Genomic DNA, 115343 nt, shown 5'->3' on the forward strand with positions numbered 1-115343 from the left:
ATGATGTCAAAATCTCAACAAACTGCGACCGTACGTCCCTTCAAGATATTCACCGAATATCAGTATGCGTTTACGGCTGTCTCGCGTTTGATGCAGACAACAGACGTGCCAGATCCCCAGCTGGTCTACATTTACGGGCCTTCGGGTTGTGGAAAATCAGCCCTGATTAACTCGTTGATCCCGGACTATGTTGATCTCCATCCCGACACTGAGTGGAATAGCATGACAGCCAGCGAATTTGCTGCGAAATACGCCGTCGCTTCGAAAAACAAGCGCATTGCCACGTTTCAGGACCAACTTCGCGATCTGAAACTGCTGATTCTGGAAGATGTTCATAGCCTGGAAAACCGGCCGCATACACAGGGAGAATTACTCTCGACGCTGGACGCGATTCTTAAACAGGGTGGCGCCGCCATTATCACTTCGATCAAGCCCCCAGGCGAACTGATGCAGTTTCAGAAGAAGCTGATCAACCGATTTCATGGCGGCGTCTGCGTGGGAATTTCTCCCTTAAAATACCAGAGCAGACTGGAACTGTTAAAATTCTGGGCAGATTTCGAACAGATTCCCGTCAAAGAAAAAGAACTTTCACTGATTGCACGTCAGAAAGAGTGTTCGCCACGAGAGCTGTCTGCGATCTTGAATCAGTTACATACTGTCAGTCGAATTCAGCAGAACCGAATCGACGGCCACTTTGTAAAGGACTTTTTAGCTGGGAATCTGGATCCACCGCGAACCAGTACGGCCAAAATTACCAGAGTCGTCTGCCGGGAGTTTAAAACCAGCCTGGCTCAAATCCGTTCTGCCAACCGGTCTCAGCAGATTGTTCTGCCTCGACAATGTGCCATGTTCCTCTCCCGCGAGTTGACCGCTGAATCTTTAGCAAATATCGCAAATTATTTTAATCGCAAGAACCACAGCACGGTTATTCATGCCTGTCGTCAAATTCAGAACGATCTCGAAAAATCACCCGGATTACGCCAGCAGCTTTCTCGCATCAAGCAACAACTTGGGGTATATCCTTTATAGCGGACAGGAAGTTCAGCCAGAGAAATTGGATCAGAGAACTTTTAACAGTCTCGATCACACGGTTTCTGATGCTCTGTTTTGTCGACAATCTGTTCAAACTCTGTTGCCGAAAGTCGACTTCTTTTTCGTTTCTGAACAACGCTGATCGCGACTTTTCAAAGTCCTCTTCTTTCTGATCAGTCAGTCTGCATCCCACCAAGATCCCACCAACATGTTCTCGACAGAATTCCCAGCTGACCCCCTGTTCTTAAACCTATATTTTACAGGGTCTTACGTCTTCTATTTAGTCGTGATCCACATTTTTCATCTGCCTCTGATACTACTACTGCTAAATAAATATCTTTTAGATTAAAACTCCCTTGGAAATCAATGTCGTTGTGTAGATTCGGGACCTCTGAATGATTGTGAAAGTCATCGAAATCACATAAAATATCAGCAGCATTTAAGATTAGATTTCAGGCAGCCAGAAAGAGTTCCCATCAGTGTCCGCGGCTGCCGTTATATTCCACGCATTTTTACAAAAGTTGATTCAAACATGAAGCTCAGTTGTTCTCGATCTACCCTGTTATCCGGCTTTCAGATCATTGGAAGCGTTATCAGTTCCCGCACACCCAAAGAAGTTCTGAAGTGTGCCAAACTGGAAGCAGCAGACGGTAAAGCAACACTGAGTGGGACTGACCTGGAAGTCAGTATCCGCTTTGATTTCGAAGAAGTCGAAGTCATGGTGCCCGGGCAGATTCTGCTCTCCGTCCATGAGCTGGTATCCATCCTGCGGGAAGCCCATACCGATTCCGTGGAAATTGAACTCAAGAAAGACGAAGAATCCGACCAGGACTTCATCCTGATTCAGGCCGGGAAAAGTGAATTCCGCCTGTCAGTGCATGATCCCTCAGAGTTTCCCGCCGTGGAAACCTTCAATGAATCCAACTACTTCGAAATCCCGATGCAGTCATTTCGGGAAATGATTCGCCGCACCGTGTTTGCCACCGATCCGGAAAGCACGCGTTATGCACTCGGGGGAGTTCTATTTGATGTGGAAGGCGATAAATTAACCCTGGCAGCCACCGATGGCCGCCGACTCGCAATGGTCGAATCAGCGTGCAGTTACCAGGGTTCCGAAGCGTATGAAAATAATCGTCCCGTGATTCCCGCGAAAGCGATGTCACTAATCGAAAAGAGTCTGACAGGCGATGAAGGAAACATCCAGATCGCAATTCGGGCTAATGATGTGATTGTGAAAAGTGGTCGTTCCACCATTTTCGGCAGGCTTGTTGAAGGCCGATTCCCGAAATACCGTGATGTGATTCCTCCCGAACCGACTCACAATATCGATCTGGAAGTTGGCACCTTCTTCGGAGCAGTCCGCCAGGCACAGATTGTGACCGACGTGGAAACACGAGGAGTGGATTTCATCTTCTCCAGTGGACTGTTGACTTTGAAAAGTGTGGCGGCTTCCGTGGGGGAATCCAAAGTGGAAATCCCCATTCCCTTCGAAGGGGATGATATTGTGATCACGTTTGACGTGCGTTACCTGGCCGACTTTCTGAAGACACTCGACTCAGCTGCTCATATCAGACTGCAGTTGATCGATTCAGACAGCGCTGCGGTTCTGAAAACAGACGATGGCTACACGTACGTCATCATGCCTCTCTCGCAAGCACGGTAATACATGTCTCAAAAGTACGAATTCAAAAAGAGTCGTGCCGTGCCTTCTCCAGTACCTGTCTCCCAGGTACTTTCTGAGTTGATTGCATTAAAGGGGCTGTCCCGCGTGCAGGGAGACCAACGGCTGACAAATGCCTGGAAACAGGCTGCCGGCGAAAAAATCGCAGGTCAAACGACGCTGATGGGTATCAAAAACAGAATCGTGCAGGTTGGGGTCGAAAACTCTGCTCTGCTGAACGAGTTGAATTCGTTTCATAAGAAATCATTACTGACGAAATTACAGCAGGAGTACGGAAAACAGGATGTCCGCGATATTCGATTTCGCTTGAAATCCAAGGCAAACAAGTAGCTCAAACAGCTTAAAAAATGGAATGTGAAATTACTGTTTGAGACTGGTCTAAGATCAGACAACGTTTCGCGACAGCGAAACAGAAAAACAAATTCACGGGAGTGATAAAGCGTGAGTGATCAAGAAGAGAGTCAGTCGTCAGATTTAAAAAAAACGGGATACGATGAATCCAATATTCGTGCCCTGGAAGGCGTCGAAGGGATTCGAACCCGTCCTGCCATGTATATCGGGGATACAACGCACCGGGGGCTCCACCATCTGGTCTATGAAGTCGTTGATAACTCGATCGATGAATGTGTGAATAATTACGCTTCGATCATCAACGTCAAAATCAACGCGGATGGCAGTGTGACCTGTAGCGATGACGGACGTGGAATTCCGGTAGGTGTCATGCCGGACATGAATAACCGACCGGCTCTGGAAGTCGTTTTGACGGAAATCCATGCGGGTGGAAAGTTCGACCGGGAAGGGGGCTACAAAACCGGAACCGGGGGACTGCACGGCGTCGGGATTACCGCGGTGAACGCTCTCAGTGAATGGCTGGAAGCCGAAGTCCGGCGTGAAGGACATGTCTGGACGATGGATTTCCACCAGGGAATGTTGAAGACTCCGCTGAAGAAACTCGGCAAGACCGACAAAAGTGGAACCAAAATCACCTTCAAGCCTGATGGTACGATCTTCCCGGATATCAAATTTGTCTACGACACTCTGACCAAGCGACTCCAGGAACTCGCTTTCCTGAATGCCGGCGTGCGGATTCGCATTACTGATGAGCGTACCGGCCAGACGGATGAGTTTCACTATGAAGAAGGACTCGTGGAGTTTGTACGCCATTTGAACCGTACAGAGAATGTGCTCTATGAAGAAATCATTCACATCCAGGGGGAACTCGAAGGGGTGCAGGTCGATATTTCGGTGCAGCACAACGATGGTTCCACCGAAAATGTACGCTGTTTTGCCAATAATATTTTTAACATCGAAGGCGGAACCCACTTCTCCGGTTTCCGTGGTGCTTTAACCCGCTCGATCAACGCGTACGGTAAAAAAGCCAATCTCTTCAAAGACTTCACACCCAGCGGCGACGATTTCCGTGAAGGCCTGACGGCCGTGATTACCGTACGCGTTCCCGATCCTCAGTTTGAAGGTCAAACCAAGACGAAGCTCGGAAACAGTGAAGTCGAAGGCATTGTTCAGACGGTCGTGAATGAAAAGCTGACCAAGTTTTTCGAAGAGAACCCAGGCGTCGCGAAGAAGATCTCGCTGAAAGGTCTGTTGGCGGCTGAAGCCCGCGAAGCAGCCAAAAAAGCCCGCGAAATGGTCCGCCGCAAAGGGGCACTCACCACAGGTGGCTTGCCTGAAAAACTGCGTGATTGCCGCAGCCGCGAACTCGATATTACCGAACTCTACCTGGTCGAAGGTGATTCGGCCGGCGGTTCTGCAGACACCGGACGCGACTCCAACATCCAGGCGATTCTGCCACTGCGTGGTAAGATCCTGAATGTCGAAAAAGCACAACTGGTTAAAGTTCTGGATAACGCGGAAATCGCCAACATCTTCAAAGCAGTCGGCGTTCCTCCGGGAGCCGCCTTTGATGACGTTACGAAACGTCGCTATGGCAAGATTATCCTGATGACCGATGCCGACGTTGACGGTAGCCACATTCGTACGCTGCTGCTGACCTTCTTCTTCCGTCACATGCGGGAACTGGTCAACAATGGTTGCGTCTATGTCGCACAGCCACCTTTGTATAAAGTGACTCAAGGAAAAAAAATCCGCTATGTGCAGACGCAGGATGAAATGATGACCCAACTGATAGATCTGGCACTTTCGGGTTCCAATCTACAGCATGAAGACGGGACGATCTTTGAAGGAGAGATGCTGGAAAAACTGGTCAAACTGGTTTCTGATCTGGAAGAACCGTTGGGAACACTGGATCGTCGCGGCATTGATTTGAAGTTCCTCGCATCAAATTTTGCGACAGAAGCAGGCTTACTGCCGCAATACCGCATCTTTCTGGACAAACACCAGTTCTGGTTTACGACACAGGAAGAGATGGAACAATTCCTGAAAGAAGAAGAAGCCAAACGCGGCGATGAACTGCAGATTGCCGATGACAATGGTGCAGCAGAAACAGCGGAAGGCAGCGAAGAAGAAGAGGATGAGTTCGCGAAAGCAGGAGCCCTGCAGGTGACCGATCTGCACGAAATTCGCACGATTAACGATCTGTTACAGAAGCTGAAAGGCTACGGGATTCACCTGAAAGATTTCTACTCACCCGGAAACCGCAATGGCGAGCCCATCTATCCGTTTTGCATCAACAGTGGCAGCAATGCTTCCAAGCTGAGTAACCTCAGACAACTCCTGCCTTCGCTACGAGACATCGGTGAAAAAGGTCTCAAGCTGACTCGCTTCAAAGGGTTGGGCGAAATGAACTCAGAAGAACTCTGGGATACCAGCATGGATCCTGAAAAACGTGTGCTCCTGCAGGTAGGTATGCAGGACGCTGCTGCTGCTGACGAAATTTTCCGCGTCCTGATGGGCGATGTCGTGGAACCCCGCCGCGAGTTCATCGAGAAACATGCACTCGATGTGAAGAATCTGGATGTGTAATCTATCATGAATTCTGTAGAACGCACTCGAATCATGTGCGTTCTACAGATTCGATTTACGCGAGATCCGAGCCTTCCAGGGATGCGATGAAAGGCAGATGACGGTATTCGTTGTTGAAGTCCAGCCCATAACCGACGACAAAATGTTCGGGAATTTTAAAGCAATGATAGTCGGGTTCCAGTTCGACCTGTGATGCTTCTTCTTTCCAGAGCAGGACGGCTGATTTCAGTGACCGCGGATTCTGGTCCTGAATTTGAGCCAGCACGGTCTGCATGGTTTTGCCGGTATCGAAAATATCATCCACCAGCAGAACATCACGGTCTGTTAAATCGGGCAGGTAATCCAAATTCACTTGTAGTTCTCCCGGCGTGGTTGATTTGCCGCGATAACTGGAAGCCTGTAACACACCTACCTGGTGGGGCACATCAATCGCCCGGATCAGATCGGCCAGCAGGACCAGGCTGCCTGCCAGGATCCCGATAATGGTTAAGGGCCGATTCTGATATTCCTGGGCAAGTTCCCGTCCCAATTCAATCACGCGCGAGTTGATCTGTTCCTCATCAATCAGAACTTTCACAGTGTCTTCCTTTCCTTACGAGTCGCCTGGTGACATGACAGCCGTCTCGTTTTTCATAAATTCCCTGAGTAGCATGGTCGCATACACGCCGGAAGGCAGCGTAAAATCGAACTGGATGCCGTCCGCCGTCTGATTGATTTTAAGATCTTCAGGCCAGATCAGGAATGGTCGGCGGGCACCTGGAGTCAGTTTTTTGAAACGCGAAAAATAAGCCGGCTCCAAAGAAAAATCCTGCAGGATCGCGGTTTCTGCTTCCAGAACCTGATCGGTAGGCTGTTTCATTTTCGGCCCGAAAATTGGACCGGTGATCACGGTTTCCCGCTGATCAAACCGCTGTTGCTCTGCAGCGACCTCCTCGACGACAAACAGACCCCCCGATTCACAAACCTGCATGATATCGCCCCGCTGAACCGTATGCAGGTTTTGCGCAGAGACCCGTTGAGACAAAGCCCGATTAAACAGGCTGGATTGCGCCGCTGACAACGCCAGCCGCTTCATGGACTTGTTCCGAAAATACTTGGCGGAAACCTTTTCATTTTTTAAGAGCTTCATGCCCATTCGCTGTGTTTCATTATCCCGGCCCATTCTCTGTGAACCATAATAGTTGGGAAAGCCGGTCGCTTTGATTTTCTCCAGGATGGCATTCGCGTTGGCGAACGCATTCTCAGTGGTCGTTTTCAATAAAAGTGTAAAGCGATTGCCTTTGAGATGACCTGTTTTCAGTTTACGTTCGTGGCGAGTTGCCTGCAGAATGCGAATTCCTGCAAAGGCAAACCCTTCCAGCAGGGGCTCACATTCCGCGGGAACAGAAACCATCTGCCGCGTGATTGCACAGCGGTCTTTCAGGCCGGCCACTCCAATTTCCCGCGAGTCGACTCTCAATTTTTCTGACAGAACCTTCACCAGAAACTGCGCCGAGACATCCCGTTTTTCTACCCACAGAAACAGGTGATCGCCTTCGCCGGAAGGAGAGTAAACCGGAATCTCTTCCACGAGAAAGTCTTCGGGAGTCTGCTTTAATTCACCGCCGGTTCCCGGTAAGCCTTCCGTCAGATAGGGGAGTACTTCAGTTTCTGGTTCAGGCATGGCAGGAATAGTATTCTAGTGCCTGTTCCAGGAAAAAAGGCGTCGGTAATCGGAAGACGCGACAGTCAATCTGAAGACAGGTTACTTTCGATTGGCAATGGCTAAGGAAATCAGCCTGATGAATCCTTCACCGAATTCCAGATTCAGGCTGGCTTGATCGGCTGTGATTTTAGGATAAATGGTCATCAGGTCGCCACCGGAAGCGAAGGCGACTTTTGCAGATTCAACAAATTTGGGGTCTTTTGCATTCTCCCCAATCATGGCGATAAGAGGATTAAACTTAATCGATACCAGAAAAAGATTACCAGGTTTTCTCTGATCGGACCGAGTCTTGTTAAGCGAAATTGCCTTTTTTAATTGCTCTAAAGACTCATTTTCTCCTATGACCAGCCATAATTCTTCTGAATTCGATCCAATAAAAATCACGGGGTTCTCGCCAAACAGGTCTTTCGCTTGTTGTCCAGGATCAGGAGGTGTGACACTGTGTATTGTTACCCCATCGATCTCAGCGACATTTGACTCAAATTTAGGAGTTGGTTCATTAGGCCCTAATAAGTCAAACAATTCCTGTTGCCCTGCTTTATATGTTTCTCCTTCTGATATTTTCATTGAAGCGATGAGTGCAGTCTTGCCTTTAGAGGTTTGCACCATCTGAATTTGAGCATCAAGCCTCCCTGCCTCGATGGTTGCTTTCGCAGATTTGAGCATTTTTGCTACGGGGCCCGGATTCTCATCATCACCTAGCAGGACGGGAGGTACATCAGATGTCGATTTTTCCAGTAATTCAATCAGTGCTTTTTGTTCAATCTCTTTTCGCAATGGGAGGATCGCATAGCCGAGATAGTCCGACGAGTTTTCATCGAGATAAGAATATTGACTGGAAGTTTTTGACAGCTGCTGAAATTCTTTTCCCAGCGGAGTATCAGGTCGCGCTTTGACACCCAGATGCAGCTGAATATTCTTGTTCTGTCTGGAAAGGGTATAGCCGACGGTCAGTTGCTCGCCATCTTGCGCAACACGTTCAAACTGTTTCAATGCGAGCAAGGATGTCTCTTTACGAGTCTGAAACTTCAGATCCTCTTCACCTGGTTTTTGTTGAAGTTTTTCATCCATACTTGCACTGGCCAGATCGACGGCCATCATCCGCATCGGCTGGGGGACATTACTCAGAAACAGTGCCCCGGCAATGTCATACTCTTTGGCAAGTGCGCTGGTGAACTCAACCGGGTTGTAAAAATCTCTGTCCAGCGCTTCACTTTTGATCTGCAGAAAAGCGTAACCATGGGCCATCTTGATATGCAAAGAGAAAGTGGGTAACGCCAGCGTGTAGCGGTTTTCCTGACCTTCTACGGGGTTGATCAGGAAACCGACTTCTCCCAGGGTCTGCGTCAATTCATCCAGACTTTTGACGGGGATGAATCCCACGACAACCGGTTGAGGCGAGATGCCTTTGTCCAGAAACACGAATGCACCCAGCGGCTTCGTTTTATCCAGGCCTTCCAGATTGCGATACTGAGCCAGAAAACCTTTGATCATCGCGGGATATTCTGGTTTGTTCACGGTGGCAAAGATGTAATCGATGTCATCCAGAACGCGTTCAATACTGGCGATGGTGGCCACGGCAATCGGTTTATTCCAGTCCGTTTTGTCTTTACGCGATTCGGTATCAGATTGAGCCGATGCCAGAGAACCAAACGAGAGAAAACAGACAGTCAGCGTAAATTGTTTCAGGAAAGATTTTGAAATCGCGGTCGACACGGAGAACCTCCGATGAGAAAAAACGGATCTAAGAACAGAATCAGACTGATCATACACAATCTGGAGACAGCTTAGTGTACCTGTTTGAACCCGGGAAAGTTACAAAAAAATGGACAAATTCCTGATCAGCGGCTCAGTGAATTCAAAATGATTCTTCGACCAGAAACACAATCAGGGATCGGGCTCCATGCGCGCCGATCACCAGCGACTGTTCAATATCAGCCGTTTTGGAAGGTCCCGACATAAAGGTCCCAAACCCGTTTTCAGCAAATTCCAGTTTCTGATACGCCTGATGCATGTTGTTTACAATCTCGCTGGCGGGAACCAGCAGTGCGACATGCTGTGACAGAAAGTAAAGGGTCCTCGCCGGGCCGCCAGCATTGGAGATCCAGACGGCACCATTTTCCGCCACCCCGAACTTACCCGGTAAAATGGCAAAATCGATATTCTCAAAATCATGTGGGTCGGTGATTTCGGGAATGCTCACATTAGGTTGCCCACAACCGGCAATCTGAGAACAGACATTTTTTGCTTCCTGGTACGCGGGCAATTCCGACAGCCTCTGATTGACATCGTCGACATTTTTGACGGGAATACACTGTCCGCCTACCGAAGCCAGTATTTCTGCGAACTGTTCAGTCGGATTCTCATACCGGACCCACTGTGAAGAGAGCTCAATCGACTGCAGGTCGGGCAATTCGGTTTTGGGGACCGACTGACTGCGCAGCTTGCTCAGGATTTCATTTTTACTTGTCGTCATGATTCTGCTTCATCCACTCCCGGAAACTCTGTTTGGGTATGATGGGAAGTTCTCGCTGTTTTCCCCAATCGTTCAGGCGATTGTAGAGCATGAATCGAGGCAGATAAGGCACAATCGAACGCGCCATTTTTCCCACGAAACGATACATGCCTGGTGCCTGCATCATCCACGACATCATTTTCATGGAGAGCCGTTTTGAAAACGGTAATAATCCCTTGACGCGCAGTTCTTTTCGCCAGGTCAGCAGTTGATGATGCAGATCGATTTTCACCGGACAGACATCGGTGCACGAACCACACAGACTGCAGGCAAAGGGCAGGGTGGAATTCGCCTTCGGATCTTTGGCCGGGCCCAGAATCGACCCGATGGGGCCGGGGACCGTGTTACTGTAGCTGTAACCTCCACTCCGTCGATATACGGGGCAGGTATTCATACAGGCGGCACAACGAATGCAGTTCAACGAGCGGCGAAATTCATCACTACCCGAAATTTCACTGCGTCCGTTATCCAGCAACACGATATGCATTTCTGCACCCGGTGCCGGACCATGAAAGTGAGAGGAATACGTGGTGATCGGCTGACCTGTCGCAGATCGGGCCAGCAATCGCAGAAACACACTCAAGTCGCCCGCGCGGGGAATCAACTTCTCAATCCCCATACAGGCGATATGCAGTTTGTTTAACGACGTTCCCAGGTCAGCGTTGCCTTCATTCGTGCAGACTACAAAACCACCCGTTTCCGCGATTGCAAAATTGACCCCCGTGATCCCGGCTTCCGCTTCAATAAACTTCTGTCGTAAGTGCTGACGGGCTGCTTCGGTCAGATACTGGGGATCCGTGGCCCCTTTTTCTGTTCCCAGTTGCTCGTGGAACAGTTCGCCAATCTCTTCCTTCTTCATGTGAATGGCAGGCATCACGATGTGGCTGGGGGGCATATGCTGCATCTGCACAATCCGCTCTCCCAGATCGGTGTCAATAATTTCAATCCCATGTCGCTCCAGGTAGGGATTGAGATGACACTCTTCCGTGAGCATGGATTTGCTTTTCACCACGCGTGTCACATTATGCTTTTTTAAAAGTCCATGCACGATCTCGTTATGTTCGGTCGCATTGCGGGCCCAGTGAACCTGTACGCCTCGCGCCGTCGCATTCCGCTCGAATTCTTCCAGCAGATCGGGCAGATGAGAAACCGTGTACGATTTGATTTTTGAAGCCTGTTCACGGAGCAGCTCCCATTCCGGAATCTGCTGCGCCGCCTTGTCACGTTTGGAACGGACAAACCACAGCGCCTGATCGTGCCAGTGCGCACGTTCTTTATTCTTTACGAATTCTGCAGCTAATTTTGGATGTGAAGGCATCTTACAAACACTCGACTAAAATTTCAGAGATATGCATCACTCGAATCGGTTTCTTCTGGCGGCGGATAATACCATCCAGGTGCATCAGACAGGACATATCCAAAGCTGTCAATACTTCCGTCCCCGCCTGTTCGTGGTCGTGCACGCGATCTTCTCCCATCATGCAGGAGACCGCTTCTTCAGCGACCGCAAAGGTACCACCAAAGCCACAACATTCATCGGGCCTTTGCAGTTGAGAGAGTTCCACCCCCTCAATGCTTTCCAGCAGCACGCGCACATTACCGAAAGGGGGGCCCATGACTTCGCTGGAACTGGCCAGTCTTAATTCGCGCAGTCCATGACAACTCTGATGCAGGCCAACTTTGTGAGGGAACCGCCCCGACAGGGTTTTGATTTCCAGGACGTTGGTCAGGTAATCGCAGAACTCGTAGGTTTTCGCTTTGAGTGCATCAAACTCGGCGTTGCCTGAAAAATATTCATCATAATGATGTTTGACCATCGAGACGCAACTGCCTGACGGACAGACAACCGCATCATAGCCTTTGAAAATTTCCAGAAACCGTTTTGCCAGAGGCTCAACTTCATTTGTACAGCCGGTATTTGCCATGGGCTGGCCGCAGCAGGTCTGGGTTTCGGGATATTCTACATCCACCCCGAAATGTTCTAATACTTTCAGGGTCGCGATGCCCACCTGCGGGTACAGTTGATCAATATAACAGGGGATAAACAAGCCGACTTTGGGCGCCATAGTGCGGGACTCAAAAGAGGTTCAGAAAAGACCGTGGTAAACTTTGATGATGCTTTACTCCTTTATAGTCCGAACCACCACGAATGCCAAGCCGACAGACGCGGTAGAAAAAGGGATGTACACGGTATAAACATGCTTTTCACCCCGGAGAGTCCGCGCTGGAAATACTTATGTTTCTTACAATAAACGCCGCTGGTGAAAGAATTCGCAGACAGCGGGAATTACGCGGCTGGCGCAATCGATGTAGCGCCGGCGGTCTGCCAGTTGGTCTGAATATGCTTGAGATTCAAACCACCCACCACCAGATTACTGACACCCGGGTTGCGGAGCACGAACGGAATCGCAGCGGTGGGTGACAGCAGTCCCGAAGCAAGCCCTTTCTTCACGAAGACTCCCACCCCCTGTTGTGCGGCTTGAACCAGGAGTGCTTCATGACTGCGGTCCTGCAGATGATATTCGACCATCAACACATCCGCCCAGTCGAGTGCCGACTTCGCACCGGAGAGCGTTTTGGCAGACAGGCCGATCCAGCGAATCTGTCCCGCCTGTTTTGCTGCCTGCAGTGTTTCGATCGCATCACTGTGATTTAAGATCTCTGCTTCAAAATGGTTCGAATGAATCAGCACCACGTCCAGTACATCGGTTTTCAATCGATCCAGACTGCGTTCCAGGCTCGACTTCAGACTCACGCGCGAGAAGTCATAGGTGGAAGCACCGTTTTCAAAGGTCTCACCAATTTTAGTCGACAGCAGAAATTCATTACGTCGATGTGACAGGAACTGGCCGATGCGTTCTTCGCTGATGCCATAAGCGGGCGCGGTATCAATATGGTTGATCCCCAGATCCAGCACGGAATTCAACAGACGATCTGTGGTAGAATCATCCGGAAGATCGTACGACTGACTGTATTTGATCTGCTCGTTGCGACCAATTTTGAAGGCACCAAATCCCAGCGCGCTGACGGAGAAGCCGGTATTTCCTAAGGGACGATATTGCATATTCGAATTTCGACCTGACAGAAATCAGGCAGCCTCTCGTTGACTAAACGGTTCATCAAGTCTCACCCAGTCCACGGCGGTTTCCCAGGGAGGCAAAGCTATCTGCGGCCGAGGCAATCGCGTCAGTTCTGACTTCCAGGAATCGTCCAGCGCGGTCGGGGACATAGGAATGTCAGACAGCCGCTCACAAATTTCTTCCGCCAGTTGAGGTGCCAGTGCCAGCTTGGTAGGCCACGCTGTCAACAGATTCCCTGCCTGCAGGATCTGAGGTGTTTCCGGTCGTTGCCCTGATTTGGTCGAACCTTCAGCTCGATCCACCGTGTAGGAATTCCACTCCAGTCCATTCAAGTCTATTCCCGGTACCGAAGCCGCCAGCTCCCGGGCAGCATGCTCAATCAACTCACGTCGATTCATGCTCACACCGGTCTCTGCCACCTGACCACCAATCTGCCAGACCGTGCGCCCCTGGCAATCGATGTCTGACGTGATCGTGACTCTGGTTTTCGCGCCATCCACACAATGTCCATTAAAGGGAGGCAATGTCCCTCTGACCAGAGCCATATGCAGCGGCCGTTTCTGCATCAGGCTGCTTTTCTGAACGGCAGAGTCCGGGTTTGCCTGCTTTAATAATGTTTCGTTTCCGCTTCCCGCAGTCAATAAGACCGCCGCAGTCTGAATAGAAATGGGTGTTCCTTCCCGATCCTGAATCTGAACAGCAGTCAGATTCCCACTCTGGTCGTGGATGAACTTCAGGTTTTCTGGCTCGTACTGGAAAATCTGATCCGGAAACGCATTCGCCATATTTCGAATCAGGCTGTAAGGAGAAATCACCTGTTCGTCCATCCGACCAATCGATCCCGGGCAACCAGAGAGGATGTCAGGTACTTCTTCGGGCGCGAGATTTTCAGGGACCACCTGCAGCCCCATTTTGGCACCGAACATCCCCAGCCGGGAAGACAGTGATTCTGTTCGCCACAGATAGCAGTTGTTCGAGCGGATTTCAGTCTGGGATAAATCGGGCAGCTGTTCGCCGGCCAGCGACTTTCGCCAGATTGATGGCATTTCACGGATGCGACGGGCGGAACCGGTCATCATGCCCTGCAGGGTATATTTTAAACCGCCGTGAATGATTCCTTGTGAAGCAACGGTCTGGCCGCTGCCTAAGGCGAATGCTTCCAGCAGCAGGCACCTGTATCCCCGTCGACTGGCTTCGTGCATCGTCCACAGGCCGGCAATCCCTCCTCCGAAAATAATCAAATCAACGTTTGGCACACCGAGAATCCTTTCTCAATACAGCAGGCACCATTTCCCTGGTCACATAGCGCAAAACCATGGCTATAACGGTTTTTACTATGAATGCCCTGATCCGAAAAGATGAATCAGCCCGATTGAACTGTTCACATTATCAGTTTTCGGGAAAAAGCACCTGCCTGCTGCTGATTTAATTTAGTCAGCAGATCTTACAGGACCGACTGTTCCTGTTTCTTAAGCATGACAATCGCTTCGACTTCGACGGTGATATTTCCCGGCAGAGATCCCATGCCGACGGCACTGCGGGCCGCGCGACCATTCTCGCCAAACACCTGCACGATCAGATCACTGAAACCGTTGATGACCTGGGGATGCCGTTTGAAGTCGGGAGCCGCATTCACCATACCCAGAACTTTGACGAATCGATCAATCCGATTTAAATCGCCCAGGTACTGTTTCAGAGTCGCCAGCATGGTCAAAGCCACAGCACGCGCTGCTTCGACGCCCTGTTCTTCAGTCAAATCGTCACCCACTCGTCCAGTATGCATACTGCCATCCAGTTTGATGGGCCCATGTCCGGAGACATACAGCATATCATCGACCTGCACGACGGGGTTATAAATGCCGCCCGGCTTGGGTGCTGTGGGAAGTTCCAGGTTCAGTTCTTCGATCTTGGCTTCGATACTCATGAGTTTTCCTGCTTTGCTGAAGTCGGTTCTATTCACTCATCCGCTGTCCCGGTAACAACGGAATTTGAAAACATGGTTTATTTAAACCAGAATAAAGATCGGAAAACCGATTTCCAATCGACCGAACCAGACTGTTTTGAAAAACAGAATGATCCAATTCAAGCCCATTTTCGTTTTCTGGTGTGAACTAATGCGAAAAATGCAAAAAGCTGCTGAAAATTACTTTTTGTTTTGACCCTGGGGCAGTTATGATATTTGAGAGGCAGCTGTCTCAGAAATAATTACTTACAAGGGAGTTATGCAGACTATGGAAGATCTCTGGCCAGTTGTAGCATTTGCCATTGGTGGAATCGGAATTTTACTGGGCATCGTCTTCGTGGCGTTGTTCGCCCGTTATTTTAAATTGTGGATTCAGGCCTTCAGCTCGCGCGCCAAAATTGGTCCGCTCGCTCTGGTCTTCATGTCACTTCGAAAAGTAAAGCCTTCGGTCATCGTCGATACCAAAATTATGGCTGTCCAGGCCGGGTTAACAGATATTCCCACCCAGGCGTTTGAAGCTCATTATCTGGCCGGCGGGAATGTACACCGCGTCGTCCATGCTTTGATTGTCGCTCACCGGGCTCGTATCGATCTGGACTGGGATACCGCGTCCGCCATCGATCTGGCGGGACGAAATATCATCTCCGCCGTCGAAACCAGCGTGGACCCCAAAGTCATCGATTGCCCCGATCCCAAGAAAAGTGGTCGGCCCACACTGGACGGCGTTGCGAAGGATGGGATACAACTCAAGGCCCGTGCCCGGGTCACCGTGCGAACCAATTTAAGTCAGTTGGTCGGGGGAGCCACCGAAGAGACGATTATTGCCCGTGTCGGGGAAGGAATTGTCTCTGCCATCGGTTCCTGTGAAAGCCATAAGGAAGTTCTGGCGAATCCGTCTGTCATTGCCCGTAATGTGCTGGACCGCGGCCTGGATTCGCAAACTTCATTTTCCATTGTCTCCATCGATATCGCTGATATTGATGTCGGCGAGAACATCGGGGCACGTCTCCGCGTCGATCAGGCCGAGGCGGACATGCGTATCGCCCAGGCTCTGGCAGAAGAAAGACGGGCCGAAGCGGTTGCCTCCGAACAGGAAATGATCGCGACGACTCAGGAAAATCAGGCCAAAGTCGTTCTCGCCGAAGCCGAAATTCCGCTGGCGATGGCAGAGTCCTTCGAAGAAGGTAACTTAAGAGCCGTCTGACAATGTTTTTATGTATAGTTTAAATCAAGCGTATCGATCGATTCAATCAGGCCGGCTGTAAGGGATTCAACAGCACCGGAAAAGCTTTCAAAGCAAACTTCTTTGATATGTCGATGATAAGAAAAAACCAGACAGGATGTATTTTTGTAAAAACTGGTTGAAATTTGGGTTGGTGATTGACTAATATTATGTCAGTAACAGCAGCAGGAGGTTGTTGTGGACTGAATTCTCCGGATCACCTCGAGAGAGTTTTCGTTTACCTATGACTGATATCGCAACAATAAATATTACCGAAAAACAACTGGACCTCCTGTTGTCAGGCTTACGTTACGTACGCAGTGCGGAAAAATTGCGGGTCGAAGAACCGACTCCCGAGTATGTTCGGACTCGCACAGAGAAGCTGGATGAGATTTCGACCCTGGTTGATGCTCTGAATTCTTCTCCCCGCAGACAAAGTGCTGCTCAGGTCTGAAAATTTTCAGCGCTTAGGTTGAGTTTCGTTCCCAGATCCAATTCAATAGGACGTTCTTTCTGCGCGCAGAAGTTCTGACTTTTGTGCCCGGTCACGTCGTCTCTTTAATCAGCCTGTTGGAATGGGAATTTGTTACCGCTTATGCGTTATGAGCATGTTTGCGTCGAAGCTGTCTGCTGTACCCTGCCACCCCACATCGTCACTTCCGACGAAATCGAAGCACAGCTCGCACCCGTTTACGATCGGCTCGGTCTGCCCGCAGGCCGACTGGAACTGATGACCGGCATCCAGGAACGTCGCTTTTTCGATCCGGGCACGCTCCCCGGTATCATCAGCGCTCAGACTGTGAACAAGCTGCTCGATCAATGTCAGCTCGACCGCAAATTTATCGGGGCCCTGTTTCATGGCTCCGTCTGCCGCGATCAACTCGAACCGGCGACCGCCAGCGGCGTGCATCATGCTGCCCGTCTCCCTCCATCCGCACTCGTCCTTGATATCAGTAATGCCTGTCTTGGTCTGCTCAACGGGATGGTCTTCATCGCCAACATGATTGAAATGGGACAGATCCGCGCCGGAATCGTCGTCGGAACCGAAGTCGGTCGCGACCTCGTGGAAGGCACCATCCACGACCTGCTTCACGACGACACCTTAACCCGCAAATCCATTAAAAACGACTTCGCTTCCCTGACCATCGGCAGTGGCTCTGCAGCCATTCTTCTCTGCGACCGTAAACTCAGTCAGACCGGTCACCGTCTGCTGGGCGGCAACTTTCAAACCGACACCTCCAGTCACGAACTCTGCGCCGGCGGTGTCGAAGCACAAAAGCACGGCGATCACCGCCCTCGCATGCAGACCGATTCCGAATCCCTGCTCGTCGCCGGCGTCAATCTCGCGATCCCCACCTGGGAGCAGACTAAAACCACGCTCGGCTGGCAGAACTCCGACGTCGATCGTGTCTTCACCCACCAGGTCGGCAAAGCACACCGCAAACTACTGCTCGAAAAACTCGGTCTCGACCCCGGTCTCGACTACCCCACGGTCGAAACGCTGGGCAATACCGGTGCCGCCGCTCTCCCCATGGCCTGGGCCCTCGGCATCGAAAATCAGATCCTCCAGGAACAGGACCGCATCGCTCTACTCGGCATCGGCAGTGGCCTCAATTCACTTATGCTGGGTGTCCAGTGGTAGCCGTCGATGCGTCTCGCCCGCTTCAATGAGATTTCCTTAAGCCAGCCGCCCATCTTCAGCCAGCTTACCTGGGTGGCATAATCGCTCAAGCTTTCATTGCGCCAGTCGCTGACCTGGAAAGTTTTAACGATTACCTCATGTTTGTTGATTAGTCGGGTTCTGGCAAAATTAACTCCGAATCATTTCTAAGTCCTGTTTATTACTGGAAATCTGACTGAACGGAATAGTCCGATTACACCCGGCAAACCGATTCTAACCTGGGAGACCAATCCAACGCGATCGTCCAGGAACAGGATGCGACGCATAACAGTCAGGAATGATCCATTCATTTCGCGAACAAACGAATGAATCAGAATTTCTATCGCCAGATAGGTAACAGCAAGGAATGCCGCATGCGTCTTCGCGTGATTTTATCTTTAAGTGTGGTCGCTTCATCCGCCTGGACCGGAGCGCGTCTCAACGCAGAAACCGATTCGCCTGCCGTACCACCTGCACCAGCGGCCCAGGTTGAATACGATGGCGTTACACCAGAACTGACACCCGTTTCGACAGTCTTCCAGTCTGCAGAAGAACCTTCTACCGATTCGGTCATCCCGCCGAATACCGAAGAGTCCGAAGATGAAATCATTTTCGATGACCCATCGCCGATAAAACCTCCTGCTAATCCGTATAAACCACTGTTCTTTGATAACACCTTCGGCAGCTACCTCAGCAATCCCGATCATCCTTACCTGCTGGGGGAGCGCTTCAAGGAGATGCCGCTCGGCGACGATTGTTCGCCTTACACACTTTCCGTCGGCGGCGAACTGCGGCATCGCTGGATGCACGAGCAAAACCGACTGCGACCAAACGGACCCGCAAATACCGATTACAATCTCTGGCGCTGGCGTCAGTATTTCGATCTGCAGCTCGGCGATTACGCCCGCGTCTACTTCGAAGGCCTTGATGGCTCGATCTTCGATAACGATCTGCCCCCCACGCCCATCGATGTCAACCGCTGGAATGTGCAAAACGCATTCGTCGATGTCAAACTGCATGAATGGAATGATGCGCCCGGCTGGTTCCGTTACGGTCGACAGGAAATGCTGTATGGCTCTCAGCATCTGATCTCGCCACTCGACTGGTCGAACACCCGCCGCAACTTTGAAGGCTTCAAATATTTTCATCATACTGAAACCGTTCACATCGACGCCTTCATCACCAACCCCGTGAATGCAGCTGCCGGAAATCAACCTCTGACTCGATACGATAATGGCACCGACAAACCAGATACCTCGGTCACCTTCAGCGGGATCTACGCCACCATTCTCTCGGACGGCGGCCCCGAACTGCTCGACCTGTATTACCTCTGGCTCCGTGATGAAACCAACACACCCAACCGCCCCGATGGTTCCCGGCACACCACAGGTGGTCGCTTCAAAACCACCAGGGAAGTTCAGGACGACTGCTGCAAAGTCACCCGCATCTGGGACCTCGAAACCGAAGGAGCCTACCAGTTCGGAAACGATGACGGCAAACGCGTTTCCGCAGGTTTCTTCACCTCGGTCCTCGGTCACACCTGGACCACGGTTCCCTGGTCGCCACGGTTGAGCGGTTTGTTCTATTACGGTTCCGGTAACTCCGACCCGAATGGCAGTACCAACAATACCTTCAATACGCTCTACCCATTGGGACACGCCTACTGGGGGATCATCGACAACCTGTCCGGCCAGAACCTGTATGACTGGAGTCTGCAGTTGGACGCCAAGCCGGCCAAAAAAGTCAGCCTGGTCAGCGCCTTCCACTGGTTCGAAAAAGCCACGACGAACGACTATCTCTACAACGTCGCCGGTGCACCCACGGGAACACTGGGAGGCAGCCGCGACATCGGACAGGAACTCGACCTGATCGGCATCTACACCTTCAACCCCAACTTCAACATCCAGGCCGGTTACTCCTGGTTCTGGTACGGCGATTTTGTAGGCGACAACATTCCGCCCCGCAACACCGCCACCCAGTTCTACGTGCAGACCACACTCCGGTTCTAACTGTTGGAAGTAGAAAGAGTAGCTGTTATCCGAGCACTGCTCAATCGCCGTGTCTGCAAACATTGAACTTGACCGCGTCGCGCCAACGACGATAAGCGTAGGCCTGTGTCGCGCGCGTGCCCAGTTTACAGTGCACTGAAACACCGCGAACCACTTCCCGAGGTTCACGCGAAAACCGGACGTTTTTTCCAGTTCTGCACTGCCTGAAACAGCACCAGTTCGCAATGTATGCCTGCGGGTCGCCGCACTTCGCACAGCTTCATCCCGACACCGCCTCAGTACCGCCTCATATCGGACCCCTGTCAACAAGTATCGCCACCCCGTTTTCTGCTGACCCCTGTTGACACCGCCGTGCCATTCGCAAAGATCAGACGCACTGGAGATGCCAGACAACATCCCCACCATCAGCAACCAGAAGTCACAGAAAGCATTTTGAAATATCTGAAACATGACCGATTCTCCTCCCGAACCACGTGTCCGTACCACCCGCCCGCGCATGATCAGAGCACGCGCGCAGGCACACAGAGAATATTACGGAAAGACACCAGCACGCCCAGCTGAAAATCAGCGACCAGTGATCAACACGACGCAAGAGAGAAAAGGGTAAGCCCGGATGCACATCCGGTACGAGCACAGCAAGCAGGAGGTTGTCTGAGCAAGGTAGGTTTTCTTAATACGAATCAGAAAACGTCATCTGCTCACATACAGCAAACAAAATTAGCCGCACGGCGTTAGCCGCGGTTTATGCCAATTTATATTTCGACCACGAAAAACACGAAAGAAAAAAATTAGAGCACGGGAGAATGTTATGTTCCGTTTACAACCTGATTGAATTCAGCGCGATCCAGAGTATCAGCATACCATTTCGGTTCTATCTGCTGTACTGCATGCTCGAAGAGCAGACCGGTTGAATAAATCTGATGTATTGCCTGAACTTGCCAATATGAATGATCATGATTTCCTACTTCGCGATTGAATACAGCACGAGCGGTATCAAATAACATTTTACTCCAGAACTTTCGTTCATTTGTTTCCGGAAAATCTTCCTCAAGCTGAACTCCTCGACCAGGCCAAAACTCATTCTCATGCAGATAGGCCATACGAACAACATGATCTTTTTCGTCACTACTTGCCGCATTCTGAGCATATTCGAGCGTAAGGGCTAAAAGATTCGAAAACTGCCTGTTATTCATTTGGACAGAACGATCTTTGAAGGAAATCTTACACGCCATAATTATTATCCTGTCCAATAGTTATTTGCTGTATTATCGCAATTATACTTATAAGAGTGTGGATTATGCTCACCAGATAACGACTTCTGCCTCAGACTCTCTGGCAAGTATGACTGCATCTATGATGTTTTGTACGCGATAGGTAATAGACTCGGAATCTTGTGGATACCGATCGAGATGAGCGAGCAGAGTGTTACATTCCGTAAGGAGACAATCTAGATCCGTTGGGGAAGAACAGTATAAATCATGACGGTTTAGTTCTGGTAGCAGGCGAAGACCCAGCAATACAGATTGTGGAGAACCATATAATGTTTCCCTCCAATTTTCAAAACCTGCGAGTTCTTTATGCTGTTCCACTTTGATGAATAGCATCTCATCGTCCGGGCCTCGCTTGAAAACATTAACCAGAAGTGACATTATGAAACTCTAGAAATCGATCACATGTACCGTCTTTCAATATACCCGACAGTGAATAAAAAGCGATCCACTCCAGAGAAAAAGGGTGAGCCCGGATGCACATCCGGGCCGAGCACAGCGAGCAGGAGGTTGTCTGAGCAAGGTAGGTTTTCTTAATACGAATCAGAAAACGTCATCTGCTCACATACAGCAAACAAAATTAGCCGCACGGCGTTAGCCGCGGTTTATGCCAATTTATATTTCGACCACGAAAAACACGAAACCACACGAAAATAAAAAAGGGGTAAGCCCGAATAAAATTCGGGCCGAGCGCAGCGAGCAGGAGGTCGCAGCTCACTCATTCAAACCAGATTCTGATTCCTACCACGTAGAGATCAATTTACGAGTATCGATCAGAAACTCAAGTTTCTATCACAACCTCCTGTTGTCTGCGACAACCTCGGATTACATCCGAGGCCACCCGATTATAGTCGGGGTTCAAACATTTTGGTTTACTACCACGAAAAACACGAAAAAAGGATCATGGGTGGGCCCGAATAAAATTCGGGCCGAGCGCAGCGAGCAGGAGGTCGCAGCTCACGCAATCAAACCAGATTCGATTTCCTACCACGTAGAGGGACATTTTCGAGTATTAATCAGAAACTCAACTTCCACACAAACGCAGCAGGTCACACTCACAACCTCCTGTTGTCTGCGACAATCCCGAATTACATTCGGGACCACCCAGGTTCTGACCTCTCACCACCCAGGTTCTTTCGTGTTTTTCGTGGTAGAAAAAATCACGATCAGACAACCCAACCTACTTCAACTGCCCGTCGATCCAGTCGGCCATTTGTTCGACTTCTTCGTGAATCGTCGGCCAGGGGTGGCCGCCCCCTTCTTTGATGATGAACTTTACCGGCACCTCCGCTTTCTGCAAAGCGGCGACCATCACCCGCGACTGTTGAATCGGCACCATGAAATCCGCTGTGCCATGGATGATCAGAAACGGAGGCAGGCCCGGCTTCACCAGGCGAGCCGGGGAGAACGCGGTCCGCAGTTCGTCCAGGCGGCTGACGTCGATCGTTTCTGAACCCTTGGGCGTGATCAGGCGGCGGATGGATTGCGCCAGTTGATCTTCGCCGCTGATGTCAATTTTGAAGCCGCCGTAGTTAATCAGATCGGTGGGTGGAAAAAAGACGGCCACCGCTTTCACCCGCGTTTTGGACTTCGCATCCGCCGCCGATACCGCCGCCATGCAGGCCAGGTGACCGCCGGCCGAAGCGCCCAGCATTGCCAGTCGATGCGGATCGACCTGGTACTCTTTGGCATGTTCTTTGACCCACAAAATACCTCGATTCACATTGTCCAGCATTTCGGGGCCGTTAAATTTCGCGATCGAACCGGGTCGGATCGCGAACACCGTATAGCCGCGTGAGCAGAAGATATCGAACATTTGTGCCTGTTTATGATCGCGGAGTTTGCCCCGATCCGAGTGATACGCGCCCGAAACTACATCCACGATCGCCAGTCCGTTCGGCTGGGAGCGGGGCGTGAACACATCCAGCAGCAGACCCACGCCATGCACTTCCGCATAGACCAGATTTTTCTGCTGATGATAAGGCAGTTCGGCAGATTCATCCGCTCTAACACCAGGGACACAAAGGAGTAACGCACACAGAGTGACTGCAGACACGCAGCGGAATCGCGAAAGACGCAACATCAAATCAAACCTGACATGCAAAGAAAAGTCGAAGAACGGACACCAATACGAAATCCGTTAAATAAAACCACCGGCTGTCCCGTATCATATCAGAGGGAGCACGGCGACTGAAATAAAATCTCCTCAGTGCCCGGCAGGATCACACAACGGTTCATGATTCTTACCGGAAAAGACTCGCTTTTGTTTCAAAAAATCCCCTAAAATACAAAAAGAGCGCTTTAAATACTGTGTCCAGTTTTATTGCCACGTCTCCAGAAACCTTTGGACCGAGTATCATAATGCGAGCGATGTGATCCTAAAATGTGAATCGCTCTGGAGGACACGCTGATGACAGGCAGAACAGACAGACACAGCCCGCAGATCTCCCGCCGCTATTACCTGCGGCTCTCCGCCATGGGTGTCCTCGGTACTGGCATGTCGGGCTGGCTCAGACGTCTGGCTGCTGAAACCGCCGACAACCCGCAGCGCAAACGCAGTTGCATTCTGCTCTGGATGTCGGGCGGACCCAGTCAGACCGATACCTTCGATCTCAAACCGCAGCACGAAAACGGCGGACCCTTCAAAGCGATCGACACCGACGTGCCCGGCGTACAGATCTCCGAACATCTGCCTCAACTCGCGAAGGTCATGAAACATCTGGTCCCCATTCGCTCGATGAGCACCAAAGAAGGGGACCATACCCGCGCTACCTATCTGCTCCGCACCGGTTATCTGCCGTCCGGCCCGCTCAGCTATCCGACCCTCGGCTCAGTGTTGAGTAAGGAACTGGGAAGCACAAACGCCGCACTGCCCAATTTCGTCAGCATCGCTCCCAATAAAACCTTAAGCCCCAATGCCTATGGCCCCGGTTTTCTGGGACCGCAGTTCGCTCCCCTGGTCGTCGGCGAAGGTACAGGAGTCGTGCCAAACGATGCCGCGAATGTCGACGCCGGGTTAAAAGTCAAGAACCTGACGCTGCCCACCGGCATTACGCGCCAGCAGGCCGACGAACGCCTGTCAATTCTGAAAGACCTGGAAACCGATTTTGCCGCCACGCATCCCGGCACGCCGACGAACAGTCACCGCAGCGCCTACGCCGCCGCCGTTCGCATGATGCGTTCCAAAGCCATCGAAGCCTTTCAACTGGATAAAGAGCCGGACATGCTCCGCGATGCCTACGGCCGCAATCGCTTTGGACAGGGCTGTCTGCTGGCTCGACGGCTGATTGAACAGGGAGTCCCTTTTGTGGAAGTCTCGCTGAACGGCGTGCAGGGCAACAACACATTCGGCTGGGATACCCATCAGGAAAACTTCGAAGCCGTCAAAAGTCTGAGTGAAGTCCTTGACCCCGCCTGGGGGACTTTAATGACCGATCTCGAACAGCGGGGATTGTTGGATTCCACGTTGATTGTCTGGATGGGCGAATTCGGCCGCACGCCGAAGATCAATCAGAACACGGGCCGCGATCATTTTCCTGCGGCCTGGACCACGGTACTCGGCGGAGGCGGCATTCGCGGCGGTCAGGTCATCGGCAAAACCAGCGAGGACGGCATGAAAGTCACCGACCAACCGGTCGTCGTCCCCGATCTGATGGCGACCATCTGCACAGCTCTGGGCCTCGATCCCCTGCAGCAGAACATGTCCAACATCGGCCGCCCCATTCCCCTCGCCGACCACGGCGCCAAACCCATTCAGCAGATTCTGAAAAGCTGATGATCCAATCAACGCCGCGGTTCAGACGATTGATTTACTACCACGAAAAACACGAAACCACACGAAACAAAAAGGGTAAGCCCGGATGCACATCCGGGCCGAGCGCAGCGAGCAGGAGGTCGCAGCTGACTCAATCAAACCAGCTTCGAAATCCTGTCATGTAGAGATTAATTCACAAGTATCGATCAGAAACTCAACTTCAACACAAACGCAGCAGATCACACTCACAACCTCCTGTTGTCTGCGACAACCCCGAATTACATTCGGGGCCACCCCAGGTTTTACATCTTACCGATCAGAGAATGTCGTGTCATTTCGTGGTAGAAAAACCAGCCATCCCGATTCAGAAAATGCTGTAGATCACAATCTGAATCGCCAGCGCCAGGCAGGCCCAGATTTTCAGGTTCTGATACCAGTGTGTCGCGTTCTCTGCGGTTGTCGTTTCTCGAGGCAGCCGCAACACCCAGATCAGGACTGCCACCAGCGTGCCCACAAACAGCAGCCGGACGGCGGACATCGGAATCTGTACGACCAGGTCGCGCACGAAATTTCCAATATGATGCAACGGCGTCATGTGGTTTCCTTTCGCGGTTTGAGGCTGAACACCAGCCCTTCAATCTTTTCGTCCGGCTCGCGCTTCGTCAGCAGACTGATGATCACAATCAGTGAAAACGAAACCACGAACGCCCAGATCGAAAAGTACAGGAACGGTTCAGAAATCTGAAACAGCGGCTCCATCCCCAACGCCGTGTAGACATCGACCTGATTCAACGCGAACAGCGTGATCGAAAAACAGACACCCACAATGAACCCGATGAAGGCAGCCACGCCGGTCGCCCGCTTCCAGAGCAGGCCCGTGAGCAGGATCGCAAACGCGGGTCCCTGGAAAAATGCCATCAGCGTCTGGAAGATCGTGTAAATACCTTCGCTGCGGGTCATCAGAAAGAACGAAAAGCCGATCGCCCAGAAGACGAGCAGCAGCGTCACCACGCGGCCGATTTTCAACAGCGATACATCACTGGCGTCTCTGCGATAAAAGCGTTTGTAGAAATCGTTGGTTACAATTGTGGACGCAGAGTTGAGATACGAGTCGATACTCGACATCAGCGCCGCCAGAAAAGCTGCCAGAAACAGCCCTTTCAAGCCGGTCGGCAGCAGATGCGAAATCAGTTCGGGAAAGGCCTGGTCGCCGTCGGTCAGTTCGGGAAATTTCACAAAGGCGATCAAGCCGGGCACCGCGACGACCACCGGCACCAGGTTTTTGAGCAGTGCCCCCCACACATAGGCGGCTTTCGCGTCGAATTCACTCTTAGCTCCCAGCGAACGCTGCACAATCGCCTGGTTACCAATCCAGTAGGCGGGGCTCAGAATCAACGCCAGGCCAAAGAAAATGCCCGTCCACGGAAACGGCGTGTCGGCGTCAGCAGGTAGAATGAGTGAAGTATGCGAGACATCCAGGACTCCTGCCGCCGGCGCTGCTTTCGCTTCCTGTTTTTCGACGACAGCCGCCTGCTTCTCACTCTGGATCTGTTCCTGTTTTTTGATCTCCGCCTGAAAATTATCAATGCCGCCCAGGTCGATAATTCCCAGTACGAGCACCAGCAGACAGCCTCCGATCATGATCACACATTGAATCATATCGGTATACACAACCGCCGCCAGTCCGCCGGAAATCGTGTAGATGCCGACCAGGAACGCGGTCAGATAGATGCAGGCATTGACGGTCATCCCCAAATGCACGTGCATCATTTTCGCGGAAGCCAGCAGCATGATGCCCAGGTTGCACGCCATAAAAATGATCCAGCAGATCGCCAGCGCCGAGCGGACCGCGACATTGAACCGCCGTTCCATGTATTCGGGAATCGTGGTCACGCCGCTCCGCCAGAAAAAGGGAATGAACACAAAGGCGGCGATGATCATCGCGGGCACGCAGCCGATCCATTCGAAATTGGCGACCGCCAGACCATGCTGATGTGCGGCACCTCCCGTGCCCACAATGTCGACGGCACCAATGTCGGTCGCCACCAGCGACATGCCAATCGCCCACCACGGCAACTTGCGGCCGGCCAGGAAGTAATCGGAACCGGTCTTAATTTTGGAACCGATATACAGACCCAGACCCAGTGTTCCGATCAGATATGCGGCGATGACGGCAAAATCGAGGAACGACAGTGACTGCATGAGGAATGAACCCTGGAATACATTCGAAATCAGAGGGAGTGAGCGAACCGCGGACGTGATTCCTACGATACAGCGAACCCTTGCAAAAATCGACCGTCAGCGCAGAAAATCAGCAGGGACGGCACCGCAGACGTTCACTGGTCCTGTTTTGCTAATGCGGCTTTGATCTGGGGCAGCAGCAGATCCGCCACCATCTTCTGGCCTTGGGTATTAGGATGCATGCCGTCCAGCAGCAGATCATCGGCGGCCTGATTGGCCTGTTTGTCATAGTTTTCAAAGGCCGCGTAGACATCGATGAGTGGCACATGCTCCTCTTTGGCGATCTTCCGTACCGCAGCCGCATACGATTTCAGCAGTACATTGAAACCCTGAACATCTTCGGGATCGTAAGGCGGTTTGCCATACAGCTTTTTCATGCGGGGAATCCACCGCAGCGAGTTCGGCGTCATCAGGATGACAGAGATCTGTTTCTCTTTGAGCTGTTTAATCATCTTGCGCAGGTTCGCGTCATACTGTTCCACCGAAACACGCGATTGGGTCGCAGGCGGATCACGCCAGACATCGACGGCGGAATCATTGATGCCATACTGAATCACCACCAGATCGGGATCATGCTGCAGTACATCTTTCTTAAACCGGCCGACCGCCTGATGCGTCGTGTGTCCTCCAATCCCGGAGTTTACCACTTTGGCGGGAACACCCGCTGCGGGAAGTTCTTTCTCCAGAATCATCGAATACACGACCAGTGGCCCGCGCGTTGCGGTCGTCGAATCACCAAACGTGACGATGGTCGGTTTGTCCGCTTTCGCCGCCGGTTCTTTATCCGCCGCCATCAGGGGAGAACCCAACAGACAACCCGTCAGCAGTGAGAAACAAAACAGGAAACGCGCAGTACGTTGCATCATGATTTCAGCCTGTCTGTGAAAAAGCAAAAACTCAGGTTGGTATTTACCGTGGAGAGAGCCATGTGGCTGATTTTATCAAGGATGCCAGCCAGAGTGACTCATTAGCCGAAGGGCCTTAGCCCCGGTTCTGCCACATATGTAACAACAGATCAAATAAGGAAACACGACCCAGGTAGTTTTAGTCAATCTCTTCAGACTAAACCAGACGGCCCGCGGTTTCAATTGTTTTCACACCAAACAGCCATCTTAAAAGATATGTCCCAGCCCGCGATCACGGCGGCAACTGGAAAGCTGCGCCAGATGAAAGGCAAAGTGATTCGTCAGCAGCAGCGAAATCGCGTGGCTCACGGTCTGGATGGGCGAACCGTCAAACAGCTCAATCCCATGCGGCCCTGCAACATCTTCCGGCTTCGCTTCCGCCGCCATTGACTGCAGAGTTTCGTAAGCCTGATTGAGCGACGTAATCAACGTCTCACGCGTCAGAGAGTCATCCGGCTGAACCTCATCACTGGAACCGGGACCAAACAGCGGCGCCCACGTTGGATGTGTCAGGCTGCCTCCCAGAAACGTCTGCCCCATCTCACCGACAATCGCCAGGTGACCGAGAATCCAGACTGGCGGATGACCGTGCCCGGCACCCCGCGTATAAAGACACTCCTCAGGCAGATCCGCTACGATGGCTGCAAACTGTTTCAACTGCAACTGGTTAATGGCAATTTCGTTTTCGAACATGGCGGCGTGCTCCGATTCATTTCCTGGACAGCGAGTAATTCTCTAAGACTAAGGTAGTCAGGTGAAACGAGACAGTCAATAATAGGGGAAGGAAGGTCATTTCAAAATGAACGAAAACACAACTCGTTTAGATCACAACGCCGACGCACAAAACACCTGGTCGGTCTGGCGGCAGGGGGATGACGGGAACCGCTTTCTGATTGAAGCGGGGCTCTCCGAAGAGGTCGCGAAACAGAAGGTTGCCGAGTTCGAATCGCATGGGCACAAACAGCTCTACTGGGCCACGCAATCGCGTTAAGAACAGGCGCAATAAAAAAGGGCTGGAAGCCCAAGCTCCCAGCCCTTAAAGTACGTAGTACTCCTGTTCGTGTAACACTTACAATTGGGTTACAAGATCCGCAACTGACTACTCAGACGCGAGCGTCTGTCTTGGGTTCATCAGCAGTGACTTGCTCCCAGTTTTAATTGTTATACACGCTTAGTTCGGCAGCGCGAGTGACGAATCTTGAATGCTCATCACAAAATTTTCAGCAGAAATCGTGTGCCGAAAATTCAGCCGTCAGGATTTTACTGAATGGTAAAACTGATTTTATCTGCTTCCACTCGCTTGCAGATTTTCCGATGTATATCGGCTGCGAATACGCCATGCTTTTTACAGTTCGGGAATCGGTTCGTCCGCTTTGATGTCGACCTCTTCCCAGTTTGCCTGACCGTTTTCGTAACGCAGAATTCGATGTTTGCTGCCCGGTGCGGGCTTCTCATTCACGGTAGGCAGCCACGCGCGATGCTCTTCGATCAGCGTGGCATAATTGGGATCACCGCTCAGGTTGTTCCATTCAGCCGGATCCTGTTTCATGTCATAAAACTCTTCCGATCCGTCTGCGTAATGTATGTACCGATAGTTCTCTGTTCGCACCGAAGTGTTGTTGCGGTTGTGGGAAGTAATCGCAGGCCACTTGCGGGGCGTGTTCGCATCTTTCAGTTGAGGTACCAGGGAGTGTCCTTCCAGATCCGTGCGGGGCGGCAGGTCGCAGAGTTCGATCAGCGTGGGATAAATGTCCAGCAGCTCGGCCGGTTTCTCGCAGACCGCGTTTTCCGTAATCCCCGGACCGGCGAAAATCAGAGGCACGCGCGTCGAACGCTCCCACAGTGTATTTTTTCCCGTGATCAGTTTTTCACCCAGATGCCAGCCATGATCGGACCAGATGACAATGATCGTATTTTCGTCCAGGTTGTTTTTCTCCAGCGCATCAGTCACGCGCCCCACCTGACTGTCGACAAAACTGGTACACGCCAGATACGAGCGGACCAGGTTCTTCCACTGATTGGCTTCCTGCAGAAACTTGAAGCGGGGCTCGGGCAGTTTCCAGTGCAGGTACCAGGAAAAGCGGGGCGTGTCGTCCCGGTCGGTCGCCAGGAACGGGGGGAGTTGCAGCGTCTCTTCCGGATACAGGTCGAACCACTGCTGTGTGGCGTAACAGGGAACGTGAGGCAGGAAAAATCCGACCGACAGGAAAAACGGTTCGGTCGGTTTTTTGTTCAACTGATCGACGGCCCAGCTTGCGACTTTCCAGTCCCCTTTGTCTTCGTCTTTATGCGGAAACGTGCCCCAGTCGACCAGCGGATGCGGGTTGGGTGTTTCAACCAGTTTTTTGGGAGGCTTCACCCCCACGCCTGGCGGAGGCCCGATGACCGAGAATTCCTTGTCGGTTTTTTTGCGGCCATAACCGCCATGATAAATTTTACCGGTTGTATAAGTTTTATAGCCGTTCTGTTCCAGATACTGTGGCAGCGAAACGCGGTCTTTGAACTTCTCAATGGTGCGAAACCAGGGTGCCAGGCCGTATACGCCTGTCGTCGAAGGCCGCAGGCCCGTCATCAGGCTGGTCCGCGACGGATTACAGAGCGGCGACTGGCAGTGCGCATTCGCGAACAGCGTTCCTCTCGCTGCCACCTTGTCGATGTGGGGAGTTTTAATCTGCGGATGCCCTTTCAGACAGCCGATCCAGTCGTTCTGGTCATCAATGGCGATGAACAGAATGTTAGGCTTTTGAGCCGCCTGCGACGGGGTATAAAACGAGCAGAAGAATATGAGCATCATCAGCAAGCGCATCCGAAGTTCCTTTCGATGAATTCTGAAAGCATAAAGAAATGAAGCAATGGTTTATCATAACCACTGGGGAGAGCGAAAGAAAATGCCTGTATTGATTTGCAGAGAGAGAATTGTCCTATTCCAGAATTCGATCTGGAAAACATAAACATTAGTTGATATATTAGTCGATACCGAATAAGTAGACGATTTTCTTTGGCTCGGGAAAAATCATGCTTTCTTTCTACAATCATCACGGCAAGCAGGGGCGGCGGGAATTCCTGCGCGTGGGCGGTCTGGCGCTGGGCGGGCTGACGTTGCCCGGTCTCCTGTCAACAAAAGCACAGGCTGCTGGTTCCGGGACGCTGCTGAAAAACAAATCGGTCATCTTTCTGTTTATGCATGGCGGACCGAGCCAGATTGAAACGTTCGACCCCAAGATGAGTGCACCGGATGGCATCCGCAGTGTGACGGGCGAAGTGGCAACGAAGATACCCGGCGTGACGTTCGGAAGTACGTTTCCAAAACTGGCGCAACTCGCCGATCGTATGTCCGTCGTGCGTTCTTACCGCACCGGTGACAGTCGGCACGACATCAAACCGGTCGTGCATAAAGATACACTCAACGCGAATCTGGGTTCGCTGTATTCGCGTGTTGTGGGCGCCAATCATCCCGAGAACGGCATGCCGACGAACGCGGTGCTCTTTCCGCAGGCCATCGATGACAAGATGCTGCCCGCCGTCACGCAGTTCGGCAAATTTGATTCGCACGGCCTGATGGGCTCCGCGTATGCCCCGTTCGTGCCCGGTGCGGGTGGCGATATGCAGTCGAATATGTCTCTAGCGATCCCCCCGAATCGTCTTGATGATCGCCGACTGTTACTTTCGAAACTGGATCGTGCCCGCTGGGCGGCTGAGAAAAGTGAAACGTTTGCCGCCAGTTCACAACTGCAGCAACAGGCGTTCGACGTGATCCTGGGCGGCGTCTCTCGCGCCTTTGATTTGTCTCAGGAAGATCCCGCCGTGGTCGCCCGTTACGATACGGCTCCGCTGGTCAAGCCGGCATCCATCAGCACGCGTTGGAAGAACTACAAACGCTACATTGACAACGCTCAGTCACTGGGCAAGCTGCTGTTGATGGCCCGTCGTCTCTGCGAATCAGGCTGCGGCTTTGTGACGATCACCACCAACTTTGTGTGGGACATGCACGCGGATAAAAATAACGCCGGCGTCGGGGAAGGCATGGACTACATGGGCGTGCCCTTCGATCATGCGGTCTCTGCCTTTATGGAAGATACGCACAATCGTGGTCTCAGCGATGATATTCTGCTGGTCTGTTCGGGTGAAATGGGCCGCACTCCCAAACTCAACAGTCGCGGCGGACGCGATCACTGGGGTAATCTATCGCCACTCATGCTGTCAGGCGGCGGTTTGAATACGGGGCAGGTCATTGGCCAGTCAGACCGACATGCCGGCGGACCTCAGACCGAACCGATTGAACGCAAAGACCTGGTCAGCAGCATCATGCACACCCTGTTCGATGTCGGCGAACTCCGCATCACGCGCGGCGTTCCCAACGAGATCGTCCAGGTCGCCACCGCAGGCAAACCGATTCCCGGCCTGTTCTGAAAAGCATATCAGACCGGGAAGTCAGTTTCTGAATAGGGTTCGATCACTGTTTGTGCTCAGGGGACTTCCGCTACCTGCACGTCATCAATCAGTGCCGTACCGCCGGCGTTGCCTTCCGCGGGAATACCAATCCGCAGCCGCAACGTGGCGGTTCCTTCAGGAACTTGGATCACGGTTTGAATCGTCTCCCATTCCGCTAGATCCTGTTTGAGTTCCCGCTGTTCTGAACGGGCAAACCCCAGCGGTTTCTGTGTTGATTGATCCAGGCACTGCACCACCACCATCGGCAGTGACTGCAGACTGCGCGTCCTGACACGAGCAGAAACGCGGTAGGTTTTTCCCGCCTCAAATCCCTGCAAGTCCTGGTGTGCATTGTAGGCTACCTGCTGTTGAGGATGATCGGCTGCGATCCTGATTGCCAGTACACGCGAACCGTTTGCCTCTGGTTCCAGCAGAGACTGATAACTGACCAGCTGCGATTGACCCGGTAGCGAGGTAAATAGCCAGCCGCTGGGAGTCGCGGAACGTGCATCGACCGTTTCAAAGTCCGCATTGACGACTTGCGGCGCCTGAGACGTAGCAGCGCACAATACGAGTGAGAGCAAAATGAGCATTCTTTAATCCTCCTTGAATTTAGAAAATTGCGTCAGACCGAGTTCTCCTGTCGCAATAACTGTGCCACATCTCAGGTTTGTGAAACTGCGAAGTCTATTTAAATGAGGGGCGACGATCTGTTGTCCGGGCAGATCCGATTTGCACAATCTGCCTGTAAATCTTACAGCCCGCTGGAACGACTTTCGTGCTATAACAGGAGTCTCAGGTGCTCTTGAAATTCGCATCAGAAAACCGGGACACAGGTTAATCTTGGACCACGATTTCCACGCCCGACAACAGTGTTCGGCCTTTGATCGCAGTCAGATCCACTTGCAGACTGGTTGAGCAGCGAACGCCCTTGAATTCCCGGACGATCGCCCGGTTCGCGCCGCCGGCTGCTTTGACGACATCCAGTTCCGGCAGTACCGGTTTCCCCTGAAGACTCACGTCGAACACACGTTCGCCCGGCTTCAGATCCTGGGGCTCCAGAAAATAAAGCCGGACCGTATAACTGCGTTCCGGCGTGGAAACCGGTGAAAGTGTTACTGACAATGCGGCTGCTCCTTCCACTCCCGAGGCGGCCACCCATTTCAAATCGCCTTCTTCAACAAAAGACGAATGCTTGTGATAGTACTCCAGATCAGCGCCGCTGAGTTTGAGTGAGACCACAGGCGAGGAGCCTCCCACGCTGGGGTAGTCCAGCCAGAGTGTGCCGTTCACTGCCTGACGATCGCCGGGCGCACCCAGGTTGACACCCAACTGCTGCACCTGATCCTCTTTGGCGTTCATCGCCAGCGCACTATAACTCCAGACCTCCGAATCCGGTACATGGGTCAGTGCCAGGGAAGTAAACAGCGAGTAACCACAACTGCAGCCATGTGCCATGTTCGGTGAATTGAGCACGCCGTTCGCCGGTACCAGGCTGTTGCGACAACCGGTACGGAAGCCTTCCAGGCGCGAGGTATTCGCACTGTCGATATCGCAGAACCCGGCGGAGCTCGCGCGGAAAGTCATCAGGTGCGGGCTGGCAATCGCGTAATTGCAGTGATGTCCCGCCTTGGTGAACTCCCACGGAATCGGTTTGCCGGTGATCGGATTCGTACGCAGAATCGGCTCGCCGGTTTCCAGATCATAAGACAGTCCGGGACCGCGCTGGTCCAGAATGCGGTCGTTCCAGATGATGACCTTATCCCACAGCGTTTCAGGATGCCCGCGAAATCCCTGGCCGGTCGAATATTTTTTCCAGAGTTCCGAACCATCTTTGCCGCGAAAGGCTGAGATCCCATCGCGGTTGGTAACCAGCATCACATCTTTCTGATCGCTATAGGAGAGCCAGGTTCCCACGACGTCCGTCTGATGTTCCCAGATCAATTTACCGGTTTTCAAATCGATCGCTTTAATAAATCGTTCCGCCAGCGCATTGGGAATTTTACCGCGGCGTTTCCAGTCCCCATAAAAGTTTTCCAACGCGCCATCATAAACATAAATCCGGTCTCCACTCAAAGAGACGACGGGAAAACTCATCTGTGCCTTGTGTGTCCAGATGACTTCCCCGGTGTGGCGGTTGAGCGCCACCAGTTCCAGCGGGAGTAAGCCGTACTTTTCACCAATCTTTTTTGAAGTCCGGAAAACCGACGTTAACAGCAGGTCTTCATGTATACGGATGCGTCCCCAGCGGTCATCAGCATGGGGCAGGGTCATCTCGGCCAGCGTTTTCCCTGTTGCCGGATCAAGCCTCACGCAGGTGTTCTGACTGGTGACCAGATAAATACTGTCTTCGAGGGCGATGAAATGATGGCCGACCAGTTTTCCGTCATAGCTCTGGCCGCGACGTCCCGGGCTGTCTTCCGGCGTTTCTTCCAGAGGGATCATCCATAGAATCCGCCCGGTATAGACATCAACGGCCGTTAATTTTCCGGGTCCCTGCAGAAACATTCGTCCTTCGATCACCGCCATACTGGGGCCCCAGTCATGACGGTTGTAAAACAGGTCGCCGTGGCCCGCAGGTCCGCCAAACCAAAGCACGCCCAGCGGTGCTTTCACCAGTTCATCGCGGGACATCAGTGTGTTCGAGGCATCCCCGTACTCGTGGGTCCAGTTTGCAGAACCGGGCAGGGCACCGACGCGGGTCAACAGTGTGAAACCTTCCGCTTGCTTGAGTTCCGCGCGAGGCAGACGCTTCTCCTCCACCGTGGTCGCCAACTGTACGTATTCTGTTTCACCCAGGTTCAGACAGGAGGTCCCGCCATAGGGACGCAACGATTTGTAAACCGTCTTCCAGGTATCTGCATTCAGCGACCCACCCAGCGCGCTTAAATCTTCGGAGACGATCAGTTCCGCCATGTAAGCGGGAAGTTCAAATGTGAGCGGATTGCCCTGGTGTATGACGACCCGTGTTCCCAGCAGACCTGCCGCATCGTATTTCGTCCGCAGCGTTGCCACTTTTTGTGCATCCGGCTCGACTGCAATCAGCGTCAGCTTTGATTGATCGATCAGTTCTTCCAGCAGACGCCCGCTACCGGTTCCCAGCACAAGACCATAGCCAGCGCCGGGCTGTGTCAGTGAGAGCAACTGGCTGGTTTTTTCGGTCCAGGCATCCTGTTGTGCACTCAATTCGCGTTTCTGTGCAGAAAACGTAAGTGGTTTCATTGGTTTGCCTCCGAAACAAAGCAGGTCGCCTGCTTCGGTCACGACGACCAGTGCACCATTCGCGGCAATCATGGTGGCTGGTGTGCCGGTGATGGATTGTGTCCAGCTAATGTCAGCGGCTTTGCCATCTTTTGCCAGATCCAGCGCGAAAATCATCTCACCCTGATGGCCATACAAACGATTGCCGGCTTTCAAATCAAGCTGCACCGGATGTGCTTTGACCCAGGCTTCCCATTCCGCTTGAGGCAGCTTCTGCTGTGGAGGGATGGGCAGACTCCAGAGCTGATTGAGCACTTTTTTCTTAACAACTTTACCACGGCGGTCTTTTGATTCCACTGTCTTCAGATTTTTCAGATCGTAGGCAACCACATTGCCGGCTCTGCCAAAATAGACAATTTCTTCCGTCAACACGGGAAAACGGGCATCCACTCCCAGATCCTGGCTGGTGTCCATTCGAAAAGAAGAACCGCCATGAAAAATGTAGGGGCCGACAGAAGAGACATGATAATTGGTTACCCGGTTTCCATATTTATGTGTGATGAACTGATCCGTTTTCAAATCAAGACAGGCAGCGACCGAACGGCCACAGGGAATCAGCAGCTTATTTTCATTCTTGACCAGGTAACCCTGGGGTGTCACATCCGTCAATGTTTTGATTTCATGTTCTGGCTTAGAAACCGCTTCTCCTGTTTCTGCATTCAGCGTGTAGAGAAAGGTCCCCTCGAACGGCCACACGCCACAGGTGAAATAAATTTTACCCTCAGATAATACAGCGCCCCCACGAATCGGCCAGACCGAAGAGAGCCGTTCATTCGCGAGCGCTTTCCGCGCGTTCGGGGCCGCCTGGAATTTCCAGTTCAGTTTTCCGTCTGCTGCATTCAGACAATAAAAACAGCCATCGTCGGCTGAGAAGTAAACATTCTTGCCCGCAACCAGCGGCGCGAATCGGACCGGGCCATTCGCGAAATACTGCCACTGTTGTTGGCCGGTCTTGAGGTCAAAGGCGCTCACACTGTCATTACGCGACGAGCTGACGAACAAGGTCTGTCCGGCGATCACCGGTTCGTAGTGAGCGTCAAACTGGATGCGGGGATCTTCAGGCCAGGCCGGCTTGAGCGGCTTCAGTTGCCGTCTCCACTGGAGATGCAGGTCGTTCGCGAGTTGCTCGTCTGTGGTTGCCGTCCGCCGTGCATCTTTCCGCCAGGTCGGCCAGTCTTCTGCTGCAGCGGAGGACAGGAACAGCAGCCCGCTGAACAGGCTGCAGCAAACAAAAGCAGTAAGACGCGTCACAGGGAAAGGCATTCATCAACTCCTGAACTTTTTATGTCGGACAACCAACCATCAATCATCTCTGATCTATTAAAAGTAACGGAGTGAGTTTGGTTTTAACAGGCAGGTCTGCCAACTTCATCAGTTTTTCATCCACGGCACGCGCAAACCACTTATCGAGCCCGCTGGAAAAATAATTCTTGACAGACATACTATGTCACACATAGTATATAAGAAACTGAGTTTTCTCTGATTCCCATTCGTGGAAGGAAGCAATCATGCGCATCGAACGCGAACTGATGCGGGGTGCCGGCCCGGTAGCGGTTTTGAAGCTGCTGGAAGAGGGCGCGAAATATGGTTATGAGCTCGTGGAGGCACTCTCCGAACAGACGGGTGGCGTGCTTGACATGGGGCAGTCCACGCTCTATCCACTGCTCTATAATCTGCAGTCACAGGGACTGATCCGTCCCAGCTGGCAGGAATCGGAGAGCGGCCGCAAACGCAAATATTATTCGCTCACTGCCAAAGGCAAAAAACGACTGGCAAAAGATACCGCCCAATGGGTCGCCGTCGCTAGCGCCATGCAGAATCTGGGCATCTTGTCGGGCGCACCACCCAAATTACAGGGAGGGGAAGCATGAACGCAGTCTCCGCCTTAGAACCCAAATGGAAACAGATTCTGCACACGCCGATGTCACATCTGCTCCGTGGACGGATCACCGGTCCTCAAGAGCCCCTGGAACAGCTTGATACGAGTGACTTTCCTGATAATCTGGTCGAGGTGATCCGGGAAATCACAGATCATCTGGACGGACGCCTGCGCTGGAACGTCGCGTTACGGCTGGCTAAATCCTGTAGTGCGCTGCTGCGCGAAGGTTGTGCAGCAACCCAGTTGGTCGAACAGTTGAGTGAACCGGAAAGTATCGCCGCCCTGATCCGCGCGACGCGCAGAATCGACTGGATATTAAACGCCCCTTTGCCCGCCCGTCTATGGCCCACCGTCGAACGCATCGTCGTTAATCAGCGTGTTAATTCACGCGCCGCCCGCCAGATGCTCAACCGCGTCTGTCAGACTCTGCAGTGGCAGTTGGACGGCGGCCGCACGCTTGAAGAAATCGCCAGCCAGTGTGGAGACGCTGTCGCTTTAAGCGGCCTGGTTTATGAAACGCATTCGCTGGGAGAACTGCTGGAATATCGTCTACCCGAATCAATAATGTCGGTCGTACTGGATGTCGTACAGAAATCGCGACTCTGGCCGGCAGAAAAACGGGATGTCGCCCGCGAACTGTGTGCGCACTTCGCCGATGGAATCGATCAGGGAGAAAGTGAAACAGCGTTGATCGAATCGTTCGGCGCTCCCAAAACCGCTGCGAAGCTCATCCGCCGCGCACGTCTGCGGAATAGACCGTTCCACTGGCGCGCCCGCCGCCGCGCCTGGCAGACAGCGATCGTCATGTTGATGATTGTTCTGGTCCCCTGGTCCGTGGTTACCGTTCGATTAATTGTCGCACGACCCACAATCAAGTTCGATATGATTCAGCAACTGGATGATCAGAGCCGCACGATTCCCCGGGAAGAGCGGGCGTGGCCCCTCTATCTGCAGGGGCTCTCAATGTCGACAAAAGTAGATCGAATCAAGTCGGCAAAACTCAATCTTGCCGGGATGTCTGAGGGACCCGCCAGCAAGGACTGGCCTGATGTGAAAAAGTATCTGAAATCTCATTCCCAACAGATCGATATGTATCTTCAAGCAGCCAGCCGTCCCGCACTCGGATTCGTCAATCGACCCCAGGCAAATGACTTCGATGAATTTCGGGAATTAAACAGACCGTATGAACTGAATCCGCCTGGTAATACAGACTTCAACATTTCCATACCGCAAGCTGACGCACTGAGAGGCAATGTCATCCCCCAGTTAACCGGTGCGATTCATCTGGCAGCAGAAGAGGGGAATGCGGAACGCTGTCTGCAACTGCTATTGGCGCGAATCAATGTGGTTGAACATTTCCGACAGTCGAGTCCCTGGGCGATCATCCAGAGTAGTGCAAACGGAGAAGCAGGTCGTAGTGCACTTTTGGCTGCGCAGATCGTAGAGACATATCCGAAACTGTTTAATGATCAGCAGTTGAAGATCCTTTTTCAAAAATTACAGCAAATGCCAATACCGCCACTCAATCTGATTGAGCCCAGAGAACAGGATATCCAAAATCTGCTACAGCATACTTACACAGACGATGGTAACGGCGCGGGCCGATTTACCGTGCATGGCTTCCAGATATTGAAGACACTGGCAGGGAGTTCCTCTGAGAAACGCAGACTGTTGCTCTCCACGATTCCGTCTCTGGTCAGTCAGGATCCAAGGGAACCAGATCGAAGCAGTTGGATTCCGTTTCAGGTCAAGTCAGGTTTCCTGGCGATGCAGATTGCGGATCGCAAAGAGATGCGTCGCGAGCTGCAGTATTTGAACCAGCTCCTGAGTGAGGCGATCACCAATGCAACTCCAGAGTCAGAGGACGCCTACAGTGGAGAATATCAACGCCTGATGGATTCCCCTGAGTTGCGGCTCAAATATCTGCCTGCCTTCTTGTTGATGTCTCCCCTCGAGTCCTACAATTATATGAATTTCCACAAGCATTCGGTGACCCAGCGTGCTGAAGCATTGGTTATGCTTGCAGCCGACATGTATCGCCGTGAGCATGGTCGGTATCCGGAATCATTACAGGAACTCGTTCCCGACTATTTCTCTGAAATTCCCGTCGACCCGCAAACGGGTAAACCGCTGCGTTATCAGATCAAAGAGGGACGCCCGGTCGTCGAAGCGCCGAATTTGCCTGAAACCACAGATGACTGAGAAGAGTCAGTAGCAGTCGAAATTTTCACCATTAAACAGGGTCGCTGGAATCATCCTGTTCAATCACCTGTCGTACTTTGACGGCCAGCTGATGACGGCTGAATGGTTTTTGCAGAAAGATGATCCCGTCTTTGAGTACGCCATGATCGGCGATGATATTCACCGTATAGCCGGAGATGTATAAGACCTTCAGTTCGGGGCGAATGATCTTCAGCGTGTTAAATAAATCTTTCCCGTTCATTTCCGGCATGACCACATCTGAGATCAACAGATCAATCGTTCCCTGAAAATCCTGTGCAGCCTGTATCGCTTCGCGGGGGTTGGTCGCCGTCAAAACCTGGTAGCCCAGCGATGCCAAAATATCTCGAGTGGTGCGCGCCAGCATCGCTTCATCATCGATCAGCAGGATGACTTCGTTTTGGCCTGGCGGTGTTTCAAATGTTTCCTTAACGACTCTTGTTTTCTCCCCTGTGGCCTGCCGAGGCAGAGAGATTTCAAATCGCGAACCACTTCTGACTTCACTGCTGACCTGAGTCAGACCTTTGTTCTGTTTAACAATCCCATAAATGGTTGCCAGTCCCAGGCCGGTTCCTTTTCCCGCTCTTTTGGTAGTAAAAAAAGGTTCAAAAATATTCTTCAAGGTCTCCTGGTCCATGCCGCTACCACTATCACTGACCGCCAGTTGCACATACTTTCCGGGAAGATAACCCGGATGCTCCCGGCAGAATGCTTCATCAAATTCGATATTACGTGTTTCCAGCGTAATTTTCCCGATGCCGGAGATTGCGTCACTGGCATTCACACACAGGTTCGCCAGGATCTGATCGATTTGCGAGGGATCCATTTTGACCAGTCCCAGGGAAGCACCCGGCAACCAGACAAATTCGATTCCCTCACCAATCAGCCGCCGCAACATCTTGATCATGTCTTCAATGATTTCATTCAGATCGAGTAGTTTGGGCTCAATCACCTGGCGACTGGCAAAAGCCAGTAATTGTTCCGTCAGTTCCGCGGAACGTTCGGCGGCACTGCGAATTTCCACCAGATGGTCGTACAGGGGATGTTTCGCATCAATGTCCAGCAGTCCCAGGCCGACATGTCCTAAGATGACATTCAGCATATTATTGAAATCATGGGCCACCCCACCGGCCAGTCTGCCAATCGATTCCATTTTCTGAGAAGCGGCGAACTGTTCCAGCAATTTCCGGTTTTCTTCTTCCAGCGATTTTCGCTCAGTGATATCTTCGGTCAGCATCACGATGCCGCCAATGGTACCCGGCGATTCATGCCAGGGCTGGATCACCCAGCGCAGCCACTGCAGTGAACCATCCGCGCGAATGAAACATTCTTCGTTACGTAAAACAGAACCAGCCAATGCCCGCTGATGCGCGGTTTTCCAGTGCTCCGGGATTTCAGGGAAAACTTCATAATGCGAACGACCGAGCAGGATCTCACCGTCCAGACCGTAGTCCTGCAACCAGCGCTGGCTCGTCGCCAGATAACAGAGTTGCTGATCGAATAAGGCGATCGCGATGGGAGCGTTTTCAATGAAGGTGTGTAACACATGCTCACTGATTCCGAGCTTGGGATGAGAACTCTGCTCAACAGATTTTGTATGCAGCTGATACAGGGCTCCGATGATGTTCCCGTTTTCCTCCCTTACCGGTAAAATCCGTCCCGTAACTAAATGCTCTGCAGCATGGCTTTCTTTCAGAAAAGTCCTGTCCGGGATATTCACTGTCTGGCCAGACTGTAGAACCGGTTCCAGTAGAAGGCTGTGATCGAGCGCCTGAGACTTACTGGAGAACTCCAGGATTTCAGAAACAGCTTTGCCATGCGAGTCACTCTGTTTCCAGCCTGTCAACTGTTCAGCGGCAGAGTTCAAGAGCATGACCTGCTTTGGAAGACTGACTATAATTAACGTGTCAGTCAGGTTCTGCAATGCCGCTGCATACCAGTCTGTACCATGTTGGTCCATGTAAAAGATTCCGGTCTAGATGAGTATCTGAAGCTGCAAATATTTCAGGAAATCCGGACCGAGTCTCTCCCTTGGGAAAGATGATGTGAACTCAGGCCCGCAATGGTCATTATATAACGGAATTTCCCGGTAAATGCATTAAAAAATGGGAATCGCTATTCAGAATAGAAGCATATAAGTCAAACACAAATTTCTCAGCGGGGCTGAACAGGTACTCGATTCATGTTGATTGTGAACCGGACGATTGTGTACTAAGATGAGCGAAATCTTTATGAACACCAGAATCCATTCAGGAGCAGATTGATCCATGATCACCGTCGGCATGAATTACCACGTTATTGCAGGGAAACAGGAATCATTTGAAGAAAAGTTCGCCAGCGTGCTTACCGCCTTGAATGGAGCCGAAGGTCATGACAATTCCAGCCTCTGGAAGGATGTCGCCGACGATGCCTCCTACATGATCACCAGCGAATGGTCCGACGAACAGGCGTTCAAAGACTTCATCCAGAGCGATGCCTTCCGCGCTGTCACCAACTGGGGCAAAGAAGAAATCCTCTCCGACCGCCCGCGGCACAAAATTTACAAGCATTAAGTCAAAGCGGGCCGCAGTCACTCATTGAGTTGGATTTCGATCTCACCCAGGTCTTTCTGCTCACCAGGCTGCAGGGTAAATTCATGAGTGATCTGGGGCTGCCCGTTGACGATCTTGACGTGACGATATGTTGCACCGGGAATCAGAGCGGGAAATGTCTGTTTTCCGTCTGCATCGGTGGTGCATGCGGATGGCAAACTGTAATTGACTCGGTCAATATTAAATACGAGTTCTTCATCCGCCCATAATTTGCCACTTCGTATTGCCTGAAAATCGTACTTTGGGGTACCAGGCGTAACGACCAGGTACAAGCCGCCGATAATTTTCTCTGCGATGGGTTTTCCGTCGGAATCCACGTATCTCGCATTTGCAGAGCCACAGGGCTTGAGCACAATTTTGGATCCTTTGGTCCTGGCACTGATCTTTGCGACGGCACCCAGACGGTTCTTCGGGTCGAGAAAATAGACCGGGTATTCGACGCCTTCACGTAGTCCATGAAGTTCGAACGTGTCATTGTTTAATTCGACGGGAAGACCGCGCCAGTCGGGTGACAATGGGTCTAGTTTCAGCCTTGAAATCATGATCGCGTGTTTGATCGATTGGCCTTGTTCGTCGATGAGCGTTCCGGCGACGGTTGCACCCGGCTGCATCTCTATTTTCATCGGTTTCAGAGTTTCATCTTTAGCCGGATTGATCTTCTGGAAGGCGTGCGCGTACATTCGCGTGCCCCCTGGTTTCCCACTGTTAAGAACTTCCGAGTCCCGTTCCTGCAGGATGTAGTTTTTCTCCGCCGCATGGACGAGTAACGTACCCGGGCCGGGTAAGACGGGAATCTGAAACTTCCCTGACGTGTCTGTTTTCTGACTACTTTGCCAGCCAGAGACGATGTCATCCAGCAGTCTTTTGTCGTTGGTCATCTCGGGATAATACTGGACCGAGGCCCCTTGTAACGGCTGGCCGGTCTTTGCGTCGCGGACAAAGCCTTCTGCCAGCACAACCTTGTCGAGTTTAATCTCAATCTCTTTCGAAGTTTCAGGAGTCCAGCGCAGGTCTTTTACTTCCCGGGTGAGATAGGGAGTCCCTGGAGGCGGATAGGCGACAATCCCGAATCGGACGCCCGGACGGGGATTCAACCGAAAACGTCCCGCTTCGTCGGTCTTACCTTCAACCGAAACCATCGAACCAAAGGGTTCCTCCTGGCTGGCCCAGATTTTAATTCGAGTATTGGCAGCAGGTTTTCCGCTGTCGCCCAGCAGAACTCGGCCTGAAAACCACTGTGCCGGTGCGAGTACAATCGTCAGCTCTTCCCCCGGCTTGATATTTTTGACAATGTCACGATATGTTCCGTCGTGTTTGCTGCGTTCTTCGGGTTGACCCGAATTGAGGATTACCCACTGCGGAGCGAATTTCTCGGAGCCGGGAATTTTCAGAGTGACTCCTCTTCGCAGATCAAACATGTTCAGCAACAGTTTGCCCTGGTCATCAGTTTTGCGGGGACTGAAGGTCAGGATGGAATCAGGGCCAATGTTCATTCTATTCTGAGGGCGTTTGGCCGGTTTAACTGCAGTCTGCAAAGGTTGGATGGCGGCACTGGGAGTCGCCGAGATTTTGATGTTGAGCAGTTCCATCTCCAGCGATAAATGTTTCGCAGGCCGTCCTTCCGGATCGACGAACTGGATGACACCGTTTGATGGTACGGGAAGTTTCTGATCGACGGTCATGGTATCACCGTGCCATTTTCTGGCCCGTGAGTAGATCCCCGAGAATTCTGTCCGGGCGAGGAGGCTCATCTCAGTATACTTTTTCCGCGCATCAGCAGGCAGCGACAGTTCGTAGTGACCTGACTTGTCCGCCACTCCTTCTGCCAGCATTTTTCGATCGGGTTTTGTCTCATCCACAGGTTTCAACCCGATGACTTTCACCTGTGCCCCTGCGGCCGGTTTTCCTTCGTGGGTGGTAATGGTACCCCGTACTGTGAATCCTTTCGCCACGGGTTCGGTCGGCTTTGATTCATCAGTTTGAGCGACCGCCGGCGTGAAGGTTACCGCCGCGATACCCGCTGCCATGCTGAGTGAGAGCACGACGAGGAGCAGCAGTTTCTTTTTTGAGAGCCGGGTTAAGCGACTCCGTTTTTGATCGAGCAGGCCGGCGACCCGATGTTCGAGCTTCCAGCGCGAGGTAAACAGGCCGATCGCACCGGGCAGGACCCGCTCACTTGGAATCAGCCTGGCCAGGCTTAACAATGTTCGACTGTACGATGGCGCATCGGTTTCCGTCAGCACAAAGTTGTCGCAGACTTCCTCACGCGCCTGTGCCAGTTGCCGGTTCAAGACTTTCACAAGTGGATGCAACCAGCACAATGCTGACACCAGGTTTTGGATCAGCAGAATCACCTGGTCGCGGCGAACGCTATGCGCGATTTCGTGAATGAAAATATCCCGCAATGCCTCGGGAGTGATCTGACCGGCAATCTGTTCCGGAAAAATGACCCGCGGCCTGAACAGACCGGTGGAAACGGGCCCTGATATGTGCGCTGACAAAACCAGTTCCGGCAGACGGTTTTGTGGAAACATTCGTCCCGCTTCCGAGAACGACTCTGCCAGGCAGGCACTCGTATTGGGTTTCGCAGTACGCAAAATAGCGGTGAGTCGAGACCAGCCTGTGAACTGCCTGATCAGTACGATGACCGTTCCGACCAGCCAGATAAGTAGAACACTCTGTAGCGTAATGCGGAGTGTGTGAACGGCTTCTGCTTCCTTCGTGGGAACGACACTCGCGACGAGTGCCAATTTTTTCGGTGTCCTGGATAATTCCAGCACGGAACCGGAATGTAGTTCCCGCTTGAGTGTGCCCGGTTCTGTCGGATCAGGTAATGCAGCCTGTGCTGCATATTGTCGTTCGCGGTTCCCGGCTGAGGAGATCATGGGTAAGGAATCGACTACGACTGGATCATACCTCACCTCAGTACCTGGGCGGGAAGCCAAATCATCTGATTCCAGTGAGAAAGTCCACAGACTTTTTCCTGAAACCTGCATGACCAGCGTAATCACAGGAGTCAGCAGGATCAGGATCAACGCCGAACACAGCAGACCATAGCGGGCCGCAGGATTTCGACGCAGGAACAAAGCCAGCAACAACGCAGTCGCGGTCACAAACGTCACCTGCAGCAGCACATTCATGCCACCCGTCAGGAGCAGGTCATCGGGGTTCCAGAAATCAAATATGATCATGGGGATTGCCTCCGTTTTTTGGCTTTTTGATTCGGATCGGTCTCGGCTGCTTCAATCATGGCACGAATCCGTGCGGCTTCATCGGCAGACAGGCCCCGGTATTCCAATAGCGCAGTCACCATTTCCTCCGGGGAACCGGCAAACAGACGATCCACCATCTGCGAGACTTTGGCACCCAGCGAAGCTGTGCGGGGACGATTTGCGGAATAGACGAACGTTCGCCCCTGTTCGCGGTGTTTGAGCCAGCCCTTTTCTTCCAGTCGCACGAGCATGGTCTGCACGGTATTACGGGCCAGTGGACGGCGGGCTGACAACGCTTCCCGCATTTCACTCACCGTCACTTCCTCGCGCTGCCACACGACTTCCATAATCTCGCGCTGAATTTCCGTCAGCGGACTGGGATCTGCTTTCGCCATTTCCAACTCCTGTATCCGTTGTGCCTACGTTGTGTAGGTAAAGAATACCTACGCATTGTAGGTATGTCAACAGGAATTTTTCAGATCAGCGGATCAACCAGCGTTCTTCTTTCTGAACGGACACCGGGCAGACCGCTGCCTGATCAGATCGAATACGGACGTCCTGAACGCTTCTGAAGAAAATCAGGCTGAGTTTCTTATTCCGTTTTCTTGAGGACGAAGACTAACTCACGCACTTCCGCTTCTTTTAACGTCACAGTCTGTGGCTCTGTAGTGAAGCCTTGCTTCTCGATGGAAATGGTGATTTCCTGATCTGGCAGTAATTGGAGGGACCTCCGCCGCCCGTCTGCTTGTTTGAGAAAATTAACATCTCCCGTCTCGTCGGAGAAGTGAAATGGATCTTTCTCAGGCGGCTTCACATGGTACTTGCTCTTTACGTTGAACTGAGACAGTTGGTGACCGTGTTCATCAACGACTTTCAAAAACAAATCGGGAGCCACATAACGCACTGCTTCCAATGTCGAAAAGTCTTCTTCAAGTGTACCGAGAACGATCTTACCGCCTTTCAGAGGGGCACCAGGTTTCAATCGCCAACGACAAGCAGTCCCTTGACCGAAATGCAAATTAAACTCTGTTTTCACAATACCGCGAGGTACTTTGAATTCAAACCAGCCGTCATTCCCAGGAGCTGTACTTTTTGTCCAGACTAACAGGTCGTACGCAGTTTTGTCGTTCGGATACCACCCCGTCAAACGCTGTGGGTAGCTGGCGAGTGGATTGCCCTGACTGTCAAACAGGCGACCACGAATTTTGATTTGCGGGACTGCCCGTATCTCGATGGGCTCGTTGGTCTCATCCTCGCGAATTGTGATTTCGAAAGGGACAAAGACATCATCTACTTTGAACTGTTCGCGACCGGGCCCCTTATATCCATAATAAACACGATCGTCCACACTCACATTATACCTGCCAGACGGAAGCGGCGTCAGTTTGAATCGCCCGTCTGCATCGGTCACCGTACCGGTTCCAGTGTGGTCCAAAACTGGTAAAGATTCAAGGTAGCCATCATAATTTTTTAGATGTGCTTTGCGGTATAGATTGACTGCTACATTAGGCACCGCCTTCCCTTTTCGATCCAGCACTTGTCCCGCCATACGCGTGCCTTTCTGCAGTTGCAGCGGTCCTATATCTCCATGCAGCCCGTTATTCAAATAAGCCGTTAGAGGGCTGAAGTGTTCGGGTAAAACCCATACGACCCCCTCTCCGGGTCTTGCCACCACGACTTCGAAACGACCATTTTCATCCGTCTGGGAATCGAGAAAGGAATGATATCCCGAGTCTTTTTGAGTAGGCTTGGAAAACACGAGAACCCGAATATTAGCAGCGGGTGTGCCATCTGGCTGCAGGACCACGGCTGAAACTGTTTTTCCAGGGAATAGTTGAATGGTCGAAAAGAATGGCAGATTTCCGTTTTTCAGGTTCTTGAGAATCCAGGCATGCGAATTACTTTTACGCCGGAATTCATATTGAGGATGTTGAATCTCAAAGTTCAGATAGAGCTGGCTCTCCGCGACTTCTTCCGCTGACAGTGTAAAGCGATAGTTCCCCTGTGCGTCGGTTTTGTGCGTTGTGGTTCGGAGTGTGGTCCGTTGATCTGCCTGGGGGTCAGTATTCAGTTGACGCTTGATTATGACGGTCGCATCAGCAATTGGTTGTCCGGTTTTCTGATCAACGACTTTGCCGTTATAAGTAATGGGCTGGGGAAGTTGTTTTGGTATTTCATCCCTTGGCTTCGCATCGAGCGCAGTGGCTGCGGGTGGTTTTTCTGTCTGCGATGCTGTTTTCTTTTCTGCGGCTGTCACCTGATCATCAAGCGGCGCAGCACTTAATCGCAGGGCACTCAATCCGCCCACGACAATCAAAGCACTGACAATAATAGCAATCGTCGAGATGCGATTCTCACACTGGAGAAGGGGCTGTACCGATTTCACCAGCATATTGATCCGCTGCAGGAGTTGGGAATGTTGGTCACGGATGCCCAGAGTTCCCGCCAGTTTCGGTTGACTTTCGGCACGTGCCAGCGATACGAGAAACGACGCATAGTCTTCCGTCGAATCACCTTGTTGAGCCGCAAACGCGTCAGCGAGAAAATCCTGGCTGAGTGTCAACTGCCGTCGCAGCCACCAATAGACGGGTTGGTAGAAACAAACGAACTTCACCAGATTCGCCAGCAGCAGCGTGCTAAAATCACGTCGTAACACGTGAGACCATTCATGTGCCAGGCACCAGCGCAATTGTGCTGCGCTTTCCTCAGCCGCGAGTGCGGCGGGAATCACAATGGTTGGTCGCGATAATCCCCACATGAAGGGACTCCGCACTTGTTGACTGACTAGCAGGCGTGCGTTTTGAGTATGAGAACCAGCGATCGACGTCAACAATTCGCAAAGTTCAGCAGAAGCCGGTTGTGCCGATCTGGCGATACGACTTCGCCGGACGAATCCCAGGGCGGCTCGAACAAACAGAAAACCTACGATTGCCAGATAGGCCATCTGCAACGCGCGAAAAATGATTGTCGTTAAAACGCCGCCGGTAGTGGACTGCGGTGCGACTTGCTCTGCCGGTGTTAGAGTTTCTCGTGGAACAGTGTCTGCGTTCTGCTTCGTCATCGGATTGAAGGGAAGCGGTGGTTCGTGCATCGCAACTTCGGTATGCTGTGGCGGCATCAGGACAATCTCCGCTGATTCGGGAGATCGGTTTTGATCAGACAATGGATCTATATTACTGCCAGTCTCTTGCCACAAGTTCAACGAATATTTGGGAATGATATTTCCCTGCTGCAGCAGCGGCACCAGCAGGCAGGCTATGAAAGTCCAGTGAATGATGCGAATACGATAGACGGGTTCGCGACAGAACCAGACGGCCAAACCGCCCAGGAAAAGTATGATCGCGCCGAAAACAGTCGCATCCAGAAGCCACGAGCCAACTGCGTTGAGCCACCACATATCACTTTCTCCCCTTGCGAGTACGTGCCTTTTTTTGACGTGCTTCCGTAATCAGCGACTCAAGCTCGACTAGGTCTTTGTCGCTGAGTTTCTCTGAATTCAGCATGTTTAAGACGAGTTCGTTCAACGCACCATCATAAACTTTATGCAGAAATCGTGACGAAACGTCTTCTCGTGTGCGCAGCGGTCGATAAAGAAAAGACCGCCCTTCACGACGATGTGCGACGAGGCCTTTGTCATCCATGATACGCAACTGCGTTTGAATCGTATTGAAATGCAATCCTGATTCCGGCTCAAGACGCGCATGCACATCGCGCACCGAACCTTCTTCAATGCGCCAAAGCACTTTCAGAATTTCCATTTCGCGTTCTGTGGGGGCAGAGTCCATTGATTATCTCTTCTATCAGTCAACTGTCTGGTAATGTCGGTCGGGTCAAAATTGCAATGAAAAGGGAATACCTAATAAATTAGTTATATAGAATCCATGGCGGACTGTCAATCATATACCTAAAGAATTCGGTGAACTGATTTCGTATTCAGTGAAACCGGTGATGGATTCCAACGGGCTGAAATCGGAAAAGTATGGAACCAGTCCATTTTATGACGAATGTTTTGGGAGAAGGAGAAGTAAATAGAATGCCTGACGCTGGTCGGTACGCAGTATTAGTGCAACGATCAATCGAAAGACCAACGCATTGGAGAACAGAGATGGTGGCTCCTGCTTTACTGGCTAACTCTTTGCGAAAAAGGTGGTTAACGGTCATAGCGGGCATACTGAGTTTCGCCGCTTCCATCACAATGTTGTCCTGCCGAGACGCATTTGCAGAACCTCTCGATGTGAAAACGATTATTCGAGAATGGCAGGCAGCAGCGAATTCGGTGCGATCACTTCACATTCAAATGAAAGGCGTCGATGCGCAGCGCGCCGTCGAACTGGATGGTGGAGTTTCGGTGGCGGGCGACCAGCAAATGATCGAGATGCCGCGCGAGATTGAGTACTGGTTGTATGCCGAGGACAACCGGGAACGATATCATAAAATTTATATTGGCCCTTCTTCCGACGGTTTGATCCCCTTGGAATTCACGGTCGTGAATACAAAACGGGAACAGCGGGAACTCAATCCTGGCGGGGTCGGGTTGAATCCGTATGACGAACTCAAAATCAACTCGCCGGCGGGTGTGCAGGATTATGAGATCAATGCACTGCGAATACTTCTCAACCGAACCGATTCCGGTCAACCATACTTTTCACAAAATAAATTCGTTCTTCTGAAAGAAACAGCAGAGGTCATCAATGGCATCAGACTTCGGGCGCTCGAATGTCCTGGGGAACGCGGGATACGAATCTGGTTCCAGGCAGCCGCCCCGTTTTACATTTCACGAATCGAACTCGGGCTGAGCGACCGCAAACGCTTTGGACATGCTGAGTACCGTTATGAATATCAAGATCCCCGTCATCACCAGGACGTTCCTGAATTTCCAATACTGAAGGCGGTTGAGATCAACGGCTATGATCCTGTAGGTAATCTTCGGCAACATTTACGGTCTACTGTTACCGAGTGGAATTTGAATCCGGTGATCGACGATAGGCAGTTTCAACTCGAACCTGGCACGGGCGCCATCATTACTGATTACACCACCACTCCAGAAACAAGCTTTATCCGTCTGGCCGACGGCACGAACCGCCAGCTGGAACGTCACGAATTAAGACGTGATGCATTTCTGAAGCTTTCTGCTGAAGTGCAGCGAAGTCCGATGAAACCAGAAGTGCCCGTGGTCAAAGAAATAATCCCGACAGCAGTGAAACCATCTTACTGGAAGCACATCGTCGGGATCATTTTAATGATGAGTCTGTCGCTGTGCATGTTTCTCTTCTGGCGTCGCCGCGCCAATCGATGACCACATTAGACTGTGTCCTGTTTTACTGTAATGTCTCCAAGGCACTTTGGGCCGAGTCGATTAGATTGAGAAACGCGATGCTTAAAAGTGATGTACTCTAAAGGCGATCAAGAACCTGCTCGAATGAAGGCACGGAGGCTGGCAGCTCACTCACATCGTGATAGCCGCAGTACTCGAATGCGTCGCCATGCCGGGCGATGCATGTTTTTAACCGCGCCAGTGAATCGAGTCGTTGTGTATTATCGGTGGCGCGGAACGCGGCCAGTTCCCCGATGGGATGCTGCGGATCAGCCAGTTCTCCGCGTAGATAATACGCGTCGCCCACATGCAGGAACCAGTCTCCCTCTGTCTGAACCGCCACCCCACAGTGGCCGCTGGTATGGCCGGGCAGGGGAATCAGCCGCACGTCAATATTCACCGCCGTATCGACGCAGCGGGATGGCATCCCGAACCAGTCAGCGTCGTTGATGTCGTAGGTCACCCATTGAGGGTGATGGGAAAATTGAGCATGCCGATAACGGGGATCGTCGGTTTCCAGTTGCTGTCTCTCTTCCGCAGACAGATGCACGCGGGCCTCAGGAAAATCGGCCAGGCCTCCCACATGATCGGGATCGCCGTGCGTGAGTATGATGTCGGTCACATCGTCTGCGGAATATCCCAGCTGCTGAACCTGCGCGAGAGCCGTCACCGACTCGATGAATTGAAAGCCGGCCGCCTGCATCGCCTCGATGCCGACCCGCTCCTCGGGGGCCTTAATATCCTGTACGCCGATCCCGGTGTCGACCAGCATCACCCCCGATTCACTGCGAATAATCAGACAGTGACAACAGGCCGGCGGAAACGGGTGCGCGTGTAACCAGCCAAAATTCGCATGCAGCAGTTCTGTTTTCATGATGCTCCCTCTCTACTCTCTTTGATGCGATAACCGCCGGCGTCTGTTTCTTCAATACCCAGGAAGTTCGCATACGCGTCGTCGTCAAATCCGTCATGCGTTTCAAAATACCGGGTGTGAATTGGTAGCGCGCCGATGTCGGCACGGAGCACTTTATGCGTCTCAAAGATCGATTGAAACAGCCAGTTCATCACCCGACTGTTCAAGAGCTGACAAAGCTGTTGGCCTGTGATGGGAAGATCCGGCTTCGGCACCAGCATATTCACGCTGTTCAGAAAATAAGACTGCGTCGTGTCATGATGAAACACCAGACGCGACGAAATAAAGCGATAGATCAGTTTTTCTGGCGCGTCATACAGTTCTTGCGGAGCCACCTGGTGATAAAGTGAGAAATCAGCGGGAATGAACAGGGAGGGTTCCCGCAGTATCCCCGGTTTCAGATCGGCGCCTTTATAGACAGGCAGATAACCGGGTTGAGGTAAGGAGACGCAATATTTTTTATTATTGCCGGTGACGATGCCCAGCCCAAACCGCGCGTGGTCGGCCAGTTTCAGATGGTCCTGTGCATATAGATGCGCGATCACCGCTGCCGCGTCCGGCGAACAGGAGAAATTCAGAATCGATTTCGGATTTTGTTGAAATGAGGAGGGAGTTCGCTCCGTCGTATCCGCCAACCCTTCGCAGATGATGGGTACATGGGGGTTTGTCTGGTTCTGCAGCACAATCCCTTTGGCCTTCGTGATCAGGCTGGGAAACGGTTTGCCAAAGTCCATGAGTGCTTTGATGTCCCGAGAGAGCGCCCGACGACGTGCCGTGGCAAACGTGGCGACGTTAAAGAACGCGTCCGGCAGTAGCAAGCCCAGATAACCGGTTCGCTGTAATCGCGTTAGCGACGCAAAGAAAAACAGCGAACAGGTATCACTGCTGTTCCCCGCAGAAAACTGGGTGGCATAAGCCTGCTTCTGGGCTTTGCTGAGCTTCTTCCCCCAGGGCGGGTTCGTGAAAATCACATCAAACCCACACGACTTCGCCTGCAGACTCGTCTCCAGAAAATCGGCGCATTGAATATGTGGTGAATCATAGCCTGTTCGTGCCAATAGACGGCGCCTGGTAATCGCAACCGCCACCGGATCGATGTCAAAGCCGAAAATATTCTCGGGAGAAAAACCCTGGTCGACCGCCGCCAGAATAAAATTCCCCGAGCCACAACACGGGTCACAGAAACGCAATCCCGCGCGTTCCGCTGGCAGGTACGTAAAGAAACGCTCTGTAATCCACTCTGGCGTGTAATAGATGCCTTCCTGATTGCGATACGCGTCCGACAGGGAATCCTGATACTGACCGCCGATCAGCGCACAGTCAAATCCCTCTTTTGTTAACAGTCGGCGAATCCTGCTGGAGAGGGCACCGTGATCGTGGCTGTCTTTTTGTGACTTATTCGCGCGTGTTACCAGCTTCTCCTGTCCGGCAACGTGCTTCCGGAACTCATCGAACGAATCACGCGTGATACTGCCTCGCTCAGTGGAAATCAGATAACCGGCCTTAATCCAGTTTCGCACCGAGGCCGTCGAAACACCCAGAGCATCAGCGGCCTCCGCAATCGTCAGGGAAAGTACAGCAAGATCATCCAGCGGCACATTGAGCCTCATTCTACAAGAGAGCCATCATGGCTCGTTCAGTGAATCAGCATCGATTTTAGCGAAAGCTGGAAGATATGAAAATATGGATTGGGCTTGTTTAATAGGAATGAGGATCTCGCTTCGGTAACTCTTTTCGATATTCATCCCGATACAGGCCGATCTCATCGAAGGGAATTGCCTGGAAAGAGGCTTTCGCTTTCAGCAGACGCGGGTCCTGCTGCAATGTCAGCCGTCCGTTGATATCGACAGTCATACCCAGCGGAATCGGTTTGCTTTCGGAACCGCTTAAATTGGTGAAGCCTTTCAGGTCCTTTGTCATTGCAATGCCTTTTTCTGCACCCGTCGTATTCACGGCGAGATTGTGTTCGATCTCAAACTTGTCGAGCAGCTTCTTCACATTGCCATCCATGTGACAGACCTCTTTGCTGCAGTCCACAAACACGTTCCGTCGGATCGGGTTATACAGGGGCTCCCGCGGCGAATGAGCCATGATCTTCGCCAGATGCGGATACTCTGTGCTCCAAGGCGGCCGTTTGTAGTTCATCGCTTCCGCTTTTTCTTCGAGATTCCAGCCCGCTGATTTCGGATCATTCCACTGCTTCCAGGTCATGCCCCGGGAATCGACGTGCAATCCGATCGGACAGTCGATCACCAGGTTATTGAGAATCGGGTTATCGCGGCCGCCTCCGATCATGATGGCCCGCCCTGTACGATAGAAGACGTTCCCTTCGATCGTGTCGCCGCTATCGCAGTCATCCAGGTAGACTCCCATCGTATTCACATGCTCTGCATCGCCACCCCCGAGGTTGTGGATGAAATTATGCCGCAGGATGTTTCCCTGGCTGGTCCAGTCGCGACCGGTGTAGAACGCGCCCGAATCGCCGGTCTCCATCACTACGCGATAGATCTCATTCCGCTCAAACAGATTCTCATTCCCACCATACAGAACCGCGTTATGCGGGGCATCGTGAATGCAGTTGTTCTGCACAATCTGTCCGCAGCCATGCGCGTAAATACCTGGTGCATAAGTCCGCTGAAACAGACCATAGTCGTGAATGTGATTATTGAGGGCCCGGTTTTCCGCCCGCTGCAGTTGTTTCCGATCACCGCCCGACAACGAGATGCCCCGCGTCCCCAGGTGATACAGATCACAACTGCGAATCGTATTCTGTGTGCCCGACACCGAGATGCCGCCGCTCGCCAGGTTCGCCACGACGCAGCCCGCCAGTTCAACGCCCTCGGCATTTTTGAGCGAAACGCCTTCCGAATGACCATATTCAAAGTTCAGATTTTCGAATCGGATGTGTTTTGTGCCCCGCACCTGCATCAGAGGTTGTGTTAACGTCGCCAGCACAATCTCAGCGTAGTCCAGCTTTCCCTGCGGGTACAGATACAGCTGCTTGTTCACACGATCCAGATACCATTCGCCCGGCGAATCCAGTTCTTCCAGCACGTTCAGCGCAAAGAATCGTCGTGCTTTCGCCCCCCAGGTGCCCCCCATGATGCCGTAACTGTGTGGCGCCGCCAGCTTGATGATTTTCTGCTGCGGATCGTAGTCGGCGATGCGAATGACTTCGTCACTCCAGTCGTGCGTCCAGTATCCCAGCAGCCACACACCCTGATCCAGCTTCCAGCGGGCAGGTCGCGGATCATCAAACACGAACGCACCGGGATGCGATTTCTGCTTCGCCGGATCTTTCGCTTTGGGGTCAGGCAATCCTTTATCAATGACTTTCGTAAACGAGGCCCAGCCCTCATCTGCGGCGTCTGCGTTCGGCCAGCGAGCGAGTGTCATCGGTCGCTGATTCACATACAGCCAGGGCCCGACGGGTACGCCCCGATAAGAGTTTTTGAACTCCGCAAACGGTTCCTTGATCACCGTCGACAGATCACAGGCCAGGACTTTCCTGCGGGCGGCTTCCGGCAACCGTTTCAGAATCGCTGCGTCCGTAACGGGTTGAAACGTATCGGCTCCGAGACTCAATCCCCCCTGAATTCGCACGCTCCCCGGTTTCGTCGCCCGATAAACCACGGGATTCTCTTTCGTGCCGCTATCATTTTTATCAAACATCAGCGACATGCGCAAAGAATACACGCCCGGCTCAATATGCACCGTCACCTTGTCTTCCGGTTTTAACTTCCCATCCCGCCGCATGATTCGAATAGTATCGCGGGCTTCCTGAATCGACTGGAAGGGACGTGCTTTGCTGCCGTTCCCATCAGGCCCATTCCCGTCGACATACAGATTCAGATCCGCGTCCACGGAGCTTGTAAAACTGACAGCTAAAACACAGGTCAAAACGGTAAAGAAATATTGCATAATTGTTACTCTAAAAGATATTAAATGCAGCGACTTTGAAACAGCATGCACCTGCTGCACAGTTTCACCATCGACTATATGAGGCGAACCGGGAGACGTCAAACGACTTACTGTAAACGCAGTTCGCTCCTGTTGACAGAAAACGAAATCCGGATTGCTGGTCATGTCTCACATGCGGGACAGGAGTTCTTCATAGCCGTTGAATTCATTTTTCCAGTCTACATAACTGCCGACGAGGCCGCAGTCCACACAGCGGCAGCCCAGATAGAGCCACCTGACATCCGCAGACAGGGCATCATCCTCGTTACGGTAGCGATGAATGCCCGCTGTGATCTGGAAGACCTCGGCATAACACATACACATATGCTTTTCGATTTCCGCTTCATCAGCATAATCCTCGCTGTCGCCCATCATGTGTTCTGTTTTGCATTGAGTGCAGATCCGCAATGCGACACCTTCATTCTGATCAGTCTGAAAGAAAAACGAATCATTCCCGCAGGTACAAACGACGTCGACAAAATTGTCAATGGGGTAGCCGTTCAACTCACTGTATCGGGTCATTTCCTGACGAAGATCTGCATGATTATCGCCGTACCAGTAACCATCCGGTTTTTGCTGCAATGTCATCAGCTTCACCTTTCTGCCGTAGGGTGATCACAAAAAATATCCAAACCCAGACATTTCAACTCGCCTGTTGACACGCTGGTTCAGTCTGGTAGGATTTTCTTAACTTCCTTTAGTTGTGGATTCAGGAATGCCTCTGTCTTTGAGCGTGAACTGCTTCAGAGATGACTCCTGCCTGAGACGTCCTGCCAGCATGTGATACTTTAACAAGGAACCCACCTGATGAGAATCTCCCGCGTCTGCCGTTTGCTGCTCTGTTGTCTGTCTATTGTTCTTACATGGGAAATCAGCAACCCGTCTCATGCCGCAGATCCGCCGCAGCAGGGGACCGCGAAACAGATTGATCTGGGCGACGATGTTTCTCTGGAAGTCCTGTATATTCCGCCGGGCAAATTCATGATGGGTAGTACACCTGAAGAGAAAGCCTGGGCGACCGGCATTGAAGGGGGGGCAACGCCGGGTACCGAGCGGGAATCGTATGAAGGCGAAATGCCGCGACCGATGCAGGTCAAAGACGGTTTCTGGATGGGCCGCACCGAAGTCAGCGTGGGGCAGTTCAAACGTTTCATTGAAGAGAGCGGCTATGTGACCGACGCTGAGCAACCCGACGGCGAGACGCAGGTCTTCGATCCCGAATGGAAGATCACCGCCAAAGCACCCCCGCATCCCTGGATCTCGATGAAAGGCAAAAGCTGGCGCGATCCGAATTTCGGGTTTCCGCTCAGGGACGTTTATCCCGTGGTCTGCGTGAGCTGGAATGACGGCCGCGCGTTCTGTAAATGGCTCACGGAACGCGAACGCAAAGCGGGTCGACTGCCGGACGGACTGGAATACCGTCTGCCCACCGAAGCCGAATGGGCTTACGCCTGTCGGGGAGGCAGCAAAGAGAGCCACTACTTCTGGTGGGGCAACGATCTCCGCGACGGCGAAGGCCGCCTGAATATTTCCGCCGTCGACTTTCTGCCCGGCCGCAACAAAATCTGGCCGCTGGCGAATGCTCCCTGGAGTGATGGCTTTGCCTTCGTTTCCCCCGTCGATCAGTACGGCGAAAAAGGCCGCAACGGTTTCGGACTGGCCGACATGTGTGGCGGCGTCTGGGAAATTGTCCTCGACGATTTCGATCCCAAAGGGGGCCACGAAGAACTGTATGTCGTCGAACAGAACCCGCGTCCCGTCTGTCGAGGCGGTAACTACTTCGACGTTCCCGGCAACGCCCGCTGTGCCGTCCGCTTAGGCTTGCAGGGCCCGGCCTACTCCGATTCCCGCGACGGCTTTCGCATCTGTTTAGGTGTGCCCCGCAGGTGAGAACCGAAATGGCTTCACTTTATCATTTTTACACATTGATATCAGGGAGAGATGATAAAGTGAGGCATGGGATTCATCTTGCCACCTCCCGCAGTTCCAGTTCATCGGTTGCCAGATCCAGAACTGCGACGGTAAACACCTTCGCCCGGAACAGTGCCCCCGGATTGATGCGGCGGGTGGCTCCTGCACGAAAATCATGACTCTGATGCGAATGCCCGGTCAGCAGGTAGTCCGGCTCTGCTTCCAGCAGCGGCTTCAGATCGCGGGTGATGTGACCATGCACGACGGCGATGCGTTTCCCCGCCAGCGTCACTTCGCCTCCCCAGCCCAGACAGTGCGCACCATGCTGGTCCGCCGCCCGTTCCAGAATACGCACCATGTCAGCATCATGATTCCCCAGCGAAAAATAAAAGGGGAGCACCGCACAGGCCGCAACGATTTCTTCACTCGCCAGATCGCCACAGTGAAACAGCGCCTGAGCACCCGCCTCACGCAACAGCGCCACGGCTCGCTCCGTCCGTTCCCGATGATTGTGTGAGTCTGACAGAATTCCGATTCGCACAGTTTCTCCCAATTCTAGAGGAATGCCCTGATTTTCATTCTATGTGTGTGGCTTCAGAAAACAATCTGCTCTGCTCATCTTCCGCCGTTCCCCTACAGACCACCGTCTGTGACACCAACTGCCGGAATCGAGATGGATTTGAAATATTACCTTAAATTGCAGAAATAAAGTAAAATAAACTTTACACTTAGTAATGCCAGCATTACATTGTATGTGTGGTCAGTGAATGTAAAAGATCTTTTTTCAAAGGAGGCTTTACGATGTCCGCGACGCAAAAACATGCCTGGTTCAATATCGCAGTCATTGGGGGGACTTTATTATTGGTTGCCTGCCTGTATCCGTTTCTGGGCTGGTCAGCAAATGGGGCACTGGGACTGGCGGGGTTGCTTGGTTTGGGTCCTGTATTCTATCGCAAGAGCGCCAGCGAAGTGGTCATGGATGAGCGGGATATCCTGATCCAGCGACGTGCCACGCTACTTGGTTATACCGCGTTCTGGCTCGTATTTGTTCTGGTCGCCGCTCTACTCTCCCCTCTCGTCTATGGGCAGGAGGGAAACATTCCCGTCATCGTCGTACAGTTGAGCGTCTTCTATGCGATGGTGCTATTTGTGGGAGTGTCCTCACTGGCAACTTTGATTCAGAACGCGCGAGGATAACAGATGGCCGCCCGAGAACGTGCCGAGCTTACCAATCAGATCCGTCGCTTTCGCTTTGAACACGACGAGATGACACAACAGATGCTGGCAAGTCATGTCGGCGTCACCCGGCAGACGATCATCGCACTCGAATCGGGAAAGTACTCACCTTCGCTGGCCCTCGCATTACGCATCGCGAAAACATTTGATGTCCCCGTTGAGGAAATATTTCAACTGACTGACGAATCGTAACAGCCGGTCTCATTCATTGCGAAATCGCAGCGAATACAGGTCGGCGTCTTTCAGTACAAAACGGACTCGCACCGGTTTCCCCGCCAGTTGGCTCAGATTGCTGTTGCCTTTCCAGGTCGCCGTGTGTGCCAGTTCGTCGCCGTAAAATTCTTCGCTCTCTTTCAGCGTGAAGCCGGGAATCGGCGTTCCACTTTCATCCAGCAGTTCGTACTGCACGCTGCCTGCTGCAGAAGTCGCGAGGTTGAGTTCCAGTTCGACCGGCGTATCCCCTTGGGACTTGTCGAAGGTAATCAGCCGCGTTGTCATCTCGCCGCCGGTATAGGGGGCGTTGATCGAAACAAAACCGTCCTGCCGCAGGGTGAACCGCCTTAAACGACAGGGGCCGACATAGTAGTTTTCAATCGCATACAGCGACAGTTCGGGTACCTCGCCGGGCAGCGGGCTGGGTGTCGTGGTGATGCCCCAGGCGATGTGATTGTTTCGCTGCCACCAGCGTTCCTGGTTCTGCCCCGGTCGCAGGAAGGCTTCATCCCAGCGTTTCCAGGTGTTCCCGTCGCGGCTCGTCATCAATACGCCATCGCTGACGCCGGGATGATTATTTTTCGGGTCCGGATGCCAGGCCGCTTTTCGACTGGGAACGAAGCGTTTGGGAAACGCCAGAAACAGATGCGGGGCCCGCGGGTAGGCGATCGTTGCGTTTGTATAAAGGTGTTGAGGCGGCGAATCTTTGATGTCGATCAGTGTGGGCGGCGTCCATTTGAGAAAATCTTCCGAAGTACACGTCATGATGGCCCGTACTTTGTTCGTGAATGCGCGATGAAAATCGACGTAGCGGCCGCGATGCTCGTCCCAGAACGCCAGGTTCTGCGAATCGAAGGCACCCTTGGTGATCACCGGTTTGTCGTGCATCAGCTGCCAGTGAATGCCGTCAGCGGAAGCGAACGCATACAGTCCTCCCTTGCCGCGACCCAGGGCCTTGAACTTTTCGTCGGGTTTGCAGGCCGGGTTTGTATCCACGAACGGCGAGAAATTATGCGCACCGATGCCCGACCAGACAATGTTATTCTGTTTCGAGCCATTGAATTCAAACAGCCCGAGATCAGGTTTCGTCCAGTGAATCGCATCATCGCTCTCAGCGTAGCAGACGAATTCGGGATGTCCACTCTTGCGTTGTTCCCAGTCATAATGTGAGCCGCGATAGTACATGCGATACTTGTCGCCATCTTTGAGAATCCGCACGTAATAGCTGGTATTGCCTTCCGCGGGCCCATCATAGGTGATCGCAATTTCCTGGGGTTGGGGATGATGCAGTTCCTGTCGGGCGTTGTCCAGACTGTGAATCATCCAGTCATCCACAAACAGTTCCCGCCGCGCCCCGATATGTGCGGGCTCTTCCGCAGCCACCGGCACAGCTGACCACAGCAACACACAGCACAAGACCAGAGACCACAACCTCAAACAACTTCGCATCACAGACTCCTCAAAATAACAGACGGCCAGAAACAACGCTTTCATGATGAAACGGTTGCTACCAGTCTGACAGAGCCGGGGTTGGTTTTCAAATGGAATGTGAATATTCAAAGTCCGTTGATCTCAACAGTTCATAGAGAAGAATATTCCCAGTTCCCACTTATGAGTGGTTTGAGACTCTGCAGCGGTTCTTCAGTCTTAGCGCCGAGCCAAACTGAATAATATGCCAGTCCATCATCTTCTCCATTTTCCATCGTACACATAAACCGACCTCCGCCGGCGAAAAGCCTTGTTTCAGTCAACCAGGTCCAGGGTGGTAGTGCGAGCGCAGGAATCTGCTGTTTGAAAGCATCGACTTCTGTCTCTGCCAACCAGGCTGTAGCAGCACCGAATTTGGCATGACACAGTATTGCTTCAAATAAACAGGTGAGAATTAAATGCTCCGAAAGCCGCAAATTTTGTAACAGCCAGGGCTCACTCTCCTCTACCCTCCCGTATACGAGTGGATCCTCACTTTCAAGAGTAGTAGCCCACTGGTAGGAGTATTGGTTTTCATGATAAAAGAGGAATGGATTCCTGCTCGTGTCTATCACTTGTGGATCAAGTAAAAAATTTTGACCGCTCATGATGTTCTTACGCTTGCCGGCCCACAGGAACCATTTTTTCAATGCAGTTGGTATGGTAATGTTACTCAACTGATTTTCTGTAATTCCATCCTCAGATTGGATTTCTCCATGCCAGTATTCAACGAGCGTTTTCAATATCTCAAATCGTTCCTCGAATGTGGTTTCATCAGCCAGACGGGCAAGTTGTTTATCCAGTATGTTTGAGTTCGGATTCATGATGAATTTCATTCACGTCAAATAATATGAATTACGAAGTTTAATTTTGGTCAGAGCAGTTTTCCCAGCTGAAAACATTCCCTTCCGGCAGTTCTTCCACACCCGAGAGTCGGAGCAGCAAAAGCAGGTGGCCGCGGTGGTGCATGCTATGGCGCTCTGTCAAATTGGTTCGTCAAAGGCTTTCGCGATCGAACTGGCCAGTTGTTCGAGGGAATAGAATTTCGTGGCGACATCGCGGATGTGGGCGACGGTGGCGGATTTGATGAACATCATTTTGGCCAGATGACGTGAATCGTTCTGCGTGCTCTCCACACGGTGCTGGCGGCGTTTGACATACAGCGACAGCGCGTGTTCCATGAACCGGTTGTTCGTCCGCGAGAGTTCATCCGCGAGTACGGCGGCGGACTCCATTGCCATCGACGCGCCGATGCCCGCGGTCGGCAGGAAACCGGCGGCGGCATCGCCCAGCAGCACCACGCGGCCGCGCGCCCATTCGTGTGCGCGGACGTCCGAGAGCTTCCAGAAGAACAGGTCTTCGCTGTCATCGGGCAGGGCTGCCAGGCAAACATCAACCAGTTCTCCCATGTCGGCAAACTGAGTACGGATGCGGTCGTTGCGCCCCGGGCTCTGTTCACCGAACTCCCCGGCCACCGGTGCGCCGGCATACACGCCGGCTCCGTCTTTCGTCGGGTAGATGCCGAAGAAACGGCCCGCGCCCCAGTGTTCGATGAACGTCTCCTGAGGCAGTTGCGCGGGATCGACCCACCAGACCCAGCCTCCCCAGTGCGTGTGATAATAAGGCTGTTCGCCGAATACCTGCTGGCGAACTTTGGAATGCAGGCCGTCCGCGCCGACGACCAGATCAAAGGTTTCAATCTTACCATCACTGAACTGGACGGCGACTTCATCTCCTGTCTGACTCAACGATTGAAAAGTTGTGTTGAACCGCAGGTCGACGCCGTCGAGCGCGGAATGCAGCAGTTTGACCAGTTGCGGACGCGTGCAGCTTAAGTTCGGCCCGAAGCGATCCGCGATGGGCGCCATCGACCAGTGCTTGACGAGTTCACCGTGATTGTCGCGGACTTCGTAGTCTTTGCACTCCACACAGTCGGCGGCGAATTTGTCGAACAGACCCAGTCCATGCAGAACGCGATAACCGAGGGGCCAGAGCCCCAGCATGTAACCCGCGTGATCGAAGTTAGCGGCCCGTTCGATCAGTGTCGGCTGCAGACCCCGCTGTTTGAGCAACGCCGCCAGCGTCATACCACCAATGCCGGCGCCGATAATCAAAATCCGCATATCACTTTTTCTCCCTAAAGGGGGCCCATGATTAAGTATGTGCGTTTGTGTACTGTAGCAGACTGGCGCCTTCCCCTGCGAGGCAAATCGGGAAAATGCCCCCGTACAGTCGCCTTGATCAACGGGTTCAATCTTTTCTTCAGTGTTCAATTCGGAAGGGACAAGCCATGAGAGCGCGACGATTCTGGATGTCAAAAGCGGATGGAATCACTTTCTTCATGAGTTATACTGAGAAGTTTCACGGTTTATTCATCACAAATTTAACAAAGCAGGAAACCTGGAGGGAGTGCGAAATTCTTCTCTGTGCCGCTGTTTCCCAAGGGTTTGAGGAGTGATACACTCGACAGCAGAGCTTTGCAGAAATGATGAAACTGTAACGCGGGATGGGAAGAGATACGGTACAGAATCCGCCAACTTTGACACGGACAGATTTCGCAGCAGGAACGATTAAGTATGAAAAACATGAGAGCCTTTCTATTATTTGTTACTTGCTGTCTGGCACTATTTCAGGCGGAACTGCAACTGCAGGCAGCCGACTGGCCCACTTACCGGGCCGACGCAGAGCGAACTGGTTTTACAACAGACGGCTTGCCAGGAGAACTGGCGCTGCAGTGGCGTATTCAGAATTCGCATGCCATCCAGTCCGCCTGGCCACGCAGTACACGGCTGACTTACGACCGTGTGAATCACTGCGTCATCGCCGATGATCGGGTTTTCTCTGGCGACAGTGTGACCGGAAAAATTCAGGCGGTCGACCTGCAGACCGGAAAACCCGTGTGGGAATATTTTACCGAAGGACCCGTGCGTTTTGCCCCCACGGTCTGGCAGGATCAACTGCTGGTGACCAGTGATGATGGTTTTCTATATGCATTAAGTGTTGTAGATGGAAGCCTGTTGTGGAAACACCGGGGCGGCCCGCGTGCAGAGATGGTGGTGGGGAACGAGCGTGTGATCTCCAAATGGCCGGCCCGTGGTGCTGCAGTCGTCGTCGATGATACCGTGTACTATGCTGCTGGAATCTGGCCCAGCGATGGAATCTTTCTGCACGCTTTGAACGCGAAAACGGGAGAGCCGGTCTGGTCGAACACGGATTCAGGCCAGATTTATATGCCGCAACCACACGGCGGCGCCGATGCCAACAGTGGTATCTCAGCACAAGGGTATCTGGCCGTCGCCGGAGATCATCTGCTGGTACCCGCCGGGCGTGCCGTGCCAGCGTCGATGAATCGCCTGAACGGTCAATTCGAATATTTTCACCTGCAGAAAAACCGGGCGCAGGGGGGCGGCGATACGATTGTGGCTGGCGATCTGTTTTTGAACAGCGGGGTGGTATTCAAGGCAGCCGACGGGGAAGCCATCGCCAAGTCCGCACCTGGTCCCACAGTGGCAACACCGGACGGCCTGGTGCAGGCGAGCCGGGGAAGCATTTCCCGCTATCAATGGATCGACACCGAAAGCCCGGACCGCAAAGGCAAGCTGGTGCGGGGAAAAGCGTTGAAACAGATCTGGACAGTCAAGCAGACACAGCCCAGTGTGGCATTGATTATCGCGGGCGACAAAATTGTTTCCGGAGCGAACAATCTGATTGAGACCATTGATCTGGAAACCGGTAAACCTCTGTGGTCTTCGCCGGTGGAAGGCACCGCTTACGGACTGGCGGCCAGCAACGCACGACTGCTGGTCAGCACCGATCGTGGGACGCTCTATGCATTTGGTAATAAGACGACAATACCTGCTTCCGGTAATGAGGCGCAGGTGATGAAGTCACCTTACCCAGCTGATTCTGCAGCTGCCCGGGCGGCCGCTGAAATCATCAAACGAACCGGCATCGAGAAAGGCTATTGTTTTGACGTCGGCTGTGGTGATGGCGCCTTAGCATATGAACTGGCGACCCGCACCCGGCTGCGAATTATCGCCATTGAATCCGATCCTGAACTGGTCGCGGTGGCACGTCAGAAGCTGACGGCAGCAGGCGTGTATGGATCGCGCGTGACAGTGTTGCAGCGTTCGCTGGATCAAACCAATACGCCGAATAAAGTCGCCAACCTGGTCGTCTCCGGGAGATCCCTTTCAGAGGACCCCGCCACACTTTCCCAGCAGGAACTGAAACGTTTGCAGCGCCCTTATGGCGGTGTGATCTGTCTGGGGAAACCGGGTGCATTGAAAATCGAGAAGCGGGGCGCGATTGCGGGTGCCGGCGAATGGACCCACCAGTACGCGGATGCGGCGAACACGCTATGCAGTAATGATAAACTGGTTAACGGCCAGTTAAGCATGTTGTGGTATCGCGATTTCGATTTTGTCATTCCCTCGCGACATGGTCGCGGGCCTGCTCCCTTGTACTCAAAAGGGCGCCTGTTTCATGAAGGCAATGATGGCCTGCTGGCAGTGGATGCGTATAACGGTCATGAACTGTGGCGGTTTAAAATCGAGGGCGTGCTGGCCGCCTACGATGGTGATGAATTGATGGGCGCTTCGGGAACCGGCAGCAACTATTGCCTGGGAGGCGATTCCGTATTCATCCGTCATGAGGAACACTGTTTTCAACTGGACGCTGCCACGGGAGAACTGCTGCATACATACGACGTCCCTCCCTCAGATGATCCCAAAGCAGAGAAAACGAAACAACCCTGGGGATATATTGCCTGGCATGACGGCATGTTAATTGGCACTGCCGCAGATCCCAAGCATGTGGTCGCGTATCGCTATCATGCGACGACCGGAGATATGACGAAACAATTGACAGAGTCAACCCGCCTGTTCGCCTTTGATACGAAAACCAGGAAACTGAAATGGCAGTACGAGCCAGAAGATTCGATTCGACATAACGCCATTGCGATTGCGAACGAGAAACTCTACCTGATCGATCGTCCGCTGGCTGATTTTGATCGTACCAAAGAGACGCGCAGTAAACCGATTCCCAAAACCGCCAAACATGCCACCGGTCAACTGTTGTGCCTGAGTATCCACGATGGTTATGTTTTGTGGAAAAACAAGGAGGATATCTATGGCACGATGATCGCCGTCAGTGCCGAAAACGAGGCGCTGCTGATGAGCTATCAACCGACGAGCTTCAAGCTCTCCTCCGAAAAGGGAGGCCGGTTGAGTGTCTTTAACAGTACGACGGGAGAAAAAACCTGGGAGGCCAAAGCCAACTACAGATCACGGCCACTGATTAACGGAAAAACCGTGTATGCCCAGGGTGGTGCCTGGAATCTGAAATCGGGCAAGCCCCAGCCTTTTAACTTCAAACGTTCTTACGGTTGTGGCATTCTTGCCAGTTGCGAAAACATGATGTTCTTCCGGTCGGCGACGTTGGGTTATTTCGACTTCAATAAAAACGACAGCATTGAAAACTACGGAGGCGTCCGTCCCGGCTGCTGGATCAATGCGATCCCTGCCGGTGGTCTGGTGCTGGTCCCCGATGCCTCAGCCGCCTGCAGTTGCAGTTATCTGAATAAGTCCTGGTTCGCGCTGGAAACACAGACGGTGAAATAGTTTTTTGGTACGGAGTCGGAATTCTCCACGGTCGCTGACTTCTGGTGAGAACAGGTTCGCTTTTCAAACGCAGCAATGCGAGAGAATCCTCAAGGAGTCCGCGGTTCTACATTAATACATTCAGTGCAGAAACGATCTTGTTTCGGTAGGTTTCATTCTGTTACACTGAGCGCCCCTGCATACGATTGAAATTTTTGAACCTGTTCATCGTACTTTTACAGGTCTGGCATCGGACCAGACGGGGGATTCTCTGATGTATTTTCGCTTAACCACGTGTGTCTGCCTGCTCTCACTCTATTGTTCGACGACTGTTGCTGAAGAACCGGTATCCCCTGCGAATCAGGACGCTATTGATAAGCTCGTCAAAATCAGTACTGAAGTAAAAATACAGCTCCGCAGTTATACAGCGGAAGGACACTTCCGGGAATATGACATTGCAGGTGATGACTTTCCTCTGTTGAGGGAAGCGAAGATTACAGCGAAGTGCAACGGGGCGCGATATTATCTCAGCCTGGAATTTACGACTCTTCAGGAACCATATCAGCGTCGTGCGATTCCGCAGGAAGCGTATCAGCGGCGTGTGATTCTGTTTGACGGGAGTACGCTTGCCACCAGTCGTTTCTCACCACGAATTTCTGTGACCGGGGCCGCGGGAGATTTGTTTCCTGCCCGCGCTTCGCGATCAGGCATCGTCTCCCCGCAAATCGCTCATTTCCCCTGGGACATCGCCCACCTGGATCGGGAAGTCTGCTATTTCCCGATGGTGATTGAAAACCTGGGTCGAGACAGACTCGCCTGTTCCTATACGCCGCAAGGAGACATTACAGCGGGGTATCTGGTTGGCCGACAGGGGAAGGCGGGAAAAGTCGATTTGCTGTTTCGAAAAAAAGACGGTTTTCATCTGGGCAGCTATCGCTGTGAAAACCCGCAGAGAAAACTGATGCAGTCGAATGATCTAGCATGGACGCAAATTGACGGCGTCTGGTGCGTCAAGAAGATGATTGAAGTCTCTTACATCGCGAACAAAAAATGGGAGCTGGAATTCAATACGATCAAGCCGAATGCCGCCATTGAAGAAAATACGTTTGCACTGGAAGCACTCGAGTTGCCTGCCCGGTCACGGATCATCGAGCGGGGGCCGGTAACACGCATCACACGTGTCGCAGAGTAAATATCGCAGGTCGCCAACCAGCGGTATTGCAAATCAAAGAAGCTGATAATTTTCTGCTCCATGCAACGAGATTATTACTTCTGCATCGTCAATGTACCCAGATCAAGGGCTTCAGAACTAAATCCGTTTTCCACAGGGGGCACGGTAAAATGGACGTCGGTTAAGCTGCCCACGGCATGCTTCTGATCTCTGAAGGTGACTTTCAGGACATAGTCTCCCGGCGGCACATCGTCGATACGAAAGGTACCATCGCGGGCAATGCTGGCAGTGAGGCTGGGAGATTCGGCCAGTAATTGGCTGCGCGCCTGCTGATATTTCTGATAGACGACTTTCTCCACTTCATACGCCGGTGATTTTCTCCAGGCCAGTACCCAGTCGCGAAAGTGGAGAGGGTCTTTCCTGGCCGCTTCTAGTGATAACATTCCCGCGGGTGGCGTTAGATAGCGATGCGCGTCAACCAGCGCGAAGGCCCAGAGGACTTCCCCCTGATGATTGACAGGCGCTGCGAGTTTACCGATTACCGGTCGACCGGTGCCTCCCAGGTCCAGCGAGATCGTTTCTCCGGCGACAAAATCGACGGGTACTCGGACCGATGAAGTGGGTTCAGAGGAGCCTGCATTGACGGTCAGCTTGATGCGGCGGTTAATGCGTCCGTGTCCCGGAAAGACACGTTCAAACACATAACGACCGTCTTTACCCGTGGTCGTGTCGTGGTGGGTGAAGATATTCGGAACGCCTTCACCGTAAGACGGGCTCACATTGCTGAAGATGGTAAGCGGAACTCCCGCAACCGGCTTTGTGCCGACACGAAACGTACCTTCAATGCGCGCCCAGGGTGTGAGAGTGACGGTTTCCGGGATCGCCCCTTTTTCCGATTTGAGGTGCGCGTAACCGGCCGGATGCGTGATCATCAGCTGGAATGGTTCTGTCCGTGCCGGAATGCTGAAATGCCCTTTTGCATCCGACTTGAGCTGTGTGGCGATCGTCGAACCGTCATCAATTTCACCATTCTCAACGTTGATCTGTGAGTCGGCGACACCGAGGGCAATCTTTGCGCCTGCCGCCGGTTTCCCCGCTGCTGTCATCAGGGTCGCAGCGATATCTTGTGCCGGTTTCAGAGCAAAATCAATCTCGATTTCTCCCTCATCGGTTTTGATATCACGCGAGACAGCCAGTTGATAACCGGTGGCTTCGATTCGTACCAGATGTGCCGGATAGTCGTGTTTCAGGCGAACGCGATATGTTCCATCGGTAGCGTCGAAACTGTCGCGGGGAATCCAGTTCATGCCGAGGCGAGGATCGCTGTTGCGCAGCCCGGGGGTGACATGAAACTGTTTGATCGGTTGTTTTGTCTTCGCATCAATCACACGTCCCGAGACCACCAGGGCCGGAGGCGGAGTGAAGACATATTCCTTTTCTCGGGCGATGAGCGGTTCTTGGGAGAGCTGCATTCCACCGGGACGACAGATGTCGGCCTGAAATTCATCCAGGGGGGCTTCGTCCCATTCCCAGATGCCATGCTCGTCGGCGTACTGGCTGACATGGTCGAACTCGAAGTAATCGATTCTGCCGCGCCAGCGCTGGAAAAAAATGCGTGCCTTGGGAATCCCTTTCCCGTTTTCATCGACGACACGTATGCGGATCTTACCGCCGGGTTTAAGGACAAAGTCGACCGGTTCCATCTCCGGGGCCACGCGAACTTCTTTCACTTCCAGTGCGCGGCCCTTTGCGGATGCCACAATACGCGTCACGCGGGGTTCACAACCGCTGAGCAGATAGACGCCAAACTCATCCGTTTTTGTTTCGCGAATTTCATTCAGGAATTTAGTGCGAATCAGCGCGCCGCCAACAGGTTTGCCGTTTTCATCCGTCACACTGCCCGTGATGTTCAATCCCTGCCCCAGTGTGATTTTCGCGGAAGGACGCGCATTGGCTTTCACTTCGAAGACACTGCGATTAATCCGTTTTCGCCAGGGACCATACTCGGGGTGATTGATGGCGATAAAAACTTCCGATTCAGAATCAGGAACGTAATCGAACTGCCATTGACCTGTTGTATTCGTTGTGATTTTCGTGTTGACAGCCGGTCGTTTGACATCTTTGTTCCGTCTATAACGGCGCACATCCACCGAGATATTCGCATCGGCGACGGGCTGTCCTGCTTTGTCAACAATGATCCCTCCCACAGTCCAGTACTTGTCTGCAGGGGCTTTCGTGTTCTTCTTGTCTTGCGCGCTCGCCAGATTGAGGGGGTGAATTCCCACGATCAGACTCAAGAGGATGATCAGCCCAATTAGAATTCGAAAGCTTCTGACAGAATTCCCGTGTCGAGGCACATCAGAAATGGGTTGCGATGCCGGTCGGGACGACGTGGTATCAAAAATTGTCATGAATTCACCTCGTTGGTAGCGTTCAACGTGAAACAAGTCTGGTTTCGTACTGATTCAGGCGCTCTCAGCCGTCGGGATGACATCAGGCGATCGAGTGAGTGCCATCCTGCTTTCGCTGTGCGCGATCTGTAACATACATCTATGCACGGTATTCAATCATGTAGATCAGGTCAGGAAATTGTTGTTTTTCTACAGGGGAAAACGAAATGAGAACAGGCAGTATGGTTTTTATTTCAGCGTGAGTGTGCCCAGATCAACGGCTTCAGAACTAAATCCGTTTTCCACAGGGGGCACGGTAAAATGCAGATCGCCTACGTAGCCGGGGTTATTTTCCCGTTCGTAGAAGTTGACGCTGAGGACATACTCTCCCGGCGGAACATCGTCGATCCGGAATGAACCGTCGCGGGCAACACTGGCATTGATGCGTGGCGTTTCATCGAGCCGTTTGCTGCGGGCCTCCGTATATCGTTCGTAAATCACTTTTTCAGCCGGATAGTCTTTTGACTTTTGCCAGGCGGTATACCAGGCTTGAAAGCCACGGGGATTATTGTTGATGGCTTCCAGAGGCAACATGCCGGTGGGGGGTTTGAAATATTCGTGGGCAGAAAGATGTGCTAATGGCCAGACCACATTGCCCGTGTGCGTCTCAGACGGTTTGAGTTTTCCGATGACGGGTCGCCCTGAGCCTCCCAGGTTGAGTGCCTTCGTTTCACCGGCTTTCAATTCTATGGGTATCTGAATTGCCGAAGTCGCTTCAGTTGCGCCCTGTCTGACCATATAAGTAATGCTGCGACCAACGCGGGTCTGCCCGGGAAAGGCCCGGTCAAACACGTAACGGCCATTTTGATCGGTTTTAATTTCATTCTGTGTAAAAATACTGGGACCCTCGTCACTTGAAGAGCTGATACCGTTATTCAACCCCAATGCGAGTTTCACGCCTGCCGCCGGTTGTTTTCCAATAGTGAATGTACCTTCAATCCGCGCCCAGGGGGTGAGTTGTATCGGGTCGGGAATGGGTCCTGTTTCCGACTTGAGGTATGCGAAGCCGGCAGGATGGAGAATGATCAGTTGAAACGGTTCATTTCGGGGGGGTATACCGAAGTGGCCTGCCTCATCGCTTTTCAATACGGTGGCATATGTCTGCCGGGTCCCCAGTCGACCCTGTCGGATACTGATCTGCGAACCGGCAATCCCGACAGCGATCTCTGCAGCAGCTGCCGGTTTGCCCTCCGCAGTCAGAATCGTGGCAGCAATATCTCTGGCAGGTTTTAAGGCAAAATCGTAAGACACGCTTTCTTCATTGGGCTTGAAAGCGCGGGACGTGGCGACTTCATAGCCGTCTGCTTCAATCCGCACAAAGTGCGCCGACTCGCCACGCGTGATACGAAGCTGATATTTACCATCTGAGGCGGTGAAACTGTCGGATGAGTTCCAGGACAGACGGGTCCGCGAATTGTCTCTTTCAGCTCCCGGAGTAACGCGAAACTTTTTGATGGGCTGCTTCGTCACCGCGTCGATCACATTACCTGAAATCACTAACGCTTTGGGTGGATGGAATACATATTCTTCTGCGCGAGCCAACAGCTTCTGATTGGCGAGTTGCATGCCTCCCGGACGGCAGATGTCGGCCTGGAATTCGTCCAGCGGCGCTTCATCCCATTCCCAGATCCCGTTCTTATCGGTGTAATGGTTCACATTGTCAAACTCAAAGAGATTGTACCACGCCCCGCGCCAGCGTTGGAAATAGATGCTGGCTTTGGGGATGCCTTTCCCGTTTTCATCAACGACACGCACCCGAATTTTTCCACCAGGCTTCAAAGAGAAATCGACCGGTTCCATCTGTGGAGCCACTTCGACTTCCTGAACTTCAGGAGCCCGGCCTTTCGCGGTTACGGCAACCCGTGTCAGCTTGGGTTCGCAGCCGGAAATCAGGTAAACGCCAAACTCATCAGTGGTCGCTTTGCGAATGTCGTTTACGAATTTCGTGCGGACCAGTGCGCCGGCGATCGGTTTTCCGTTCTCATCTGTCACGCTGCCAGTGATGTTCAGCCCCTCTTCCAGAGTGATTTTTCCTGAGGGGCTGGCATTGGCTTTCACTTCAAATTCACTGCGGGCCACGCGCTGTCGCCAGGGACGGTAGTCGGGATGATCAATATCAATGTGCACCTCTGCTTTGGAGGCAGGAACGTAATCAAAGTGCCATTGCCCTTTGTCATCGGTGATGATTTTTGTGCCGACACCTAATCTACTGGTATCGCCGGGTCGTTTTTTGAAATTCACGCTGGGCGAAATATTGGCACCTGCGATCGGTTTGCCTGCTTCGTCAACAATGATGCCACCCACCTTCCAGCCTGCATCCAGAATCGCTGTGAATTCATCTGGAATTATGCTGGAACTCCAACTGGCCCAGTAGGGCGCGTAACCTGGTGCTTTGATACTGAGGTTGAAGCGTTTCATGTGATGAGGTATGCGAAACAGGAGTGTGCCTTTAGCATTCGTTTTCACAAACGGTCCATAGGTCGCGTCACGCAGGAATTGACCACGGATAATCTGATCTGGCTTGGGAGCGGGATCGCTGCGTATTTCGACGGTCGTATCAGGAATTGGTTTGCCGTCCGGGTCAACAACGTTCAGTCGAAACTGCCGCGTCATTTTCGGATCACGGGCATAGACCAGTTCGAAATGAACCGGTTTATCGGGGTGAATGTAGCGAATGCCGTCTTCCAGTTCCGGCTGATTCGGATCATCGGTAATCCGCAGTGGTTCGGAGGGAGTGCGGCTGATGAGTTTGTGGCCAAAGCGTTGATTTTGGCCGAACAGTTCGACGTCGTGTGTCCCCACGCCATAAGGAGAAGTCTCAGACGCCTCGACGCGGTTGATGGGACCAAAGCGGATTCCGAAGCTGTTTTTTCCGTCGATACCACCCCCGCGGGTGCGCACGTGCTTGTCGCTGTTTACAAGGCGAATTCCGACGCCACCATAGATCATTGATTTGCCATCATCGGCTTTCGCAGTGCCTGTGATTTGAAACGGGTCCTGGAAAATCTTTTCTGCGCTGCTGGTCAGCTGGAGTTCTGTCGTGTTACCGGCTTCCACTTGAGCACTGCCGATTTTCGGGTAGCGAAATTCATCTTGATAATCACTGTCATTAATTTCGATCAGGTATTTTCCCGGGAAGAGGGGGGTGGTCGTAAACTGTCCGGCGTCATCAGTCGTGGCGTAGACCATAAACGAATTGCGTTGATTCTTCAGGAAGAATGAATTGCCAATTCTCAGATCCAGTTTTGGCAATGGTTTGCCGGTTTTGGGATCGATGACGGTTCCCTTGATGAAACCGCCACGCCTCATTTTCAGATTAAACTCTTTCTCTTCAGGTTCTTTGAGTGATACATTAAGGTCACGCCACGATTGGCTATCGGCGGGTACGTATTGGGGATGATGGAACTGCACGCCGAAGTGTTGATAAGCACGCTTATCTTCAGGCGTATCATCAAGTATGATCGCAGTCCCCGTCTTTAGAGGATCGAACCGGTATTTGCCATCTGCATCTGTGGTTGTTTTCTGACCTCGAAAACGAGTCGCCACACCACTGTAGAGCTGGACCTCGACATCAGGGATTGGCTTTCCTTCGGTATCGGTGATGCGGCCATACAAAACCGGTTTTTTCCGAGGAACCGGTTTCTCAGCCGGCTTCGATTCTGCCTGTTGTTTCGGTTCTGTTTCTGGTTGATTCGTCTGGGCGGACGAGGGAGAAATCAGGCCGACGATGGCCAGTGTTGCACCCAGAATCAACAGACCGAAAAAGCCGCCGCGTGAGACCGGCAGGGGCTCCTGCAGGGATTCACCAAACAGCCGGGCCACGCGACGGCGAATTTCTGAGGGGGACTTTCCACTGGCAGCCAGTGATGTCAGATCGCTGCTGGACATACTGCGTTTCGCCAGTTCCGCGACATGCAGCAGTGCCGTCGCATAATTCACGCGCGATTCGAACGTGGAAGTGGAATCGATCTTCAGCTGACAGGTCATTTCATCACAACAATATTCCCGCAGCATGTTGATGCGGTGACTCAGATACCAGAACGCGGGATTGAAAAACAGAATCGCTTCCGTAAACCGCTGCAACAGATTGACCCACAGATCGAAGCGGCGGATGTGAGCCAGTTCATGCGCAAGAATCAGTTCCAGTTCGTCGGTAGTGAGTCCACTGATGGTAGAGGCGGGCAGCAGGATCATTGGTCGCAGAATGCCGCTGACGCGGGGCACAATAATCTGTTCGCTGCGGGCCAGCACGGGAACCACTTTCAACGACCACTTCTGGGAAAGGTGGCGTAATGAATTGACGAGCGGACCCGCGGTAATTCGTTCGGCCGTCGCGCCGAGTCTCTGCACGCAGATACTGGAGATAATCAGTCGGAATAACATAAAGGCGACTCCCGCGACGTAGCAGGCGACGATCCAGGTCGACAGCCAGAGCCAGTCCTGAGATCGAGTTGCGGGAGACGCCTTGGTATCCACTGGCGGAATATCGGCTACAGATAACGTCGTGTTTGTCGCTGGTATCGATGGTTCCGTATCTGGCCGGTGTTCTATCATTTCAGGAGTGACTGGAACCGGAGCGGTAGCGCGCGGCTTTGCCAGCGGTGGGAAAGTGTCAGTTTTAGCGGGAGCCTGACGGACAACAACGGGTTCGGAAGCAGACAGACCCACGAGCATAAATGTGACAGGAATCGCCAGTATCGCGAAGAGTAATGCCGCGACGTGCAGCACATAATGCCGTTCCACGGTGTTCTTCTGCCAGCAGCGTTCAGCGAGCCAGAGCAGACCGGCGAGCAGGGAAACCTGCCAGATCGAATGCAGGAGTGTCAGACAAAGGCGGCTGCTCAAGGCGGGGTCAAGGAGCGAATTCCAGATCATTGCTGTTGCTCCTTTGCTTTGCGGGCGATGAGCTTGCGGAGTGCCGCGAGTTCGTCGGAATCCAGGTCCGCGGTCTCAATCAGATTCATGACCAGCGCTGAAGAAGAGCCATCAAACACACGCGACAACAGATCGCCTACGATGCCGCCAGTGACGGCTTTTTTCTGCAGGCGCGGCGAAAACAGGAACGACTTGCCGTCCTTTTTTCGTTTCACGAACCCCTTGTGAAACATAATGTTAAGTGTCGTGATCACCGAACTGTGTGCCAGCGGTCGCGCGGCCTGTGCTTCAAGTCGCGCCCGCACGTCACGCACGGGCAGGGGTGCCTCATCCCAGAGGATTTTCAGAATTTCCAGTTCCAGTTCCGTCGGGTGTTCTGATCCGGGTCGCGCCATCGAAAAGTTCCTCAAACGAAGTTCGGCAAAATCTCGTCTCAATACAAATCATCTAATTCTATAGATGATGTTACTCAAGGAATCGCGATTCGTCAAGAAATCTTTTAATTAATTAGATGATGGAGGCAACGCGACCGTATCGACTCGGAATATTAAGGAATGCAGCGGCAGCTCAGTCTGCTTTCTCAAGCCAGTCAATTCCCTGTCGAATATTGCCGTAGACGTTTCCTTTCCAGCCATGACCGCCAGAATAGTCGACCAGAGTGGCGCGCACGTTTGCCTTTTTGAATGTATCCCGCGCTGTTTCTGCCATGTGATACGGGCAGACTTTGTCGTCGGGCGAATGCAGCAGATAGAGGCTCCGCTGTTTTGCATTTGCGGGATCAGGGAGCTGGTCTGGCTTAAAGACGGACATGGCAATCAGCGCGCCGTCAATGTCTGTTTCTTTTTGCAGCAGCGCCGCGTATGCAGCGGGACCTCCTGATGACCAGGCCAGCAGATAAATTCGCTGGGGATCGATAGTTTGTTTTTCGCTGACATCTTGTTTGACGGCTTTGATCAGTTCCTCCGTTGTAAATTTCATCTTCGCGGTATGACTGGCTGCCGTAGGCCAGACGATTTTTTGATCGGAGGTCCATTTTTTTGCGATTGGTTGTGCCAGCACAAAGTCGTCGCGTAGCGCATGCTCATAAATTCGATTTACAAACGGATGAAAATTGGCCGAGCCGTCACCGCCGGGAAGAACGATCAGCAGAGCACGCGGTTTGTTCGCTGCAGGTTTGTCTTTCGGTGTGATCAGCAGGTACTGTCCCGTTTCCCGATTGATTTTGACGTCAATCGCTTTTGCTTTCTGATCGGGTTCTGCAGGAGCCGATTCGCCGGTCAACGTGACTTCCAGATCATCAAACCAGACTTTCCCCGGCCCGTAGATCTGCAGGCCAATCACAATCTGTTTTGTATTCTCCGGGATCTCTGCAGAGCCGGTGTAGGTTTTCCAGTCATGGTTGGCAGGAGGATCGTCGGCCTGTTTGGAGCCGATGTAGCAAAGCCATTGATGGCCGAGACTTTTTTGGTTCTCATCCAGGAATAGCGCATCGATGATGGCTTTGGTGGCTTGTTCGGCCCGCACTTCGCACTGGGCCTGGAGCTGCTGTTTCTCACCTGAATACGGGAGCAGACGGTACCATTGTGCGATGGGAAAATAGCGGCGGGCGGATTTTTGCAGAGAGAGACTGCGGTCTCCCGATTTCCCGCGTCCCTTATCATAGACATATCTGACTCCTGGCACATTGAAGCCGCTCTGCCAGTCTTCGGGCGCTTTCGTACCGGCTTCAAAGCTGTCCTTGAGCAGTACCTCCGGTTCCGCGGAAATAGAAACATTGCTGCTGAACGGGATCAGCAGAATCCAGGCTAAAGTGAAGTAGTATCTGGGATTCATCATCGGGCCTTTCTGTTTTCTGAAGGGGCGGCGCGTACCTTGTGCGCAGCAGTATGATGGAATATTTAAAATCAGAATCGATCTCTGTCAGCCGTCATCTAAGCGACTGGAAGGTTCTGGAGTGAGGGTCACAGCCTGATTGTCAGTGGGAACGGTTAATTTTCGTGTTTGCCATTCACCGCCAGGAAATTGTATGTAAACGGTCACCTGTTCTCCTGACAGGAAGTGGGGCATGGGCAGAATTCCAGCCTGGTTTGATTGACGGACTACAGGCCGGGCGCTACAGAAATAAATGCAATGCTCCTGACCGCTTTGATCAATGCGTTCAAAGGGAAACGCGCTGACTCCCGCCAAAGGCGTTCCTGTCTTCGATTCAAAATGCAGTACCAGAGCAGCAGATTTCGTCAGTTGAAAGTGAAAGGGATCCAGGGTGCCAGTACGCATTGAGATATATTCGGATTTCAACAGATGCGCGTCGGCGATGGCGGCGATCTGGACTTCGTATTCCTGACCGGGCGGGTAGACATTTTCGATCAAAAACGTCCCGTCGGGGCGCGTGACTGCGGTAAAAGAATTCTGTCTGAAACCATGGGGAGGCCAGGTTTTGACCACAGCCAGTATATGAGTATCACTGAGAGGATGACCATCTTCGGTCACCACAGTGCCTTTGATATCGCCGGTGGTTTCTGATTTCCGATATCCCGAAGCCGCCAGTTGAGTGTTGTCAGACGAAGGTTTGTTTTCAGACGGGTAATAAATCCAGATCAGCCAGCCCATCGCAACCACCAGTCCCAGCGTGAGCAACTGATGCAGGCGATGCCACAACAGATGCCGGGAGAGGGACACATCGCAACAATCGTCGACAACCGTTTTGACATCGCCAAACTGGTCGAGCGCGGTCTGCTGAGACTGTCGGGGATCCATGCCTTCACTGTGATGATCCGCTGCACTGGATGAAAGATGAAACTCGATTTCTTCACGGAGATCATGCAATTCACGATCCGCATGCGCGATGAGAGGCAGACGCAGATAAGAGACCAGGGTGCGGAACCAGTGACGTATCATCTCAGCCCTCCGCCAGATTGGATTTCAGAACCAGACCGATCGCATCGACCAGATGAGACCAGGACTGGACTTCGGTTTTGAGTTGCGCGCGGCCGACAGCCGTCAGTTGATAATATTTCGCCCGCCGATTACTTTCAGATAAGCCCCATTTTGATTGGATCCAGCCTCGTTTCTGCATCCGATGCAAGGCCGGATAGAGCGAACCTTCTTCAATCTCCAGGGCGCCTTTTGTGGTAACCTGAATCCACTTCGCCACGCCATACCCGTGCCGCGACTGCGCAAGCAGGCTTTTCAGGATCAGCATATCCAGCGTTCCCTGCAGAAGATCAGCTTTCTGTTTTTTCGCCATGTCTCTCTCCCCAAGAATGCTTAGGGAAGAGTATCACAGCACTCCCCTAGAATGTCAAGGGAAATGTTTTAGAATCAAAGAAAGTTACTCACAGGCCGTCAGCAGACGCTGCGCGGTCGTGTAGAAGTACAGGCTGACGTCGTGCAGCATGAGGATTGCCACTTCGTCGAGATTGTAGGCTTTGTTTTTCTTGAACTGTTTCTGTTTCAGCTGCTTCAGCTGCAACGCGACTGCGACCAAAGGAACCCAGTCTGACTGATAGAACTGCATCAGCTTCTGCCGCCACCAACTGGTATAAAAAGCGCGAACCACATGTTCCGAAATCACGCTGGAGATCACGAATACGATTCCGTTTAAAATGAGCAGGCAGCCAATAATCAAAAAGGGTCCGTTGATGGCATCCCCTTTGAAGACCAGGCCGAGCAGTGAGATCATGACGGATACCGCCAGAAACAACAGGAAGCCCAGTCGGGGGATTTTGACGGACCGTCGATAGTCGGCTCCACTGTCTTCTTGAGACAATTGCGCGACGAGCTGCCGCGTGCGTTGTTCCAGTGACTCCGGAAATGATTCATGGAATCCGGTATTAATCCGTTCGAAGACATCTTCCGCGATTTTTTCCCAGACGATCTGAATGGTTTCACATTCCGTGCTGGTGATATCGAATTCTTCCAACAGCTCATTCCGCTGCGAAACCAGCAGCTGCTGACATTCCAGAAAACTCTGATCCGCCTGTTGTTCGCTCTGGGTACAGTAATCCTGAATGGTCTGATCAATGATGGTTCGCAACGGCCCCCCCGTGAGGAACACTTCCCGCTCCTTTTGATAGACTCTGATCAGATCCAGGAAGTGAAATTCATACTCCAGCCAGGGGGGCAGCCTGACCAGGTTCGTTTCAATCAGTGAAAAGGTGGAATTCAGCCAGACCGTATCTGCCTTCCAGAGCGCTGCTTTAAGAATGTGGATATAAAACACCAGCAGGTGATCGACCTGATGATCGAGCAGGTTCGTTTCACAGGCATCCAGCGTGTGTCGGAAGGTGTGAAACGGTGCGTTTCGCAGCAGGCGGTCCCAGGCATTCTCGGTCAGATAATAGAACCGGTCCGAACGCACGACGCGCGAAGTGTTGATCAGTAATTCCTCTAGCCCCTCCAGCGCGTCACTGGTGACAAAATACTGATGCAGTAGTTCAAAGAGCGCCGGATCGCCCGGGTGCGCTTTCAATCCTTTCAGCAGCCACATCGGGAACGACTGGGAATGGCCTTCCAGCAGATCGGACAGAAATGCCAGCGCGTAATATTCGTAAGGCGTTTTCACTGGCAACGTTTTCAGTTCCTGATACAGATCCTGAAGTCGTTCTGCTCTGACACGCTCATGTAAAGGCTGCTCATCCGACAGGAATACCGGTTCTGCGTCTTCGTGATCAGTGTTCGCATCCACCGGCGGTTGCGGGGGAACTGCCGGGGACCCCGGTTTCTGTTGCTCCTGCAGAACTTCCGACCAGTTGAAATGCCAGTCAGCCGTGTTCTGATTCGGCGAGGAAGTTTCTCCATAGCGGAGCGCATCGTCCAGGCGTTCGTAGGCCGCGCGGATCTTCTGAAATTCGGCAGGAAACTTTTCCGGTTTAAACTTGCGAATGAATGCGTTATAGCTGCGCTTCAGATCGCGCACATCGTACTTGCCCGACAGACCGAAAAACGGTTCCGGTTGATCCGGTAACAGATCCCATTGTGGATCGCTGGGATCACTCATCGAATGCTCCATTCAATAACAGCGGCATCACTCTCCCTCTCCGGCATCACAGGCATAAATACAGGATCAATAATACGGAAATCCCGGCTGCTAGCGTGATCAACGTGTATAAGGTTTTTACCATCAACGCGATGGCATTTGATTTCTTTGAAGTCGCCGCGAGTTGATTGAGCCAGTCTTTTTCCAGCGCATGCAGTTCCGGAAACTCCTGCTGAACGATGCGGGCCAGCTTTCGCTCATCTTCCGGGCGGACCAGTTCCAGGTCGAACACGGCGCCTTGCGGTCGGGCAACCGAGGTTGAACGCAGTCGTTCGGCTTCAGCTGGAGAGGAGATCACCAGCGTACAGAACTGCGCATAGAATGTTTCATGGCCCTCACAACGATGCTGCAGCCGGGTAAAGGATTCGCGTAATGCAGCTATTTTTCGTAACCGTCCGATGGCAAACGTCAGCTCGGGAAAATCCGCGATGTCGATTGCATTCAATCGTTGCTCAATCACCGAAGTCTTGAAAGACCAGAAGTGTTTTCGCAGAGTGGTGATCTGTTCGAGGGCCTGCGTTCTGCGTTCTTCATAACTGGAATTCATCGTGTCGAACTGATGAAATTCCGACTGTGGCTGCAGAAACTGTTTGCGACGGTTCAGGATTTCTGCCGGTTGTTCCAGCGGATTCATCTGCAATATCTGGCTGAGGTATTCCTGCTTTGGTGAATCAGTCATAGTGAATCTTCCCGATCATTCCTACTGGCAGGCCGTTAGCAGGCGTTGTGCGTTGACAAACAGAAACAGGCCGACATCTTTTCGCATCGCTTCCGCGATTTTGTCGAGTCCTTCACGCTCTTCGTCTCCTACTTTGATGGATTTAATCTGTTCCAGTTCTGCAGCCAGATCATGCAGGGGAAACCATTGTGTCTGGTAATACCGCATGAGTTCAAAACGCCACCAACTGCGATAATAGCCCCGGATCACCCAATCCTGCAGCGCCCCAACCAGCAGCAGTATCACAAAATCAGCAATCATAATTCCGAAGATTTTCAGCAGGTTGATCCAGAACGAGTCCAGAATATAAATCAGGTAGTAGATCATCAGGCCGATCGTTCCGAAGATCCCGATGCCCAGTATCGCAAACGAATAGTGGAAAATTCGGAAACGGGTCCCCACGCCATCGGTCAGCAGTCGATGCCCCAGCTTCTTAGCCCGGATTTCCAGCGAATCGGTCTGTTCCGGGTCCAGGTCATCTGCGATGCGTTCCAGCACATCAGACGAAATCCGCTCCCAGAGATACAGCGCGATTCCAAAGTCTTCCTGGGGGACATCAAATTCTCGCAGTACTTCTTCTTCCAGTGAAACCAGCTGGTTCTGACATTCCAGGAAGCTCCGGTCGGCATCGGATTCCCTTTGTGTGCAATAGTCGAAAATCGCCTGATCGATCATGGCCCGTATCGGGCCCCCTTCTAAAAACTCGCTGCGCTGACTGCGGTATTGATTGATCTGTTCCAGGAAATCAATTTCCTCTTCCGCCCAGTAAGGCAGGCGATCGTAGTGAGCTTCGATCTCGCCAAATTTTTCCCGCAGCCAGTGGTCGCTGGCTTTCCAGACTGCGGTTTTCAAAATATGCAGATAAAAAACCAGCATGTGATCAATGCGGTGATCCAGTAGATTGGCTTCACAGGTTTCAAGGTGCTCGCGGAAATCACTAAACGCATCATGTCGCAGCAGTTCGTCCCACGCCCGCTCGGTCAGGTAGTAGAACCGGTCCGTGCGAATGATCCGCGCCGTGGCTTCCAGCAGTTCCGGAAGACCGTCAGACGCCGGTTGATTGGCAAAGTACTGACGCAGCAGTTCAAACAGCGCCGGCTCGTCGGGATGCGCCTGCAAGCCTTCCAGTAACCAGTAAGCGAATGAATGTGTCTTTTCCTGCTGGACATCAGAGAGGACGGCGAGCGTGTAATAGTCGTAAGGAGATTTCTCTTCTTTTTGCTTGAGATCCTCGAAAATGCCAGGCAGCGATTCCACGTTGATGCGCTCATGCAATCGCTGGGGATCGGACTGGGCCGACAGGCCATCGCTGCGCTCAACGGGGTGGGCGTCATCCGGCCAGGGAAATGCGCGTGGCTTTACCAGTTCGGGAGGGAGTTCACCCGACTGCGGATCCTGATGGGTCAGTTCATTGAAGTTCCAGTCGAACTGCAGATCGGGCTGGATACTGGAAGAGCGGGGTCGTTCGTGATAACGCAACGCATCGTTCAGTCGTTCAAACGCCGCCCGGATATTTTGAAACTCTTCCGGAAACCGTTCTGGCTTAAACTGGCGGATATAGGAATTGTATTTTCGTTTCAGGTCGCGCAGGTCATACTCTCCCGACAGACCGAAAAATGCTTCCGGGTCGTCAGGTAACAGACTCCATTGCGGCTCGATGGGGCCACTCATGAACTACTCCCCCCAGTCGCATGCGAATTTATTGAAAGACCATCTTCGAAATATAATAGGCACAGAGCACCACCAGTAAAACAACAATTGCCAGAACCGCCTCACCGAAGCCAAAGACATTGCTCGCATCCCGCTTCGAGAGAATATGGCTTAACCAGGGTTTTTCCAGTTGATACAGTTCCGGCAGTTCCTGTTGAATCGAGTGGGCGATGCGATAGTAATCTTTCGGGCTACGATTACGGGTATCGAACGACCCCTTCCGCGAGGCTTCCATGCATTCGGCACGCCGCTCCGTTGCTTTTTGAGGAGACGCCGAAACCAGACCACAGAACTGATTAAAAAACTCCGGAAAGCAGTGACGATGCTGTCTGAGCTGTCGAAACGAATCCCGATGATCGGCGGCTGCTTTGAGTCGTGAATAGGATATCGCCAGATCCGGGAACTCGGAAATGTCGATGGCCTCGACCTGCGCACGCAGACTTTCATCATCCAGTTTCCATAAACATTTCCGCAGGGCTTCCATATTTTTCAGCGTCTGCTCTTTGCGTTCAAAAATAGAAAGTGACGCGTCAACAATCGGACGCCCGCCCGTCTGTGGTTTCAGGAAGTCGTGGCGCAACGAGAGAATTTCGAGCGGCTGCTCCAGCGGGTTCATCTGCAGCAGCTGTTTGACATATTCGGTTTCACGTGAATCTGTCATACCTGGAATTCCTGGTCATCCTCATCGTAACAGAAACCCAAAGCCGCCAGCGCCGTCAGCAGGTTCTGCTTTGCCTGTTCGAAATATTCGGGATCCCCCGAAGCCATCGACTGCTCGAAGTAGTCGATCGATGATTCCAGGTCATCGCGCTGAAACGGACTGACTTCTCCAATCACCCGCTCGGCATAACGGACCAGATGCTGATTCTTGATGTCATCACGCGGATAAAATTTCAGCTTCTGCAGATTTTTAACAGCGGCATCGATTTCTGATTTCGACGTCAGCTTGGCATGCTGCGTCAGGACCGTCTTGAATTTCTTACCTGTCTCGGGCACAAAGGCTTCCACTTCCAGAATGCCGTTCATGTCGTAAGTGAAGCGGAGGTGTACCGGTTTTCCCGAGGGGCCTGGTGGGATGCCCGTCACTTTCATTGTTCCCAGGAATAGATTGTCTTCGACTTTGCGCCCTTCGCCCTGGTAGACGTTGATGGTCATCTCGCGCTGATTAGGCTCGACCGTTCCGACCACTTCTTCGCGGGAGACCGGGATTGTGGTATTGCGATGGATGATGGGTAGATAGTAGCCGTTGACCTGGCGGCGCCCAAATTCTTTAATGACTTCCGTGCCGAGAGTAAACGGGCAGACATCCGTCATCACCATGTCTTCGACGGCCCGGTCATCCTGAATCAGAGCGGCCTGCACCGCAGCTCCCAATGCAACTACTTCGTCCGGGTTGTGAGTACACAGCGGTTCGACGCCGAAAAACTCGCGAATAAATCCGCGGACGGCTTCCATGCGAGTCGCACCGCCTACAAGGATCACACTGTCAAAGTCCTGCGGTGCAATACGCGAGTCGCGGACGGCTTTGGCAATCGGTCGCGCCAGTTGTTTGACCAGCGGGTCGGCCAGCTCCAGAAACTCATCTCGCGTTATCGTATGAGTGGCGGCATTCTCATTCAGCTCTCCCTGCAGATTGGGAATGCGGATTCTAGCTTCCGTTTCCCGCGCGAGCGTGCACTTGGCTGCTTCACATTCCTGCTTGAGTCGGGAGACAAGCAGGGGATGCTTGACTTCTGCAATTTCCACCTGCAGATTTTGTGAATTGAGCACCTTTGCCAGAATACGGTTTGTGAAATCTTCGCCGCCCAGCATACTTTCGCCGGCGGTGGAGATGATTTCCAGCGTGCCTTCGAAAACTTCCATCGCCGTCACATCGAAGGTACCCCCTCCCAGGTCGATCACGATCAGTTTTTTTTCGGCCTGACGATCATGAAATCCGTACGTCAGCGCTGCCGCCGTCGGTTCGTTGATAATGCGGCGGACGTTCAGTCCTGCCAGTTCGCCGGCCTGCTTCGTCGCGTTTCGCTGATGATCATTAAAGTACGCGGGCACAGTGATGATGGCGTCATGGACTTCCATGCCCAGGTAAGCTTCTGCGTCCTGTTTCAGAGACTGTAGTACCAGGCTGGACATCTCAGTCGCGGTGAAGACATGCCCGCCGATCTCGACTTTACGATCCGTGCCCATCAATCGTTTGAACACACAGGCGCACCGCTCGGGCTGGGTCACGCGGGTTTCTTTTGCAGCCGAGCCGACCAGCACGCGATCATCGGCCGAGATACTGATGAACGAGGGCGTAATTACAGAGCCATGCGCGTTAGGAATGAGCTTGGGCTGCCCCTCTTCAAACACGGCGCACAACGAATTCGAGGTACCCAGGTCGATGCCAATGATTGGTGTCATACGAATGAAGTCTTATATAAAACGCGGGTTTTTCCCCGCCAGGTAGTCTGATGGGACGCACGAAAAAAGGTCACCCGATTGTAATCTTACGTCCAGTCATATTCCAGAGCGCATAGCATTTAACCCTAGCGTCTCTCAATCTATTATACCCGGTCCAAAGCGCCCTGGAGACGCTATAGTAAAACGGGACACAGTCTACAATGAATTTGATTATGTCAGGGATCAAATCAGAAGCATTTTCGCAGTACTTGTCTGGTTGAGGCAGAAACGGTGCTGAATCTCAGACACCATGATTTCAGAACGGGTTCAATTTCGTCCGGCAGAGGTTGTTTACTAATCCTGTTTGAACGTCTCTTTGAGGGCGGCTTTCATTTGAGACCATTCGCTGGCAGAGGCATTGAGCTTGCCGTCCGGGCCAATCAGGTAATAGACGGGAACCGAACTGATTGCCAGTTGACGTGCCATGTCGGATTGAACGCCGAGATAATTCTGTGCCCAGTTCCATTTGTTTTTCTCGACGAGTCTTTTTGCATCTTCCGGGTATTGATCCACGTTCAATCCGACGAACGTCAGCGGCTTCTCTGAAAGCTGGTCGGCGGTCGCCTGGATGTCGGGCATGCTTTTCAGACAGGGAGCACACCAGCTGGCCCAGACATGCATCAGGACATAGCGGCCTTTTAGATCGAAGATCGAATGTTCTACGCCGGTGGTGTCTGTGAATTTATACGCATACATACTCTCACCCACGCGCGGCCCGACGCGACAGGCAACTTCGATCGAACCCAGGTCCTTGTTACCCGCCTTGATATCATCAGTGGTCACCGTCACAGGGATCACTCTGATGCCAACCGCTTCCACCAGACAGCCCGCCGGTTGTTCATACAATCGCAATACCAGATCATAATCTCCTGGAGAGACACCGCCAATCTGGAGCTGACCCTCGGGGGAGAGTTTGACGAAGTAGTGTTGTCGCGATCGGAGCCAACTGTAAAAATTCGGATCGAGAACCCAGGATGTTTGCACGGGACCCGCAGGATCAAAGCTCAGTTCCGGGAAATCTTCAGGTAATGGAATGCCATGATCGCGGCGGATGAGATAATTGAGCGACCAGTTTTTATTCAATGTGGCTTCCCCTCTACCAGTGGCGACAACGGTGCCTGTCACAGTCGTTCCTTTGTTTCCCAGTTCCATTGTTTTGTGTTCGCCGGGCTGGAGATCCAGGGACACAGATTGACTGGAAGTGAGTGGTGATTCTTCCCAGGGCCCCAGGTAAGCCTGTACGGCGCCCGGGATGGGGGGCAGCTGCTTAAACTTAAAGTGCCCATCAGCATCCGTTTGTGTGTAAAAGGAATCCTGAAAACGCGGCTCTCCCAGTTTTCGATCATGTAAAGTCTTAAATAAAATCAATGCGTCTGCAACAGGCTTGCCTGCCTGAAACAGTCTGCCCGAGATGGTAGCCCAGGGTTGTAAGGTCAATGTGCCGATCGCTTCCTCCGGCTGTCGGACGATTTCTACAAAACCAGATTCATGCGCGGCGCGAATGCGGGTCGGTTCGAAGGTGGCGGCGATCTGAAACTCACCTTTTCCTGATGTATTGTCAGGCATGCCCTGCCTCTCTGATTCGCCATTTTGTACGATCGGGACAATCGACGGAGTACCCACCCGGATCGTCGCATTAGAGACTGGTTTGCCGGAACGATCGATCACCAGTCCCTTCCGGGCGGATGCTCGTTCCAGTGAAAAAGTCTGAGCGACAGGTCCATCGCCGAGTCCAAACGAAGTTTCGCTGAGCGCGGATCGGTAACCGTCGGCTTCGATACGGATCAGGTGGCGACGGTCATACCAACCGCTATTTAAAGTAATCTTGTATTTTCCCGCTTTACCGATCACGAGACTGTCAAAAGAAGTCGACAGAAAGTCGGGACGAAATTCGATGACGGGGATCACGCGAAATGTTGTTACCGGTTTCCCTGTCGCTGCATCAGTCACTTTACCGGATGCGATCAACGGGCGATCCAGTTTGATGACATGCCCTTTTTCCGTAGCGACCAGAGTCACTTCTTTTGCGGCGCAGGACCCGCCATAGATTTGGTAAGTCACGGGATCGTCGGGTGCCCAGTCCCAGACATAGACACCGTTTTCGTCAGCATGAGTGGGGATGCCGGAATTGAGGACATTGGGATGACGCCAGTTATAGAGTGATTCGACACCATTCCACTTTCTCAAACCCACGTGTGCTTTGGGAACAGGTTTGCCGCTGGTTTCGACAATTTTCAGTGTGAGAGTTTTTCCCGGTTTCATTGTAAATGTGAGTTCGTCCATGGATTTGCTTACGTCCACGATTTGTCGGATTGGTTTGAAGCCGGGGGCCACGACTGTAATCGGATGTTTTCCCGAGGGGAGTGGAATGGTTTCAAACGTTCCTGATTTCCCGATTTCCACTTCATGAACCGTGGAGCCATAATACGGTTCGTCGTGCCAGATAATGATCCCTTTCGTGATGGGGTCTCCGGCGGTGTTGTAGACGGTCCCTTTCACAGCAACGCCTTGACGCAGCACAATTTGAGCGCTGCCGTCTCTGAGCATGGCCGTTGTCAAATTTTGCTGATTCTGCAACTCTCCCCATGCTGAGTCGCTCAAATAATCCGGGTGCGTAAACTTCAGGCTGAATTTAATATCGTCGCCAGGTCGCTTCGCTGGTGCGATGTTGGTCGACCATTTTCCTGCTTTGTCTGTGACTGCTTCTGTATTGATGCTGATGATGGGTTGGGGGCCCGAACTTAAATCTGGCTCGCCTACATTTACGCTCACACTGACTGTCACATCGGGCACTGGTTTTCCACTCGCATCAACGACGATGCCACTGATTTTTGTCCCGCGAGCGAGTTGAAATTCAAAATGAGTGGGGATCTTTTTGTCCTCGACTTCAGGACCTTCACCAAAACTCACAAATTCAGATACATAATTGAGCCGGCTGACCCACACCCGCATACTCCGGGTTCCGGGAGGCAGACTCAGTTTGGCGACGCCTGCCGCATTCGTAACGAGATCAGAATTGACAATCTTACGTTTGGAAGACTCATCCAGATAAGCGACATTCGCATACAGCTTTGCTTCCTTGAGGGGTTGACCGTTTTCGTCGGAAACAAGAAATTCCAGGCTCCGTTTTGTCTGAGCCACGTGCGCTTTTTCAGCGGCTTTTTCCTGAGCAGGTGATTGAGAGAACGATATTAATAATGGAAGCAGTGTCCAGAATAAAGTGACTGACGACCGGGCTGTATTCGACAGACGGGATGACATGAGCACGCTCCACGAAAGAGAGGAGTAGGACTTAGTTTACACCGGAATGGTATTGAAGTGCCTATAGCTAATGTATAGTTGGTCTTTGAGGATGTCAAACAGAATCTATGGGAACAGTTCTGTTATCCTGCTTGATCAGTTGCAGTGGCGGATTGTTTTTCCAGATAGTCTTTGACATACAGTTCCTGCACAATGACTTTGCTCGCCGCCAGTAGAGGCGAGGCAACCATCGCACCCAGAAAGCCGAACAGCACACCCATGATCGCCTGAAACGAAATCAGCAGCGCGGGGGGCAGCGAGACCTGCTGTTCCTGGATGAGGGGCGTGATCAGATAACTTTCCACCAGTTGTAATCCGATAAATGCAGGCACAACCAGAGCCGCGGTTGTCGGCCCTTTGGGGAGCGCAATCAAAATCGCCAGACAGAAAGCAATCAGCGATCCGATATTGGGGATGAACGTCAACAGGCCTGAGATCAGCCCCAGGGTTCCCGCCATGGGAACTCCGATCAGAGCCAGCACCAGCCAAGCACCCAGTCCGGTAATCACCATCGAGCCAAAGCGTCCCAGCAACCAATGCCAGAGTGTATCGCTCAGTTGAGTCATCAGACCTGAAATGCGGTCCCTGCGTTCCTGTGGAAACAGGATAACCACACCATCGCGATAGGTCTGTGGCGAGACTGCCAGGAACAGCCCGACAAACAGAATCAGAACCACATTGACGACGACACCAAAGGTCGATTTGAACATGCTGCCTACGAACGACATGGCCTGCTGCGCGGGTTGAGTCAGTGACTGAATGCTGTTCTGCGAATTCTTCTCCGCCGTTTTGGAATCATTGTTGGAACCGCTTTGTTCTTTCTCAGCAGGAGAAGGTTGCTCCGCTTTGTCCTGGTTCGGTTTCTCCTTCTGTGAGGAGAGCATCTGTGCCAGAATGGGTGTGGAGTGAATGACGGAACTGATCGACGTATATTCTTCAGCCCAGTTCTGAACCCGATCAATCCCTTCATCGATCTGCTGACGGGCTTCTTCGATTTCCTGGTTGATCTGCACAAAGAAAAAGGCAGTGGTCCCAAGAAAGGCGCAAACCAGAAACAGAACGAGCGTCGCCAGACTGGCTTTATAAGGCAGGGGAGTCCACTCGCTCAACTGGCGGCTGGTATGGTTCAGAAACACCCCGAACAGTACCGCCAGAAACAGCGCCAGAATAATTTCCCATGTAATCACCAACGCTGAGGCGAGAACCACGACCACAATCAAAGTTGTAATCGTGTGAGCCAGGGTATGCGAAGAATCGGTTTGCAAATTCTTCACCATGTCGGCATCAGCTCGCGCTCTCGTCTCAGCTTGATTATGAACGGACAGATTTTCTTCTCCTGTCTGGTGCATGCGGGTGCCTGTTATTTATCCTGAAAGGCAGGATTCTCGACGACTTCCCATTCATCCCCGGTATTCCAGGGACCTTCGTAGTCATCACCCAGATCGCCTGAGCCAGTCGAGTCATTGAAATATTGATCAACCCACTTTTCATCCGGTTTCAGGTTTCCGATTTCCAGCGGCTTTTTATCCATGCTTTCCAGCGCCTGTCCGAAGGCTTTCAAGTGGGTAATTTCCCGAGTCATAAGAAATTTCAACGCATCTTTAGTACCTGGGTCGTCGGTATAATCAATCAGTCGTTCATACACGATCTTGGCCCGGGCTTCCGCCGCCATATTGGACCGCAGATCCACTTCCAGCTGACCGGTGATAGCGATATAAGCCGACGTCCAGGGAACTCCCTGGGAGTTATTGAGTGACACGCCACCTCCCCCCACAACAGCAATGAGAGGATCTTCCAGAGCTGCCTCACCATTTTTGCGGAGAGGTTTCAGGTGCATGCGGGCCAGTGAACCGATCACTTCCAGGTGACTCAATTCTTCTGTGCCGATATCCATCAACAGGTCTTTTCGGGCAGGGTCTTCACAGTTCAGACCCTGAATGGAATATTGCATCGCTGCAGCCAGTTCGCCGTTCGCACCGCCGAACTGCTCCAGCAGCATTTTTCCGAAACGGGGATCAGGATCACTGACATCGACTGTATACATGAGCTTCTTAACGTGATGGTACATATTAAACCCTTTTGGATTCCATGGTGAGTAATAACCGAAAATGAACCGCGGCGCGCAACCTGCATTGCCACTGAAAATAATAGCTGAGAGTCAATCTGACTTCTGGGATTTGATTCGCAAACGATGTGCCAATGTGAGCAAATACCTTGTCTCTCGAGTTAGCTTCGGTTTTCTTCATTTAAGCACACCGGTAATGTCCATTTTCCGAATGGAGAGCGAATGGAACGGTGCCTGAGCGGTCAGCGTGCGCGGTGGGCTGTCATTATTTTTCGGGAGACGGATGTTTTTCCCGGGCAGACTGAACGGCCTCTGCAGCGTCCTGCTGGTCTCCTGCATCCAGGCTCGGTCCTTCCTGTGTGACCTCCGCTTCGGGCTCGTAACTCAGCTCCACAAGCAGCGGGAAATGATCCGAACCGATGTAAGGCAATGTGCGGATTTCCGTCAGGCGGAAGTCATCGGAGACAAACAGATAGTCCAGCGGATAGCGCCAGATCCAGGAGGTGGCGTCGTATGTCGCGAACAGGCCCCGTCCTTTTCTCGGGTCGAGCAGCCCACTGACTTCCTGAAACAGATTGGTCGTACGCGACCAGCCGACATCATTCAGATCACCCAGCACGATCGCACTTCGGTTTTTACTGACTTCGCGTCCGACGAGTACCAGTTCCGCATCCCGCTTGGTAGTGTCTTCTCCCGGTCGGGGAGGATTGGGATGTACGGCAAACAGCCGGACCTCTTTTCCGGAACGCAGCAGAATGGTGGCATCAATCGACGGAATTTCCTCTTTCACCAGACCTCTCACTTCTGCAGTCTTGACCCGCAGGTTGCTGTAGAACGCGATCCCATAAGTGTTATCGAGCGGATGTGTGAGATGATAAGAATAGGTTCTTTCCAGCGGCGACAAATCAGAGATCCAGCGCTGATTGACTTCGCACAGCACCACGATGTCCGGCTGTTCGCGATCAATCAGCTCCAGCACCGCCGCCGCATTCGTATTCTTCTGCAGTACATTGGCCGTCAGAATCCGCAGCCGTTTCTCTGAATCCTGCGACTGGGCGGTTTCGACTTCATTGGACGCAATCGTCAGGTAAGGAAAGATCCAGAACAGCTGAATTCCAATGCCCGCGCACAACGCGACAGCAGCAAATTTCGCCGTCAATCGCTTACGAAACGGGATAATTGCCAGCAAGACAACAATATAAGCGACCAATAATTGCAGCCTTGGAAAATCGCCGATCCGCACCCACCACCAGTCGACTAACAGCAAAGGCAGAAAAGCGGTGATCGAGAGGATAACGCACGCCAGCAGAAGTCCGTACCACATCCAGCGTTGCCAGCCAGGTTCGTTTGAAACCGACTCTGTTTTTTCCGGTGTATTTATCGAGCTGTTCAATGTTGTGGTCCGGTCTGAAATAATGATTCAGGAAACGCTGGTGCCGGCAAACGACCCAGATGGATGTTCGCGGTTTTCAAACAGCTGCTCGGCACCAGTAACATTCCGAAAAAAGTCTGGTTCCAGTTTTACATCCGGGTCCGCTGAATGCAAAACCGAAATATCGCCTGTCGTCTCAAACACGACCGCCAGCACCTGGTCGGCATTCAATGCGTTCGCTTCGCGCAGTTTACCATACACGTCGTCTCGAGTGATATTCGCTTTTTTAAGATTCTCATCGAGCATCTCGGATCCTCGCATCAGCAGTAGGGGCTCATTGTCAACCAGTTTACTGAACCAGACAAGCTTCTGCCGCAGCATTGCCAGCACCCACTGTCCTAAAAACAGACTGGCGAGCGCCGTCAAACCGATGATGAGTGTCGGCGTGGAACCAGAAATTGTCGAAGCAAAGACAGAACCGACGGCAACAGTCATCGCGAAGTCGGCAGCGGACATCTTGGAAAAACTTCGTAGACCGGTGAGCCGTGTATAGATCAGAATCACCGCATAAGTCAGCAGGCACGACAGCAGCACCATCGGCATTTCAGTCCATTGGTCCGTGATCCACTTCTCAAACATCGCACAGCCTTTCTGGTTGGGGCGCAGGGAGTTTACCGTTTATCGCATGCCAGCAGGTATTCGCACATCCCATGCCAATTCCTAAAAATCGCTGTTGCGCTGAATGAACTTACAGGCTGAGCCACTCTAAACGCTGATAGAATTTCCCGATCAAGAGCTTTTCTCACCATAAGTCACACGATAAGCCCAGTCGATCTGATCTTCCCGGCCCTGCAGTCGATACAGTTGTTTGTCGAATGAACTACCCGGTCGCCGAAGCATGCCCTGCGGCCCCCGTTCGCCGATACGACATTCCAGCCAGTTGACGCGTTCGATGGCAGAATCAATCTGCAGTTGAAGATACGCAGGCACAATAGTCTGATCCCGGATCAACCAGCTCAGACCAATGAAAACGGCTTCTCGTTCCCCGGTGCGATCTGCAACCAGCGGAATCACATCATCCAGCGCGTCCGATGTCCATTCAGGATAAAGTTCGGCCAGGACTTCGGGAATAAAATAGTTGAACGCACTCATGAGTCGCCTGAAATCATTGGTTTCCTCAAAAGACGCACCCACAGCAGTCTGATTCAGGAGTGCGCGCAGTGATCGAGCGACAATGATCTCTGCTTTCGAAAGTTCACGGTTGCTTTGTTCGTTATTGCTGAATGAACTATCTCCTGTTACGGATCGGTCAGTGAGTCTGGTGCATTCGCCAAAACCTCGCGGACAATTCTTGTTTCATCTTCTTTCAGCGAGCCTAATATTTCGTTTGCTTTGGTGATGACCCGACGAAGTACTTCGCGCTTGTCGGTGTGCAGATTCCAGAATGACTCCGGGACGCCTAACACAGCGTTCAGTAAATCACCGGGATAGCAGTGGCCTTCCGCCAGTGGATTTTCTTCGAGAGTTTCCAAGGCAAGAGGAATAATAAAAAACAAGCTGATCTGTTGACCGATCATAATTCGCAGATCTTCTGTTGAGAAGTCATTCAGAGGAACCCGTCGCAAACGATGACAGGTTTTTACAAGGGATGAATCGAAGTCTGGTTCTCCCCAGTCCTCTTTTTCCAGTTCCTGCAAAGTATTTCGACGGTCGAAATTGGTTTTCAATTTTAATCTCCAGATCGCTTCACCAGAATTTGTTTCCACAGTTCCAGATACAGCTTACCAGCAGACAATGTCTAACTACAACAGGTTCGCGAATTCAACTATCGACGCGTAACCTTGTCGGTTAGAATTGAAAGACTCTGTAGTCAATCATTAATCACCGTCATGCCGGCGAGTTCGGGGAGTTTTCAATGAGTCACAGCCAGCGTTTCTACGGATGCCTCTTCACGCTGATATCCTTTTTTATCGCATCGAATGCGCAGGCCGATGTCAAGGATGTGGAACTCAGGGAACACTTCGGGGAGCAACAATTCGCACCGCAAGGCGGGTTCGTTCTCAAACAAGGCCAGAAACTCCCGGAGCTTGTCTGGGAACATCCTCAGCAGGTGGCCCGGGTCGTCGATCAAACTGCGATCCCCACGCGCTGGTTCAACGAGCAATTTGAAGAAGTCCAGACCGCACAGGAAACAGGTCGCTACTACGTGTATGGCACAGCACCCGTGCCCGCGGGACCTGTGCTGCGTCGTGCGATGACCTGCTGTTGTGTGGGCAGCGATATCGCTCTGGAAGAACTGGCTCAAAAATGGTTGCAGTCCTCAATTCCCGCATCGAAAACTGTTTCCCCGCCGGACAATGTCGCTGCCCTGGTACGTCAATGGCAACACTCAGAAGTGGGGGCCGTTGAACTGGCAGCGCTGCTGGAAGCGGATTTCAAACCAGACCCTGTTCGACGGGGTCAATGGCAGATGGAGAACGCTACCCGGCATGTGCAGTTGAAACGCAAGCTGATGGGGCTCGACCCCAGGCCCCTTTTGAAGCCCACCCCCAGGCTGCTGGAAGGAGAGCCGGCTCCGGTATTGCGAAACGCACCGCTGCAGCAGGCAGGAATCACCGCCGCGCAACAGCAGAAAATCGAAGAGAAACTCGGCACCTGGTACTCCGCCTCTTCCGAACCAATGGCGATTGTCATTGCCCGGAACGGAGTCATCATCACCGCGAAAGGTTATGGGAGTGTCGACGGGCAGCCTGTCACGGTCGACACGCCGATGAAACTGGACTCAGCCATGAAACCTTTAATCGGTCTGCAACTGGCGACCTACCTTGACCGCGGGTTCCTGCGTCTGGACCAGCCGATCGGCGAGATAATTCCCGACTTTGATACGCCCCGCGATCGCAGTCTTACCTTCCGGGCGGCTCATGTCCACGCGACCGGCATTCACTTCCCCTGGTCCCTCGCATTCGAGCGGCTGTTCTACTTTCATACCTGGCATGAAGCCCTGATCGCCCACTGCAAACGCGATTGGGAACCCGGTAGCAAATACCGCTACGGCGTGGTCGGCGTGATTCTCTCTGTCCGCGCACTGGAGCTGCTGCGCGGCAGGAATTACTGGGACGCCATGGAACGGGATCTGTTTCAACCACTGGGAATCAAAAACGTCCTGCCGGGGGGGACCGGCTTTTCCGCCGAAAGTCTCGCACGGATTGGTGTGTTGCTCGACAATCGTGGCCGCTACGGCAAGTGGGAAATCATTTCCCCAGAGACGCACGCGGCGATCCTGCCAACGCCGCTCAAACTCTACCTGCCCGAGTTAAACATGAAATACGGCATCGGCCTGCAGGACGAATCGCATTATCTGGGACCAGGCAGTTACGGACACGGCGGCGGCTGCGGCACACTGCTGGTCATCAATCCGAAACAGCATCTCGTGTTTGCAATGGTCCGTAACGGACAGGGAAAAGAGTACAAAAAATACCGCACCGAAGTGATGGCCTTATTAAAAGAGTGGGTTGACGATTGAATGAAGCCCCGATTCATTGTCGTTAATGAACACAGAGGCAGTGATATGCATCGCGTTCCCCAAACACATTATGTCACACACTATCATTTACCTTATCAGGCGCCATATCAGGTCCATCAACAGGGGACTCATGTTGATTAAAAATCTCATACAATATTGAGTCTATACGATATGAAACAAATTGTTCCGTTGTATCTATTGGGTGTGAAATTACTTTTTTCATAATAAGGGTCGTTTTACATACAGGACGACCAGATTCTTTTCTACAACTTACAAAACGATCAACCCCAATCTTGATTGCTTCAAGCCAGCGATCGTCTGTAGGATCTTCCCACTCTGCCACAACATTTATTCCGTCATGATTACACGATGGGATGAATTTAAGTTTAAAGTTAGCAAATTGAGGCATGCCGCCACTATTGATGTGATTACGAGTTCGCATTTCTGCTTCTGTCAAGATTGCCCAATACTGAACCATCAGTTTAATTCACTCCCCAATCATTTTCACCAAAATCCGCTTGGGCCTACGGCCATCGAAAAACACAACATCTGAGTACCAACCCGAATGCAAGAATATCAAACCTGACATATTCAGGCATCGCAGTTTCGATTATTACTTTTGTAATCCAGCCAGATGTAATGAGATACTGGCAGCGTCCCCTTCAAATTCTAAACCAGTTAGAATGCCAGCGACTTGTTTTGAGAAACGATTGAGTTCTACTTCAGCAACGTCGATTGCATCCTGAAGTTCTTTGGGTTTTACAGCCCAGCGTGCAATCGGGTCTTCAGACTCGTGTAGATCACTCAGTAACAGCCATATCTTTTGGAATTTCACAGACAACCAGGGATGTCCGATCCACAACATTTCCCAATTTTTTCCTTCATAAGACGCTGCTGCTTTCCAGTTTTCAATGTCGCCGAGATCACTACAACAGGTTGGCTCAACTAAGATGTCTTTTTGATTTGAAAGCAAAGCCAGACCACCATTCAACACAGGTCTTGAATCAGGATCATTCAAGCTCGAAATCCCACCCCATTCATCGAAAGTTACTCTCAGGTATTGCTCCAATTGAGACTCCTCAAACTCAGAGGTTGCTACAAACCAAGACCCGGTCCTGATTGGTGACAGATCAGTGATGCCGGAATCTGCCAGGCTCAATTCCCAGTAAGTCTGCCAGTCATCAGGTACATACTCTCCTGAACCTTGAGGAGATTCTCTTTCGACGGTCGCAAAGGTACCGGGTTCGAGTTCCACCACAGGCAGCAACTGAAAACCAGAGAGATGGATGAGTTCTGACATAGGGACGATGTTTCCTGCTCGAGAAGGTTCTGGTACCAGGTCGAAGGGCATACAAACGCTGCGGATTAATTGATCAGACAGATGTTAATAGAAATAAGTTCATTTTGCTGTTATTCATTCCCCAATAATCTTTACCAGAATCCGTTTCCGTCTATGGCCATCGAACTCGTAATAAAAAATATGTTCCCATGGTCCCAGGTGGAGCCGCCCATCAGTGATGGCGACGACGACTTCGCGGCCCATGATCTGGCGTTTGTGGTGTGCGTCGGCGTTGTCTTCGCCCGTCCGGTTGTGCAAATACCCGCCGCTGTTGGGATCACTGCCCGCATCGAAGGGAGCCAACTGTTCCAGCCAGCGATCATAGTCTGCATGCAAGCCCGATTCGTTGTCGTTAATGAAGACCGAAGCGGTGATATGCATCGCATTGATGAGTGCCAGGCCGTCCTGGACGCCGCTTTCTGTGACCAGTTGTTCCACATCATCGTGGATCGACACGATCTGCCGGCGCTTTGGGATATCCATCCAGAGTTCTTTGGTGAGTGTTTTCATAACGGGGATCAGTTCCACATTAAAAGCAGTTTGGAAAAGGGATCTCATGAATTGCTCTATCGTAACGAAATCACGACGTGGGAACAGGTCAGGATAACCGGGTTTTTGTTCAAGTTCTTTTCCGAAACCACTGACTCTTCTCAGAGGCGATCTTAAGAATCAGAGGAGAAATACTTTTTCAGTTTGCGTTTTGATTTTTGCACAATAACGTAATTTTTTGCTTTTGCACCCAGCCATCGTGCGCCTGGAATATATTTCAGGAAGTTGAACTTCCTGGCTAAGCCATCAATCGATTTCACGGCGTCATGATCGAAGTAACGATAGTCCATCGCCGCATCGTCTGTCCCACCATTGTCTGTGCTCTCTGAAACCAGGTCCGATGCGCTGCGTCTGATGTGGAATGCCACAAAGGACTCGTATGTCTGAATCGACCAGACACGACGATCAGAGGCCGTCGTGTTAAGCTCGCTGAATCTCTGATTCATTTTGTCTATCAAACACTTTACATATTCGATAAAAGAATAACGTCTGGAACCAAAGCCATCCATGTATGAAGTATGGGTGTCTTCTACCACCAGCATTCCCTGATCATTGATGCTGTCGAGCAGCATTTCCGTCGTAATAATCTGCTGTTCATAGGTGTGACCCCCATCATCTAAGACCACATCTACCTTGCCAACCTTTTTTACAAAATCCTGCCAGAACTGTTTGTCAGACTGGCTGCCGATAAAAATATCGAAGCCTTCGGCCTCCCATTTTTTGGCGTTTGGATTCAAATCGATTCCAATAATTCTTGCCTTCGGTCCCAGAAACTCCCGCCACATAAAGAGCGATCCGCCGCCCAGCACACCGATTTCGACAAACGTGATTTCCTTTCCCCGGTAGCGGGCAAACAGATCGTCATAGACTGCGAAGTATGTACTGTGCTTGATGCTTTTATAGGGGCTCTTCAGATAAGCCTGATAGCTTAACGTCTCTTTCATTTTTTTCTTCCTGCAGCAGAAGCCCGAACATACTCCTGCGAATGACAACAGCCACACGAGTCAATTTGTAAAACCTGTATTTTGTATCGACAAAGCGGCCGGTCTGATGAAAACACAAATCAAGCGTCTCTCATACAGTACACAAGCCAGATCACTATTTGAAGTAGACTCCTCCTGGCTACGAGTGATGTGGTTCTGCTGAAAGCTGGTCGATGCGCGCGTTGAAAAAGAGTTGAGAACGCCAGCTGATACCAGACAGATTGATTTTGTTAAAAACCGGCCTTTTCTACGTGGTGTACTAAACAAATCCGGATTTGAGCTTGCGGTGGATCGATACAATCGATCAGTATATTATATGCGGACTCAAAACACAGGCGACGTCCTGCGCTCGCATTTCAACGAGACAATATTAAAAATCGAACACAGACGATAACAGTCTGTGTTTTTAAAGCTGAGAGATCCAATGCAACACAATTCAAGTGATTCTGACCCGTCTCGGCACTTATCCACGGCAAGGGGAAAAATGAAACGCGAACAGATTCTGCAGCTCTCTTGTGTATCTCTCATCATTTTATTTCTGTTGACCTGTCTAATGACAGGCTGTGGAAAAGAGCCCGCTAACGATGCCGGAACTCAGCAGACAGCGAAACAGCAGACAACGGAAGCAAAGCCGGTTGTTGAGACAGAAGAGACAGTCCGTCAGGAAAAGAAACCCGTCGCAGAAGTACAAGAGGTCGCATCTCCCAAGGTACTCAATCGGATGATGAAGGCCCGGGAGAAGATGAATTCGATTCTGCTGGGATTGATAAACTATTACGACCAACACGAGATGTTCTGCCCGGATACCAGCATTCCGGAAAATTATGCTTCCAGCGGACGACCTCACTTAAGCTGGCGAGTGCATATTTTGCCGTTTATGGGAGAGGAAGATCTTTATCAGCAGTTCAAGCTGAATGAACCCTGGGACAGTCCGCATAATCAGCGACTACTGGCGAAGATGCCAGACGTATTTCGTGCTCCCGGTGACCCTGCAGATTCCACCACAACCCGGTTTCGCCATGTAGAATCGGTTCTCGAATCTCCCGATAGCCGTCCTGTGACGATGTTTCCCGTCAGCCCCGGAGGGGCATCCATTGGCTTCCGGGAAATGAAAGACCAGATGAGCGAAACCATTCTGTTTCTCGAAACGGCTCCGGCGCAGGCCACTCCCTGGACCAAACCCGATGGTATCCCATTGATTCCTGATAATCCGGCGAAAGCGATTGGCCTCAGCGACCCCAGCGGAACCATGATCTGCTTCGTAGACGGTCACAGCAGTCTGGTCAAGCCTGGGACTTCCGCCGAAATCTGGTCTCAGCTACTCGATTACGCAGACGGGCATTCCATCTCCGACGAAAATTTTGCCAAGTTCCCCGCTCCCGACCTTGAACCTCGTACCGATCTTCCACTGCATCTGACGTATATGAGAATGCCGTTTTCGGACGCGCTGGTCGTAATGCATCCACGGGCCATGCTGGAGACCGGGCCTGCCAAGGACTTGCTGACCCGCTTAAGCCGGGAGACGGATGTGCCCGATCTCGATCGGCTGCGCGAGTGGGAGACGGTCATTGTCTGGATACGGCGGTTTGCTTCCGGATGGGAAGGGCATTATCTGGTTCAATATTTAGAACCCACTCCACGAGAAACGGTGCTCAAGCAACTCGGCTGTGATCCGGCGCACCTCTTTTTACATGATGATCGAACCTGGCTGATCGCAGAGCCTTCACTGGTAAAAGAGTTCGCGATGACCAGGAATACCCCGCCTGAGGGGCTGTCATTATGGGAGGACATGGATCTCAATAAGAATCTGGCAATGCGGTTTTATCTGTCATCCATGTTTGAGGAATCGAATGTTTTTAAGTATTTGAGTAACAGGTTGGACATCCCTGTCCTGGACCAGATTCATACATTCGATCTGTTGTTGGACTTTTCAGGCGAATCCCTGCTCGAGCTGCAGGTCAATATGAAAACTCCTGAAGCCGCAGAGCAGCTGCGGGATCGGATCCAGCGATTTCAAAAGCAGACAACAGCGGAATTGTCTCCGCACGCATCCGAGGCAGACAGGGAGTTGTCTGAAGCGATGTCAAAGCACTTTTCGATGTCGCTTACTTCGCCTCCATGGGAGCCACAAAGTGATCAGACCATGCTGGATCTGAAGCTGAAACAAATTACCTCCTATCAGCGGTTGATCAGTTCCATTGATAAGAAACTGATTCAACCTGCGGTCGTCAAGACGGTTGAAGAAAAACGCGAGTTCGAACAGAAAGACCAGATCAAGCGTCTGGGAGTTTCCATATATCAGTCTCAGCATGTTTTGCGTATGCAAGAGGCAATGGCGGAACAACAACCGGGCGGCGCTGCTGTGCAGAAAGAAGAAAAAAACCAGTTAAGCTGGCGCGTCAGTCTGCTGCCGATGATGGGGCAATACAAATTATATGAACAGTTTCACTTAGATGAGCCCTGGGACAGTTCGCACAATCTGAAACTGCTGGAAAAGATGCCCGCGTTGTATCAGAGTGCGGGTGTGACTCGACCCGGCTACACATCCATCATGAGATTCAACGGAGAACGAACCCCCTTTCAGGACTTAACGGTTTCCCGTCTCAAGGATGCCCCGGATGGTCTGGAGAATACGATTCTCTGTGTTCAGGCGGGCGCCGATCAGGCGGTCCCGTGGACGAAGCCCGTGGATCTGCCTTTCGATCCTCAAGATCCCTGGCGGGTGGTGGGGAAACTGGAGTACGACCAGTTACTGGCTTTGATGATGGATGGTTCCGCGCGCTGGATCCCTCGTACAATGCCGGCAAGCGAGTTTGCAAAGCTGATTGACCCCGATGACAGTGGACGAAAAAGAGCGACTTCCCTGAAGTGGGCAACCCCCACCGAATGGGCGTTGCAGGTCGCGCGGAATCTAAAAGATCCCTTCGTACGCTGTGTGATTTTAAACCGCATTGCGCAGGCTCAAATCGCAGCGGGCGAAAAAGAACAGGCAATGCAGACTTTAAAGCCGGCATTGGAACTGGTTTATGAAACAGAGCAGGTGGTCATAGAATCCATTAAGATTGAAGAGGCGGTAATTAAAACACTGTTGCAGATGGGAGAACTTGATTTAGCAATTCAAACGGCAAAGAAATTTATGAACCAGATGATCAAGGTAGCAGCTTATAGAGACATTGCTCTGGAGTTGATCAAGGCAGGAAAAATGAAACAGGCGGTTGAAGAAATTCAAAGCCTGGAGAATGTACATGTTGTAAAACATATTTGGGGTAAAGTTGCCGAGTCGCTGGTTCAACAGGGGCAGAAACAACATGCTCTGGAGTTCGTGGAACAGATTTCTCTTTGGGATCATAAAGGGACGGCGCTATGTACCATGGCCTGGGTTTATTATGAGGAAGGCGATCTTGAGCAGGGATTAGAGGTAATCAGGCCAGTAGAAGGTCTATACCAGAAAGTAGAAGACAAAACGGCACGAGATCAGTTACTAAGTCTGTATGCCGGCTCCCTGGCACGAGGAGGTCTGTATCAACGTCCGTTGGAGCTTATTGCATTAATCAAGGATCGTGATTTTGCTGAGTCAGCATACGAATTTGCTGCGGTCACACTGACGGCTGCCGGTGATGCAACACAGGGGATGAAGATCGCCGATCAAATTAACGAGCCGTCTGTCAAAAGATCTGCACTCCAGGGGATTGCGGGGACGATTGCCAATAAATCAGACGATTTTGACGAAGCTCTGAAAGTCGCTGCGATGATAAAAGACACTGGCGCCCGAGATTATGCACTGGAAAACATCGCGCGTCTGGCCGCCAAGGCAGGAAAAGGCAAGCAGACCGAAGAAGTAATGCAGAAGCTTTCGAAGCTCGATCCGAACACGTTTTTTTCGAGGGATGTTGCTTACCATCTCGTAGAAACAGGAAATCTGAAATCGGCCATGCAGATTGCTGAATTGATGCAAACAGAGGAAAGTAAATCAATCTTTCTTTATAGTATTGCCCGGGCAGTGGCCCGTTCGGGAGAGACCAAGGCAGCGCTGGACATCATTCAAAAAATCCAGGTTCCGATGAGAAAGGATCAAGCCCGGTCACGGGTGGCTGCCGGTTTTGCCGAGGCAGGAAAGACTGACGAGGCGATTCAGCTCGTTTCCCGGATAGAAAACGGTGTAGAGCAAACACGGGTGCTTACCGAAATTGCTGCCGCCCTGTTCAAAACGGGAGACGATACACAGGGAGTCAAAGTTCTGAATCAAGCGATCGATTTCGCATCAAAGCACCGGGCGAGAAACTATCTGATGGATGTCATCATGCCCCTGGCCAGTGAGCCACTCACCGCTGTGCAACAGAAAGCGGAAGAGACGAATGTCATAACTCCGCTGAAAAAATCATTTACGTCAGATGAGAGACGGGTGGCCAAACGGCTTTTGAAAATCTTCTACACGATGTCAAACTAGTTTTTCTCCAGGTTCACTTTAACGTCTCTGGAGTAAGTTGGATGGAATAAAATAGAATAAGTCGGCTATTTTAGAGCCTGTCTTGCAGGTGTCATATGAATCTTTCACATCAGTTTCAAAGTCATTTCAACATGGAGTGGAAAATTGCTCTCCGTTTCAGGCAGCATCGTTTCCAGCGCACCCCTGGCTGGGGAGTTTTTATACTGATGTTGATTACAGTGGGAATGTTCCCAGGCTGTAAGGGGAGTCAGGAGTCGGAGGTTGCTCCTGCCACCAGCAATGCGAGTTCGAGAAATGCTGGTGCCGAAGAGGCAGGGGATAACAGGTCGACGGAAAACGCTGCGGAACCTGTTGACTCTCCCAATCCGGGCGCTGCAACTGCTCAGCAGTCCCCCACAGAATGGGCGCTGAAGATGGTACTATACATCGACAATCCGTTCGTGCGCGTCCACATGCTGAACCAGATCGCAGCCGCCCAGCTGGAAGCCGGGATGAATGATCAGGCGCTGGGCACTGTCAATCAGGCTCTCCCGATTGCAGAAGGTCTGAAGGTGGAATCACAAAAGCAGACCTCGCTGGGTCGACTTGCAGAGACACTGATCAAGGCGGGAAAAATTCAGCAGGGCATGGAACTGATTGAGCGGTCGGAGAACGAAATCAGGATCCAATACACATTATTGGGGATCGTTTCTACGTTAGGTAGATTACGGCGGTTTGACCGGGTCCGGTCTATGATTGATCAGATTGAAGATGAATCACTCAAAGAATTCGCCATCAACCGGTTGGCGCGGAGACTGGTCGGAGCAGATCAGACAGCAGAAGCCGTTGAGTACATTGAGGCACTTCCACAACAGGAATCCAGGGCATTTTACCTGATCGGGATTGCCAGTGCGCTCATTGAGGTCGGGAAGAAACAAGAGGCACTCGAGACGATGCAGCGTTCTCTGGATGCATTGCCACTCGTCACTGATCCGGAACGTAAGCAGCAGGTCGAAGCGGGAGCACTGCTGATTCAGGCAAACGTAGGGGAGCTTGAGGAAGTGTTGAAACAGCTCCAAGACATGGAAGATGAAACCGTCCGCAAACTAATGCTCGGCGATATAATTTCCATGTTGACGGAGAACGCCCAACCCGACAAAGCACTGATACTGTTACCGCAACTTACTGAAGAACAGAGCAAAGAAATATTCGCTCGCAAAATCGCCCTCGCATTCGCTGAAGCGGGGCAGGGGACAAAGGCGCTCACACTGATGCAGAATCATCGATTGATACAAGCAAACGATCTTTCCAGCAGAGATGTGATGATTGCACTTGCCAGGGAAGGGCATCTGGAACAGGCTTTGGAAATGATAGAAGAAATAAAAACCGCGCGGGATAAATCCGATGCCTGCAGCGACATTGCCAGAACGCTCGCTGAACAGGGAGACTTTCAGGAGGCCGAGAAAGTGGCTGGAAAAATAACCGAACCTTACACCTATTATTATTGCCTGTGTAAAATTGCTGGAGAAGTGAGAAAAACAGGCGATGTCGCTTATTCAGAAAAATTGTTTCAACTGATTAAAGACAAGAGTCTCTACGATTATTATCAGGGAATTCTTGCCGTCGATCTGGCTAAGGCAGGAAAATTGGAAGAGAGCAGGGTCCTTGTCAATCGAATCATCAATCTGAAAACGAAAAGTGAGGCTTTGATCAAAATCGCATCCACGTTGGCGGTAGCGGGAAATGCAGAGCAGGCGGTAGAGGCACTCAGCCAGGCAATCTCTATGGCTGAGCAGAATCAGGAAAAACCGGATATCAATCTCTTGCTGCTTGTGTTGGCGATGGAACTTGATCAGGATCAAACCAGACAGGCCATTGATGGCGTATTCAGAATGAAAAAAACGTTCACGCCGAAAGAAAACCAGCTTGCCCAACAGGTTCTTAAAGCGCTGCAGTAAGTCGGTACTCAGAGGGTGGTGAGTTTGAGAGGATGTACTTTCATTGAATTGACAGTCGAGGATCAGGATCTCTGATGAAAAGTACAACGCGACTGCTGACAGCTTTAACAAAATCGCAGTATTCTCGCACATTGCGCTACGGAATGATTGCGCTGGCAGGTTTCATCCTGGCGAGTTGCAGTCAGCAGGTGAAGCCGCCGGTAAAAGATGCCGAAAGTGTGTCCGTGGAGAAACCCAAAGCTGATCCCGTGGCGTCAGACGCCCAACAAACAGGGGAGACCTCAACGGTTCCTGCCCCGCAATGGGAGACCCCCGAGGAATGGGCGGCGTTGATGTACCGGACGTTGACTATTTCTCAACTAAAAGAGCAGGATTCCAGCGGATCAGTTAAGCAGACAAAAATCAGGAGGCCATTAACTGTCGGAAGTGTACTTGGCACGGACGCGCAGAAAACGGATAGCAAACCTGAAAAATCTCTCTTCCCTCAGTATTACCAGCTGGTCGCAAATGGAACGATTGACGATTTAAACGCAGCATTAAACAAGGCGGAGCAGATACCCGCTGCGGGCGAGCAGGCGGAAGCGTACTGTGGTATCGCCTGGGCTCTGCTGGCTGAAGAAGCATTCCTGCGGGCGAAACCCTACCTGGTTCAAGGTGAGAAATTACTTCCGCAAGCTCAAGATTCCGAAGGGCATGAGCAACGTCTGCATCTGTATGCGAAAGCGTTCGCGCGATCGGGAGACAGTAACAAGGCTGTCGAAGTGGCACAACAAATCGCGAATCTCGATCTCCGTGAAGAAACGATAATTTCCATTTCAGGGCAAATTGCGAAAACCGGGGATGTTGAGCAGGCCCTGGGCTTTGTGGAGACAATCAAAAATCGAAAATCTCAATCGCAGGCACTCCAGCAGATCACTTTAATATTGGCGAAGTCAAATGCCTGTAATCAGGCGTGTACGATAACTGGGCAGATTACTGATGAGGAAACCAGGTTTAAAGCGCTGGAGGGGATTGCTCTGGAACTTGCAAAAGCAGGTAGAGGAAGTCAGGCTCTGGAAGTGGTTCAACAAATCAATTTTTTACATCGTCGACCCTGGTTTCTGCGGTCGCTTGCAATATTGCTGATTGAGACAGGTTACTTTGAGCAGGCACTGGAAATTGCTCCGTTGATTGATGGTTCCCGAGATCAGTCAACTTACCTGATGGAAGTGGCGATTGCTCTTGCTGAGACAGGGGAATCAAAACAGGCGCAAGAGGTCGTGCAGCAGATTCCCATGCTGGACAGCAGGCGCATTGCAGTCGCGAAGGTGGCTTCCGGTCTCTTGAAAGCAGGTCAAGTCAATGGTGCGCTGAAGATCGCACAGCAAATCGAATATGACGAGATGAAGGAATCGATCTTATATCGGATTGCCTCAGAGCTTGCTGCACAAGGTGAGCGTGTCTTGTCATTGACAGCATTAAAAGAGGCCACGACTTCGACGCAACGTTTGGGACGCCCCATGCCGTTTTCACGCACGATACCGCTGCTGGCTTATCAATGGGTTGCTTCAGAACCAACGTCTGAGGAGAAACCTGAGTTCGTAAGAAACCTGAAACCCGCTTTTACACCAGAAGAAAAGCAACTGGCTGAAAGCTTACTGCAGGCCGCTCAACAGAAAAAGTAACGGCGGATTCCGGTTCTGAACTACTTACGACAGCTTTTCGTGTGCGGTCAGGATCAGGGTTTCGGTTTCTTCCCAGTCGATGCATTCGTCGGTGATGGAGACGCCGTACTGGAGCTGCGATAAATCTTCAGGCAGACTCTGATTGCCGGGAAGCAGATTGCTTTCCAGCATCAGGCCGATAATCGTATCGTTGCCGGCGACGCGCTGGTCGATGACTTCATTCCAGACTTTTCCCTGGTTGCGATAGTCTTTGTTGGAATTCGCATGGCTGCAGTCGACCATGAACCGGGGTGACAGGCCGGCGGCCTGCAGGCTCTTGCTGGCTTCTTCCAGGTGCTCCCGCTGATAGTTCGGACCCGAACGTCCGCCACGCAGAATCAGGTGACCCCAGGGATTGCCTTTGGTGTTGACCACGCAGGTCTGGCCGTCCGCATCGATCCCCAGAAAACTGTGGGGGCTCTGCGCGGCGAGCATCGCATTTAACGCGACGTCGAGGCTGCCGTCTGTACCGTTTTTATAACCGACGGGCATTGAGAGTCCGCTGGCCATCTGGCGGTGTGTCGGCGATTCGGTCGTGCGGGCACCGATCGAAGCAATGGAGATCGCGTCGGCAATGTATTGAGGCGTGATCGGTTCCAGCATTTCGGTTGCGGCGGGTATGCCCAGTTCGCCGATCTGCAGCAACAGCTGGCGGGCGATCTTCAATCCCGAAGAGACATCGAAGGTGCCATCCAGGTGCGGATCGTTGATCAGGCCTTTCCAGCCGACGGTCGTGCGTGGTTTTTCAAAGTAGACCCGCATGATCAGGAACATCCGGTCGTCCACTTTGGAAGAGAGTTCTTTTAAACGGGCGGCATATTCGAGGGCGGCTTTGGGATCATGAATCGAACAGGGCCCGACGACCACGATGAGACGATGGTCTTCTCCCGAGAGAATCCGTTTGATCTGTTCGCGCGATTCGCCAACCGTCTCTGTGACTTTGTCGGTCCGCTTATAAGTGTCTTTCAATTCCTGTGGTGCAACCAGACGGACGGAATCATGAATGTTGACGTTTTGAATGGGTAACATCGGCTTGCAATCGTTCTTCATTACTATAAGTGTGTGATATCAGTTTATGATTGTGATCAGAGATTCAACTGCTGACAGATCTGGGAAACAACTTCCTCTGCCGTCAGCTTTGAAGCCTCAATTTTCAGTTGTGCATACAGTTCATACAGTGGGAATCGACTGTCGTATAAGTCGGCCAACGTTGTTCCCGGTTCAATCAACACACCCCGGTCGAACGCATCGGCAACCCGTTGCTCCAGTACTTCAGGTGACACATCCAGCCAGACTATGGTACCAAGACTGCGAAGATGTTGCATGGCTTCGCGGCTGTAACAGACGCTTCCACCAGTAGAAATTACCGATCCTGCTGATTGGATCGATTGCACATATGTTGCCTCAATTTTTCGGAAACCCTCAGAGGTGTGATGCGAAATGATCTCGGCCAGCCGTTTTGACTCCCCGGCTTCGATTAATGCATCTGTATCCAGGAAGGGAAGACCTGTCTGTTCAGACAGTAGTTTCCCCACGGTCGACTTTCCCGATCCGGGCATGCCAATCAGTACCACAGCCTGATTCTCAGGCGTACTTTCAGACGCCATCCGGTAACTCCTCATTGCTGCGAATTGAGGGGAGACGCGGACTGTTTTTCAGGAAGGCACGATGAGGGGGACACAAAAACATGAAAGCAGTATCTGTTTGATAAATAAAGGCTTACGATAAATGTATGCCGCCGGATTTGGAAAAACATCAAAAATTCGGGGAAAAGCAAAACAAATAATATCGCAAATCAGGTCTAATAGGAACTGTGTGGAAATTCGGGTGAACTGTCATTGTTATTTTTCAGTCCGAACCAACACAAGTATGGAGCTCATGTTTGTGCTAAATTCACACGAAGTTTACTTGTTATTCTAGCCTGGCAGTTCTGTCAGGACATTCTTGCTGTGACTCAGCAGTGAGAATCAGAGTTTTTCTGAAGCTTTGAAGAATTGAATTCCATCGTGGAGCAACTGTCACCAGTCAAATTTGCAGCGCAAATCCGATGTTGTGCCAATGATCTGCACGATCAGGGTGTCGACCGGTTGGGTTCGCTCTACGATTTGACTTCAGAGCGACTGGTGCGTTATGCGGTGACCGTGACCCGGAATATGCCGGATGCGGAAGATGCGATTCAGGCCACCATGGTGCGGATCGCCATGAAGCCGAAAATTCTGGCTTCGGCACAACAACCCTGGGCTTACCTGTTACGGGTGACCCGCAATGAAGCGTTACGGATTCTGCAGAAGCGGAAGCCATTTCAGATATTTGCTCAATGCCGACAGCTCTGGGCGCGAGATGAAGAAATTGTAGAAGAGAACGACCAGGCGCAAGTCATTCGCAAGGCCTTAAAGCGTCTGCCAACCAATCAGTCAGAAGTCGTGGTCTTGAAGATCTGGGAAGACATGACTTTTGCAGAAATCGCCAGTGTGCTGGATGAATCGCCGAATACTGTGGCCAGTCGTTATCGTTATGCACTCCAGAAGTTAGATAATTACCTGCGTCCCGTGACGCATGAGGATATTAATGTTTGAATTCGAAGAGCACAATTCACTGGAAGAACGGTTGCTGCAGGCCGGTGCCGGCGCTGCCGTTCCCCTGCGCGACGGACACCGTCAGCGGGTTCTGGAAGCGGCACAGCAGGCAGGGAATCGCAGGCAACGCCAGCGAAATTGGATTGTCTGCAGCATGTTCTTCGTCTGCTGCAGTCTGTTCTGGTATCTGCGCGATTCCGGTTCCACTTCTATTCAGGCTCCGGGCTGGTCCCAAGCGATCTACAGGAAAGGGAATGAAGTGTTAGGCATTTCCACCGTCGCCCGCCAGTCCATGGAGATCAAGACAGACTGGAACTCGGTGCAGGCCACATTAAAACATTCGGGTGAATGGGGGCTCGTCGATGCCGTTGTTCAGTTTCGCAATGAGCGTGCAGGAACGATAGAGCAGATCTTTCATCGAGGCGATTAATGCAGGAGAGTTTGTCCCAACATTTCCAGGAACACTTGCCTGAGAAACCCGAGAATCATCCGGAGTATGTCACCGAACTGGTTAATCTGATTTTGAATCAGGCCCAGGACTGCAACGCCAGCGACATTCACCTGCTGCCTTCCGAAAGTAAAATGCGGATGGACTGGCGGATTGACGGCGTGCTGCATCATATCGCGAACTTCTCATCCGAGTTGGCTCCGCGAATGACCTCGCGACTGAAAGTGCTGTCACATCTGCTGACCTATCGCACGGATGTCCCTCAAGAAGGCCGTCTGCGACAATCAGGTGAGCAGGCAGTCGAAACACGCATCAGCACCTTTCCCACGCTCTATGGCGAGAAAGTGGTGGTCCGACTGTTCGTCGGTTCTGGACAGTACAAACATCTGGAAAGCCTGAATCTGCCCGGCGAAATCCTGTTTGAACTGCAGCGCCTGCTGACACAGACGGGGGGCGTCATCTTAATGACGGGCCCGGCCGGCAGCGGGAAAACAACCACCATCTATGCCTGCCTGCGCGAGATCATCCACCAGTCTCAAGGATCTCGCAGTCTGGCTTCACTGGAAGACCCGATTGAAGTCGTCGTGCCCACGGTCGCGCAATCACAGGTGAATCCGGCTGCGGGCTTTGATATGGTCCTGGGGCTGCGTTCCCTGCTCAGGCAGGACCCGGAAGTCATTATGGTGGGTGAAATCCGCGACCGTGAAACCGCGGAAACCGTATTCCAGGCATCGCTCTCAGGGCATCTGGTCGTCACCACATTTCATGCCGGCAGCGCGACAGAAGCGGTAAGCCGCCTGTCAGACATGGGGATCGAACCGTATCTGCTGCGCAGCGGATTACTGGCGATTCTCAGCCAGCGATTGCTCAGGCGGCTCTGTTCCTGTGCGGAATTTTCCCAGGCCGACGAAGATCGCATGGGCCTGGATGTCGAACACTGGAAAGTGCCCGTTGGTTGTGTGGAATGCGGTCAGACCGGCTACCAGGGACGCATGGTCCTCACCGAGATGTTGCAGCCTGGCCAGACAGAGGTGGCGAATGCCATCTTAAACGGGGCTGATGCCACGGTCTTGCATCAGCTGGCCATTCAGTCGGGCATGCGAACCCAGTGGGATCGTGCACAGGAGGCCGTAAATCAGGGGCTCACCAGCCCGGCGGAAGTGCGTCGGGTTCTGGGCGTGACGCGAAATAATGGTTAACGGGCGACCGGTTTTTATGCTCTGAAATACGAATGAAAATATCACGCAGTATTAATCGTTTCTGTCAAAAGCAGGTATCAAGATGAATTCAAGAGACGATCCTGAATCGAAGGCGACCAGCAAAACCCGCTTTGAGCTCGATGAGCTGATCGCATTGAACGAAGAAATCATTTCACTCGTGCAAGCCGGGATTCCCCTGGAACTGGGGCTCCGCGAAATGGGAAACGAACTCCCGGATCGGCTCGGGCGAATCACCGCTGACCTGGCAATCAGAATGGAGCGGGGCAGTACGCTGCCAGAGGCGATGGCCGCGGAAGGCGATAGCTTTCCCCTCGTGTATCGGGTGATCGTGGAAGCAGGCATCAAGTCGGGCAAGTTGACAGTTGCGCTGGAAGAAATGTCGAACTATGCCTGGGAACTGTTTCACCTGCGCCGCCAGATCGGCATGGCGATGGTCTACCCGCTGATTGTATTCAGCCTGGCATACGGGCTGTTTATGATTTTTCTGTTTGAAGTGCTGTCGCGGTTCAATGCCGCTTATGATATTTTTCAACTCGGGGAATCAAAGCCTCTACAGCTGTTAAACTCCATGCAGTCCACGGTCGTCTACTGGGGCGTAGTTCCACCGTTGCTGTTATTTCTATTTGCCATCTTATGGATGAGGACGGGCAGTTCGCAGTTGCTGAATTTCAAAGGGACCAGTCGCCTGATCGGCTGGATTCCCGGTGTGCAGAAGATTGCCAACTATTACCGGTACGGCAATTTTTCTGAACTGATGTCATTGTTGATTCAACAGAACATTCCCTTTGCCGAATCGGTGGTTCTGGCTGCGGAAGCGACCGGCGATGACCAGCTGGTGAAATCAGCAAGCCTGATGGCGGAGCGGCATCTGCATGCACAGCCGGAAACAGGCATCACCACGAAAGAATATGGCTGGCCTCCGTTATTAACCTGGTTGCTGACAACGAAGAATCACCAGGGGGAACTCAGTCTGGCCCTCAAAAATGCTGCAGATATGTATCGGAGAAAAGCCACCAGCTATACACGCTGGTTTCGCATTTTGTTTCCGATCTTTACCGGCGCGATCATCGGCGGAGGTACGGTGTTATGCTATTCTCTGGTATTATTTCTTCCGTTCTCGGACATGCTTAAACAATTAGCCCAACCTTGAGGCTCTTAGAGTGAGAGGTCATTGTTCTGGGTCAGGTTTTAACGATTGCAGGGATCAGGGGTGTAGCGGGATGGTTGTCAGATGATTTGGTATCGTTACCAGGGAATCAACTCACAAGGTAAACATGTTTCCGGCCGCATTCATGCCGCAGACAGGGATGAAGTTGCGAGTCGCCTGCAGGACCAGGATCTTAAAATTGAACGGATCGAAGAGGAAGAATCAGAGCTGGCTTTTTCCATGCCTGGCGCGACAGCTTCTACAGGCAGTCAGAAACTGTCATCCCGCGATTACGATGTGATTTCCGATCACCTGTCTGACCTGACCCGTGCGCGGCTGCCTTTGTCGACCGGACTGGAAGCGGTTTCGCATGAAATCGAAAATCCGCGCCTTCGCACTGCTGTCCAGAACCTGGCTTCACAGCTGGATGCCGGCAACGATCTGGAAACGGTGCTCGCTACCTCCCGGGCGCCCCGCGAATTGTGCGCACTGGTGAATGCCGGCACACGTTCCGGGAAGATGAGCGAGATCCTGGCGGACTATGTCGCCCATACCCGACAGCTCTCCGAGATGAAAAGCCAGTTGCTGATGGCGCTTAGCTATCCATTAATCCTGATGGTGTTTGCCATGCTGATGCTCCTGAGCATCATGCTCTGGATCCTGCCTGCCTTCGAATCAATTTATTTTGATTTTGGAATCGAGTTGCCATGGGTGACTCTCCGACTGTTTGAACTTTCGATTTTTCTGCGGACACAGTGGTGGTGGTATCTGCCTGCCGGACTGATGCTCGCCGGCTCCTATCTGATGTTGATGAAAACAGAACGCGGCCAGATGTGGTCGCAGAAAATAATATATCGTCTCCCATTAATTGGCGGATTGCTCCGCGGACTGTCTGTCTCACGTTTTTCCCATCTGCTGGCTTTGCTGGTCGATAACCAAGTCCCGTTTCTCGAAGCGCTCAAGATGACAGGAGAAAGTTCCAGTAATTATGAAATCCGTAACGCCTGCCGACAGTTTTCGGAATCGGTTTCCAACGGACAGGCAGAGATTGCCTCCCTGGAATCACTAAAAATATTCCCGGCCACGTTTTTGCAGACATTGGCCAGTCAGTCGGGCGCCACTTCCCATCAGGGACCCCGCTATTCAGTGGAAATCCTGAATGCACTGTCCGACATGTTAAACAGTCAGACACGGGTCCGCATTACTTTTTTCTCGTCGGTTGTTGAGCCACTGGTGATCATTTTCTGTGGTATTCTGATGGGCTTTCTGTTCATCGCCATGCTGGCCCCTTTAATTCAATTACTATACTGGCTGAACTGAATCATCCGGCGTCAACAACCTCTTTTTTAGTATTCCTCAACTTAGAGTAACGGCTGTCGCGTTAAAAGACTCATGGATAAGAAACCCCATTTCGAAAATCTGAATCGAATTTATGGCAACGTAAGACGTTCGTCATCACTCGGTTCGATTCTATCCTTCGGGCGTGTTTCTTATTCTCAACAGGTGGCATTACTGCGGATTCTGGCGATCGCCGCCGATAAACAACTTCCATTAATTGATGTCCTGGAAACATTCGGAAAGGACATTCGAGGCCACTGGCGGTACCAGATCATGCGTCTGGTGGACTTGCTGCGCAGTGGCGTTCCGCTGGCAGAGGCACTGGAAAAAATTCCGTATGTGATTCCTGCCAACGCATTCTTTCTCGTCAAAGCGGGAGCCGAATCAGGAACGCTGCCTTCGGCGCTTTCCCTGGCGGCGGAAGTCTGTGCCGAGCAGCGCAATGAACGGGATTACCTGCGTCCCGGAATCGGGGCCTATTTGTGTACCGTTTTTGTCATCATGGCGTTGGTCTTCATGTTTATCTGTTACTGGATCATTCCCAAGTTCAAAAAGATTTTCTATGACTTCAACATGGAATTACCGGATCTGACGCTGTCGATCATCCATACTGCGGATCTGATAGTCACTTACTCTCTGTTAATTATTCCAGTCTTACTGTTTCTTTTGATCCTGTATCTCAGGCTCCGCCATACCGGTTACCTGGAAAATGGCTGGCGTCCGCGGTTTATTTCCGGGCGTTATTATCCCCGTTTAATTGCGCCGGATGTCTTACGGTTTCTACATGTCACTACCGAATCCGGGCGTCCCCTGCTGGGGGCATTTGAGTCCTTGTCACATACCACGAAAAATCCATATTTGTCTGCCCGCTTTGGAGCCATTCTGGATGATATCCATAAAGGAAACGATTGCTGGACGTCACTGCATGACTATAGCCTGCTGACACCCAGTGAAGTGCGTCTGTTACAGTCAGCACAGCGGGCGGGAAATTTAAGCTGGGCACTCAAAGCGATTGCCAAAGGGATTGAGCGGCGCATCAATTATCGCCTGGCGCTGATACGGGAATATCTGGAACCGGCTTTTATACTAAGCGTGGGCTGTTTAGTGGGAATATTCGTCGTCGGATTGTTTTTGCCACTGGTAACGATCATGGATGCCCTGTCTTAAACTCAGATTACGGTTGAAACGTGAGAAATCAAATTCAGAACAACAGAGCCTGTTCAAGTCGTGTTGCATCACCGGGATGTCGGCGCCGCGGATTTACTCTGGTGGAGATGATGGTGGCGGGCGTGCTGTTGATGACCGTTTCCATGATTGTAGTACCAGCGATCTATTGGGTACATCGCGAACGCAGGGAGACCGAACGCAGACAGATAGCGATTGTGGAAGTGGAAAATCTGATGGAACGCGTGGTCTCTTTACCATTTGATGAAGTACAGCAGTCGACTGTGGATAAGTTTGCTTTATCGGAAACTGCAATCAGACAGCTGCCTGATGCCAGCTTGCAAATCACAGTCAGAGATGCGGCTGATGTAAAACAGATGAAAAAAATTCGGATCCAGCTGGGCTGGAAAAACCAGCAGGAAATCAAAGCGATGCCGGTGAGGCTTACTTCCTGGGTCTCTCCGAAGGAACAAGAGTAATGCAGCAACGCGGGTTTACTATTTCGATCAGACAATATGGCTGCCCTCCGGGAGTTTCACTGGTGGAAGTCGTGGTGGCCATGGGCATCGCCTCGGTGCTGATGGGCATCAGTATGACGACCATACATACCGTGCTCCGCGCCGAACGCGAAACCAGCAAAGCTGCCTGGCTGGGGTCTTCGTTCCAGCGCTTTTCCCATCTGTTTCGGGCAGATATTCATGCCGCCGTTGATGCCCGGTTTCCTGGAGCGGGGGGGACAGAAATCATACTTCAAAAGGCGGACAATCAGAGTGTGCAATATCGTATCGAGCAACATCAGATTTTCAGAGTCGTCACCAGCCAGGGTGAAGTCGCGCACCGTGATGTTTTTTATCTGCCTGAGGGGAGCCACGCTCTTTTTTTTGAACAGCAGCGACTGCATCGAGCAGGAATATCCATTGAAGAACCCGATCCTTTACGACGGATATTAAGCAAAAACAAGGGTAACTCAGGTCAATCCGGGAGACCAGCCGTCCAGGAATTATCCATCATTTCCACCATCGGGTATGATTACCGTTTGGCGAATCTTAAGCTGAAACAACCAGAAAAAGAAACAAATAAAACCGAGTGACAGGGTCAATCTTATGCGTCTCCACTACAAAGCATTTACAGGATCTCAGGCCGAGAAAACACGCCGGGGAGCGGTGTTAGTGATTGTGATGGTCTGTCTGCTATTAATTTCACTGGTGATGGCTTCACTGCTGAAATCGACATTGCTGCAGAGGCGACAAATGCTGAAGGAGCAGTTGCTGGTCCAGGCAGACTGGCTGGTCGAGTCGGCTCTGGAGCGCGCTGCACAGCAACGTTTGACGAATCCCGAATACCGGGGAGAAGTCTGGCAGATTGATCCGGAAGAACTGGGAACCCGTTATGCTGCTTCCGCAGAAATAGTATTGAAACCGGAGGGGGAAGCAGATCGTCGACTGTCGATCCAGGCACGAATAAAATATCCTGACAACCAGACCGAGACGATTACCAGAACGAAAAAAATTATTTTATGACCACGTTGAATCGGTCAGTATTCCGTACTTATAAATTAACTGCTATTAAAGTGATATGGTATTATTCTTTCAGGAATTACAGAAGATGAATAAGGTTGCTTCCCCTTGTCGCCAGAGTCAGCAGC

General features: G+C 52.0%; 88 protein-coding genes and 2 pseudogenes (1 of these 90 running past the window's edge). 34 read left to right on the forward strand and 56 right to left on the reverse strand.

Translation table 11 applies throughout. The annotated features are described in order from the left end of the window. The 4 genes from Pan161_RS00005 (at position 1) to Pan161_RS00020 (ending at position 5653) form a co-directional block, all read left to right on the forward strand. Positions 1 to 1029 (forward strand): helix-turn-helix domain-containing protein, encoded by a 1029-nt coding sequence (locus tag Pan161_RS00005; RefSeq protein ID WP_145232451.1) that lies wholly within the window; start codon positions 1 to 3, stop codon positions 1027 to 1029. 535 nt (positions 1030 to 1564) lie between these two features. Further along, positions 1565 to 2695 carry a DNA polymerase III subunit beta gene (dnaN, locus tag Pan161_RS00010; RefSeq protein WP_145223568.1) on the forward strand — a complete coding sequence of 377 codons (1131 nt, stop codon included), beginning with the start codon at positions 1565 to 1567 and terminating at the stop codon, positions 2693 to 2695. 3 nt (positions 2696 to 2698) lie between these two features. Beyond that, complete coding sequence (locus Pan161_RS00015) at positions 2699 to 3043, forward strand: DUF721 domain-containing protein (RefSeq protein WP_145223569.1); 345 nt, start codon at positions 2699 to 2701, stop codon at positions 3041 to 3043. Between the two features lie 111 nt (positions 3044 to 3154). Further along, positions 3155 to 5653 (forward strand): DNA gyrase subunit B, encoded by a 2499-nt coding sequence (locus Pan161_RS00020; protein ID WP_145223570.1) that lies wholly within the window; start codon positions 3155 to 3157, stop codon positions 5651 to 5653. Between the two features lie 55 nt (positions 5654 to 5708). On the opposite strand, the gene hpt is transcribed toward Pan161_RS00020, so the two are convergent. The 9 genes from hpt to Pan161_RS00065 form a co-directional block, all read right to left on the reverse strand. Further along, positions 5709 to 6230 carry a hypoxanthine phosphoribosyltransferase gene (gene hpt / locus Pan161_RS00025; RefSeq protein WP_145223571.1) on the reverse strand — a complete coding sequence of 174 codons (522 nt, stop codon included), beginning with the start codon at positions 6228 to 6230 and terminating at the stop codon, positions 5709 to 5711. A gap of 15 nt (positions 6231 to 6245) precedes the next feature. Further along, positions 6246 to 7316: a tRNA pseudouridine(13) synthase TruD gene (gene truD, locus Pan161_RS00030; protein ID WP_145223572.1), complete on the reverse strand. Its 1071-nt coding sequence runs from the start codon at positions 7314 to 7316 to the stop codon at positions 6246 to 6248. 81 nt (positions 7317 to 7397) lie between these two features. Then, positions 7398 to 9074, reverse strand: coding sequence for a hypothetical protein (locus Pan161_RS00035; protein WP_145223573.1), 1677 nt, complete (start codon positions 9072 to 9074; stop codon positions 7398 to 7400). A gap of 142 nt (positions 9075 to 9216) precedes the next feature. Continuing rightward, positions 9217 to 9834, reverse strand: coding sequence for a LutC/YkgG family protein (locus Pan161_RS00040; protein WP_145223574.1), 618 nt, complete (start codon positions 9832 to 9834; stop codon positions 9217 to 9219). Beyond that, positions 9821 to 11191 (reverse strand): lactate utilization protein B, encoded by a 1371-nt coding sequence (locus tag Pan161_RS00045; protein WP_145223575.1) that lies wholly within the window; start codon positions 11189 to 11191, stop codon positions 9821 to 9823. Before Pan161_RS00045 ends, Pan161_RS00040 begins: the two co-directional genes overlap by 14 nt. A 1-nt stretch (position 11192) precedes the next feature. After that, positions 11193 to 11939 carry a (Fe-S)-binding protein gene (locus Pan161_RS00050; RefSeq protein WP_145223576.1) on the reverse strand — a complete coding sequence of 249 codons (747 nt, stop codon included), beginning with the start codon at positions 11937 to 11939 and terminating at the stop codon, positions 11193 to 11195. 221 nt (positions 11940 to 12160) lie between these two features. Then, on the reverse strand, positions 12161 to 12937 hold the full coding sequence (locus tag Pan161_RS00055; RefSeq protein ID WP_145223577.1) for an aldo/keto reductase: 777 nt from the start codon (positions 12935 to 12937) through the stop codon (positions 12161 to 12163). Positions 12938 to 12961: 24 nt separating this feature from the next. Further along, entirely contained in the window at positions 12962 to 14209 is a 1248-nt protein-coding gene (locus Pan161_RS00060) for an FAD-dependent oxidoreductase (RefSeq protein ID WP_232103569.1), read from the reverse strand. A 188-nt stretch (positions 14210 to 14397) separates the two neighbouring features. After that, complete coding sequence (locus Pan161_RS00065; protein ID WP_145223578.1) at positions 14398 to 14877, reverse strand: RidA family protein; 480 nt, start codon at positions 14875 to 14877, stop codon at positions 14398 to 14400. Between the two features lie 298 nt (positions 14878 to 15175). Here Pan161_RS00065 and floA point away from each other — a divergent pair, with 298 nt between their 5' ends. From floA to Pan161_RS00085, 4 genes are all read left to right on the forward strand, one after another. Then, positions 15176 to 16120 carry a flotillin-like protein FloA gene (floA, locus tag Pan161_RS00070; RefSeq protein ID WP_145223579.1) on the forward strand — a complete coding sequence of 315 codons (945 nt, stop codon included), beginning with the start codon at positions 15176 to 15178 and terminating at the stop codon, positions 16118 to 16120. A 262-nt stretch (positions 16121 to 16382) separates the two neighbouring features. Continuing rightward, positions 16383 to 16592 carry a hypothetical protein gene (locus tag Pan161_RS00075; RefSeq protein WP_145223580.1) on the forward strand — a complete coding sequence of 70 codons (210 nt, stop codon included), beginning with the start codon at positions 16383 to 16385 and terminating at the stop codon, positions 16590 to 16592. A gap of 141 nt (positions 16593 to 16733) precedes the next feature. Beyond that, a complete protein-coding gene (locus Pan161_RS00080) occupies positions 16734 to 17780 on the forward strand; it encodes a 3-oxoacyl-ACP synthase III (protein WP_145223581.1) in 1047 nt (348 codons plus the stop codon). A gap of 392 nt (positions 17781 to 18172) precedes the next feature. Next, the gene (locus Pan161_RS00085) at positions 18173 to 19807 is read left to right on the forward strand and encodes an alginate export family protein (RefSeq protein ID WP_197995612.1); all 1635 of its coding nucleotides are present in this window, start codon (positions 18173 to 18175) and stop codon (positions 19805 to 19807) included. A gap of 806 nt (positions 19808 to 20613) precedes the next feature. Here Pan161_RS00085 and Pan161_RS00090 read toward each other — a convergent pair. After that, entirely contained in the window at positions 20614 to 21039 is a 426-nt protein-coding gene (locus Pan161_RS00090) for a hypothetical protein (RefSeq protein ID WP_145223583.1), read from the reverse strand. Between the two features lie 1216 nt (positions 21040 to 22255). Further along, positions 22256 to 23158, reverse strand: a complete 903-nt coding sequence (locus Pan161_RS00095; RefSeq protein ID WP_145223584.1) for a prolyl oligopeptidase family serine peptidase — start codon at positions 23156 to 23158, stop codon at positions 22256 to 22258. A gap of 327 nt (positions 23159 to 23485) precedes the next feature. Here Pan161_RS00095 and Pan161_RS00100 point away from each other — a divergent pair, with 327 nt between their 5' ends. Then, positions 23486 to 24850, forward strand: coding sequence for a DUF1501 domain-containing protein (locus Pan161_RS00100; protein WP_145223585.1), 1365 nt, complete (start codon positions 23486 to 23488; stop codon positions 24848 to 24850). A gap of 343 nt (positions 24851 to 25193) precedes the next feature. On the opposite strand, the gene Pan161_RS00105 is transcribed toward Pan161_RS00100, so the two are convergent. From Pan161_RS00105 to Pan161_RS00120, 4 genes are all read right to left on the reverse strand, one after another. After that, positions 25194 to 25424: a hypothetical protein gene (locus Pan161_RS00105; RefSeq protein ID WP_002644904.1), complete on the reverse strand. Its 231-nt coding sequence runs from the start codon at positions 25422 to 25424 to the stop codon at positions 25194 to 25196. Then, entirely contained in the window at positions 25421 to 27031 is a 1611-nt protein-coding gene (locus Pan161_RS00110) for a sodium:solute symporter family transporter (RefSeq protein WP_145223586.1), read from the reverse strand. Before Pan161_RS00110 ends, Pan161_RS00105 begins: the two co-directional genes overlap by 4 nt. A 134-nt stretch (positions 27032 to 27165) precedes the next feature. Then, entirely contained in the window at positions 27166 to 27936 is a 771-nt protein-coding gene (locus Pan161_RS00115; RefSeq protein WP_145223587.1) for an SGNH/GDSL hydrolase family protein, read from the reverse strand. Positions 27937 to 28182: 246 nt separating this feature from the next. After that, positions 28183 to 28668 carry a DinB family protein gene (locus Pan161_RS00120; protein ID WP_145223588.1) on the reverse strand — a complete coding sequence of 162 codons (486 nt, stop codon included), beginning with the start codon at positions 28666 to 28668 and terminating at the stop codon, positions 28183 to 28185. A 106-nt stretch (positions 28669 to 28774) separates the two neighbouring features. Here Pan161_RS00120 and Pan161_RS00125 point away from each other — a divergent pair, with 106 nt between their 5' ends. Next, positions 28775 to 28966 (forward strand): hypothetical protein, encoded by a 192-nt coding sequence (locus Pan161_RS00125; RefSeq protein WP_145223589.1) that lies wholly within the window; start codon positions 28775 to 28777, stop codon positions 28964 to 28966. A 354-nt stretch (positions 28967 to 29320) separates the two neighbouring features. On the opposite strand, the gene Pan161_RS00130 is transcribed toward Pan161_RS00125, so the two are convergent. After that, a complete protein-coding gene (locus Pan161_RS00130; RefSeq protein WP_145223590.1) occupies positions 29321 to 30781 on the reverse strand; it encodes a sulfatase in 1461 nt (486 codons plus the stop codon). A gap of 209 nt (positions 30782 to 30990) precedes the next feature. On the opposite strand from Pan161_RS00130, the gene Pan161_RS00135 reads away from it, so the two are divergent. Beyond that, positions 30991 to 32385: a DUF1501 domain-containing protein gene (locus Pan161_RS00135; protein ID WP_145223591.1), complete on the forward strand. Its 1395-nt coding sequence runs from the start codon at positions 30991 to 30993 to the stop codon at positions 32383 to 32385. Positions 32386 to 32441: 56 nt separating this feature from the next. Here the strand turns inward: Pan161_RS00135 and Pan161_RS00140 are convergent, their stop codons facing one another. After that, the gene (locus Pan161_RS00140) at positions 32442 to 32999 is read right to left on the reverse strand and encodes a carbohydrate binding domain-containing protein (protein WP_145223592.1); all 558 of its coding nucleotides are present in this window, start codon (positions 32997 to 32999) and stop codon (positions 32442 to 32444) included. Positions 33000 to 33243: 244 nt separating this feature from the next. Next, positions 33244 to 36930 (reverse strand): outer membrane protein assembly factor BamB family protein, encoded by a 3687-nt coding sequence (locus Pan161_RS00145; protein ID WP_145223593.1) that lies wholly within the window; start codon positions 36928 to 36930, stop codon positions 33244 to 33246. 245 nt (positions 36931 to 37175) lie between these two features. Here Pan161_RS00145 and Pan161_RS00150 point away from each other — a divergent pair, with 245 nt between their 5' ends. Together Pan161_RS00150 and Pan161_RS00155 are read left to right on the forward strand one after the other, a co-directional pair. Continuing rightward, on the forward strand, positions 37176 to 37538 hold the full coding sequence (locus tag Pan161_RS00150; RefSeq protein WP_145223594.1) for a PadR family transcriptional regulator: 363 nt from the start codon (positions 37176 to 37178) through the stop codon (positions 37536 to 37538). After that, entirely contained in the window at positions 37535 to 39748 is a 2214-nt protein-coding gene (locus Pan161_RS00155; protein ID WP_145223595.1) for a DUF1700 domain-containing protein, read from the forward strand. The genes Pan161_RS00150 and Pan161_RS00155 overlap by 4 nt, the downstream gene beginning before the upstream one ends. A gap of 31 nt (positions 39749 to 39779) precedes the next feature. Here the strand turns inward: Pan161_RS00155 and Pan161_RS00160 are convergent, their stop codons facing one another. Next, positions 39780 to 41726: a hybrid sensor histidine kinase/response regulator gene (locus Pan161_RS00160; protein ID WP_145223596.1), complete on the reverse strand. Its 1947-nt coding sequence runs from the start codon at positions 41724 to 41726 to the stop codon at positions 39780 to 39782. A gap of 307 nt (positions 41727 to 42033) precedes the next feature. Here Pan161_RS00160 and Pan161_RS00165 point away from each other — a divergent pair, with 307 nt between their 5' ends. After that, entirely contained in the window at positions 42034 to 42318 is a 285-nt protein-coding gene (locus tag Pan161_RS00165; protein WP_145223597.1) for an antibiotic biosynthesis monooxygenase family protein, read from the forward strand. A 17-nt stretch (positions 42319 to 42335) separates the two neighbouring features. On the opposite strand, the gene Pan161_RS00170 is transcribed toward Pan161_RS00165, so the two are convergent. From Pan161_RS00170 to Pan161_RS00185, 4 genes are all read right to left on the reverse strand, one after another. Further along, positions 42336 to 45548, reverse strand: coding sequence for a M56 family metallopeptidase (locus Pan161_RS00170; protein WP_145223598.1), 3213 nt, complete (start codon positions 45546 to 45548; stop codon positions 42336 to 42338). Beyond that, positions 45545 to 45964 carry a BlaI/MecI/CopY family transcriptional regulator gene (locus Pan161_RS00175; protein ID WP_145223599.1) on the reverse strand — a complete coding sequence of 140 codons (420 nt, stop codon included), beginning with the start codon at positions 45962 to 45964 and terminating at the stop codon, positions 45545 to 45547. Before Pan161_RS00175 ends, Pan161_RS00170 begins: the two co-directional genes overlap by 4 nt. Positions 45965 to 46161: 197 nt before the next feature. Further along, the gene (locus Pan161_RS00180; RefSeq protein ID WP_145223600.1) at positions 46162 to 48966 is read right to left on the reverse strand and encodes a M56 family metallopeptidase; all 2805 of its coding nucleotides are present in this window, start codon (positions 48964 to 48966) and stop codon (positions 46162 to 46164) included. A 1-nt stretch (position 48967) separates the two neighbouring features. After that, positions 48968 to 49354 carry a BlaI/MecI/CopY family transcriptional regulator gene (locus tag Pan161_RS00185; RefSeq protein WP_145223601.1) on the reverse strand — a complete coding sequence of 129 codons (387 nt, stop codon included), beginning with the start codon at positions 49352 to 49354 and terminating at the stop codon, positions 48968 to 48970. 248 nt (positions 49355 to 49602) lie between these two features. Here Pan161_RS00185 and Pan161_RS00190 point away from each other — a divergent pair, with 248 nt between their 5' ends. Beyond that, positions 49603 to 50865: a hypothetical protein gene (locus tag Pan161_RS00190; protein WP_145223602.1), complete on the forward strand. Its 1263-nt coding sequence runs from the start codon at positions 49603 to 49605 to the stop codon at positions 50863 to 50865. A 97-nt stretch (positions 50866 to 50962) separates the two neighbouring features. Here Pan161_RS00190 and Pan161_RS00195 read toward each other — a convergent pair whose 3' ends face one another. From Pan161_RS00195 to Pan161_RS00210, 4 genes are all read right to left on the reverse strand, one after another. Continuing rightward, complete coding sequence (locus Pan161_RS00195) at positions 50963 to 51757, reverse strand: MBL fold metallo-hydrolase (protein WP_145223603.1); 795 nt, start codon at positions 51755 to 51757, stop codon at positions 50963 to 50965. Continuing rightward, complete coding sequence (locus Pan161_RS00200) at positions 51754 to 53406, reverse strand: TaqI-like C-terminal specificity domain-containing protein (RefSeq protein ID WP_145223604.1); 1653 nt, start codon at positions 53404 to 53406, stop codon at positions 51754 to 51756. Before Pan161_RS00200 ends, Pan161_RS00195 begins: the two co-directional genes overlap by 4 nt. A gap of 88 nt (positions 53407 to 53494) precedes the next feature. Then, positions 53495 to 55717: a right-handed parallel beta-helix repeat-containing protein gene (locus Pan161_RS00205; protein WP_197995613.1), complete on the reverse strand. Its 2223-nt coding sequence runs from the start codon at positions 55715 to 55717 to the stop codon at positions 53495 to 53497. Positions 55718 to 55885: 168 nt separating this feature from the next. Further along, positions 55886 to 56344: a hypothetical protein gene (locus tag Pan161_RS00210; RefSeq protein WP_145223606.1), complete on the reverse strand. Its 459-nt coding sequence runs from the start codon at positions 56342 to 56344 to the stop codon at positions 55886 to 55888. Positions 56345 to 56563: 219 nt separating this feature from the next. On the opposite strand from Pan161_RS00210, the gene Pan161_RS00215 reads away from it, so the two are divergent. Further along, a complete protein-coding gene (locus Pan161_RS00215) occupies positions 56564 to 57646 on the forward strand; it encodes a formylglycine-generating enzyme family protein (RefSeq protein ID WP_145223607.1) in 1083 nt (360 codons plus the stop codon). A 73-nt stretch (positions 57647 to 57719) separates the two neighbouring features. Here the strand turns inward: Pan161_RS00215 and Pan161_RS00220 are convergent, their stop codons facing one another. Next, entirely contained in the window at positions 57720 to 58208 is a 489-nt protein-coding gene (locus Pan161_RS00220) for a metallophosphoesterase family protein (protein WP_145223608.1), read from the reverse strand. 260 nt (positions 58209 to 58468) lie between these two features. Here Pan161_RS00220 and Pan161_RS00225 point away from each other — a divergent pair, with 260 nt between their 5' ends. After that, on the forward strand, positions 58469 to 58864 hold the full coding sequence (locus Pan161_RS00225; protein ID WP_145223609.1) for a hypothetical protein: 396 nt from the start codon (positions 58469 to 58471) through the stop codon (positions 58862 to 58864). A gap of 3 nt (positions 58865 to 58867) precedes the next feature. Beyond that, positions 58868 to 59095 (forward strand): helix-turn-helix transcriptional regulator, encoded by a 228-nt coding sequence (locus Pan161_RS00230; RefSeq protein ID WP_145223610.1) that lies wholly within the window; start codon positions 58868 to 58870, stop codon positions 59093 to 59095. A gap of 9 nt (positions 59096 to 59104) precedes the next feature. Here the strand turns inward: Pan161_RS00230 and Pan161_RS00235 are convergent, their stop codons facing one another. The 3 genes from Pan161_RS00235 to Pan161_RS00245 all read right to left on the reverse strand — a co-directional run bounded on the left by Pan161_RS00235 (position 59105) and on the right by Pan161_RS00245 (position 62901). Continuing rightward, positions 59105 to 60565 carry a hypothetical protein gene (locus tag Pan161_RS00235; RefSeq protein ID WP_232103570.1) on the reverse strand — a complete coding sequence of 487 codons (1461 nt, stop codon included), beginning with the start codon at positions 60563 to 60565 and terminating at the stop codon, positions 59105 to 59107. Between the two features lie 131 nt (positions 60566 to 60696). Then, positions 60697 to 61407, reverse strand: a complete 711-nt coding sequence (locus Pan161_RS00240) for a hypothetical protein (RefSeq protein ID WP_145223611.1) — start codon at positions 61405 to 61407, stop codon at positions 60697 to 60699. A 159-nt stretch (positions 61408 to 61566) separates the two neighbouring features. After that, complete coding sequence (locus Pan161_RS00245; RefSeq protein WP_145223612.1) at positions 61567 to 62901, reverse strand: FAD-dependent oxidoreductase; 1335 nt, start codon at positions 62899 to 62901, stop codon at positions 61567 to 61569. A gap of 258 nt (positions 62902 to 63159) precedes the next feature. On the opposite strand from Pan161_RS00245, the gene Pan161_RS00250 reads away from it, so the two are divergent. Both Pan161_RS00250 and Pan161_RS00255 read left to right on the forward strand, forming a co-directional pair. Then, positions 63160 to 66204, forward strand: coding sequence for an outer membrane protein assembly factor BamB family protein (locus tag Pan161_RS00250; protein WP_145223613.1), 3045 nt, complete (start codon positions 63160 to 63162; stop codon positions 66202 to 66204). Between the two features lie 253 nt (positions 66205 to 66457). Continuing rightward, positions 66458 to 67375: a hypothetical protein gene (locus tag Pan161_RS00255; protein ID WP_145223614.1), complete on the forward strand. Its 918-nt coding sequence runs from the start codon at positions 66458 to 66460 to the stop codon at positions 67373 to 67375. Positions 67376 to 67449: 74 nt separating this feature from the next. Here Pan161_RS00255 and Pan161_RS00260 read toward each other — a convergent pair whose 3' ends face one another. The 18 genes and pseudogenes from Pan161_RS00260 to Pan161_RS00345 all read right to left on the reverse strand — a co-directional run bounded on the left by Pan161_RS00260 (position 67450) and on the right by Pan161_RS00345 (position 93051). Continuing rightward, the gene (locus Pan161_RS00260; RefSeq protein WP_145223615.1) at positions 67450 to 69765 is read right to left on the reverse strand and encodes a carboxypeptidase-like regulatory domain-containing protein; all 2316 of its coding nucleotides are present in this window, start codon (positions 69763 to 69765) and stop codon (positions 67450 to 67452) included. A 228-nt stretch (positions 69766 to 69993) separates the two neighbouring features. Further along, entirely contained in the window at positions 69994 to 74679 is a 4686-nt protein-coding gene (locus Pan161_RS00265) for a carboxypeptidase regulatory-like domain-containing protein (protein WP_145223616.1), read from the reverse strand. Continuing rightward, positions 74676 to 75074, reverse strand: a complete 399-nt coding sequence (locus tag Pan161_RS00270) for a BlaI/MecI/CopY family transcriptional regulator (protein WP_145223617.1) — start codon at positions 75072 to 75074, stop codon at positions 74676 to 74678. Before Pan161_RS00270 ends, Pan161_RS00265 begins: the two co-directional genes overlap by 4 nt. A gap of 172 nt (positions 75075 to 75246) precedes the next feature. Continuing rightward, positions 75247 to 76515, reverse strand: coding sequence for an alpha/beta hydrolase (locus Pan161_RS00275; RefSeq protein ID WP_145223618.1), 1269 nt, complete (start codon positions 76513 to 76515; stop codon positions 75247 to 75249). 84 nt (positions 76516 to 76599) lie between these two features. Then, positions 76600 to 77577, reverse strand: coding sequence for a carboxypeptidase-like regulatory domain-containing protein (locus Pan161_RS00280; RefSeq protein WP_145223619.1), 978 nt, complete (start codon positions 77575 to 77577; stop codon positions 76600 to 76602). A gap of 1 nt (position 77578) precedes the next feature. Further along, positions 77579 to 77926 carry a PadR family transcriptional regulator gene (locus tag Pan161_RS00285; protein ID WP_145223620.1) on the reverse strand — a complete coding sequence of 116 codons (348 nt, stop codon included), beginning with the start codon at positions 77924 to 77926 and terminating at the stop codon, positions 77579 to 77581. 84 nt (positions 77927 to 78010) lie between these two features. After that, positions 78011 to 79678 (reverse strand): undecaprenyl-diphosphate phosphatase, encoded by a 1668-nt coding sequence (locus tag Pan161_RS00290; protein WP_145223621.1) that lies wholly within the window; start codon positions 79676 to 79678, stop codon positions 78011 to 78013. A 46-nt stretch (positions 79679 to 79724) separates the two neighbouring features. Next, positions 79725 to 80396 (reverse strand): hypothetical protein, encoded by a 672-nt coding sequence (locus Pan161_RS00295; protein WP_145223622.1) that lies wholly within the window; start codon positions 80394 to 80396, stop codon positions 79725 to 79727. A gap of 21 nt (positions 80397 to 80417) precedes the next feature. Continuing rightward, on the reverse strand, positions 80418 to 82106 hold the full coding sequence (locus Pan161_RS00300) for a hypothetical protein (RefSeq protein ID WP_145223623.1): 1689 nt from the start codon (positions 82104 to 82106) through the stop codon (positions 80418 to 80420). Between the two features lie 28 nt (positions 82107 to 82134). After that, on the reverse strand, positions 82135 to 82806 hold the full coding sequence (locus Pan161_RS00305; protein WP_145223624.1) for a hypothetical protein: 672 nt from the start codon (positions 82804 to 82806) through the stop codon (positions 82135 to 82137). Then, entirely contained in the window at positions 82803 to 84548 is a 1746-nt protein-coding gene (locus tag Pan161_RS00310; protein WP_145223625.1) for an Hsp70 family protein, read from the reverse strand. The genes Pan161_RS00305 and Pan161_RS00310 overlap by 4 nt, the downstream gene beginning before the upstream one ends. Positions 84549 to 84881: 333 nt before the next feature. Then, a complete protein-coding gene (locus Pan161_RS00315; protein WP_145223626.1) occupies positions 84882 to 87848 on the reverse strand; it encodes a thioredoxin-like domain-containing protein in 2967 nt (988 codons plus the stop codon). Positions 87849 to 87970: 122 nt separating this feature from the next. Then, a complete protein-coding gene (locus tag Pan161_RS00320) occupies positions 87971 to 89236 on the reverse strand; it encodes an AI-2E family transporter (protein ID WP_145223627.1) in 1266 nt (421 codons plus the stop codon). Positions 89237 to 89256: 20 nt separating this feature from the next. Beyond that, positions 89257 to 89955, reverse strand: a pseudogene (locus Pan161_RS00325) (manganese catalase family protein); the annotation flags it as partial. Between the two features lie 262 nt (positions 89956 to 90217). After that, positions 90218 to 91345 (reverse strand): endonuclease/exonuclease/phosphatase family protein, encoded by a 1128-nt coding sequence (locus tag Pan161_RS00330; RefSeq protein WP_145223629.1) that lies wholly within the window; start codon positions 91343 to 91345, stop codon positions 90218 to 90220. A 27-nt stretch (positions 91346 to 91372) separates the two neighbouring features. Continuing rightward, entirely contained in the window at positions 91373 to 91963 is a 591-nt protein-coding gene (locus tag Pan161_RS00335) for a DUF421 domain-containing protein (RefSeq protein ID WP_145223630.1), read from the reverse strand. A gap of 150 nt (positions 91964 to 92113) precedes the next feature. After that, entirely contained in the window at positions 92114 to 92476 is a 363-nt protein-coding gene (locus Pan161_RS00340; protein ID WP_145223631.1) for a hypothetical protein, read from the reverse strand. A 146-nt stretch (positions 92477 to 92622) separates the two neighbouring features. After that, positions 92623 to 93051, reverse strand: a complete 429-nt coding sequence (locus Pan161_RS00345; RefSeq protein ID WP_145223632.1) for a contact-dependent growth inhibition system immunity protein — start codon at positions 93049 to 93051, stop codon at positions 92623 to 92625. A gap of 188 nt (positions 93052 to 93239) precedes the next feature. Between Pan161_RS00345 and Pan161_RS00350 the strand changes: the two genes are divergently transcribed. Next, positions 93240 to 94847 carry a serine hydrolase domain-containing protein gene (locus tag Pan161_RS00350; protein WP_145223633.1) on the forward strand — a complete coding sequence of 536 codons (1608 nt, stop codon included), beginning with the start codon at positions 93240 to 93242 and terminating at the stop codon, positions 94845 to 94847. Here the strand turns inward: Pan161_RS00350 and Pan161_RS31315 are convergent. From Pan161_RS31315 to Pan161_RS00370, 5 genes and pseudogenes are all read right to left on the reverse strand, one after another. Further along, positions 94848 to 94916: pseudogene (locus Pan161_RS31315) on the reverse strand (secondary thiamine-phosphate synthase enzyme YjbQ); the annotation flags it as partial. It lies immediately after the preceding gene. Positions 94917 to 94920: 4 nt separating this feature from the next. Continuing rightward, entirely contained in the window at positions 94921 to 95289 is a 369-nt protein-coding gene (locus tag Pan161_RS00355) for a hypothetical protein (protein WP_145223634.1), read from the reverse strand. A 171-nt stretch (positions 95290 to 95460) separates the two neighbouring features. Further along, positions 95461 to 96147 carry a hypothetical protein gene (locus Pan161_RS00360; protein ID WP_145223635.1) on the reverse strand — a complete coding sequence of 229 codons (687 nt, stop codon included), beginning with the start codon at positions 96145 to 96147 and terminating at the stop codon, positions 95461 to 95463. Positions 96148 to 96261: 114 nt separating this feature from the next. Beyond that, positions 96262 to 96696 carry a secondary thiamine-phosphate synthase enzyme YjbQ gene (locus Pan161_RS00365; RefSeq protein ID WP_145232454.1) on the reverse strand — a complete coding sequence of 145 codons (435 nt, stop codon included), beginning with the start codon at positions 96694 to 96696 and terminating at the stop codon, positions 96262 to 96264. Between the two features lie 152 nt (positions 96697 to 96848). Then, positions 96849 to 97679 carry a class I SAM-dependent methyltransferase gene (locus Pan161_RS00370; RefSeq protein WP_145223636.1) on the reverse strand — a complete coding sequence of 277 codons (831 nt, stop codon included), beginning with the start codon at positions 97677 to 97679 and terminating at the stop codon, positions 96849 to 96851. A gap of 523 nt (positions 97680 to 98202) precedes the next feature. Here Pan161_RS00370 and Pan161_RS00375 point away from each other — a divergent pair. The 3 genes from Pan161_RS00375 to Pan161_RS00385 all read left to right on the forward strand — a co-directional run bounded on the left by Pan161_RS00375 (position 98203) and on the right by Pan161_RS00385 (position 105766). Next, a complete protein-coding gene (locus tag Pan161_RS00375; protein ID WP_197995615.1) occupies positions 98203 to 102165 on the forward strand; it encodes a DUF1559 family PulG-like putative transporter in 3963 nt (1320 codons plus the stop codon). A gap of 206 nt (positions 102166 to 102371) precedes the next feature. Further along, on the forward strand, positions 102372 to 104102 hold the full coding sequence (locus Pan161_RS00380; RefSeq protein ID WP_145223638.1) for a tetratricopeptide repeat protein: 1731 nt from the start codon (positions 102372 to 102374) through the stop codon (positions 104100 to 104102). Between the two features lie 74 nt (positions 104103 to 104176). After that, complete coding sequence (locus tag Pan161_RS00385; protein ID WP_145223639.1) at positions 104177 to 105766, forward strand: tetratricopeptide repeat protein; 1590 nt, start codon at positions 104177 to 104179, stop codon at positions 105764 to 105766. Positions 105767 to 105790: 24 nt separating this feature from the next. On the opposite strand, the gene Pan161_RS00390 is transcribed toward Pan161_RS00385, so the two are convergent. Together Pan161_RS00390 and Pan161_RS00395 are read right to left on the reverse strand one after the other, a co-directional pair. Continuing rightward, positions 105791 to 106834 (reverse strand): 3-deoxy-7-phosphoheptulonate synthase, encoded by a 1044-nt coding sequence (locus Pan161_RS00390; protein WP_145223640.1) that lies wholly within the window; start codon positions 106832 to 106834, stop codon positions 105791 to 105793. A gap of 56 nt (positions 106835 to 106890) precedes the next feature. Next, positions 106891 to 107412, reverse strand: a complete 522-nt coding sequence (locus Pan161_RS00395; protein ID WP_197995616.1) for a shikimate kinase — start codon at positions 107410 to 107412, stop codon at positions 106891 to 106893. 387 nt (positions 107413 to 107799) lie between these two features. On the opposite strand from Pan161_RS00395, the gene Pan161_RS00400 reads away from it, so the two are divergent. The 10 genes from Pan161_RS00400 to Pan161_RS00445 form a co-directional block, all read left to right on the forward strand. Continuing rightward, on the forward strand, positions 107800 to 108381 hold the full coding sequence (locus Pan161_RS00400) for an RNA polymerase sigma factor (protein WP_197995617.1): 582 nt from the start codon (positions 107800 to 107802) through the stop codon (positions 108379 to 108381). After that, on the forward strand, positions 108374 to 108811 hold the full coding sequence (locus Pan161_RS00405; RefSeq protein ID WP_145223642.1) for a hypothetical protein: 438 nt from the start codon (positions 108374 to 108376) through the stop codon (positions 108809 to 108811). Before Pan161_RS00400 ends, Pan161_RS00405 begins: the two co-directional genes overlap by 8 nt. 11 nt (positions 108812 to 108822) lie before the next feature. Then, positions 108823 to 110028, forward strand: a complete 1206-nt coding sequence (locus Pan161_RS00410) for a GspE/PulE family protein (protein ID WP_232103572.1) — start codon at positions 108823 to 108825, stop codon at positions 110026 to 110028. An 82-nt stretch (positions 110029 to 110110) separates the two neighbouring features. Further along, positions 110111 to 111199: a type II secretion system F family protein gene (locus tag Pan161_RS00415; protein WP_145223644.1), complete on the forward strand. Its 1089-nt coding sequence runs from the start codon at positions 110111 to 110113 to the stop codon at positions 111197 to 111199. An 81-nt stretch (positions 111200 to 111280) separates the two neighbouring features. Next, positions 111281 to 112516, forward strand: coding sequence for a type II secretion system F family protein (locus tag Pan161_RS00420; protein ID WP_145223645.1), 1236 nt, complete (start codon positions 111281 to 111283; stop codon positions 112514 to 112516). Between the two features lie 72 nt (positions 112517 to 112588). Beyond that, complete coding sequence (locus Pan161_RS00425; RefSeq protein WP_145223646.1) at positions 112589 to 113701, forward strand: type II secretion system F family protein; 1113 nt, start codon at positions 112589 to 112591, stop codon at positions 113699 to 113701. Positions 113702 to 113721: 20 nt separating this feature from the next. Then, positions 113722 to 114177 carry a type II secretion system protein gene (locus Pan161_RS00430; protein ID WP_145223647.1) on the forward strand — a complete coding sequence of 152 codons (456 nt, stop codon included), beginning with the start codon at positions 113722 to 113724 and terminating at the stop codon, positions 114175 to 114177. Beyond that, a complete protein-coding gene (locus tag Pan161_RS00435; protein WP_145223648.1) occupies positions 114177 to 114788 on the forward strand; it encodes a PulJ/GspJ family protein in 612 nt (203 codons plus the stop codon). Before Pan161_RS00430 ends, Pan161_RS00435 begins: the two co-directional genes overlap by 1 nt. A gap of 13 nt (positions 114789 to 114801) precedes the next feature. Then, positions 114802 to 115218, forward strand: a complete 417-nt coding sequence (locus Pan161_RS00440; RefSeq protein WP_145223649.1) for a hypothetical protein — start codon at positions 114802 to 114804, stop codon at positions 115216 to 115218. An 85-nt stretch (positions 115219 to 115303) separates the two neighbouring features. Then, on the forward strand, positions 115304 to 115343 hold the start of the coding sequence (locus Pan161_RS00445; protein ID WP_145223650.1) for a DUF1559 domain-containing protein. It continues 875 nt past the right edge of the window; the window shows 40 of its 915 coding nt (coding positions 1-40); its start codon is at positions 115304 to 115306; its stop codon lies beyond the right edge, outside the window.

The sequence above is a fragment of the Gimesia algae genome (assembly GCF_007746795.1).
Classification (GTDB): domain Bacteria; phylum Planctomycetota; class Planctomycetia; order Planctomycetales; family Planctomycetaceae; genus Gimesia; species Gimesia algae.

Bases quoted from the DNA above. Each gene is read 5' to 3' on its own strand.
- Pan161_RS00005 (WP_145232451.1), top strand. From the start codon at position 1: ATGATGTCAAAATCTCAACAAACTGCGACCGTACGTCCCTTCAAGATA.
- dnaN (WP_145223568.1), top strand. From the start codon at position 1,565: ATGAAGCTCAGTTGTTCTCGATCTACCCTGTTATCCGGCTTTCAGATC.
- Pan161_RS00015 (WP_145223569.1), top strand. From the start codon at position 2,699: ATGTCTCAAAAGTACGAATTCAAAAAGAGTCGTGCCGTGCCTTCTCCA.
- truD (WP_145223572.1), bottom strand. From the start codon at position 7,316: ATGCCTGAACCAGAAACTGAAGTACTCCCCTATCTGACGGAAGGCTTA.
- Pan161_RS00040 (WP_145223574.1), bottom strand. From the start codon at position 9,834: ATGACGACAAGTAAAAATGAAATCCTGAGCAAGCTGCGCAGTCAGTCG.
- Pan161_RS00045 (WP_145223575.1), bottom strand. From the start codon at position 11,191: ATGCCTTCACATCCAAAATTAGCTGCAGAATTCGTAAAGAATAAAGAA.
- Pan161_RS00050 (WP_145223576.1), bottom strand. From the start codon at position 11,939: ATGGCGCCCAAAGTCGGCTTGTTTATCCCCTGTTATATTGATCAACTG.
- Pan161_RS00055 (WP_145223577.1), bottom strand. From the start codon at position 12,937: ATGCAATATCGTCCCTTAGGAAATACCGGCTTCTCCGTCAGCGCGCTG.
- Pan161_RS00065 (WP_145223578.1), bottom strand. From the start codon at position 14,877: ATGAGTATCGAAGCCAAGATCGAAGAACTGAACCTGGAACTTCCCACA.
- floA (WP_145223579.1), top strand. From the start codon at position 15,176: ATGCAGACTATGGAAGATCTCTGGCCAGTTGTAGCATTTGCCATTGGT.
- Pan161_RS00075 (WP_145223580.1), top strand. From the start codon at position 16,383: ATGACTGATATCGCAACAATAAATATTACCGAAAAACAACTGGACCTC.
- Pan161_RS00080 (WP_145223581.1), top strand. From the start codon at position 16,734: ATGCGTTATGAGCATGTTTGCGTCGAAGCTGTCTGCTGTACCCTGCCA.
- Pan161_RS00085 (WP_197995612.1), top strand. From the start codon at position 18,173: ATGCGTCTTCGCGTGATTTTATCTTTAAGTGTGGTCGCTTCATCCGCC.
- Pan161_RS00090 (WP_145223583.1), bottom strand. From the start codon at position 21,039: ATGGCGTGTAAGATTTCCTTCAAAGATCGTTCTGTCCAAATGAATAAC.
- Pan161_RS00095 (WP_145223584.1), bottom strand. From the start codon at position 23,158: ATGTTGCGTCTTTCGCGATTCCGCTGCGTGTCTGCAGTCACTCTGTGT.
- Pan161_RS00100 (WP_145223585.1), top strand. From the start codon at position 23,486: ATGACAGGCAGAACAGACAGACACAGCCCGCAGATCTCCCGCCGCTAT.
- Pan161_RS00105 (WP_002644904.1), bottom strand. From the start codon at position 25,424: ATGACGCCGTTGCATCATATTGGAAATTTCGTGCGCGACCTGGTCGTA.
- Pan161_RS00110 (WP_145223586.1), bottom strand. From the start codon at position 27,031: ATGCAGTCACTGTCGTTCCTCGATTTTGCCGTCATCGCCGCATATCTG.
- Pan161_RS00115 (WP_145223587.1), bottom strand. From the start codon at position 27,936: ATGATGCAACGTACTGCGCGTTTCCTGTTTTGTTTCTCACTGCTGACG.
- Pan161_RS00120 (WP_145223588.1), bottom strand. From the start codon at position 28,668: ATGTTCGAAAACGAAATTGCCATTAACCAGTTGCAGTTGAAACAGTTT.
- Pan161_RS00125 (WP_145223589.1), top strand. From the start codon at position 28,775: ATGAACGAAAACACAACTCGTTTAGATCACAACGCCGACGCACAAAAC.
- Pan161_RS00130 (WP_145223590.1), bottom strand. From the start codon at position 30,781: ATGCGCTTGCTGATGATGCTCATATTCTTCTGCTCGTTTTATACCCCG.
- Pan161_RS00135 (WP_145223591.1), top strand. From the start codon at position 30,991: ATGCTTTCTTTCTACAATCATCACGGCAAGCAGGGGCGGCGGGAATTC.
- Pan161_RS00140 (WP_145223592.1), bottom strand. From the start codon at position 32,999: ATGCTCATTTTGCTCTCACTCGTATTGTGCGCTGCTACGTCTCAGGCG.
- Pan161_RS00145 (WP_145223593.1), bottom strand. From the start codon at position 36,930: ATGCCTTTCCCTGTGACGCGTCTTACTGCTTTTGTTTGCTGCAGCCTG.
- Pan161_RS00150 (WP_145223594.1), top strand. From the start codon at position 37,176: ATGCGCATCGAACGCGAACTGATGCGGGGTGCCGGCCCGGTAGCGGTT.
- Pan161_RS00155 (WP_145223595.1), top strand. From the start codon at position 37,535: ATGAACGCAGTCTCCGCCTTAGAACCCAAATGGAAACAGATTCTGCAC.
- Pan161_RS00160 (WP_145223596.1), bottom strand. From the start codon at position 41,726: ATGGACCAACATGGTACAGACTGGTATGCAGCGGCATTGCAGAACCTG.
- Pan161_RS00165 (WP_145223597.1), top strand. From the start codon at position 42,034: ATGATCACCGTCGGCATGAATTACCACGTTATTGCAGGGAAACAGGAA.
- Pan161_RS00170 (WP_145223598.1), bottom strand. From the start codon at position 45,548: ATGATCATATTTGATTTCTGGAACCCCGATGACCTGCTCCTGACGGGT.
- Pan161_RS00175 (WP_145223599.1), bottom strand. From the start codon at position 45,964: ATGGCGAAAGCAGATCCCAGTCCGCTGACGGAAATTCAGCGCGAGATT.
- Pan161_RS00180 (WP_145223600.1), bottom strand. From the start codon at position 48,966: ATGTGGTGGCTCAACGCAGTTGGCTCGTGGCTTCTGGATGCGACTGTT.
- Pan161_RS00185 (WP_145223601.1), bottom strand. From the start codon at position 49,354: ATGGACTCTGCCCCCACAGAACGCGAAATGGAAATTCTGAAAGTGCTT.
- Pan161_RS00190 (WP_145223602.1), top strand. From the start codon at position 49,603: ATGCCTGACGCTGGTCGGTACGCAGTATTAGTGCAACGATCAATCGAA.
- Pan161_RS00195 (WP_145223603.1), bottom strand. From the start codon at position 51,757: ATGAAAACAGAACTGCTGCATGCGAATTTTGGCTGGTTACACGCGCAC.
- Pan161_RS00200 (WP_145223604.1), bottom strand. From the start codon at position 53,406: ATGAGGCTCAATGTGCCGCTGGATGATCTTGCTGTACTTTCCCTGACG.
- Pan161_RS00205 (WP_197995613.1), bottom strand. From the start codon at position 55,717: ATGCAATATTTCTTTACCGTTTTGACCTGTGTTTTAGCTGTCAGTTTT.
- Pan161_RS00210 (WP_145223606.1), bottom strand. From the start codon at position 56,344: ATGACATTGCAGCAAAAACCGGATGGTTACTGGTACGGCGATAATCAT.
- Pan161_RS00215 (WP_145223607.1), top strand. From the start codon at position 56,564: ATGAGAATCTCCCGCGTCTGCCGTTTGCTGCTCTGTTGTCTGTCTATT.
- Pan161_RS00225 (WP_145223609.1), top strand. From the start codon at position 58,469: ATGTCCGCGACGCAAAAACATGCCTGGTTCAATATCGCAGTCATTGGG.
- Pan161_RS00230 (WP_145223610.1), top strand. From the start codon at position 58,868: ATGGCCGCCCGAGAACGTGCCGAGCTTACCAATCAGATCCGTCGCTTT.
- Pan161_RS00235 (WP_232103570.1), bottom strand. From the start codon at position 60,565: ATGCGAAGTTGTTTGAGGTTGTGGTCTCTGGTCTTGTGCTGTGTGTTG.
- Pan161_RS00240 (WP_145223611.1), bottom strand. From the start codon at position 61,407: ATGAATCCGAACTCAAACATACTGGATAAACAACTTGCCCGTCTGGCT.
- Pan161_RS00250 (WP_145223613.1), top strand. From the start codon at position 63,160: ATGAAAAACATGAGAGCCTTTCTATTATTTGTTACTTGCTGTCTGGCA.
- Pan161_RS00255 (WP_145223614.1), top strand. From the start codon at position 66,458: ATGTATTTTCGCTTAACCACGTGTGTCTGCCTGCTCTCACTCTATTGT.
- Pan161_RS00260 (WP_145223615.1), bottom strand. From the start codon at position 69,765: ATGACAATTTTTGATACCACGTCGTCCCGACCGGCATCGCAACCCATT.
- Pan161_RS00265 (WP_145223616.1), bottom strand. From the start codon at position 74,679: ATGATCTGGAATTCGCTCCTTGACCCCGCCTTGAGCAGCCGCCTTTGT.
- Pan161_RS00270 (WP_145223617.1), bottom strand. From the start codon at position 75,074: ATGGCGCGACCCGGATCAGAACACCCGACGGAACTGGAACTGGAAATT.
- Pan161_RS00275 (WP_145223618.1), bottom strand. From the start codon at position 76,515: ATGATGAATCCCAGATACTACTTCACTTTAGCCTGGATTCTGCTGATC.
- Pan161_RS00280 (WP_145223619.1), bottom strand. From the start codon at position 77,577: ATGATACGTCACTGGTTCCGCACCCTGGTCTCTTATCTGCGTCTGCCT.
- Pan161_RS00285 (WP_145223620.1), bottom strand. From the start codon at position 77,926: ATGGCGAAAAAACAGAAAGCTGATCTTCTGCAGGGAACGCTGGATATG.
- Pan161_RS00290 (WP_145223621.1), bottom strand. From the start codon at position 79,678: ATGAGTGATCCCAGCGATCCACAATGGGATCTGTTACCGGATCAACCG.
- Pan161_RS00295 (WP_145223622.1), bottom strand. From the start codon at position 80,396: ATGACTGATTCACCAAAGCAGGAATACCTCAGCCAGATATTGCAGATG.
- Pan161_RS00300 (WP_145223623.1), bottom strand. From the start codon at position 82,106: ATGAGTGGCCCCATCGAGCCGCAATGGAGTCTGTTACCTGACGACCCG.
- Pan161_RS00305 (WP_145223624.1), bottom strand. From the start codon at position 82,806: ATGACAGATTCACGTGAAACCGAATATGTCAAACAGCTGCTGCAGATG.
- Pan161_RS00310 (WP_145223625.1), bottom strand. From the start codon at position 84,548: ATGACACCAATCATTGGCATCGACCTGGGTACCTCGAATTCGTTGTGC.
- Pan161_RS00315 (WP_145223626.1), bottom strand. From the start codon at position 87,848: ATGTCATCCCGTCTGTCGAATACAGCCCGGTCGTCAGTCACTTTATTC.
- Pan161_RS00320 (WP_145223627.1), bottom strand. From the start codon at position 89,236: ATGCACCAGACAGGAGAAGAAAATCTGTCCGTTCATAATCAAGCTGAG.
- Pan161_RS00335 (WP_145223630.1), bottom strand. From the start codon at position 91,963: ATGTTTGAGAAGTGGATCACGGACCAATGGACTGAAATGCCGATGGTG.
- Pan161_RS00340 (WP_145223631.1), bottom strand. From the start codon at position 92,476: ATGAGTGCGTTCAACTATTTTATTCCCGAAGTCCTGGCCGAACTTTAT.
- Pan161_RS00350 (WP_145223633.1), top strand. From the start codon at position 93,240: ATGAGTCACAGCCAGCGTTTCTACGGATGCCTCTTCACGCTGATATCC.
- Pan161_RS00355 (WP_145223634.1), bottom strand. From the start codon at position 95,289: ATGCGAACTCGTAATCACATCAATAGTGGCGGCATGCCTCAATTTGCT.
- Pan161_RS00360 (WP_145223635.1), bottom strand. From the start codon at position 96,147: ATGTCAGAACTCATCCATCTCTCTGGTTTTCAGTTGCTGCCTGTGGTG.
- Pan161_RS00365 (WP_145232454.1), bottom strand. From the start codon at position 96,696: ATGAAAACACTCACCAAAGAACTCTGGATGGATATCCCAAAGCGCCGG.
- Pan161_RS00370 (WP_145223636.1), bottom strand. From the start codon at position 97,679: ATGAAAGAGACGTTAAGCTATCAGGCTTATCTGAAGAGCCCCTATAAA.
- Pan161_RS00375 (WP_197995615.1), top strand. From the start codon at position 98,203: ATGAAACGCGAACAGATTCTGCAGCTCTCTTGTGTATCTCTCATCATT.
- Pan161_RS00380 (WP_145223638.1), top strand. From the start codon at position 102,372: ATGTTGATTACAGTGGGAATGTTCCCAGGCTGTAAGGGGAGTCAGGAG.
- Pan161_RS00385 (WP_145223639.1), top strand. From the start codon at position 104,177: ATGAAAAGTACAACGCGACTGCTGACAGCTTTAACAAAATCGCAGTAT.
- Pan161_RS00390 (WP_145223640.1), bottom strand. From the start codon at position 106,834: ATGTTACCCATTCAAAACGTCAACATTCATGATTCCGTCCGTCTGGTT.
- Pan161_RS00395 (WP_197995616.1), bottom strand. From the start codon at position 107,412: ATGGCGTCTGAAAGTACGCCTGAGAATCAGGCTGTGGTACTGATTGGC.
- Pan161_RS00405 (WP_145223642.1), top strand. From the start codon at position 108,374: ATGTTTGAATTCGAAGAGCACAATTCACTGGAAGAACGGTTGCTGCAG.
- Pan161_RS00415 (WP_145223644.1), top strand. From the start codon at position 110,111: ATGAATTCAAGAGACGATCCTGAATCGAAGGCGACCAGCAAAACCCGC.
- Pan161_RS00420 (WP_145223645.1), top strand. From the start codon at position 111,281: ATGATTTGGTATCGTTACCAGGGAATCAACTCACAAGGTAAACATGTT.
- Pan161_RS00425 (WP_145223646.1), top strand. From the start codon at position 112,589: ATGGATAAGAAACCCCATTTCGAAAATCTGAATCGAATTTATGGCAAC.
- Pan161_RS00435 (WP_145223648.1), top strand. From the start codon at position 114,177: ATGCAGCAACGCGGGTTTACTATTTCGATCAGACAATATGGCTGCCCT.
- Pan161_RS00440 (WP_145223649.1), top strand. From the start codon at position 114,802: ATGCGTCTCCACTACAAAGCATTTACAGGATCTCAGGCCGAGAAAACA.